Consider the following 109,936-nt stretch of genomic DNA (forward strand, 5'->3'; position numbering starts at 1 on the left):
ACTATTTTTTCTCGAAGATCGACAGAATATGACTTCATTTAAAAGTATTTGTATTTTAATTTAGTGTACCTCATAATAGACGCAGGTGCTGTAATAGTTTCACTTACTCAGTCTAAACACCGTTCATAAATATGATTAAATAGCATCATTTCTATGATTTTTTTGCATTTATCAAATCAGGATCACTTTATTTAGCGATCTAGATCGCTAAGGGAATTTTCTATTTATTTATACTAATCACTCTACACGGTACTACGCAGACATAGCAGTAAATATTTAAAATACCTTTTCTATATAGGTTTTAGCGTGTTTTGCTTGTGTTTTGAACACTAAAATTGCTATATATGTTGCCAAAATAAAGTTGATTTTTCAGCTTTTATGCACTCATTCATCGCTAGAGAAGTTACTTATTTATACGGAGGTTTCCTTTGCTATAAAAGCTACATTTCTATTTACATTGAATATTCAGCAGGACATAGTAGTAAGTTACCCATATTTGCGATCGCTAGCTTTGATAATTAACGGTAAGCGTAAAACAAGTAGGCAATAGCTTTTCTGTTTATTGCCTCAATCTAGTTTTTCAGGAGTAGTTAATAAGTTAACTCCTAACACATAACACCGCCCAAAGCCTTAAGGTTTTGGGTAACTCTAGTCGGTAATTCTTTAAGGAATTGCCGTGTAGAGGATAGCGATCGCGGACGCTTTTATTCTGCTAAAGAGTCAACCCCATCATACTGCGGTATTAACACAAATGGGGCGGTGGTGGTGAATATTACGCGGAGTCCAGATTTACCCAATCTCGTCAAAGATTTTTCCGGCTTTGTCCGCTTCCGCGCTAAGGTTAAGTAGCTTTGAGAAAGAAAAAAGATTAAATATGAGGTTCCCTTTCCCCCTCTTTTTTATACTGGCATAGCTTGTCTCACTTCAACTGGTTCACCAGTCAAGCTAAAAGGACGAACTTCGGTAATTTTTACCTTCACTAACTGCCCTTTCAATTCTTTGATGTCGCCATTGAAGAATGTCAGACGATTACCACCAGTCCGTCCCATCACCTGGGTTTGGTCTTTAGGATTTTGGTCTTCTACTAAAACTTCTTCGATGCGTCCGAAGTAACGTTGCGATCGCTCGGCTACTTTTAAGTTTCCCAAATGATTGAGCCGTTGGAGGCGATCGCTTTTTATTTCTTCACTCAGTTGATTATCCCACAAAGCAGCAGGTGTCCCTGGACGCGGCGAATATGCTGCTGTGTTCAACATATCAAAGCCAATATTTTCCACCAGTTTCAGGGTATTTTCAAACTGTGCTTCTGTCTCCCCAGGAAAACCGACAATTGCATCAGCACTAATAGAAGCATCTGGCATATACCGCCGAATGGTATCGATAATCCGGCGATATTTTTCATGGGTATAACCCCGCGACATCGCCTTCAGAAGTTCATTATCGCCAGATTGAAAGGGAATGTGGAAGTGTTTGCAGACTTTGGGTAACTCAGCACAAGCCTTAATTAATCTCTCTGTAAAATAACGAGGATGGCTAGTAGCAAATCTCAATCTTTCAATCCCCGGTAGATCATGGACGTAATAAAGTAAATCTGTGAAGTTGTGCAGATTTCGACCTTCTGGTGTTGTTCCTGGCAAATCTCTACCGTAAGCGTCAATATTTTGACCAAGTAGAGTAATTTCTTTGTAACCTTGCCGTCCTAATTCTTCCATTTCAGCGCGGATAGCTGACGGCGTGCGAGATTGTTCTATCCCACGTACATTAGGAACCACGCAATAAGTGCAGCGTTCGTTACAGCCGTAAATTACATTTACCCAAGCTGTGACTTTACTATCGCGTCGGGGCTTGGTGATATCTTCAATAATGTGAACCGACTCGGTTGCGACAACTTGATTACCTTCAAACACCGATTCCAGCAAATCTTTAAGGCGGTTGGCATGTTGTGGCCCCATTACCAAATCTAATTCTGGGACTCGTCGCAATAGCGCTTCGCCTTCTTGCTGGGCAACACAACCAGCAACAATCAGTGTTAAATTAGGTTGCTCGTGCTTACGCTTTGCCTGTCTGCCAAGATAGGAATATACCTTTTGCTCGGCATTATCTCGAATTGTGCAGGTATTGTAGAGAATTAAATCTGCATTATTTGGGTCTTCTGACCATTCAAAGCCCATATCTTCCAAAACGCCAGCCATGCGCTCTGAGTCAGCTTTATTCATCTGACAACCGAAGGTAGTAATGTGGTAATGGCGTTTAGAAGTGGTCATGGGCAATTTTGCTTAATTAGCGAATGTATATAAGATTTATTTCTATTCTATAACGCTCTCAGAGGATGTTTTAAAAGTCCTCTTGTGGGTATTAAAACGTTCTATATCCCTCTAGCTTGGCTGACGACACGCTACTGCGATCGCTATCAATCAATTCGATAAATCACGCGATATTCACCAATACGATAGCGATAGTAGCCGGCCAAATTACCTTTGAGAGGCTTAATATTAGAGTGAAAACGAGGATTTTGTTCAATTTGCTGAAAGCACCTAGTGCATCGCGGCTAAAGCTTGGTTTGCAAAAGCATAAATCTCCTCTGCTTCAGCAGATAAAACAACGCTATACATCAGACCGAATCGTTCTCCAACTTTTTACCCGACCCTCAATAACATCTTTTTTACCCCTCTAGAAGGATTCAATAAATCCAGGAATATTAACTAACTCATCGGTAGCGTCTTCACTTTCTTTATCTGCTAGATAAGCTAAGAAGTCAGCAACCAGTTTTAGGCGTTCTGAAGACAATCCATCTAGATAAGTAAGTGGGTCAAATTAAATATCAAACCTCACCCTGCCTCCGGCTTCCCTCTCCGATACTTTGGAGAGGGATTGAGGGTGAGGTTTGATCTTATATTTAATTACGCCTACCCGCTAAAAAAAATTGAGAAATTTTTCTTATTCGCCATCTTGCACCATTAAATAATCAAGAATTTCACCAACAAATTTTGGCTCAATCATTCCCGCAAATAGCCGCAATACCTCATGCCAAGTTTCATCTTGCCAGTGTTTGCCAAAAACTTCAGTTTTGAGATCCTCAATTGAAATACTACGTTCCTTCTCAAACTGCCGGACAATCTCCGAAGCACAGAAATATTCTAAAAATTTCCGATGCAGAAAGGCATTGCTTGCTATCCAGCCAATCAACCATTCCACCATAATATTCACGCCTGCTAAGTGGTTGACTAGGAGTATATACACCTGTCAGAGAATCTTTCCAGATTTCTAGTAGGGACGCACAGCTAGCTGTGCGTCCTGAAGATTTGTTAAAAGTAACTAATAACTGTGCATTAATATTAGGAGTAGTTTTATGGTTTTACAAGTTAACCCCATCCAAAAAGAACCTACTGTTACTTGGGAAGCACTTCCTGCCGATTTCATTTTACCCGACGATCCAGTGGAAAATATTCAACAACCTGCGATCGCTGCTGCGCTTACCGATGCTTTGGGAAGCACAGGACGCATCCAACCCCAGATGCTGATTGGCTCTAATTTTGGACTTGTAGCCACAGTCAACAAAAAAATCGTTGTCAAAGCCCCAGACTGGTTTTATGTCCCTCAAGTGCAGTCTGTAGGAACAAATGTAGTTCGTCGCAGCTATACCCCGAATTTAGAGGGCGCTGCTGTGGCTGTGGTGATGGAATTTCTCTCAGACACAGAAGGCGGAGAACTATCAGTCCGCTCAACTCCGCCCTACGGTAAACTCCATTATTACGAAAAGATACTCCAAGTTCCAACCTATGTAACCTACGATCCTTACGAACCAAGCATAGAAATACGCTGCTTACAAAATGGACAATATACCTTGCAGCAAGCAGACGCTAATGGACGTTACTGGATTCCTGAATTAGAGTTATTTCTCGGAATTTGGCAAGGTGAAAGATTATGTCAAACCATGAATTGGCTGCGCTGGTGGGATACAGAAGGAAATATGCTGTTGTGGAGCAGCGAACAAGCTGAACAGGAACGCCAACGCGCTGAACAGGAACGCCAACGTGCTGAACAGGAACGCCAACGCGCTGAACAGGAACGCCAACGCGCTGAACAGGAACGCCAACGCGCTGAACAGGAACGCCAACGTGCTGATATATTAGCAGCTAGGTTACGTGAGCTAGGTATTGACCCTGATGCGTAGGCGTAGCCCGCACTTCTCTACGAGACGCTCTTGCTAGCTTGCTTCCACGTTCGCGGAGCGTCTCGTAGAGAAGTGGTACGGCAAGCTACTTCGGTTGCGCTCAGTACAAGTCAGTGAGAATCGTAGACATCGCATAACCTCAAGAAATGCTGGGAATAATAATTTTGGGAAATCAGCACCAAAATTTTATGAAACAGCAAAAAAATCAGTTCAGCCATCTTACTGCGATCGAAAGAAGTTATCTATCGTTTCCTGCACAGTTTTTATTGAATCAAAACCTTCTCCAAGGCAAAATACTAGACTTTGGTTGTGGCTTTGGTAATGATGTTAAAATATTACGCCAAAAAGGTTGTGATATTACAGGCTATGACCCTTATTATTTTCCAGAATATCCTGATACTAAATTTGATACAATAATTTGCTTTTATATTTTAAATGTTTTATTTACTGAAGAACAAACTAATGTTCTTATGGAAGTATCAAACCTATTAAAACCGGGAGGTAAGGCTTATTATGCTGTAAGAAGGGATCTTAAAAAAGAAGGATTTAGAGAACATTATGTCCATAAAAAGCCTACCTATCAATGTATTGTAAAACTTCCCTTTACTTCAGTTCGCTTAGATGAAAATCGGGAAATATATGAGTATGTTCACTATAATCATCAGCGCAATTCATCTAATTATTGTATATTCTGCAATCCTCATAAGACTCTCAAACTAGTAACTGAATCAGCAACTGCTTATGCTATTTTTGATGGCTATCCGATAAGCAAAGGACACGTTTTAGTTATTCCCAAACGTCATGTTAGCAATTATTTTGAACTACCATTGAAAGAACAATCTGCTTGCTGGTTTATGGTGAACAAAGTACAAAAAATTATCAAAGCAGAATTTGAACCTGATGGCTTTAATATAGGAATGAATATCAATCGAGCCGCAGGTCAAAATATTATGCACGCGAGTATTCATATCATCCCTCGTTACAAAGATGATACTGTTGGTACTAAAAGTGGAATTAGAAACGTTATTCCTAAAAAGCAATAGTTTTTTCTAAGAATTCAGGATTCGGAATTCTGCTGTAACTTGACCGCTTTGAAGTAATTCATTAAAATTACTAGAATATCATGACTTACTCGAATTTATCTCAACCTTATGAGTGACGGTGTGTTGGTGTTGGATGCCAAATAACCGGATTATTGACTTTAATCTGGCGCTAAAACGTCTGATTGGGGTAAAAAAGCAGCATATTGGACAACCTGCCGCTCAAGTTTTGGCAAAATGGCCAGAAATCGTCAGACTGTACCATACTCATGAAAAATCAGATTTTTCAGTCTAGTTGAAAATATTGCAAAATATTTCAGTTAGCCTAGATTATCTGGATCTATTCCTAGCGCTCTTAATTGTTCTGTCAATTGCTGCACCCGTTCTTCTGCTTTTTGAGCGCGTTGTGCTTCTTGTTGAGCGCGTTGTGTTTCTTGTTTTACTTGTTCTGCGGGCGTGAGATACCGTTGTCCTTGCCCATCATACCAATACATCCATTCCCGCGTTACACCGCAATAATTTCCCCTTTCGCAACCAATTCCTAAACCAATTTCTGGTAGCCAAACGGGGTTTTCCTCTTGCAATTCATACTTACCATTAACTAATTTATGTACTTCCAGATGGGGTTTACGACGGCGACGAGAGGAATAAATCACGTAGTAAAGTACACCCAAAGCTGCATATTCATCCAATTTAGTGGTGTATTCTTTACGATAATTTTGGGAAACTACTTCTAGCACGAAAATCGGTACAACATTTTCATCCCACAACACATAACTAGGACGCAACTCTTCATCATAAAAGCGCTCTACCCCTAAGCTCAAAAACCCATTTGGCACAATGGGCGGTTTATCGGGGTGATAATAAATACCCATATCTATGGCAAATAGCCAGTCCATACGTTCTGACCAAAGTATCAGCAGGATCGCCTTCAGCAAGCCTGGTATCAATTCTTGTAGCTCATTATCCACAGGCGTTTCGTCAGAGTCTGGTAGCTCCTCGGCTGAGGGCAAGTACCTTGGTAAGTTGTACTCTAACATGGCTGGTTTCCCAAAAACTCAAAGGATATTTGGCTCATCAGAATTATAGCGATTTCTCCGCTAGCAATGTCTACAAAGGGCTGTTTGGTGATGCACGTAGATTAAACGTATTAAACTTGTAGTAAGCGGATCTAGCCTCTAAGAAGCTCATTCTAGAGTGATAAATCGCTCACTACGAACAAAGGTTTTATCTTACATTTAATTACGTCTGCCTACTTATCACAATCTGATAATCTTGACGATTCAAATATTTTACTTTGACTAAATGATACCACTTGTGGTATTGATAAATAATCAAGATTATAGAAATATAATAGTTACTGGCTAATTTCTTAGTTGTGCAGAGCATTGCCTCAGCTAAAGTTGCAGCTCAGTCAAGAATACAAGCGTTTCTACGCTACCAAGGAAATCGCTTAAACTAATAAAATTTTGGTAACTCTTAACTATTAATAAATATATTAAGTGCTTAGTGCTTTAATGCTTTATATTTAGCGACAGGGTGGTGCAAACAGCTACTCATCTGCAAATACTTAGGAGGAAGTACCCATCGTAAGCAACTCACGCTTCGATACCATCAGCACGTAGCGTAAGTAAAGCTTAAATTCATATTCAAAGGAATAATTTTTGCTGAATTGTGACAGATAAAGACTAAACTAAAAAGTCTTGTGCAGCAAAACCTGTAGCTTTAAATGAAGTAATCATGTCTAAGGTTCTTGTCTCAGATTCTATTGACCAAGCTGGAATTGACATTCTTTCGCAAGTTGCGACTGTTGATGTCAAAATAGGTCTAAAACCAGCCCAACTCCTCGAAATTATTGGTGAGTATGACGCGCTGATGATCCGCTCTAGTACACGCGTCACTCAAGAAATCATTGAAGCTGGCACTCAGCTAAAAATCATCGGTCGGGCTGGCGTGGGTGTGGATAATGTGGATGTCCCGGCTGCCACACGTCGGGGAATTGTAGTAGTCAATTCTCCAGAGGGAAATACAATTGCCGCCGCCGAACACGCACTAGCAATGATTTTGGCTTTATCTCGCCACATCCCCGATGCTAACGCCTCGGTGAAACGCGGTGCGTGGGATCGCAATAGCTTTGTCGGCGCGGAAGTCTACAAAAAAACTCTCGGCGTTGTCGGTTTGGGTAAAATTGGCTCCCATGTTGCGGCTGTAGCTAAGACAATGGGGATGAAACTCCTAGCTTACGATCCTTTTATTTCTACAGAAAGAGCCGAACAGCTTGGCTGTCAGTTGGTGGAGTTAGATTTACTCTTCCAGCAAGCAGACTATATCACCCTACACATCCCCAAAACCCCAGAAACTACCCACTTAATCAATGCCACAACCCTGGCAAAAATGAAACCCACAGCCCGGATTATCAACTGCGCTCGTGGTGGGATCATTGATGAAGTAGCTTTAGCAGCAGCTCTGAAAGCCGGTAAAATTGGGGGTGCAGCCTTAGATGTATTCGAGTCAGAACCACTGGGTGAGTCTGAATTGCGATCGCTAGGTAAAGAAGTTATCCTCACTCCCCACTTGGGAGCCTCTACCGCAGAAGCTCAAGTGAATGTGGCCATTGATGTTGCCGAACAAATTCGGGATGTCCTTTTAGGATTACCAGCCCGTTCAGCCGTCAACATTCCTGGACTCGGCCCCGATGTGTTGGAAGAACTCAAACCCTATATGCAACTAGCAGAAACTCTAGGTAATCTAGTAGGACAGCTAGCTGGCGGACGGGTGGAAGTACTCAATATTCGACTGCAAGGGGAACTTGCTACCAACAAAAGTCAGCCTTTGATAGTAGCTGCCCTCAAAGGACTACTTTACCAAGCTTTGCGAGAACGGGTAAATTACGTCAATGCCAGCATAGAAGCCAAAGAACGCGGAATTCGGGTAATCGAAACCCGCGATGCTTCCATCAGAGACTATGCTGGAACGCTTCATCTAGAAGCCACAGGTACTTTAGGGACTCACTCTGTCACAGGTGCTTTGCTCGGTGAACGGGAAATCCATCTAACAGATGTTGACGGTTTCCCCATTAACGTCCCACCCAGCAAATATATGCTGTTTACCCTACACCGCGATATGCCGGGGATTATTGGCAAACTTGGTTCATTACTCGGCAGTTTTAATGTGAATATTGCCAGTATGCAAGTAGGTCGTAAAATCGTCCGTGGTGATGCAGTAATGGCTCTGAGTATAGATGATCCTTTACCTGAAGGCATTTTGGATGAAATTATAAAAGTCCCTGGTATTCGGGATGCGTATACAGTAACTCTATGAGTGCTGAGTGCTGAGTTTAAGAGAGTTAGAAGTTAGGAGTTATGAGTTAGGAGTTCTCTTGTTTAACTTCTAACTCCTCACTCATAACTCCTAACTCTTTTCACTCAGTACTCTTTACTCAGCACTCAGCACTCACCACGGGCTAAACGCCCCGCTAGCGCTAACAGCACTCAAAAGATGGCAAACACCTGGTGGGAACTACAGATTTTATGCGAACCAGACCTAGAAGATTCGATCTTTTGGCGACTGGAAGATTTTGGCTGTCGTGGAACAGCTAGTGAAAATAAAGGAAATTCATCTTTAGTCAGGGCTTATTTATCGACAATTCAAACACAGCTACTAGATTTGGCAGCGCTGTCACTGTGGCTGCGTCAAGATGCCCTTTGTATAGGAGTTTCATCTCCCTCTCTGCAATGGCAGTTAATTGATGAGGAAGATTGGGCAACTAGCTGGAAACAATATTGGCATCCGCAAGAAATAGGCGATCGCTTCTTAATCAACCCCGCGTGGCTACCATTACCAGAAACAACCGAACGGTTGGTGATTCGTCTTGACCCAGGTGTAGCATTTGGTACGGGCAACCATGCCACCACTCAGTTATGTTTGGAATCCCTAGAAATGCGACTGAGTGGAGTTCCTCAGTCATTTGTAGGTAATAGTGGCAAACATGAACATCTGGTAATTGCAGACATTGGCTGTGGTTCTGGTATCCTTTCCATTGGGGTGTTGCTATTGGGAGCCGAAAAAGTCTATGCAGTAGATAACGATCCTTTAGCGGTACAATCAACTATCAGTAATGGTTCCCTGAATGACATTGGCCCAGAACGTTTAATACCAGCACTGGGGAGTGTAGACGTTTTGACAAAACTGCTTGAAAAACCAGTGGACGGTATTGTTTGCAATATTTTGGCTAATGTGATTATAGAGTTGATTCCAGAAATGAGTGCGATCGCTAAACCTGAAACTTGGGCGATCTTCAGTGGTATTTTACTAGAACAATCTAAAGCTGTTGCTGACGCTTTGGAAAAACATGGTTGGGTCGTAGCTACCTTATGGAAACGAAAAGAATGGTGTTGCTTGAATGTACGGCGTTCTTAACCTATGCAAAACTATACACTGTAGAGGCAATTAATGAATTGCCCCTACCTGAAAATGAAGATTTCAGCTATGATTTGCGTTAGTCTTGTAAAAAAAATGGATAATGCGTTTTAACATTATTCGACTTAAGTATAAGTAATCAAGCAATCTGAAGTGACATAATATATAGATTACCCACTATTGACTTTTGAAACCAGCGATGAAAGAACGGCTACAAATCCCCAAGAAAGCTGACTCATCCGCTTCTAAGTCAGAACAAAGTCAGCTGCAATCGCACCTGTTAACTACTCACTCTCAACTTGGCTCCCACAAGCCTATAGTACAGGCAAAAATTGAGAATCAGGAATTTCAACAGCATCAGTTTGAAGCAACAAAACTCCAAATCCAAGCCAAGCATGGCACTATCACGCCAGAGGGAGAGGGACGACTCACTGTATTACAGGCAAAGATGAATCAGTCATTGCAGCAAGGCAAGGAACACTCTTTCCGGTTTGGTCATAACATTGACAAAATGGCGATCAAACGTGCTGATACTGTTTCATTGGCACAAATGCAACCTCTGCGGGAACAACTAATACAGCCAAAACTCACTATTGATCAACCAGGAGATCAGTATGAGCAAGAAGGGGATAGAGTTGCTATTTCTGTAGTCAATCAAATTAATCCACCTACTTTGCAAAACCAGGAAGGACAGCAGACAAACCTACCAGATAGTAGCAACGAACAAGGAAGCTCTAAACAAATATTAGCAGCAGATAAAAAACAAAAATTTTTACAGGAGTACTCACTAGCCAAAACATTAATAAATGGCATAGATGACACATTACCAGAAGAGAAAATCCTGGAACAATTATTCAAAAACTTTGGGAATATCCAATTTAAATACACAATGGTGAGCAAGAGTCAAGAAACTCTCTTAAAAGGCTCTCCAGAAGGAGATTGTCAGACATTAGCCCGTACTTTTAAAAAAGTTGCAGAAGAATATTTTGGTATAGAAAAAATAACAGTTGAAAGCATTGCTAAACCTTTTTTAACGGAAGCTGGAACTACCCCATACCAAGGTAACAAACCAAACTGTGATGATGGAAAGCGATGGTTCTTCCAAAACCATTATTGGGCTAGCTGGAACGGAAAAGTTTACGACGTTTTATTCCTCAGCCATAAACGAACTGAAGCAGATATGGCAAAACAGATGCAACCACTTACATCTATGTTGATGCCTGAGCAAGAGTACTATGAGACAGAAAAAGGAAAAATTGTATACCCAATCATCAATAAGTACTCCACTGTAGACATTAGTATATTTGAGAAGCTAAAAAACTTTGTTAATAATCTTGGTAGATTTTTCTCTGACAATATGAGTGCGATAATAAATAAAATTCAGTCTTTATTAGCCAAAGGTGGAAATAACACTAGTGGTTTTGATTCTTTAATGAGAGAACTAGAAAACGAAAAAACCAGTACTGTGATCTCAAACAATCAAAGTCAATAATTCTAGACCGATACTCGAATGTAAAAACACTAGCATGGCGAGATGCAATCTTTTGATTTCTACAAGCCGCACACTCGTGACTTTGAGTCATGAGTTAGAGTCAGTATAACCGCGCAAGGCATAGTTTAACCTCATGTTGAAATTGCTGTTTTATTAATTTTTACTTTTTTTGTCAGTATTTGCACTCTCAGTACTTTTCACTAATTTTACTTTGCAATCTAGATGAGCAGATGCGTGCGATCGCTAAAAAATTCCTGAATACTACTGTCCAGCCCTTAAGGGAGTCCTACTTCAGGATCTATTAAGTTAAGCAGGGTAAATAAAAGGATAGGACTAGCCCTTTCAAGGTGACTTGTAAAATCTCTTTTTTTCTCTCTGCGCCCTCCGCGTTCTCTGCGGTTAAAAAGTCTTTTATTTAACCACAGAGGCACAGAGTTAAGAGGTTAAAGACGAGTCTATTCAACAAAATTTTTACCCACCTTGAAAGGGCTAGTCCTAAAGGATAGAATTTTCCTGAGATTTACGTTTATAGAGAGATGTAGAGCCGCTTATAATTCGTTACAAGTTGAGAAAGGCTTTACAAGATGGTGTCAATTAATGGCAGATAAACCCCAACCAAAAATAGTAGTGAATAAATCAGTTAATTCACCCAAAGAAACTTCAGAAATCAAAATCCAGGCTCAGTCATCAGTAGAAAATGAACCGTCTGCATTAGAGTCTTTTATTACAACTGTTGCTCAGACTGGCAAAGCAGTTTTAGACACAGCAGTAGAAGCAGTAGAAGCGACAGCAAAACAAACACACAAGTTCATTGAGGAAACAACTCAAAGCAGTGGCCAGGTTGTGAATCGCCTGAGCGAAAATTGGCTAATTAGAAAACTATCTGGAGTGTTAAATCTAAATTGGCTAATTACTGATACTAACCTTGTTGATTTGGAAAAAGCAGAAGCGGCGGTAAATAAGCTCAAGCAAAAGTATCCCAATGAATTACCCAGCCAGATTGCTCACCGAATCATGGTTGAAAAAGCGACTCATGCAGCTACGGTTGGACTAGCAACTAGTATTTTGCCAGGAATAGCAGTTGCATTGTTAGCAATTGATTTAACAGCGACAACCAAATTGCAATCAGAAATGCTTTATCAAATTGCATCAGTCTATGGGCTAGATTTGAAAGATCCTGCCCGGAAAGGTGAAATTTTGGCAATTTTTGGTCTGGCTTTGGGTGGGGGTCGTCTTTTGAAAGCTGCGGGATTAGGTTTGCTGCGAAATGTACCCTTGGCGGGTGCAATGATTGGAGCTAGTTCAAATGCGACAATGATCTATTCATTGGGGTATGCTGCTTGTCGATTTTACCAAGCCAAGCTAGATGAATCTAGTTCTCTGGCATCGCCACAGACATTGGCAACATTAAAAGCCGAAAGTGAAAAGTATCTAGAAAGTGCGATCGCTCAAGAAGCCGTTATGGATCAAATTTTAGTTCACATGATCCTTGCTAGCCATCCAGACAAGACTTTGGAAGAAATTTTGCCAGAATTACAAGCTGTAAAACTCAGTCCTACCTCGTTGGATGCCATTGCCCAAAATATCAAATCACCAAAGTCTTTAGATATACTACTCAATCAGCTGAATCGGGATTTTGCCATACCCTTGCTGGCTCAGTGTAAAAAAATTGCCCAGCTTGACAATAAGACTACACCACCAGAGCAAGAAATAATCGCAGCGATCGCCAGTAAATTTGACATTGATCCAAATGGAATTGGGGCATAGTTGGTAAAACAGTAGAGTTCACGAATATCAAAGACAAAACTAGCCTCTTAAAGGTGAAAAAGTTACATGAGGCTAAAGATTGTTAATAAGTTTAAACCCTGCCAAACTCGAAGGAATTGGCAGGGTTTTCTAATGTTTTACTAAATTAATGTTGTATTATTAATCTTTCCAAATATAAGTACCTCGCTTTTTTTTAAGCCTTTTCCCTTTTTAAGTTGCTGTTTCTGTAGTCTAATTTTTTGTCTAGTTAATTCTTGAGCGCGGGTTTCAATTTGAATTTGGCTTTCTATTGGCTGTTCTTTAATTTTTTCTATTAGGCTTTTAACCATTATTTTTACCCTTCCTCTTTTAGCTTTTCAAGATGACTTTTATACCGGGCATCAGCCTTTTTAATTAAGTGTTTATAAAAAAGTTTTTGGCTAACACCGGATTTGTCACCTGCAACCAATAAAATTGCTTTTCTCAATGGGTCAAAAGCAAACTCCACCAAAAGCTGAGAATCGTAACTCTTTCATGTTTGGGTACTTCGACCCATTGAGCGTATCAATATGAGGACGTTTTGCTTGTGAGCCAAAGTTTTCTAATACCTGAGCCGTAGCAAGCAACTCATTTTTTACTTCTTGAGGTAGAGCATCGAACTCAGAGTCAAAATCATCATGAAACTCAACTTGCCATTCCACTAATTTATTATCGTTAAAATTTCATCCATTTTCAAGAGTATATCGATTTACAGTCTCAGCACTAAATTATAGCTACTGGACTCTGCTGCCTAATTTTCCTCACTCCCCACACCATGAAACAAGAATTTTGAGCAATACTGGTACAGGAAGGAATATTTACACAAAATCCCAAAATGACAATTCAACCTAGTGATAAGCCTTTGCTAGAGTGGGCAGGCGATAGTTTGGCAATTGGATTATTTGAAGATGCAGTGGAGTTAACTGGAGAACTGGCAACTTTAGATCAAAAGTTTTCTGGGGTATTAAAAGAACTAATTGCAGAAGAAGAATTTAAAGGTAAAGCCAGCAGTACTATCTTCACTCGTGTAAACGCTGGTAGCCCAGTGCGTAAATTGATTTTGGTAGGTTTAGGTAAACCAGATGCACTAAAACTCGACACTTTACGACGTGCGGCGGCGGCTGTAGCTAGGGTAGGAAAAAAGCAAAAAAGCAAAATACTAGGATTTAGTTTTCCATTATGGAATAACGATCCAGCAGCCAGCGCTCAAGCGATCGCAGAAGGTATAGAATTAGCGCTTTACCAAGATATTCGCTTTAAATCAGAACCAGAAGATAAAGGATCGCAAATCGAAACCGTAGATTTACTAGGTTTCGGTGGACAAGAAGCCGCCATTACCCGCGCCAATCAAATCGTTTCTGGGGTAAATTTGGCACGACAGTTAGTAGCAGCACCAGCCAACGCAGTCACACCAATTACTTTAGCCGAAACTGCTCAAGCGATCGCAAAAGAGTACGGCTTACAAGTAGAAATTCTGGAAAAAGAAGACTGTGAAAAGTTGGGCATGGGCGCATTTTTAGGAGTAGCCCAAGCTTCAGAGTTGCCACCTAAATTTATTCACCTGACTTACAAGCCAGAAGGTACACCCAAAAAGAAACTAGCAATTATTGGCAAAGGTGTAACCTTTGATTCCGGCGGACTAAATATCAAAGGTGCTGGTAGTGGCATCGAAACCATGAAAATGGATATGGGCGGTGCAGCTGCTACTTTGGGCGCAGCAAAAGCAATTGCTCAAATTAAGCCAGATGTTGAGGTTCACTTTATCTCGGCAGTAGCTGAAAACATGATTAGCGGTCGCGCCATGCGCCCTGGAGACATTCTCACCGCATCAAATGGCAAAACAATCGAAGTAAACAACACCGACGCTGAAGGACGTTTAACCTTAGCAGATGCCTTAGTGTATGCCGATAAATTGGGATTAAATGCGATCGTAGATTTAGCCACCCTAACCGGTGCCAACGTTATTGCCTTGGGTGAGGATATAGCTGGTTTGTACACTCCCGATGATGACGTAGCTTCCCAGATTGAGAAAGCTGCCCAAACTTCAGGGGAAAAGATTTGGCGGATGCCAATGGAAGAAAAATATTTTGAAGGGCTAAAGTCTGGCATAGCAGACATGAAAAATACAGGCCCGCGTCCAGGTGGTTCCATTACCGCTTCCCTTTTCCTCAAGCAATTTGTAAAAGAGACACCTTGGGCGCACTTAGATATTGCCGGCCCAGTGTGGACAGATAAAGAAAATGGCTACAACAGCGCAGGCGCAACAGGCTACGGCGTTCGGATGCTAGTTAGCTGGGTACTAGGGGCAGGGGAGTAGGGCAGGGGGCAGGGGGAGATAAGGGGAAATTATTTAACCAGTTTCTTCCCCAATTCCCAATGCCCAATGCCCAATTCCAAATGCCCAATTCCAAATTCGTGCTATGTTGAGCTTGCCAGCAAAAATTGTTGCAATAGTAACAGAAATAATTTGGTAGTCAGAAAGTTAAGCTTTTTCGGCAAAGCCATCTGGTAAAATTTATAAGGTTTCTAAAAGCTCTGAGCAATGGGATCGACTCGCGTAAAGATCGCAATTGACGCAATGGGAGGGGATCACGCACCCGGTGAAATCGTTGCTGGCGCAATGCGAGCAAAGGAAGAATTGGGTGTAGATATATTACTAGTTGGTGATCCCCAACAAATAGAAGCTGCCTTGCCACCAAAAACGAATTTAGGGCAGATGGAGATCGTGCCTGCTGAGGAAGCGATCGCAATGGATGAGGAGCCTTTAAATGCAGTTAGACGCAAACGCAAGGCTTCTATCAATGTGGCGATGGATTTAGTCAAGCAGCAGCAAGCAGATGCTGTATTTTCTGCCGGTCACTCTGGGGCAGCTATGGCATCAGCTTTGCTCCGCTTAGGGCGATTACCGGGAATTGATCGTCCAGCAATTGGGACTGTTTTTCCGACAATTGTTGCTGGGAAGCCAGTGTTAGTACTTGATGTCGGCGCAAATGTAGATTGCCGTCCGAAGTTTTTAGAGCAGTTCGCCGTCATGGGATCGGCTTACAGCGAGTATGTCTTAGGTACAACCGAACCGAAAGTGGGTTTGTTGAATATCGGTGAAGAAGACTCTAAGGGCAATGATGCAGCCGTCCGCGCCCACCAACTACTCCGCGAAAATTCTCAAATTAATTTTATTGGCAATGCCGAAGGGCGTGATGTGCTTTCCGGTAACTTTGATGTGATTGTCTGCGATGGCTTTGTGGGCAACGTACTATTAAAATTTGCCGAAGCAGTTGGAGAAGTGATTCTGCAAATTCTGCGCGAAGAATTACCCCAAGGATTGCATGGTCAAATTGGTTCAGCAATCTTAAAACCAAACCTGAAGCGAGTTAAGCAGCGAATGGATCATGCAGAACACGGCGGTGCTTTACTGTTAGGCGTGGCAGGAGTTTGTTTTATCGGTCACGGTAGCTCACAAGCACCTTCAGTTTTTAATGCAATTCGCATGGCCAAAGAGGCCGTTGACAACCAGGTAATACAACGAATTCAGTCCCAATATATCCTAGAGCGCGAAGGCGGTTAGTCATTGGTCATTGGTCATTGGTCATTAGTCATTTGTAAAGGGCAACTCACAAAAAGAGAAGTCTGAGCAACGACTCCCGGCGATAAAAACTTTGGAGACAAATGACAAAGGACAAATGACAAGGGACAAATGACAAGGGACAAATGACAAAAAGCTGATAGCTTGGGAGATGAGGAGTGCAAAACTTAGGCGTAGCAATTACCGGAAGTGGCTCGGCAGTACCAGCAACTTTTCTACACAACCAGACATTGAGTGAACTAGTTGAAACATCAGATGAGTGGATTGCCACAAGAACGGGAATTCGTCAACGACGATTAGCCACACCATCTGAGTCCTTGAGTGGACTTGCCACTGCCGCCAGCAGTCAGGCGATCGCAGCTTCAGGAATTAGACCAGAAGACCTAGACCTGATTCTGCTAGCGACTTCCACCCCTGACGATTTGTTTGGCAGTGCTTGTCAAGTACAGGCGCAATTAGGAGCCACCAACGCAGTAGCCTTTGACTTGACCGCAGCCTGCTCTGGCTTTGTGTTTGGTCTAGTTACAGCAGCCCAGTACATTAGAACGGGTGTTTATAAAAACGTCCTGTTGATAGGGGCAGATATCCTCTCTCGCTGGGTGGATTGGGAAGACCGACGTACTTGTGTATTATTCGGTGACGGTGCAGGGGCAGTAGTATTACAGGCTGACAAAAGCGATCGCTTATTAGGATTTGCCCTTAAAAGTGATGGCACTCAAAATCATCACCTCAAGCTTGCCTATGCAGGTGCTTCCCAAGAACTGCTCCCCGGTGTAAATATTACTAAAGGCACTTATCAACCTATTACTATGAACGGCAAAGAAGTCTACCGCTTTGCTGTCCAAAAAGTGCCAGAAATCATTGATAAAGCTTTATTTCAAGCCAACCTCAGCGTTGACCAAATAGATTGGCTGCTATTACATCAAGCCAATCAGCGCATTATCGATGCCGTTGCCCAACGCCTGAATATCCCAGAACATAAAGTTATAAGTAATCTTGCCCAGTATGGCAATACCTCAGCTGCTTCCATTCCTTTAGCTTTAGATGAAGCAGTACGACAAGGTAAAATTAAACCCAATGACATAATTGCTACATCCGGCTTTGGTGCCGGTCTTACCTGGGGCGCGGCAATTTTTAAATGGGGAAGATAAATATTTTGTCATTAGTTATTTGTCATTAGTCATTTGTCCTTAGTTAATGACCAATGACCAATGACCACTGACTACTGACCAATGACCACTGACCAATGACCACTGACTAATGACTAAAACTGCATGGGTGTTTCCCGGACAAGGTTCTCAAGTATTGGGAATGGGAATAGATTTATTAGATATACCTTCCGCTAAAGACAAATTTGCCCAAGCCGAGGAAATTTTAGGCTGGTCTGTAACTGAAATCTGTCAAAACGACGAAGCAAAGTTATCACAGACGCTATATACTCAGCCAAGTCTTTATGTGGTGGAAAGCATTATTGCCGATCTTCTTCGAGAACGAGGACACCAGCCAAATTTAGTTGCTGGCCACAGTTTGGGAGAATATTCTGCCCTTTATGTAGCGGGTGTCTTTGAGTGGTCAGATGGTTTATATCTAGTAAAGCGTCGTGCAGAACTCATGGATAATGCCGTCGGTGGAATGATGGCGGCTTTGATTAACTTTGACCGCGAACAGTTGGAAAAAGTCATTGCCGAAAACCCTGATGTAGTAGTAGCAAATGATAATAGTTCGGCTCAGGTGGTAATTTCAGGTACGACTGAGGCTGTACAAGCGGTGATGACTCAAGTTAAAGCCAAGCGTGCTATTCCTCTAAAAGTTTCTGGAGCATTTCATTCACATTTAATCGCACCTGCGGCTGCCCAATTCCAAGACATTTTAGAATCTGTGGAATTTCAGCCAGCTACTGTGCCAGTGTTGTCTAATGCAGAACCAATTCCGTCTATTGATGCTGAGATTTTAAAGCAACGGCTGAATAAACAAATGACTGGTTCTGTAAGATGGCGAGAAATTTCTCTGCAATTACCAGCCAACGGCATTGAGCGAGTAGTGGAAATCGGCCCTGGTAAAGTTTTAACTGGCTTGATTAAACGTAGTAGCCCTGACTTAATATTAGAAAATATCCAGAGTGCTGCTAATTTACCTGTTTAATTTTTTTAGAACTTTATTTCAATGAAAAACTCTGTATCCTCACATCGCTATTCTGTTAAAGAAATCCCTCCAAAGTCTTCCATCACCAGCGCATAGCCATTTTGATAGGGTTCCAGGTTATAGGTTTGGATGATTAGAGGTGAGTTAAGATTTTTGGCAATGGTGTACTGATTGCGAAACTGTACCAGTTCACTGAAACTCGAATAGGGATTTTTCAGTAGTTTAATGACTACAGGTTTTTGGTCAGCTTCTGGAACTGCACGATAAACTAGGGTTCGAGAAGCATTGTATAGTTCTTCGCTAACGTGATTGATATCCGGGAATAGTAACTAAAGTACTAACCATACTGCAAAATCCTAAAGATTTCCAGATTTAGTATTCCCAGATGGTTAAAGCAATTCATGTCTACAGATTTTTTGAGTTTGATCTGAGACTGGCGATCGCGTATGCTAAATTCAGTTTGATTTGCATTATCTTCTGTGGACAAAAACCGCGAATCGTTAATCAGTCTGGCACTTTACCACGCTTTCAAATGGTCAGTCGTCAGCCCCATGCTTCACTCTTACTTTCGGGGCCAGATTTATGGTGCGGAAAATGTTCCCCAATCAGGGCCTTTGTTGATAGTGAGTAATCACGCTAGTTACTTTGATCCGCCAATTGTCTCCAACTGTGTACGTCGTCCAGTCGCATACATGGCGAAAGAAGAGTTATTTAATATCCCCATTTTGGCGCAAGCGATTAAATTGTATGGTGCCTACCCGGTGAGTCGGGGAAATAGCGATCGCAATGCTATCCGCTCCGCCCTAGAATATCTCAATAAAGGTTGGGCTGTTGGTGTTTTTTTGGAAGGGACTCGCACCCCAGATGGTCGAATTACAGACCCCAAAAGAGGCGCACTACTGCTGGCTGCGAAAGCAAAAGCCCCAATATTGCCAGTAAGTGTTTGGGGTAGTGAAAAGATTTTACAAAAAGGATCGTCCCGACCTCGTGCAGTTCCCATCACTGTGAGAATTGGTAACTTGATTGATGCTCCCAGTTCCACTAATAAAGAGGAATTAGAAGCGTTGACACGAAAGTGTGCCACGGTAATTAACGCAATGCATGATTTAGGAAGATAAGTTAGATACGCAAGAGATATATGCTTTAAGGAGGTAGCGCTCGCTATTAAGTTTCTCTAGTATTAAAATCAATTCACTCTAGCTATCAACAAAGAGAATTCCAACAAATAAATCATCCATCTTATATGGTGGGTAAATTTATCACGCTACACACCTAGTTTTTCTCTATTTCTTAATTACGAACTACGAACTACGAACTACGAACTACGAATTACGAATTATTATGAGCGGCTTTGAAGCCAAGAATTTTTGGGAGCGATTAAACAATCTGGCGTTAGTCCGCTTTTTGCTTTTAGTTGCTTCTGGCTGGGCAATTGTACAGCTTTTAGCTTACTTTGAATCAGTCATTGTGATTTTTACATTTGCGGCAATTTTGGCTTTTTTACTCAGCTATCCTGTACAAGGGCTGCGGCGTTTTTTGCCCCACGGTGTAGCGGTTGGTGTCGTATTCTTACTCAGTATTGTAATTATAGGCGGTCTGATAATTACCGTGGGCTTAACGGTTTTATCTCAAGGACAACAGTTAATTGATAGTATCACTGCATTTTTGAATTCTTTAGTACCTTTATTAGAAGGATTAGAAGGATTTTTACGAAACCGTAATTTACAAATAGATTTAAGTTTTATTGAAGAACAATTGCGAAATCAGGCTGTATCAACTCTTGTGACTAGTTTGGCAATTATACAAGGTTTTATGACGAATTTTGTGACTTTTATATTAATTGCAGTTGTAGCTTTCTTCATGCTATTAGATGGAGACAAGTTGTGGAATTTTATTTTAAAAATAGTCCCAAAACATCGTCGCAGTAAATTTACAAGTATAATTAGACGGTCTTTTTTAGGATTTTTTAGAGGTCAGTTATTATTAAGTGCATTTCTCACAATTTCAACATTCTTAGTTTTTTTAGTATTAAAAGTACCTTTTGCTTTAATATTGTCAATCATAGTCGGAGTCGTTGATATTATTCCTGGCATAGGAGCAACATTAGGAGTAAGCACAGTTACTCTATTTGTCTTATCTCAAGGTGTTTGGTTAGCATTGAAAGTATTGATAGCTTGTATTATCCTCCAGCAGATACAAGACAATTTGATTGCGCCCCGAATTATGCAAGGTGCGCTGAATCTTAATCTTGTAGTGATATTTTTTGCTTTGCTAGTAGGCGCTAGAGTAGCAGGATTATTAGGTGTTTTTATATCTATTCCCATCGCGGGAGTAATTGTATCTTTATTTGAAATTGATGAAATGAAATCTGAAGTTTAGCTGAAAGGGGAAAGAGACGCGATTGAGCGCGTCTCTTAAATGTAGAATAATTTATTAGACAATATAAATTAAGGAATGATGTCGGATTTAAGAGCAGAATTAACAGAAATTTTGGATGAGTCAGAGTGGGAGTGGCTAATTCCTCATATACAACGAGATGCGGTAATTTTGGTGTCACCAGAGTTAAACTTGGTGGATGTTGGAGTAGCGATCGCTAGTGATAACATTCCATCAGTAGAACAGTGGATTGATCGACAATTAATTACCAAACCCACGACAGTACAAGTGGGAGAATGGAATCTTGAGCGCAATAAGCGATTTAATACTCTCATTGTTCAGCCTTACGTTTTGGTGAAGGAAATAGTTGCTGCTTAAATTAGTTTCTGTATTGTTTTCGATGATACTTGATGTTGGCGTAGTTTCTAACGAAAGATAACTTTGTGTGCCAGTTATTACCACGCACTAACTGACTGATTTGACTAAAGCAAAATTTTCTCTTTTAAGATTTAGCCATCTAGGAGCTAAAATTGTTACGATAATTTCAGATTAGATGTTGAAACCTTGATCCAATCTGAAACCTTAGAACTATTAGAATGGCATCGCCTCTGCCAGCACCTTGCCACCTTCGCGGCAACTAAGCTGGGGGCGACAGCTGCGCGTCATCTGAAAATACCCGATTCTCAGACTCAAAGCGAACAGTTGTTAGAGCAAACCAAAGAAATCTACCAACTGGAAACTCGCCTCACTACGGGGCTGTCATTTGAGGGAATTCAAGATATTGGCGATTCCTTAGAACGGGCGGAACGTAGCGGAGTTTTGTCTGGCGATGAACTGTTAGCGATCGCTACCACCCTCGCTGGTGCTAGAAGTTTGCGCCGTGTCATCGACAATCAGGAAGATTTGCCGATATTGAGTGAGTTGGTTGCCGATTTGCGGACTTATCCAGACCTAGAACAAGAAATTCACCGATGTATTGATGAACGGGCCCAGGTAACTGACCGCGCGAGTCAAAAACTGGGAGAAATTCGCACAGATTTGCGGCGATTACGCAGCCAAATTACCCAAAAGCTGCAAAACATCTTACAGGCAAAATCTGGAGCAGTTCAAGAACAGCTAATTACCCAACGTAGCGATCGCTTTGTCATCCCCGTAAAAGCACCGCAAAAAGATGCCATCCCCGGTATTGTCCACGATACCTCTACCAGTGGTGCAACGCTATACGTAGAACCGAATTCCGTAGTACCTCTAGGCAACCAACTGCGGCAAATCATCCGCAGAGAGCAAGCCGAAGAAGAAGCGGTTCGCCGTGTTTTGACGGAACAAGTAGCCGCAGTCAAACCAGATTTAGAGAGATTGTTAGCGATCGCCACAACTTTAGATTTGGCAACCGCTAGATCGCGGTATAGTTACTGGCTAGGAGCAAATCCCCCCCGATTTATCCAGCGCGAAGACAGTGAAACCATTACCTTGCGGAACTTACGGCATCCTCTGTTAGTGTGGCAACAACAGCACGAACAAGGGCAACCAGTAGTTCCTGTAGATTTGCTGATCAATCCGCTAATTCGGGTAGTGACAATTACCGGGCCAAATACTGGCGGTAAAACTGTAACCTTAAAAACTCTAGGGTTAGCAGCATTGATGGCCAAAGTGGGTTTGTTTGTCCCCGCCCGCGAACCAGTAGAAATACCTTGGTTTGATAAAGTGCTGGCAGATATTGGCGATGAACAATCCTTACAGCAAAGTCTATCTACATTCTCTGGTCACATCCGCCGCATTAGTCGAATCTTAGAAGCATTGGAGAATGGGGAAGCAGAGGGACATGAGGAAGAGTCTAATCCCCCATGCCCCATGCCCAATTCCCTAGTCTTACTCGATGAAGTCGGTGCAGGAACCGATCCAGTTGAAGGTAGTGCGTTAGCGATCGCTTTGTTGCAATATCTCGCTAACCATGCCCAGCTAACGATCGCCACTACTCACTTCGGCGAACTAAAAGCCCTGAAATACGAAGATGAGCGGTTTGAAAATGCCTCTGTAGAATTTGACGAAAGCACTCTCTCGCCTACTTACCGTCTGCTGTGGGGCATCCCTGGACGTTCTAACGCCTTAACTATTGCCTTACGCTTGGGATTAAAGCCAGAAGTTGTACAACAGGCGAAAACCCAAGTAGGAGAGGCTACAGATGAAGTTAACCAAGTAATTGCTGGCTTAGAAGCCCAACGTCGCCGCCAAGAAACCAAAGCAGCCGAAGCCCAAAGTTTGTTGCAGCAAGCGGAACGTTTATACAAAGAGGTATCCGCAAAAGCCGCAAGTTTGGAGGAAAGGGAAAGTAGTTTGCGGGCTTCACAAGAAATAGCAGTCCAACAAGCGATCGCTCAAGCAAAAGGTGAAATTGCTCAAGTGATTCGCCGTTTGCAAAAAGGTACACCCACAGCCCAAGAGGCCCAGCAAGCAACTAATGCTTTAAATCAAATTGGCCAGCTTTATCAGCCAGCAACGCCAGCCAAACCAAAAGCTGGGTTTATGCCCAAACTAGGCGATCGCATCCGCGTTCCCAAACTCGGACAGATAGCTGATGTAATCGCCGCCCCTAATGAAGATGGCGAGTTAAGCGTTCGCTTTGGATTAATGAAGATGACGGTGAAGTTGCAAGACGTAGAATCTCTAGATGGTCAAAAACCCGAACCAGTCGTCAAGGCCAAACCAGCCCCAGCACCAGTAACCCCACCACCACAAAGTGTCCCGGAAATTCGGACTTCCCAAAATACCATCGATTTGCGTGGTAAACGGGTAGCTGATGCGGAATACATTTTAGATAAAGCCATCTCCGAAGCTACAGGCCCAGTCTGGATTATTCACGGATACGGTACTGGTAAACTGCGCCAAGGAGTTCACGCCTTTCTGCAACAGCATTCCAGAGTGAACAACTACGAACCAGCAGAACAAACAGATGGCGGTAGTGGTGTTACCGTTGCTTATATTAAATAAAAGTCTGAAACGACGTATTTAGGTTGATACACAACATTATTCTTTTATACAGTGCGTAAGTCCTAGATAATTGTCTTCTCCACACCTGTATTTTCTAATTTTGTCCCCAAAACTTAGGATAAATTTTATATAAATTACGGCAAAGATTTGCTCTTATTAGGCAATTTACATAGGAGTAAAAAAGAGAAACTCATTAGTAATAAGCCTGATGGAGATGGTTCTGGAACTTTGGCAATTACTAATGAGAGATTATCTGCATAGCCATCGTTTACACGCCCACGAACATAGTTCATATCCAGAACAACATTAATTTGCCTTGCACCAACGGGAACAAGACCCTTCGTAGACTTGAACAATAAACCTGTTGTGTTATTTCTTTCGTCTGGAGTGGGGGAATTAATAAATGTTGTATCTAGATTTTGACCATCTTGATTGAGGAAATTAAGACTAAATTTCACATTATCTAAATCAGTGTCGTAGCCACCTAACCAAGCACTTAAATCGTAGGCTCCTTGCCCAGTATCAATTACAGAAGCAAGGTCAGTTATATCAATTAACTGAGAAGCACTTGATGAGCCTCTACCAGCGCCACCAAAAAATAAATTATTTCCTCGTACATTTGGCCCTGAGCTATTAGCATTAGGAAGTCCACTAACGGCGACTATATTGCCCAAAGCATTAGTAAATTCAAAACCTGTAGCTCCATATTGCAGCACACTGAAACTATCAGTTGTAATCCAGCCGGGGATAAAGGGGATATCAGTCCCAACACCATTACCAATAGGATCTCCTTGTCCTTGTTCTGCATCCCCATTAACAATAAGATTTTGACCAAGGGTAGCTGCATGGATAGGGTTAGCAAGCAGAATACTCGATGAAATTACTGCTATTAAAGCTATACTCAACTTTGATATTTTTTGAGAGAAAAAAGGAAAAAATTTGAGATACTTCATGTTTTACTTCTTTGTTAAGTGACAAAAATTTTGATTAAGAACAAGATAAACTTAATAAGTTTTGTAGCTGCGGGATTCTGATTTGATTAGTTGCTTTTTATTCCAAATTAAAACCAAACCCAAAGCTATTAAAATTCCACCCGCACCTTGATGTTCGGGAACAGAAGTAGATGGGGCGCTAAATCCATACTTTGCTAAAATGTCTTGCCCTTCTGGTGATAGGATATATCCAGCTAATTTTTCACCATCAGGATCGGCGTTTTTCAGTGTAGTTAGTCCATAATTAGCTTTTGTTGCCAAATAATCGGGTAATTCTACTATTTGTAAATTGTCACCACCTGTTGTTATTTGGGCAGTCTTCCCACTGGTGTAATAAGCTAAAAATATATCTGCCTGCTTTGTTTCTTGGAGAAAATAGACTAAATTATTTTTGCCATTAGGAACAATCGGAGCATTAGGATTACCACCTACCAACTGCAAGGCTTTATTCTTTAAAATTTGAGAGCTACCAGGTGTAATTTGATCTGACTTGTCAAATATCTGCCATGCATAGTTACCAGATGGATCTGCTATGGGTGTGGAAGTTCCCAATTTGATTTCTGGTTTTAGCAAAAAATCCAACAAATTATCTGATGTGATACCAAGTCCCGATCGCACAACAGCAACCATGCGGTTACTAGTGAAGTTCACTACAGGTTCGCTTAAACCTTCTTCAAACAATGTTTGAGGGTTATCAATATCTGCACTAGCAAAAACATCTGCCGATTTTCCGGCTTCGGAGAATTCTTGTTCTATGAGTTCTCGTGTTAAACCAGATGGCCCAAATAGCGTTTCTACTGGAATACCATATTTCTCATTAAAAGATTCACCTATTTCTGTGAGGCTATCGCGTAAACTACCAGCACCGTATAGCTCAACCGCCAATGCCTGAGTTGGTATCACACTGACAGCACAAGCTATCAGTGAAAAGGCAAAAAAATGCTTTTTCATCGTTATTATTGCGTTACTATTACTACTCAATAAATTATCTGTAACTCATACTTAAGTATGGGTTTTGGGAAAGGTCTAAACTATTACCTCTATCCATCAAAGTAATAAATGAGTTTTGATATGTGTGTGGTTTGCGATTAAAGTTATAGTACCAACTAAGTTGGAAAAAATCAATTAGCCAACATCTTCAAACGCTGACTTTATGAATGAGGGTAAGAGGCATCAATCTTCCTGATGTTGCCCAGCCTGTCCTGAAATAACAGGCTGGACACAAGTGAAGCTGCTATTTAACAGCTAGAAGCACCTTTGGTAAACTAAACAAGCAAAAGATTTGTATAGTAATTATGTATACATTAAGAACAAGTAATAAACATCAAGAAATTTCAAGATTTCAACCCGTAAATAAATGTGGGAGTATTCTACATAATTAGCAGTTAGCATTAAAAACATAGTTTATTTATACTCTTGTACGGAATTAGCAGTGAAAGTTGGGTAAACCTTAATTAGAATTGATACTTTTCTACTTTGTTGAAAATAAATTTTCATCTAGAGTAGGACAAAGATACATGCTGTTTACCACATAGAAAAAATCTAGCTGAAGTTTCTGGCTCATAGCTATGGGAAACCAAGCTTGATGCTTGAGAGTCTGGTTTCAAAATGGGTAACAGCAACATCCTCTATCAGCTTGATCACCTATGCTAAAAGTTATGCACTCGGCCGCCAACTCAGCCACACCAAATTCCCAGTGGGAGGATTTAATCAAGCTTCCAGCCCCAAACACAGTTCAATGGGATAATATCAAAACCCAATTAGACTTGGTGCTGTTGGCGCTAGAAACCTTAACTGGGATTGGTTCAGAGGCTATGCTTTCGGCGGCAACCGATCTGAATTTAGAGTCAAGAGTGCCAGACCGCGTAGCTTTATGGCGACTACGCCAATCAAATCCCCTACGCAAGGGTCAAGGAGGGCGAAAAAAGCTAGATGTCGAAGAAGCGCGATCGCTTGTTCTGATCATCTGCTACTTAGCCAAACAGCACCAGGAATTGATTCGCCGCGCTGTCGGACTGTTGGAACAAATGGCAGAAAATAACCGGGAACCTCACCAGGCCGCTTTACTTGGAGACTATATTGATGCTTTTTGCAACACTTACCAAGAGCGGATGGAAGAGGACGAGCAAATCTCAACAGATTTACTAACCAACCTGGCACTAAAACTGCTTGTAGATTTACTTTTTTACAGTTCCCCTGGTGGGCATCGTCGTCTCTGGCTAGCACTTATAGACCGTTCGACAAAATTTTAGATTTGAAATTTGAAATTCCTCAATCAAAATTTGCTTGTGATTTGTCTCCTAGATCGGGAAACCCTTTTGATATTCCTTAGCCCTTGGGCGATGCACTCTCAGAACTGCTTCCTCCTGGGACATTACATAACAGAAGAAATCTAACAAACTTCTGAGTGGAAAAATCCACCCTTTCAACTTTTCTTTGCACGCACTGGCTTAAATTTTTGCAAAATCCCAAATAGTCTTTCTCGCAGTTCCTGCTATGCCTCTATCAAATTCTGTCATTCGTCGCTACACACCCCCTACTTGCACGCTAGAAGTATACGCGCAAAGCTCACCTCTGTCCCGTTGGATGGGGAAAACTGTCCTCAAACACCTCAGCTTTGAGCTACGTTTTGACGATCCCCGACTACCAGAAGAACACAGAATCCCAATTCGGGGCGATCGCGATCAACTTGAAGCTTTATGTGATGCAGTCACAAATTATGTACAGCAATTTCTCCAACAGTCTCCAGAGAGCTTTTGGGTCAGTTTCTCCGGTACTCAACAGTCAAGCACAGCACTGGGTGAGCCGGAATTAAAATCCTCAACACAAACATTAAATTCTTTTAATACCCAACTTCCTGGGGCAAATATCCGCTTAGAACCAAGCAGCTATTTAACTCACAACTTAGTTCTCGGTTCTCTCGCCAACTACTCATCCGGCCCCGTAATTCAACTTACTCTACTGCAATTATTTGATTTGGCTAGTGCTTTAGATGAATACTCAACTGATGTCATGGCACTCCCAACTCTCAACAGCACGAGTTCGACTCTGAGGTTCCCTGCTTGGGCACCTGTTGCCGCAGTATTAGTGTTAGGTGTAGGTTTCTTGCCAGTTACTTGGCAATATGCTAATAACATTAGGGAAAAGGAACAGCAGACAGCCAAAACATCAGATCCAGCAGCAGTAAAGACTGCTTTAGAACCTTCAACCGCACTAAACTTTCCCACGCCCGATTCCGCACTCACCACTCCATCAGGTAACTTATCTGGTTCGACTCCTCCACTTTCCACATCTACTTTGCCCCGAGCACCTCTAACAGTCCCTAGTTCTAGTAGTTTCTCTACACCGCCACCTCTATTGCCAAATTCACTGACTATACCTCAAGGGACAACTTCAACCACTCCTACCAATAAAGCGATGCCTTCTCTACGAGACGCTACGCGAACGGCGAGCAAAATCCCAGGCCAGGAAATTGCCATATCACCAAATCTGGGACAGAACCTTACAGCGTCAAGTCCTCAAGCTGGAACTCTCCCTAAGTTGCGGAATTTGCCACCCAGGTTATCTTCTAACCCAAGCAGCTTACCAACTAATATCTCACCAATTTCCCCGCCATCTCTTAGCACCATACCCAATAATAATGTTGGCAATACTCCAACCCAACCCTCCACATTAACCTCACAACAGCTAGATGAAAGAATCAATTCCTTACAGCAACCTTCCCCTGGAGAGAAACCGACTTCACAACCTTCCTCATCTAGAACTGCTGATAATAATCCATTCATCGACCAATTAGGGGACACGCGCAAAACCCCTAAATCCAGAGAAGTGGCTAATGGTACATTATTTGATACACCTCAAGTAGCAGAAGCGAGAACATACCTAAGTAAGCGTTGGCAACCACCTGCCGGACTAGGGCAAACATTAGAGTACAGCCTGATAGTCAGTGTTGACGGCACAGTTGAACGAATTTTTCCCCTTAATAAGGCTGCAAGAGAATTCGTTAATAGCACTGGAATGCCTCAAGTTGGTAAACCTTTTGTTTCCGCCAATACAAGCGGGCAAAATGTCAGAATTCGAGTTGTTCTCAGTCCTGATGGCAAGGTGCAGACTTTTCCAGATGAATAATTAAATTACTCCCTTTAATGCCACTTATAAAACTGGTACAAACTTTGTGCCAGTTTTTATTTACTTCAATTGATCTTAAGCTTATCTTTTAGAGTCCAGTTACCAAACTGGTCTTACTATTAATACCAGTAAACCTACTAATGAATACAATCACTTTTAACACCACTTTTTTCAAATTCAACTACAGATATAAGTCTGGAAACCCAGATTAAATCTGATGCCTCTTAATTACGAATTAGTATAAATCACTCATAATCAAAGGCAGGATATATGCAAACAATTGGTACTCAAAAAGACAGTCAAGCTTGGGTTATTCAAACTTGGGCAGCTTTTGTGATTTCTATTTCTATGACCACCTTCGGCGTTGTAAACTTACCTGTAAATGGCTGGGTGAAAGGCTTTATGGGTATGGGTATGGCTTTCTCTGTTGGCTCAACTTTTACTTTAGCGAAAACTACTAGAGACTTACATGAAAATAGAAGATTAACCGCTAGGTTAGATGAGGCAAAAGTAGAAAAATTGCTTTCACAACACGATCCTCTAAATTTAAAATGAAGGCAACCATAACGATTTTGAATTAAAAGACTTTCCCGAAAAGCTGTCAGAAGTTAACTATATTACGAAAAGCAAAAGGACTGGATATACCCAGTCCTTCATTTATATTAATTTAACGTTTTTATCTTAATAACGGGATTTTTTGGTCTTTAACTTTTGCTTTTTACGCCGACGTTCGCTAGCAGCAACCGCATGTTCTACCGGATAACCGACAACAGGAATTACCTGATATTTTCGCTCTTCTTCTAAGTTTTTCAATGCTGTGTAATCAACCCAGTGAATGCAATCAACCGGACAAGTGTCAATTGCTTCTTGGATAATTTCTTCAGCGTCCCCATCTTGGCGAACCACGCGCGATCGCCCGTAATCTGGTTCAATGTAAAAAGTGTTACGCGCAACATGAGCGCAATGCTTGCAACCAATACAGGTAATTTCATCAACATAAACACCATTTTGGCGCAGCAAACCGCCCAATTCCGGTTCCAAACCAGAACGTTCTGGGGCATCCCGTAAAAAACCCCCTAATTCTGGTTCCAAACCGGAACGGTTGTCAACTTGTTCTTCCGGCGACGGCAGAAAATCAGCCATTACGCACTCCAGCGCTGTACTACCAGGCGAATTGAACCATCTTCATTTTTTTGCTGTTCAGAGACTTGAAAACCAACACGAGCGGTTTCTTTCACAACTGTTTGATAAGCATAGCGCTGTGTTACTTGGCGCAAAAATCCGTCCACGGAGAGGTCTTGCTGCCAATATTGCAAATCAGCCACCAGTTCATATTCTTTGCCATTCCATCTAAAACCGATGTCATAGCCGTTTTCCTGCTCAATACTAACTTCCGCAGGATGGGTTTGACCGCGATAGCCACGGACTTCGCGCGGGCCGGTTTTCCAGTCTACGCCCAATTCAGTCAAAGCATCTTTCAAAGAATCAAGGTTACGAATTTGAGTCTTAATTTGGCTAAAGTGTGACATGGTGGTTGTGAATTAATAACACTAAACTACTGTGAAAACTTACCAATCGCTGTAAGTGGTGTGTGTATTCGCCACATTAGATTGCTGCACCTTCGCGGCGAAATATTCTGAGGTTGGCTCATAATTAAGTACTAGCCCCAGTTGTGCCTCTATTGCTGCTGTAACCTCAGCGCACGAAGCACCCACAATGCCAGTGACTTTCTCTTGTACCCGACCGTCTGGATAGATTATGAACTCTAATGTCTCCATGCTCTTGGCCAACCACGATAAGTACGCTTAAATTTTACTGCCTTAGGAGAAAGCTACAAATATAGCCGTAGGAATATTTTTACTCAGATCCAAACTTACCATTTGTTAACTAATGTTTCATCTCTCAATATATATATCTCAGAATCTTTACAAAAATTATAAATTTTATAAGCAGGCACATCAGTATTTAGTTAGTTTCTCTTAACCTCATCGATTAGTCAAGCTAAAAACTGAGTTTGCCAAGTAAGCTCCAAAAGTACTAAAAATAAGCATTAGACGTAGTTATAGCCAGCTAGTTGAGTTACAAAAATATAAAAATCATTGAAAAAATGGCTATGCTGCAAGACCTAGCTGCCCTATAACTCTTGAGTACGCGATAGCAAGTAACCTCTACGTTGTAACTAATTATTAAGTAAAAGTACTCGTTTGGATTTATCAAGAAAGGCAAAGGGCAGTATTCCAACTGAGCCTCCTGCCCGATGCTGGTTGATTCGCTACCGCTACGCTATCTGTTCTCTGCTGCGAACTATTGCCAAGCTTGCTGTTTTAAGACCCCCACCAAATTTTTAATTTGGTGGCTTCTTTTCAGGAGGGGTTTGAATCCTAATAAGTGAAAATAACCTTTTGGCTTCTTCAAGAACTTATAGAAGGAGCTAGTTGCCAAACCCTCGAATATTCTCTGATAACTTGCCGAGCCGGATCAGAAATAAATATTGTAGCTGTTTTGACAGCAATTTTTGCTGCATCTCGACAACGCTCAAACTCACCTTCTTTACTGTGATATTGCTTCGCTAAATATGCCATTTCCTTGGTTATATAGTGCTTATTAATTAAGTGAAAATTGCAGCCTAATAACACTATCAAAATAGCAATATTAGCTGATACTTCTTCTATGTCTTCAAACTTTGTTAATACTTGATATGAATAAATAGTTGCATGGGATACGTTACACAATGCTTCCCAAAGATTTTTTAATTCTTTAAGTTCTGGTGTAACAATTTTTTTTAAAATCGAGTTTGAAAAATAAATCGTTTCTCCAGCTATCCACTTCGAGATGACATTATCATTTTTTCGTAGAGAAGCAAACTTTGCAATCATTAAAGCTTCATATACCGATCGGAGTAAAGCTAAACCTGAACCGTGTAACCCGTCTAAAGTTAATATTAGGCTTGAGTAAATAGCAATTTCATTTTTGATTACTGCTGAAATTATTGGTGTTTCTGCATCACCATGCTGCGTAAGGTGACGATGGCCAAGCAAACCGAAAAATAATTCAACATATTCATGCTGTGTATCAATACAGTTTTTTATAACTGATATTCGTTCAGAAAACTTTTCTTGAGCAAGACTTCGGTTGCGCTGACGTTCTTTTTCTAGTTCATCGAATCGCATATCTCAACTATAAGTTACATCACTTCCTATTTAAACACTTTCTTGCCATTCCAACGTGAAATCTAGATGCCAATAACTTGTAAGACGTTTCATCGCTTTGGTGAAGGTGTAAAACTCTTGAAATCCCCGCCATTCCAATCAGAGTCATCAAGCCAGTCATCATCCTCAGCATCCCACAACAACATATATGCAACTAACAAGGTATTGACAAATCGCTCTACAGGAATTTCCCAATGTCTAGCCATCTTGTCTAATTGCACTTTCGTTACTGAATTCGATGATGCAAAATATTGCAAAACATCATCGTGGCTACAAGACCATCCAGCAATGAATTTATCCAAATAAGGTTTATATTTTTCTGTTGGATGAGGTTTCTTAAAGTTAGTGAAGCGAACATTTTTAAAGAAGTCTAGCTTTAGTCCAGCAACAAGCCCATCAGAATCTTCACCATAAATATAGTAATAAAGTGAAATACCTTGACCATTAAAACTGCGAGTAGCACTAATGATTCGGGGAGTAACAAAATCATCTCCCTCGAAATCTGTAAGAACATCCTTAATTGCCATACAAACCCTGTTCATTACTCAAGTATTATTCTTAGGATTCCCTAAAGCAGAGCAAAGCGTTAAATTATGACATGAACAAGATTAAAAAGAATACGGTTCGTGCTTAAGCTGCTTAGAATAGTAGTGATAGAGAGGATTGTAATTATGAGCGTCGTCATTCCTAATGAAATATTAACGGCAACTCGGATGACTGAAGGCGAAATGAAGCAGGAAATTGCGGTGATGCTCTTTCAAAAAGAAAAGTTAACCCTTGCTCAAGCCAGCCGGTTTGCAGGGATGAATCGTATAGCATTTCAGCATCTACTTGCAAGTCGTCAAATTTCAGTGCATTACGGTGTGGAGGATTTTGAACAAGATATAAAGAACTTGCGGGCGATGGGGAGACTGTGATTATTGTCAGTGATACTTCGTCCATTAATAACCTCGCTGCCATTAACCACCTTTATTTATTACAACAGCTTTACGGAACAGTCCTAATTCCTGAAGCTGTCTATCGAGAACTGACCGATCCCAACTTTCCAGTTGCAGGTGCAACTGAAGTACAAACTTTTATTTCGCTCTCTACTCTATATTTATTATGCGTAGGCATCGCTTCAAGGTATATTTAGATTTTTGCTGCTATTTCGCGTGAAAATTTGCTCAAGCCGAAATCACTCAGCAAGAATTTCTGGTGAAAAAACTGATTTGGTTGGGGAAGAAATCAGGATAATGAAGCATAATTAACCTTTATAGCTAAAAGCTGTCAGCCATCAGCCACAAGCTGAGATGGTAAAGTTTGAAGGCTTGTGATTCAACTTAAGTAATTGACTATGAATACAGCAAATATTTCGTCAGCGATACGTATAGGAGTACTAGGTTTCGGCGGACTCGGACAAGCCGCCGCCAAGGTACTTGCTGCTAAACAGGAAATGATTTTAGTCGCAGCCGCAGATCAAAAAGGTTACGTTTACGCTGCTGAAGGTTTAAATACTCAAGATTGCATTGCAACTTACCAGTCCCAAGGTTCCGTAGGTTATTTAGAACCAGTTGGTACGTTAACAAATCAAAGTATTCAGGATGTAATTGCAATAGCTCAACCTGTGGATGGGTATTTTCTGGCTTTACCCAACCTACCAAACGATTTTATCCCCTCTGTAGCCAAGGAGTTTATTAAATCTGGTTGGCGGGGTGTGCTAGTGGATGCAATTAAGCGCACCTCTGCTGTAGAACAACTACTAGTGATGAAAGAAGAACTCTTTGCAGCCGGGATTACGTACATGACAGGCTGTGGTGCTACACCCGGACTGTTAACCGCCGCCGCCGCATTAGCAGCCCAAAGCTACGCCGAAATTCATCAAGTCGAAATTACCTTTGGGGTGGGAATTGCCAACTGGGAAGCTTACCGCGCCACGGTTCGGGAAGACATTGGCCATATCCCTGGTTATACAGTGGAAACTGCTAGGGCGATGACTGATGCAGAAGTAGAAGCACTACTAGATAAAACTAATGGTGTGCTTACCTTGAAGAATATGGAACACGCTGATGATGTGATGCTAGAGGTAGCGGGAATTTGCGATCGCGATCGGGTTACAGTTGGTGGTGTAGTTGATACTCGCAATCCTAAAAAGCCCCTCAGCACTAACGTTAAGGTAACAGGGCGTACCTTTGAAGGCAAGATTTCCACCCATACCTTTACTCTGGGTGATGAAACCAGCATGGCAGCCAATGTCTGCGGGCCTGCCTTTGGCTATCTCAAAGCTGGTAAGCAATTGCACCAACGCGGCATCTATGGAATATTCACTGCTGCCGAAATTATGCCCCAATTTGTTAGGTAATAGTTAGGAGTTAGGAGTTAAAAATATAAAATCGCAAATTTGGAGCATATTCAAAGACTCAAAATTTGCGATTTTATATAGCGGTTCTCGTTTACGTGAGGCACACCCGTAGGGGCACGGCACTGCCGTGCCCCTACACCTTGCGATATAATCTTGTACTGCATCTGAATTGGAAGCGCTATATTAAGCTAAAAAACATCTAATTTGCATAACCCCTATTAAATATAACTATTGTGGGGTGGGCATCCTGCCCGCCCAGTGTATGCAAGTTTATTTGTGGAACAGCTTAACTTCTAACTTTTCTAAGCTGGTGGAGTTTCTGGAGAAAAAATATCTGTGAAATTCTCCTCAAGCAGCGAATATGACATTTGGATAATAAATGGAAGTTCGGCTCCTACGAGTCCTCGTTGAATGCGTTCTAAGGTATCACTAAAAACGACAAACAGAGGATATATAGTATTAGCTCCCTCACTCAAAATATGACTGTGGCGTAGAGGCATCAACCACTCATAATCATTGTCTAGAAAAACTTGGGTTTGTCGCCAACGTCCTAACAAATCAGAAAAATCTTCGTGAGCGCGATGAATAAAGACTAAAATTTCGGCTCCAGTTTTGATTTTCCATTCTGGATCGCACATCAAAATTGCCACATCACAGGGTAAACAGATTGTTTGTGGAGTTGTTGTAGCTGTGTTGCGAAGACGCACAATCGGCAAGGGGATAGTGATGACACTTTCATCGGGACGGCGCAAACTGGGAATCATCTCTAAGTATGGCCGATATTGCTTTAGTAAGGCGATCGCAGCTAGATGATTGCTGTACTCTGCCAAACTCGCTTCGTAGTCAGATTTTTGCACAGTCATAGTTTATTCAATAGTTAGGAATTAGAAAAAAATTTAAGTAGTCAAGAGTTAAAAATGAGCATGAAAAATAAAGACTTTCAACTCCTAACTCCTAACTTTTTATCTCTTATCCCAGCTTTTCAAATACTGCAAACATCGGCAAATACATGGCTAGCAAAATGGTTCCAACCATTCCCCCTAAAACTACAATCATCACTGGTTCCAAAATACTGGTCATTGCTTTTACTGCTTGCTCGACTTCATCTTCATAGAAATCGGCAACTTTCATCAACATTGCATCTAATTCTCCAGTTTCTTCTCCGATACTAATCATCTGAATTGCCATAGCTGGAAAAACGGCATCTTTTTGTAAAGCAATGCTAATCATCCCTCCCTGTTGAATCTCCATCCGGGCTGCGTCTATGGCATTAGCAATTACTTGATTTCCTGATGTATCTCTGACAATTTCTAGACAAGTTAAAATTGGTACGCCTGAACGAGTCAAAGAACCAAAAGTCCGGCTAAAGCGGGCAACTGAAGATTTTTGAATTAAATCACCAAATAACGGCATCTTCAGGGAAAGGCGATCGATTGTTATGCGACCAACAGGAGTTTTACCATATTGTGTAAAGGCAAATTTCAATGCTATAAGAATACCTAAAAGTACGAAAGCACCAGGACTTCTCAAAAATTTACTAGCATCCATCAAGAATTGCGTTAAAGGCGGTAATGAAATTCCAATTTGTGTAAAAATCGTGGCAAAAATTGGGATAAGAAAAATGGTCATACCAAGAAAGATCGCAACTGCGATAAAACCCACAACAGTTGGATAAGATAATGCTGATTTAATTTGGTTTTGGAGACGAGCAACATCTTCTAGCAACTTAGCTAAACGATTCAATACTTCATCTAGAACACCACCAACTTCACCGGCTTGAATCATACTCACATATAACCCATCAAAGCAGTCAGGATGTTTCCGCATTGCCTCTGAAAGGTTCATTCCACTTTGAACATCAGTACTAATCTCAACTAGGGCTTGTTTGAGTTTAGTATTACTACACTGTTCGGAAAGTACACCTAGACTTCTAACAATCGCAACCCCCGCATTCATCAAAACGGCAAATTGACGGGAAAAAACAGCTTTGTCTTTCACAGAAACCTTAACTAAGGAATTCTGGAATTTTTTGAAGGCAACATCTGGCTCAAATCCTTGAGATTGCTTGAGATCCTGGATTACAAAACCTTGATCTCTAAGATTAGTCCGAGCTTGCGTCAAGGATTCAGCAGTAATTTTTTCTGTTCGGGATTTTCCTTGAGAATCCCGAACACGGGCAACAAAGTTTGGCATAAATAAATTAAAAATAGTCGTTGGGAATTGGGCATGGGGCATGGGGCATGGGGCATGGGGCATAAACGAAAAAATTACTGCAACTTCCTCTTTACTCCCTCATCTTCCTCATCGCCTTCATCTCCTTAGTTCCTTTAATGCGCTTTGGCAGCTGCACCAGCTTTTGCACCTGCGGCGGCTTGCGGTGTAGCATTACCGATGAGACGTTGGATTTCATCTGGCTTAGAAGTCTTAGACATCGCCGCTTCAAAAGAAATCGTTCCTGCTTTGTAAAAATCAGCTAAAACCTTCTCCAGAGTTTGCATTCCCAATTTGCCGCCAGTTTGAATAGCTGAGTAAATTTGAGCTGTTTTGCCTTCTCGAATCAAGTTGGAAATAGCGGGAGTGACAATCAGAATTTCTTGAGCCATCACCCGACCATATTCACCGGGTTTAGGGCTTTTCTTGGACACCAAGGTTTGGCTAAATACCGCCACTAATGAGTTAGACAACTGCACCCGCACCTGGGTTTGTCTCTCATGTGGGAAAACGTCAATAATCCGGTCAACTGTCTGGGCGGCGGAACTGGTGTGGAGAGTACCAAATACCAAGTGTCCTGTTTCGGCTGCGGAAATCGCTAAAGAAATCGTTTCCAAATCGCGCATTTCTCCCACCAGAACAATATCTGGATCTTCCCGCAAAGCTGCTTTCAAAGCATTAGCAAAGCTCTTAGTATCTTCACCAAGTTGTCGTTGGTGAACCAAGCTTTTAATTGGTTCGTAGACAAATTCAATTGGGTCTTCCACCGTTAAAATATGCTCTGCTTTAGTGCGGTTAATCAAGTCAATCATCGCCGCGAGGGTAGTTGTCTTGCCGGAACCTGTAGGGCCTGTCACCAGAATCAGTCCTCTGGGCTTATCTGTCATTTCCCGTACAATATCTGGCAGACCTAATTTTTCAAAGTTAGGAATCTTAGAACTTAATGCCCGTAAGCAAGCAGCATAAGAACCACGTTCTTTATAGACATTGACCCGGAAACGTGCCAAACCCTTAACGCCATAAGAACAATCCAACTCCCAGTTCTGCTCTAAGGTTTTACGCTGGGTGTTGTTGAGCATACTAAAAATTAGCCTTTGACATTGATCGGCTGTCAATATATGCTCACCGATGGGGGTGAGTTTGCCACTGATGCGGAAGTACGGAGGCAAACCTGCGGATAAATGCATATCCGAGCCACCCAGTTCAATCAACTGTTCCATCAAGTCTTCAATCATCATTTCCATAGTTCTGCTTCCTTTTTTATGTTTGTTATTTGTCAGTTGTCCTTTGTCATTTGTTTAAAGTTACTAACCAATGACCAATGACTAATGACTAATCTCAAAACCTAGATGTCATACAGTAGGGACAATCCAGCCATTCTGGTTTCAATGTGGCATCGCAACTCCGGCAGGTAAGACCAGTCTTGCGTTTGGCTTTTAATTCTGCTTCCAGACCAGTATCAGTAAACGTCACTCGTTCTACTTCTTCTAGAGTGGTGGAACCAAGGCGCACTAAGTCCAAACTGTAAGCTAGCAAGGTTTTCATGCCCTCTTCTATTGCCACTTCCTTGATGCGTTCGGTGGGTGCATCTTCGTTGATCAGAGTTTGCAGGTTTTCGGTAACTCGCATGACTTCATAGACACCACAGCGCCCTTTGTAGCCGCCACCATTACATTTTGGGCAAAGCTGATTTTTGGTTTTGGCTTCTGCGATCGCATCTAATGTCAAACTGTTAGCTTTATAAAAGGTGACTCCCACATCAGAGGAAGCTGATAGACCATAACGAGCTAGTTCCTCGGTTGTGGGAGTGTAGGGAATACGACATTCAGAACAGACACGCCGCACCAAACGTTGAGCTAATACGCCAATTAAAGAACTAGAAATCATGAAAGGCTCAATCCCCATTTCTCCCAAACGTGCGATCGCACCTGGGGCATCATTGGTATGTAAGGTAGTTAATACCAAGTGACCGGTCAAGGCAGCCTCAATTGCTGTTTTTGCCGTTTCCTTATCCCGCGTTTCACCGACCAGCAACACATCTGGATCTTGTCTTAAGAAAGCCCGTAGAGCGGTAGCAAAATCCAGCCCTTTTTCTCGAATCACCTGTACTTGAGTAATCCCTGGAAGGCTATACTCAATTGGGTCTTCTACAGTACTGATATTAATTCCGGGATCATTCTTTTCTGAAAGTGCAGAATACAGCGAGGTTGTTTTTCCAGAACCAGTTGGCCCAGTTACCAAAATTAGCCCAAAGGGACGGCTAACCATGTCCTGGACAATATGTAAAGTCTCTGGATCGGTAATTAACTTATCTAATCCCAGTTGGGTTGAGGAGTTATCCAAAATCCGCAACACCACTTTTTCCCCGTAGCGACTGGGTAAGGTACTGACGCGGAAATCTACTTTACGTCCCTCAAACAGCCTTCGGATGCGTCCATCTTGGGGTATACGCCGTTCCGCAATGTCTAGATTGGAGATGATTTTAAATCGGGCTGTCACCGCCGGGATGATTTTTTTCGGTAGGGGAGGGAAAGCTTCGACCAGTATGCCATCCTTCCGAAAGCGAATCCGTAAATTTTCTTCTTGCGGTTCGATATGAATGTCAGAAACGCCTTCATGCAAGGCTTTAGCCAGGATTCTATTGACTAGGTTGATGACTGGGGCATCCTCTGCACCCTTCATCGCTGCCCCTAGATCAGCCTCCATTTCTTCCGGAGCATCCAAAAGATCGAGATTTCCGAGGTTTTCTAAATCCTGATTAATATCTGTAAACTTTTCTTGGTCTAGGTGCTTTTGCTGAACAGCCCTTTCATCCAGGTATTGGTTGATTAGCTGTTGGTAGTCTTCCTGTGTAATCACCATCCGCTGCAATGCCAAACCTTGGGGGCGCAAGATGCGGTTCAGGTCATCGGAAGCCTCTAGGTTATCTGGAGCGACCATCGCCACTAAAACTGAAGGCGGAGTTTGGTCTTCGTGTTTCGACAGTGGTACTAAACGATGGCGACGGCAAATATCCACTGGGATGAGGGTTTCAATCAGGTTCCCCATCATCGTGTTACCAACGGAGCTGACTTCCGGATCGAGGAATTCAACACCGTATAGTATTTTTAGTTCAAATAGCTGCTGTTTTTTGTATTGCCTGAGCAACTCAGGTGATAGTTGTTGCCCAGTAATTGACTCTAGTACTTCCGTTAAGGGTCTGCCAGATTTGCGGCTTTCAATTAGTGCCTGCCTCATCTGGTCGGTATTCACATAGCCAGATTGCACTAGCTTGTTGCCGAAGGGCGAAAACTCTGTTCTGGTAGTTAGAGCGGTACTGCGCCGTTGTGGTGACGAGTTCATAAATGAGCGAATGAGTAGGGAAACCTCTGCTTAAAGTATTCCCAGCCTGTGAGATAGAATTCTCATTTCCCAAAAAAGTCCTGAGTCACGTCGCTCGGCTCCGAATTCAAAATGACGCTCTCTACGAGACGTAAAAGCGAACGCAGACTCGCTCTAAGCGTTCGCGGAGCGTCTCCAAGAGTTGCCATGCCGTAGGCTTTACGCTGCGCTAACAATAATTCAAAATATTTTCAAATAAGATAAGAGGCAAATCACATTCAGCGCTACTATTGCAAATTACTCGTTCGGGTTCCCGTCTTAGTGGGGTCTGGGCTAACGTGTTCACCATTTGTCACAATAAGAAAATGCTTACATCAGTTCCAGAAAGTTGTCGGCAACAGAATCAGCCTTAGTTGCAAGTCGTGGATGACGACGGTTGCAAGCTATGGAGATACACTGCCATAAATAGCAAGTATCTGGAATGAGTAGACAATGATGGATGAAAATAAACAGATAAACAATACTAGTCAGCAATTGGGTGAACCAACAGAGGTAAAGCAAGCAATGAAGAGTGACTCCCCAGCCCAAATTAATTTCAATGAATCTGGTAGCGAGGCGACAGAGCAAGTGGCAGCCCAAACTAATATATCGGGAGATGCGGCTACTATCAATCCAGAAACTGGTGTCGCTGCAACCGATAACACTGGAGTGGGAACGGCAGCTTTGGCAGAACTGACTCAACAAATTGAGTCTCTCAAAACGCAATTAGAAGAACGTAGTACTCAATATATGCGGATTGCCGCTGATTTTGAGAATTACCGGAAACGCACTAGTAAAGAAAAAGAAGAGTTAGAGACGCTGATGAAGCGGAACACGATTCTAGAATTGCTGCCAGTGGTCGATAATTTTGAGCGGGCGCGATCGCACCTCAAACCGCAATCTGATGGCGAAATGACCATGCACAAAAGCTACCAAGGCGTTTACAAACAATTAGTAGATAGCCTCAAGCGGTTGGGTGTGTCACCAATGCGTCCTGAAGGTCAAGAATTCGATCCTAACCTGCACGAAGCAGTAATGCGCGAACCTACGGATGAACATCCTGAAGGAACAGTGTTAGAAGAGTTAGTGCGCGGATACTTCTTGGGCGATCGCGTGCTACGCCATGCAATGGTCAAAGTAGCTGCTCCAAAGGAAGATACACCTTCTACGGAGGAAGATCAGTCGAGTCAAGCCTTCAGTTAAGCTGTAGTCGCTCGTCTCGCTGACCAAAAGTGCCTGGGTTATGCAAGGACGAGCATCGCGTGCCTAAAACTTGGACAAGGCTTTGGATAACTCTCTGTGTTTAAACTTCTCTCTTGCTACCAGCAATATGGGTTTCACAGACGTTATCCGCTAGCCTTTGTTCGGAGCAAAAAAGTTATTCAGCGACACACTACAGTAGAAAGACTCAGTAAAAATACTGCCAATTATGGGAAAAGTTATTGGAATCGACTTAGGCACTACTAACAGTTGCGTCGCAGTTTTAGAGGGCGGTCAACCATTGGTGATCTCCAATTCTGAAGGCGGACGAACTACTCCAAGTATTGTAGGATTTGGCAAGAGTGGCGATCGCTTGGTTGGTCAATTGGCAAAGCGCCAAGCCGTAACCAATGCGGAAAACACAATTTACAGTATTAAACGATTCATCGGGCGGCGTTGGGAAGACACTGACATAGAACGCGATCGCGTCCCTTACAACTGTGTCAAAGGTCGAGATGATACCGTAGATGTCCAAATTCGCTCAAAAAACTACACGCCACAAGAACTATCCGCGATGATTCTGCAAAAGCTGAAGCAGGATGCAGAAAACTTTTTGGGTGAAGAAGTCACTCAGGCAGTGATCACGGTACCCGCATATTTTACAGATGCTCAAAGACAAGCCACTAAAGATGCTGGCACGATCGCCGGATTAGAAGTCCTGCGAATCATTAATGAACCAACATCTGCGGCTTTAGCTTTCGGATTAGACAAGCAAGATCAAGAGCAGCTAATTTTAGTATTCGACTTGGGAGGCGGGACTTTCGACGTATCGATCCTACAACTTGGAGATGGCGTTTTTGAAGTTAAGGCGACTTGTGGTAACAACCACTTGGGTGGAGACGACTTTGATAATGCGATCGTGCTTTGGATGATGCAACGCTTCCAGCAAGACGAGAAAATCGACCTTTCCAAAGATAAGATGGCACTGCAACGCCTACGCGAAGCAGCAGAAAAGGCCAAAATTGAACTCTCCAGTATGGTCAATACCTCCATCAACTTGCCATTCATCACATCTGATGAAACCGGACCAAAGCATCTGGAAATGGAACTCAGCCGCTCTAAATTTGAGGAACTGGCAGGAAAATTAATTGAAGCGACCATCGAACCAATGATCCAAGCGCTCAAAGATGCGGATCTCAAACCATCAGCCATAGATCGGATTATTTTAGTAGGTGGTTCTACTCGTATTCCCGCAGTCCAAAACGCGCTGATTAAATTTTTCGATGGCAAAGCTCCCGATCGCTCTATCAATCCTGACGAAGCGGTAGCATTGGGAGCAGCTATCCAAGCAGGGGTTTTGGGTGGCGAAGTCGATAATCTCTTACTATTGGATGTCACCCCCCTGTCCTTGGGAATTGAAACCTTGGGCGAAGTGTTCACCAAAATTATTGAACGCAACACCACAATTCCTACAAGTAAGTCACAAATTTTTTCTACAGCAGTTGATGGGCAAACCTCGGTAGAAATTCATATTCTCCAAGGTGAACGGGCAATGTCACGAGATAACAAGAGTCTCGGCAAGTTTTTGCTAGCAGGAATTCCCCCATCGCCCCGTGGTGTGCCACAAATTGAAGTATCCTTTGAAATCGATGTTAACGGCATCCTGAAGGTTTCTGCCCAAGACAAAGGCACAGGTAGAGAACAGAGTATCAGGATTACCAATACAGGTGGTTTAAGTACCAACGAAGTCGAACGGATGCGTCAAGAAGCCGAACTGTTTTCTGAAGAAGATAGAAGACGTAAAGAACTGGTTGAACTCAGAAACCAAGCAGATAGTCTGTTGTTCAATTACGAATCCACCATCAGGGATAATGGCAACTTTATCGGCGACCAGATGAAGACTTTGGCTAGTGAAAAAGTTTCACAACTTCAAGCTGCAATGATTGACTCCAGCATCTCCACTGGGGAATTTAAACAGTGCTTAGACGATTTCCAACAAACCTTGTTTGCAATTGGTGCTGATGTCTATAACCGAGCTAACAGCCAAACAGATGAGATTGAGAAAGCTTCAGTTAGTCTCTTTACCCCAGAAATAGACTCACCAATGAACGGTACGCTGATCCCACAATTTAACTTTGATTTTGACGAAGAAAGTACCGCACAGGTTGATTATGAGGCGATAGATTAGGGAGTGGGTATTGGGCATAGAAAAGAGGCACAGGGGAAAACTAATTTACCTCCTCCCTTGCTTCTTCCCAATTCCCAATATCCTAAGTTGCAGATTTTTATTAAGAGATTTTAATATATTTAATATTGATTATAGATTTAGCGAAGTTTCACAAGACCCCAGGGGTTTGCTAGATTGTAGAAGCAAATTACTGTTAGGCAGTATGCCGATTCAGATCCACTTCCATTGCATAAGGGTGGTTTTCCACACCAAATGGTGCGGCTAGCCCCTCTGGTTAATGGGCGGGGTTTTCCTCTCCTACGTAGCACAATTGTAAAAGAGACAACCGACTCGGCAGTGATGAAGTTTGAGCAGAAGTTTCCCCTACTCATAACTTCTATAGCTTTTGTGGTCTCCCACGAGGAAAGCACCTGTTGCTCAAGATTTGTCGGTGATTTTTGTAAAAGGTAAAGGGTAAAATCAGTTATTAACAAAAATTAATTTTACTTTCTGCCTGACCTCTGGCAAGCTGCCCTTTAAAGGATAGTGTGTTGCTCTTGCATATCTGTAAAGCAAACCCCTTTTTGTAAAGTAGCAAGTGACCGTGAGTGATGTTCTGCTGACTTCTGCTTTCTTCCTTCTAACTTTTACCTTTGCTATATGGCCCGCGATTATTATGAAATCCTGGGTGTCTCTCGTGACACCGACAAAGAAGAACTCAAACAAGCCTATCGCCGTTTAGCCCGGAAGTATCACCCAGATGTGAACAAAGAACCGGGGGCGGAGGATCGATTTAAAGAAATTAACCGCGCTTATGAGGTACTCTCAGAACCCGAAACCCGCGCTCGTTACGATCGCTTTGGGCCAGAGGGTGTGTCAGGTGCTGGCGCTGGCTTCCAAGATGTCGGCGATATGGGTGGTTTTGCCGATATCTTTGAAAGCATTTTTAGTGGCTTTGCTGGCGGTATGGGTAATCCCACGCAACAAAGACGGCGCAGTGGGCCTGCGAGGGGCGACGATCTGCGGCTAGACCTGAAGTTAGACTTTCGGGAAGCCATATTTGGCGGTGAAAAAGAAATTCGCATTTCACATTTAGAAAATTGTGAAGTTTGTAGCGGTTCTGGGGCTAAACCTGGAACGCGCCCCCGGACTTGTTCGACTTGTAGCGGATCGGGTCAAGTTCGCCGTGTCACGAGAACCCCTTTTGGCAGTTTTACTCAAGTCTCCACTTGTCCCACCTGTAATGGCACAGGAATGGTAATTGAAGATAAGTGTGATGCCTGTGATGGGAAGGGTGCAAATCAAGTCACAAAGAAACTCAAAATTACCATTCCGGCTGGGGTGGATAATGGCACTCGCTTACGGATTTCTAGTGAAGGAGATGCCGGACAACGTAGTGGGCCTCCTGGGGATTTGTACGTTTACTTGTTCGTAAATGAGGACGAAGAATTCCAACGAGATGGCATTAATATTCTTTCGGAAATCAAAGTTAGCTACCTGCAAGCGATTTTAGGTTGTCGGTTAGAGGTAGATACGGTAGATGGCCTTGTAGAATTGATTATTCCAGCCGGAACTCAGCCAAATACGGTGATGAAGTTGGAAAATCGTGGCGTACCTCGCTTGGGTAATCCCGTCAGTCGTGGGGATCACATGCTGAACGTATTAATTGATATTCCCAACAAAGTCACCCCAGAGGAGAGGGAACTGTTAGAGAAGCTGGCTAAAATTAAGGGAGATCGCACTGGTAAAGGCGGTCTAGAAGGATTTTTGGGAAATTTATTTAAGTGATCAAGCCCTCTTCTCTTTTAACTCCCGATGCTCAACTTGATTTACGTGGCACTCCTTGCCCCATTAATTTTGTGCGGACAAAATTACGTTTGGAAAAAATGCCATTGGGAGGTTTACTAGAAGTCTGGCTAGACCCTGGTGAACCGATTGAGCAGGTTCCTGATAGTCTGACAATGGCAGGTTATCAGGTTGAAGAAATTACAGATTGCACTAGTTATTTTTCTCTGTTAGTGCGCCGTCCAGTTGCTAGCCAATGATAGATTTTGCCGCAACTGGACAGTTATTGGGTACGGTGGTAGCTGTACAGGCTAATTTTTACCGAGTACAACTGGATCAAAAACAGGGGGAGATGAGGGAGATGGGGGATCAATATTCTCATCTTCCTTATCCCCCTCTCCTCCTCTGTACTCGCCGAACTCGGCTGAAAAAAATCGGACAACAGGTGATGGTAGGCGATCGCGTTGTGGTTGAAGAACCAGATTGGGCTGGGGGACGCGGAGCGATCGCTGATGTCTTACCCCGTCACAGCGAATTAGATCGTCCAGCGATCGCCAATGTCAACCAAATTCTATTGGTATTTGCTGTAGCTGATCCACCTTTGGAACCTTATCAACTGAGTCGGTTTCTAATTAAGGCGGAGTCTACTGGCTTGGATGTGCTTTTATGTTTGAATAAAAGTGATTTAATCTCAGAGCAAGAACAGCAAAAAGTTAGCGATCGCTTACTTGGTTGGGGCTATCAACCGATATTTATCAGCGTCAAAGATGGCATAAATACCGACCAAGCAGCCAAATATTTGAGTAATAAAATTACTGTAATTGCTGGGCCTTCCGGGGTGGGTAAATCTAGCTTGATTAATACGCTAATTGACTCGGCAAAGCTGCGAGTCGGAGAAGTTTCTGGCAAACTAGCTCGTGGTCGTCATACCACTCGCCATATAGAACTATTTGAGTTACCTGAAGGTGGTTTACTGGCAGACACTCCCGGCTTTAATCAGCCTGATATGGACTGTATACCAGAAGAATTAATCCATTATTTCCCAGAAGCAAGAAAGCGGTTAGCAGTTGCTAGCTGTCGGTTTAGTGATTGTCTGCATCGAGACGAGCCTGAGTGTGTGGTGCGGGGAGACTGGGAACGATATGAACATTATTTAGAATTTTTGGATGCTGCGATCGCTCATCAAACTCAGATGCACCAACAAGCCGATCCAGAATCTAGCATGAAATTAAAAAGCAAAAGCAAAGGCAAAGGGCAGAGTCAATACGAACCAAAGTTAGAAAGTAAAAAATATCGCCGAATTTCTCGCAAGACTCAGTTACAAGACTTGCAGGAATTATATCGGGATGAGGAATAAGGAGTGCGAGGTCTACGATGGGCTGTTCGGTGTCGCACTTCTATATAAAGGTTTGTCACGATAGCATGGATACAAATAGAAAAACTATCTTGTATGTCTCAGTCCCTTGCTGCCACCCCTAGTTTACAAGATGTCACTAATAGTATAATTTTCCCACCAGGTGACATCTATAGTGACGAACCCCCCTTAGAATCTGATTTACACCGAGAACAAATCGATTTACTGATCCGCCTGATTAAATCGTGGTGGCGCGATCGCCAGGATTTTTATGCTACCGGCAACCTGACTATCTATTTCAGTTCCAACCAAAAAAAATCAGAAGAATTTCGAGGCCCTGATTTTTTTGTAGTTTTAGATACAGAAAAAAAAGACCGCAAAAGCTGGGTTGTGTGGCAAGAAGACGGCAAATATCCCAATGTGATTATTGAGATGTTATCTGATTCCACTGCCTCGGTTGATAAAGGTTTGAAAAAACAAATATATCAGAATACATTTCGCACTCCAGATTACTTTTTGTTTGATCCCAATAACTTAGAGTTACAGGGATTTCACATAGTTGATGGGCAATATCAAGAACTTGCCCCCACTGAGTCGGGTTGGTTCTGGAGTCAGCAATTAGGGCTGTATTTGGGAGTTGAGGACGGTAAATTACGCTTTTTTACACCAGATAGACAGCTGGTGATGTTGCCAGAGGAAGAATCAAATCAACAGTTAGAGCAAGTTAATCAAGAGTTACAGCAAGCAAACCAACAACTAGAACAAGAACGTCAAAGGGCTGCAATATTGGCAGAACGCTTGCGAGCCGCAGGTATTAACCCTGAGCAAATATTCTGAAAAGAGAATTTTATTTAGGCATGGAAAAATATTGCTATGAACCAAACAATATCCGATCGGGTTCGTTGGACAACCTCAGACTTAGAATTACTCCAAACTGACGAATGGAAGCGCTATGAAATTATTGACGGAGAACTATTTGTGACCAGAGCGCCTCACTGGAAACATCAAGGGACTGCGGGTAATATATGCTTAGAGTTACAAATTTGGTCTCGCTCTAGTGGGCTGGGGGAAACCCGTCAAGCTCCCGGTATAATTTTTACAGATGCCGATAATGTCATACCCGATGTAGTTTGGATTAGTCATGAGCGTTTAGCACTATTGCTGGATAACGAAGGGCATTTGAGAGGAGCGCCAGAACTCATTGTGGAAGTGCTTTCTGCTGGGACAACTAACGAACGTCGAGATCGAGAAGCCAAGCTGAAATTATACTCATCCACAGGAGTCCAAGAATATTGGATTGCAAATTGGCAATTACAGCAGCTAGAAGTTTATCGCAGAGAAACTGCCCAATTAAAACTGATCGCAACCTTGCTGGCTGATGACGAAATCACATCACCACTTTTACCAGGTTTTGGCGTTCGAGTTAAGCATTTTTTTGGATAATTCTAGCGTAGGCGTAGGCATCGCTCCTCAAACTCAGCTGCACCAACAAGCTGATCCAGAATCTACTAGGAATTAAAAAATATTACCAAATTTCCCGCAAAACTTAATTACAAGACTTGCAGGAATTATATCGGGATGAAGAATAAACAGTATGATGCACTTCTATATAAAAGAAGACTTTACTTTGTAGCTGGCTTTGCCACAGGATCTTCTTTTTTGGCGATCGGTGCAACTTTCATCTGGCTGCAAGTCTTGAGCCAAAATGTAACTGTTCGGGTTTCTGGGTTGCGGGAATCACAGGTTTGGGAATTTAAGGGCTGATTCGCAAACTTTGGGTTAGCACTTACCCGCAATATAGCGATCGGTACTGTGACTCCAAAAGCAACCATCAATCCGATCCAGCCCAAAATATATCGGTGCATTCTGGTAGTTGAATTTTGCATAACAATTAGCACTCCTACATCAAAGTTAACCAAGGGAACAACGGATGCCACGCCATAGCTGTTGCCAGCGTGAACAACCCCAACAACCAAACTAATAAAGTCCGCGGCTTTACCTGCCGATGCTTCAACACCTGATGCAACACTGCCCAACTGACCCACCAACCGATAAAAAACATCATTTCCTTACCAGCGTAGTTTTCCAGGTTGCCCCACATAGGATCAGAGTTCATTGCGCCTGGAATCCAGCTACCCATCTGAATCACAATCTGATTGTTTGGTTTGGAAAGCTCGGCAAAGTGGTGAGTTGCCATCATCGCAACGGCTCCGACTCCGCCGCTAATTAGGGCTGCCGCAGCTGGGCCAGAAACGGTCGGTGGAGCAGATGATCCGGCATGGAGTCCTTTGGGAAACTGCTTGAACCCGTTCCAGAAGCGAGTGTAAATTGGTTCATTCCCCACGGGTTGAACCAGAGGTTTTGGCATGATAGATTTTCCTTAATGAATTTAAATTACTACTGTTTGGGCTGGAGAAGAGATTGGATTAGAGGGCATGGACTTTAGCGATCGCTAATCCTGATACCAAACCCCCCATTGCAAAAAACATCATTCCCATCAAAGCTACACAGGTTGCTGTCAGTACCGGACGATTTTGCTTATCTAAAATGGAGTCGCCGTAGTGCCATAAAATCCAGGTACAGGCAACCCCCAACGGCAGCGTAAACAGACAGCTAAATTCGTGAAACTCCATGAAAATGTATTGAACTAGGGGCGTGTTCGTCTTCAGCCAAGCCCGCGCCCCACCATAAACAATGTTGGCTCGGTAACGGCTGTAGGCAATATTGCCCGTGAAAATACCAAGGGTAGTAATTACAGTAGACCAAAAGGTTAAGGTTCGCATTTGAGGCAGCACTTTGCTCGATCCCCGCAGTAAGGGAAATGCCAGATGCCCTGTGTAGGCTACGACTACTGTGGTTAGCACGGCACTGAAACTGTGGATTGTTCCTAGCGATCGCTGCCACGGACTGGGGTGAAGTAAATTGACCAGAGGTAAAAATAAGAACAAGCCCCCAGAAAGAATCGCCAAGCCGTAGACACTGACGGTGGCAATGTCTAGCTGTCTGGGGAACTCCGAGGAAACGCTTTTTGACTCTAGTGATTGAAATTTCGACTCTTGCATAGATACACTGGAAATGAATTTTAAATTTGAGATTTTGGATTTTAAATTGAACTTCAATCTAAAATCCAAAATTGTTTCCTAATCCCTATTCCACTAAGTAAGCCGGTGGCAATAAACCAACTATGTCACGAAACGTAAAGAGGCTTAAAACCCTTACGAATGACCAATGACCAATGACGAACTTAAGCGATATTCAGGACATAGGAGCGAGTTCCCGTGCTGGTGGTCGGGGTTGGAGTCGAGGTATCTTGGTAGGTGTAAGTTCCAGTGGCCACAATTTGCCCGAAGTCGTTGACGCTGGTGGCGCTGGTCAATGTCACTACCGATCCGTTATAGGTAAGGGGTGTGGTTAGCAAGTTGTTCAGGTCAGTCAAGACACCATTGCTCCAAACGTAGGCATGATTCGTGCCTGCGGCGATTTGAGAAGCCCCAACTACTTGACCAAATTCGTTGAGGCCGTTGACGGAACCTGTGTTACCACCCAAGCTTCCGATCGCAGTAAATGTGCCGTCTGCTTGAAGCAAGAATGGTGTACTAGTGGCGGTGGTTCCAGTTCCATTACTGGTGGAGCCAACGATCTGACCGCCATTGTTGATGTCTCGTAGGGTGGCTTGCTCGGCACCAAAAGTACCAAGGTTAGTAAGTTGATACACACCGTTGGCATCTTTCTCCCACACAATGGCGGTGTTCTTAGCTACACCATCCAAAATGCCGTCGCTGTCCACATAGCCCGCTATTTGACCATAGTCGTTGACTCCACGGGCTGTGCCGCCATCGCCGCCCAGTTCTGCCAAGCCAGTTACCACACCGTTTTCCCAGTAGAGCGGTTTTTCAAACTCTTGGGCATCGATGTTGCGACCGACGATCAGATTGCTCTCGTTGGTGTCAAGGAAGTAACTTTCTACCTTGCCAAAGTCGTTAATTGTCAGGCTGTAAGTGCCGTTGTCCTTTTCCCAGAGGAGGGCGCGATCGGTAGCTTTCGGAATCGGTTGCCGCACTTCATCACCCGTTCCCAGGATGATACCGCGATCGCTGATGGTGTTTACATTAGGCGTAAGCAAGCTAACAGTTGCCCCGTCTGCTGCCCCAAAATCAGATTCACCGTTTTTCACCCCAGTGCTAGTTAAGGCTGTCAATGTGCCATTTTCCCAAATGAAGCCTTGACGCACGAGGTTATTGGGTTGGACTACACCGGTGGTAGCATTCGTATTCGTAAAAGTTGCGCCTGTGTCAAAGCGTCCAGCAATTTGTCCGAAGTCGTTAATCGAAGCCGCGTTGACTGCACCGTTGGGATTAGTACTCAGAGAACCCAAATCCGTTGCCTGATAGCGGTAGAGCGACCCATTGTCCAATAAAGCCTGCGATCCATCTGCCACGCCTTTGAGCGTCGCCAGTAGATCCCGACCAGCATACACTAGCGTGTCGCCGTTCTCGCTGCTAAACCTGAGAGATTTACCCAGAAGGCTTTCTCCCAAGCGAACTTTATCAGATGTGATGTTAAAGCCAGTCACAGTAACGGAGCCTGTACCACCTTCTAGGATCAACTTGTCATTGCCAGTGTTGCCAAGGTACAAAGAGTCTCTACCCGTACCTGCATTGATGACATTGTTACCTGCCCCAGCATAAATCGTGTCGTTGCCCCCGCCAGAGTAGATTGTATCGTTCCCTGCACCAGCATAGATGACATCGTTACCTGCCCTGCTTACGATGCGGTTATTCCCTTCACCTGCAAAGATGGTGTTATTTCCACCACCCGCATCAATGAAATCACTGCTACCACCAGAGTAAATGACATCATTACCTGTTCCAGTGGTAATCAGGTTTATCCCTTCCCCTGCAAAAACGGTGCTTTTAACCTTGGCAATAGCAGTAATCACATCATCCCCCGCCGTGCCGTAGATTGGGGCGCTGGAGCGGGAGTTAGGGAGGCGGAAATCTAGGGGTGATGAGACAATGCCGAATATACCTGCGGTGTTGCTGTCAGGAAGTAAGGTAGGTGAATTGTTGAAGTTAATACTGGATGTCATTGAGAATATTTCCGAAGATTTGGTGTAGTAAAGTTGCAAGAGAATCTGCACCAGTCTGCATCAAGCAAGCTGCTGAGGTGAAATGGAAATATATGAATGTAGATAATGCCAAAGTAATTAACACTATCTATATCCAAGTTACTGAGATAAAAATCAATAATTTGCTAAGATTAATTTCACAAAGCACAAAGTTTGACACACTAATGCATCAATTACAATCTGCTTTGAGCATAACTCTTAGGCGCAAAAGCTTATTGATTGAATAATTAACTCTTGAGACTTAATCTTAAGTATTACCTTTGAGACAATACAACTCATTGAGAAGTTATGTCAATAGATTAAATAAATTTTTTATCTAATATCCTTTTTGTCAAGTGCAGAAAGTAATAAATATCTTTTTTAGCTAAAAATTATGAAATAATGATTATTATTGCGAAGTAATCTCATCAAATCTGGTACTATTACCAGCAAGTCTTGATTAATCCTAATTAATTTATCGAACCCTGATATAGCTCTTGCCTCTGAAAGAAAGTGGCAGAGGGCAAAAAATATTTTTTCTTCCTCCAGCAAGAACTGCACTCTGCCTTTCTTCGGTAAACGCAAGGAGGCTTGTTTTGGCATCGCCAGCTTTAAAATTGTGTTTTCTACCCCGACTTGCGGCATAGTTTTAAGCACTATTACTTATTGACAAATTGCTTATAGTCTTTATGCATCACTAATGCTCTTGAACTGTCGCTCTTATTCAACCTAAGTAAATATTTTTAGTACAGGCTTATACAATAAGCAAATAGGCAGGTTTTACAGAAATTCAAAGCTGGTTAACAACAACGTTCGCTGAGGAGACAACAATGTTGTACCCCCGGAAGTGCTGTATTGAACTCAATTGAAAACTATTCTTACAATCCCCATAAAGTCTTAAAATATTGTTAATTTCAGCCAAACCTCTCAACCTTCAACTTACAAGTATCACCCCAAAATCACTATGTCTATCGGCTACGTCGCGCTTGTACTCCACGCACATCTGCCCTTCGTTCGTCACCCGGAAAGTGACTACGTGCTGGAGGAAGAATGGCTCTATGAAGCCATCACAGAAACTTACATCCCCTTATTGAAAGTATTTGAAGGCTTAAAGCGAGACGGTATCGACTTTAAAATCACAATGAGCATGACACCTCCTCTCGTGTCAATGCTCCGCGATCCTCTGCTGCAAGAACGCTATGAAGCACACTTAGCCCAACTAGAACAACTTATACAACTAGAAGCAGAACATAATGTCAATAACGGACATCTTCGTTATTTAGCGGAACATTATGCTACTGAGTTTAGCGAAGCGCGTCAGCTATGGGAAAGCTATAACGGCGACTTGGTGACAGCTTTTAAGAAGTTCCAAGACAGTAACAATCTAGAAATCATCACTTGCGGCGCTACTCACGGCTATTTGCCGTTGATGAAAATGTACCCAGAAGCAGTCTGGGCGCAAATTCAGGTAGCCTGTGAGCATTACGAACAAAGCTTTGGACAAGCACCTAGAGGCATTTGGTTGCCAGAATGCGCCTACTATGAAGGATTAGATCGGATGCTAGCCGATGCTGGGTTACGCTACTTCCTCACAGATGGGCATGGCATCCTTTACGCCCGTCCCCGTCCGCGCTTTGGCACTTATGCGCCAATTTATACAGAAACTGGTGTTGCTGTCTTTGGTCGAGATCATGAATCTTCCCAACAAGTATGGTCTTCTGAGGTAGGCTATCCTGGGGCGGCAGAATATCGAGAATTTTACAAAGATTTGGGCTGGGAAGCAGAATATGAGTATATTAAGCCCTACATCATGCCCAATGGTCAACGGAAAAACACGGGCATTAAGTATCACAAAATTACAGGACGTGGCTTAGGTTTATCAGATAAGGCACTCTACGATCCTTATTGGGCTAGGGAAAAGGCCGCAGAACACGCTGACAACTTTATGTATAACCGAGAGCGGCAATCTGAGCATCTCTATGGTATGATGCAGCGCCCGCCAATTATCGTTTCGCCTTATGACGCAGAGTTATTTGGACATTGGTGGTATGAAGGCCCTTGGTTCATCGATTACCTATTCCGCAAGTCGTGGTATGACCAAAAAACATATCAAATGACCCATTTAGCAGACTATTTGCGAGATCAGCCAATGCAGCAAGTCTGTCGTCCTTCCCAGTCGAGTTGGGGTTTTAAGGGTTTCCACGAATATTGGTTGAACGAAACAAATGCGTGGATTTATCCCCATTTGCACAAAGCCGCTGAACGGATGATTGAAATCTCGCATTTGGAACCAGAGGATGAATTACAGTGGAAAGCGCTCAATCAAGCGGCGCGGGAACTGCTATTAGCACAATCTTCTGACTGGGCATTTATTATGCGCACAGGAACAATGGTACCCTATGCAATTAGACGGACGCGATCGCACCTGATGCGGTTCAATAAGCTCTACGAAGATGTGAAAGTCGGCAAAGTTGATAGTGGTTGGTTGGAAAAAGTCGAGTTAATGGATAATATCTTCCCCGAAATCGACTATCGCGTCTACCGTCCGCTATAGTCTTCACAAAAAGTAATCAACAGCAGTAAGGTGGGCATTGCTCACCTTATATTAGTAGTGAGGAGCGTTTATTTTCCCAACAACAGAGCAAGCCTTAGCCTGTGTAAGGGTTTGTCAAATGCTGTCAAATCTTTATAAAGACATCCGCTTATTTTGATTTGACGAGCAAACCGGACAGGTTTATATCCTAGCTGGAGATGAACTTCAAGTCATCGTTTTCAGTAATGGTATTTGGGATTTTGTCAATGAACCCGAATTATGAGCAAATGAGTTTTACAGAATTGAGAGCTTATGTCGTGGAAAACCGCGAAGATATTGAAGCTCTACGTTTTTTGATGAGCAAACGCGATCCTAACTCTAAAGGCTATCCTATGCCTGTTACCGAAGCTGATATGCAAGCCCAGATGGAAATCATCAGGCGTAAGATTAACGGAGAGCTTTAAGATTATTGTCTAATTTCAGTAAGGAACGTGGATTAAATAAAATGCAAAACTTCATCCTCTATTTAGTTAGCTTCCCTCTCCTTTATAAGGACAGGGATTGAGGGTGAGGTAAGCTAGGGACATAAATTGTATGTGATTTAATTAATTCTTATTCCTAAGCATAATTAGGGTGGGTAAATCATACTCACCCTATTATTTTATTAACACTGCCGGATTTAGCTAAAGGCTATCTGGATCAATATTCAATTCTCGAAGTTTAGCAGCTAATCTTTGTGCTTTCTCTTCTGCGGCTTGTCGTGCGGCTGCTTCCTCTTCATGAGTTAGGAGTGTTTGACTCGTAACTGGATTGTAAAAACGCAGTTTTCCTGCTCTTAGTTGTAACTCTAGCCCCAAAACTTCACTGGGTAGGGAAACTGTACCATCTGGCAGGGTATTAGTTGCCATTGGAAAATAATTCCCGTCAACCAAGTGTAAACCCTGGAGTTGAGGATTGAGATAATCGCCTGTAGGGTCATATTGGAAATATTCACGCACCCCTAGAAAAGCGTAAATTCCTTTCTTTGCACCTTGGTCTTTACTGCGGGTACTTTTTGAGGTAATCTCTAGAACAAAATCTGGGGTTTGATTATTTTCTTCCCAGGTTTTGTAAGATCGTCTATCACGGTTTTCCACTCCAAATACCACAAATACATCTGGGGCCACGACTGATTCTGGATAACCTTTTTCGTAGTAAATAAATAGATTACCAGCAACGTATACATCTGGGTGATTTTGGAAATAAATCCTCAGCACATTTCTTGCATAAGTCAAGTAACTGCACTGGATATCACCTTCAGCCATCGGCTTACCGTCCTCATCTGGGTATTCAATTGGGGTAACGGGGATATACTCTACTGAGGCTGTCATGGGTAGTACCTCAACTCAACTGGGGCTAGATTAAATTTAGCATCTGAATTCTTTAGCCAAACTGACATCTCACTGACTGGGACATTTGGCAGCATGGCGTTCATAATCTTCAAATCTTAGCTTTGCGATCGCACTTCTAGAAATTGTTCTAGCAACAATACCCTCCGCTCGACCCTTTGCACCTTCATCAAGAGCAACATTCGTTTTCGGAATTATCTTTTTTGAGAAATTCGTGTGTTTCCTGGATACTTACTAACACCAGGAATTGTTTTAATTCCTGGTGTTAGTAAGTATCCATAATCAATTGCTGCTTTACTCAGTTCCTCTTCGTTGAGAAAGCACTTGGCAGAAACCATCAATTTCTAAAGTGGCCTTTCCAGATAAAATGAAGACCCATAAAACGCTACCAGTTCCACCCACGGAGGTTCTACGGGATCAACCGATCTGTGCGTAGTTGCTCGAACAGGTCGAAAAACGACTCGTCCGTTTTCTGGTATATGGAGAAGCCGAGTTTGCGGCTCTTCGACATGTCGGTCATGACCTCAATCGGACGCCCAAGATCGAGATCGGTGTGCCATGCAGACGACAGACGGCTCATATCCGGCTCGGCGAGGCCATGCTGCTTTGCGATCTCGCGCCAGAGAGCATCTTTATTCGCCATTTCAGCTTCGAGCGGGTGCGTTGTGCCGTCGAACCCGATAGGCTCGATGCCGAACCAGTCAGCCAGCCGCCCCCACAACCATATCCATCGGAAGATGTCGCCATTGACGACGTTAAACGCCTCGTTGTGGGCTGCTTCGGTCATCGCCGCCCAGACTAGGTGCTTCGCTAGCACCCGTGCGTCGGTCATGTCGGAGATGCCCTTCCACTGCGCTTCAGAACCTGGCCAGCGAAACGGGTGTCCGGTCTCCTTGCAAATCGCGGCATACACAGCCAGCGTCGTGCCAAGGTTCATTGCATTGCCGACCGCCTTTCCAATGACAGTGTGAGGGCGATGAATGCTCCAGGTGAAACCGTCACGGGCGGCTGCTGCATAGACCTCATCTTCCTGAGCATAATAGAAATTTTCGACATTAAGCCGAGGATGCTCCTCACGCAATGGAGTTTCTGGCAGCGATCCGCCCCTGGCGTATGCATCGAATGGCCCGAGATAGTGCTTGAGACCTGTGACGAGGGCGACGTGCTGCACTGAGTCCTTCGGTGACAGAACATCCAGCAGATTGCGAACCATCGTGCCGTTGACCCTGACATTCTCGGCCTCGGTCGCATTACGCATCCACGTCGTGATGAAGATGTGCGTCGGGGCGATCGCTGACAGTGCAGTTTTCAGGCTAGCTAGATCGAGCAGATCGGCAGCAACAGGGCGTAACCCTTGCACCTCGTTTCTAAGATTTCGGGCCAACCCGTAGGTCGTCCATCCATTCGCGATCAGTTCCCGCGCCAGATAGCTGCCTATGATGCCACTTGCGCCCACAACTAAGGCTGTTCCATGCATGTCGTGTCTCCAGTTCTAGTACGGAAATTTTAGATGAACCTATCCCACTATTCTAAAAATTCCTACTTATTTTCGTGAAATGTGCTTGAAAACGTTGATTTTTCGTTTTCAGTTCTCAATAAGCTTAAGCTTTTTATAGCAATCCGATTTGATTTCTGAATCACTCGTAGAGGTAAGGGACTGGGGACTGGGGACTGGGGACTGGGAAGAAGGAATAAAGGTGTACTGAGTTTTGTTCAAAAATCAAATATGAGTCCTATAGCACAAATATTATTAGTTGGATAGGCTCATTAAAAAAGACAGGCAACAAGCCTGTCTTGTAAGTAATGATTTAGCAAAGAATTTAGAAATTCATCTCAGCAGCTTGAACTTTCTCAACCTGCTTCTTCTTCAGCACAAGCATAACTTGAGCTAACATTACAAGAGCGGTGAACGCAATCATCCATTTGACTCTAGAGGCATCTTGCAGTACGATTTCTGCATCTATTTGACCGAATCCGCCGACATTCGGGTTGCTGGTCAAAGCTTCACCAGTCTTAACTGCTTGCCCTTCGGAAACAAGCAGGTCTGGCCCTAAAGGAACTGTATCAACGACAACATCACCAGATTCAGGTTGAATGTTTACTAGATATTTGACGTTACCATCTCCATCTTCCTCTTTGGCAATCTTAGTAATTGTGCCAGTAGCGGAAGCGTTGTAAACAGCGTTGTTGCTCTTTTCGCCAGTCGGATAAACTTGTCCGCGTCCCCGATTACCACCTACGTGAACTGAATATTTACCGAAGTGGATGTTTTTGTCGGTTGCGGGGTTGGGAGAAAGAACTGGGAAGATGATTTCCTGATACTGTTCACCAGGTAAAGGGCCGACGATGACGACATTTTCTTTGTCTTCGCTGTAGGGTTGGAAGGTTGTGTCGCCAATTTCTTCTTTAAGTTCCTCGGAAATCCGGTCTTCGGGAGCAATCTTAAAGCCTTCAGGTAGCATCAGTACAGCACCGACGTTCAAGCCAACCTTGGAACCATCAGCGCCAACCTGCTGGGCGCTCAGATCGTAAGGGATTTTCACTACAGCTTTGAATACAGTATCAGGTAGCACCGATTGCGGAACTTCCACTTCTGTAACCTTGGCTGCTAGGTGACAGTTGGCACAAACAATCCGCCCGGTTGGTTCGCGGGGGGTTTCGGGATAGGTTTGCTGTGCCCAAAATGGATAGGCGGCAGCTGATTGGGGAAGGGCTAGATCGCTGGTGAAGTAAAATGTCACAGTAGCGATCGCTATGAGCAATGTTTTGACGATCGCTCTAGCACTGCGAGTTAACCTCGCTGTTCCGAAAACATTTCTCATCTCTAATAAGGGCAACGATTGAATTTGTCATTAGTCATTGGTCATTAGTCATTAGTCATTAACCCCTGAATAAAGGACGAATGACTAAGGACTAATGACAAAATTATTAACCCCACCAAGGTGCATCACCGGTGCGGAAGTCGGTTTCAGTCCAAGGGGTCAAAACGATTTTGTCGTCGCTTACATTGGTATGGGCTAAAGCCAAAGATAGCGGTGCTGGCCCCCGAACAACTTTACCAGTTTCGTCATACTGGGAACCATGACAAGGACATTTAAATTTGTTCTCAGCAATGTTCCAAGGGACGACACAACCTAAGTGAGTGCAGATGGCGTTAATGCCATAATCTTTGATCGCCTCTTTGCTGTCTACCACAATATAGGTCGGATCTCCCTTAAGTCCTTGGACTAGGTTGCGATCGCCTGCATTCCGGTTTTCTAGAAATTTTGCAACGCTAACATCGTTACCTAACTCGTCTTTTGCCGTTACACCGCCACCGGCACCACCAGCAGCAGGTGGAATAAAGTAGTTGACAACGGGATACAATGCACCCAGAGCTACTCCAGTGACAGTCCCAAAAGTGAGCAGATTCATGAACTGACGACGACCCATATCAGGCACGTCTGCTGATTCAGAAAATTGAGCCATAATCTACGCGCTCTTTGTGTATTTTGTTAAGCATTTTGACAAAAGTACTGTACTTGAGGAACTCTTGTCTAAGTCGAAATGCTAGCGCTCACAAGGATGCCATACTTCTTTGTTCCAAGATATATCAAGCATCTTTTCTGTTAGCATTACATTTCTTTATATCCTTATCATACTGGAGTCACGGAACTTAACATCATAACTAAATGTAAAATCTGATTGAGAAAAGCTATGACAGGACAGGAATTACGTCAGATGTTGCTTGATAAGTGGGGATATTCTTACGATGTCCAGTTTCGGCGGACACAGGGAAAGATATTTTTGCAAGTCATGTGGAAATATCTGGAGCAAGCGTCTTTTCCCTTGAGCGAGGCGGAGTACCAAGAGCATCTTGACAGCATTGCTAATTATCTTCATGCCTTGGGTGGATCAACACAGGTAGAAACATTTATTACCCAAACACGCGATCGCCCCCGCCTCGGCAAAGCCGTCAGCATTCCTCTAGATTTGGGTGAACGTTCTTCAGAATGGATATTATAACCAGGTTTTTCTTGCTTTTTCCCTTTTTAGTAATAGCTAATTAAACTGATTTCAGGCAATTCTCCTCGTCTGAATTTTTAACTTATATTCACAACTTTTTGATTTCCAAAACCGCTTATCTTAGCTATGCAGTCACCAAATCCTATCTCACTCTCCTCGCTGACCCCTTCAGTAGTGACAGCTTTAGAAGTATACACTGATGAATCGGTATATGCTCCCGGTTATATTCAGCCGCATGGAATGTTGCTGATGCTGCAAGAGCCAGACCTCACAATCTTGCAGATTAGTGAAAATGTAGAACAGTTTTTTGGTATTTCGGCACAAGCATTACTGGGTCAACCCTTACAACGATTGTTTTCCCACACTCAAGTGCAGCGACTTACTCGCTATTTAGCTGAAGACAACCTCGAACTTTGCAATCTGTTTAAGCTAAAAACGCGGACGAGGGTTGACCAGACTGGTTTGCAACGGAAAAGTCAGACATTCAGAGGTATGATTTACCGGATAGTAGATGGGTTGACCCTAGAGCTAGAACCTCAGGGAACCATTAAAACCACCCATTCAATCCAATTTTATCACCGCCTGGAAACCGCGATCGCCAATCTCCGTAATGCTACTAATTTGACGAATCTGGCTCAAACCCTTGCCAGAGAGGTGAAAGCAATGACTGGGTTTGATCGGGTTATGATCTACAAATTTGATGCAGACGATAGTGGTGTGGTGATTGCGGAGGAAAAACAGGGGCATCTAGAAAGCTACCTGGGACTGCACTATTTGATCACCGACATTCCTGCGCCAGCCCACAAGTTGTTTTACCGCAACTGGATGCGATTTATTCCCGATATCAATTACACCCCTGTCTGCCTGATTCCCACCAACCATCCTCTGACGAATATACCCCTTGATCTTAGTAATTCTGGGTTACGGGGAGTGTATCCCTGTCACATTGAATACTTACGGAATATGGGGGTTGCTGGGTCGATGACGATTTCGTTGATCAACGACAAACGCCTCTGGGGATTAATTGCCTGTCACCACTACAGCCCTCAACTAGTGGATTATGAAACTCGCAAAGCCTGTGAATTTTTAGGAAAGTTTGCCTCGATCGAACTGGTGCATCAGCAAGAACGAGAATTACATGTTTACCAAAGGCAAGTAGAAGCGATTAAGGATGAACTGCAACAGGGGTTGTTGCACGAGTCCAATTTTATTGAGGAAGTGTTGATCCGAAATACTTTTCAATTGCTGGATCTAGTTCATGCTCAAGGAGCCGCGATTTTGCTTGACGGTAAGATGACATTAGTTGGTCAAACGCCATCAGTTACGGAGGTGCAGGAGCTTGTGACGTGGTTGGTACAACACCAAGGAGAATCACTGTTTGCTACCGATTCCCTCTCACGTTTATATCCAGAAGCAAAGGCATTCGAAGATCAAGCCAGCGGCCTCTTGGCAATTTCAATCTTATTGAAGCATGAAAAAAAGTCTTACCATATTCTCTGGTTTCGACCGGAGCAAATTCAGACGGTGAATTGGGCAGGCAACCCCCAGGATGCAATCACAATAAACGAAATTGGAGAGATGGAATTGTGTGCGCGGAAGTCCTTTGAAATGTGGAAGGAAACCGTGCGGGAAACTTCCTTACCTTGGGAGGTTGCAGAACTTGAAGCTGCTACTGAGATGCGAAATATGCTGATATTGGTAGTGCTGGAGTTTTCCCAGACAGCCCTAGAACAAGACGCAAAACAAGCCGCGATCGTCAGCCGCGCCAAAAGCCAGTTCCTCGCTAAAATGAGCCACGAACTGCGGACTCCCCTGAATGCAATTTTGGGATTTACTCAGTTGATGAACCGCAATGAGAAGATTCCATCTGAGTTTCAAGAGGATTTAGGCATCATCAGCCGCAGTGGAAAACACCTGTTAACTCTAATTAACGATGTGTTGGAAATGTCCAAAATTGAAGCTGGTCAGTTACAGCTAACGGAAAACTGTTTCGATTTGCATCAGCTAATCCACTCGATCAGAGATATGGTTGCTATCAAAGCTTTGGAGAAAGGAATTGATCTGATCATAGAGCAGCATCCCAGCGTTCCTTGCTATGTATATGGTGACGAATCAAAACTGCTCCAAATTCTGCTCAACTTATTAACCAATGCGATCAAATTTACGACAATAGGCAGTGTCACCCTGCGATTACAAGCTTTGGCTCTTAAAGTGAGCAACGTCAACTCACTTGATTCAATCGAATGTAGTCCCTCTCTTTCTACAGATAATTCTCAACAAATTATCACCCTTCATCTGGAAGTTGAAGACAGTGGATGTGGTATTGCTCAGTCTGATATCGAGACTGTGTTTAAAGCCTTCACGCAAACAGAACTGGGTCGCCATGCTCAAGGTACAGGCTTAGGCTTATCGATTAGCCGTCAGTTTGCCCGTTTAATGGGTGGTGATATTACAGTGCGAAGCATCCTGAATCAGAAGTCAATCTTTATTTGTGAGGTTTTACTGAGTCTAGTAAGATCAGTGGATATAATAGCGCCGGAAACAACTCGCCCTGTTATCGGACTGGAACTGGGACAGCCCATTTATCGCATTCTAATAGTGGAAGACTTGAAAGAAAATCGTCAGTTGCTCGTCAGGCTATTAGAATCAGTTGGATTTGAGGTCTGTGCAGCCGAGAACGGAAATGATGCGATCGCTCTGTGGTCAGAATGGCATCCCCACCTGATTTGGATGGATATTCAAATGCCCGTGATGGATGGCTACGAAGCTACCCGACAAATTCGAGAGCGCGAAGGGGGTAAAGACGTGGTGATTATTGCGCTGACAGCCTATGCCTTTAAGGAAGACTACACCACCAGCACTCAAGTAGGCTGCAACGACCATATCACCAAACCATTTCTAGAAACTGTCTTATTTGATAAGATGGCACACTACTTGGGAGTTCGCTACCGCTACCGCCAAGAAGCTTTACCAAGTTTAAACCAGCAAACCTTATCTCAGAAATCCCTAACCGCCAAAGATTTACAGGTAATGTCACTAGAGTGGATTATTCAGGTGCATCAAGCAACTCTGGATCTCAACGATGTCGAACTCTACAATCTCATTGCTCAAATCCCCAACCAAGAGCAAGTTCTTGCCAATGCTCTAAAATATCTCGTGGATAACTTTCAGCTGGAAGCGATCGCAACTCTAAGCCAAACTGACGAAAAAGACTATGGCTAATTTACTTAAATCCGATTCTGAAACAAATATCCTAATCGTGGATGATGCCCCCGACAATCTACGGTTGTTAATTAAAATATTAGAGGCGCAGGGTTATATCGTCCGTAAATCCCTCAATGGGAAAATGGCATTACAAGCTGCTTATCGACATCCACCGGATCTGATTCTGCTTGACATATTTATGCCGGAAATGAATGGCTTTGAAGTTTGTCAACAGTTGAAAGCATCTAAAATAACAGAGCAAATTCCCATTATTTTTATTAGTATCCTTGACCAAATCCATGATAAAGTCCAGGCATTTGAACTGGGTGGACAAGACTATATCACCAAGCCCTTTCAAGAACTTGAAGTGCTAATGCGAGTCAGAAACCAGCTACTCATCAAACAGCAATACCAACAACTTATTGAACAAAATCAACGCCTAGAGCATGAAATTCAGGAACGCCTGAAGGCTGAATCAGAGGTCAGGCAGCTATCCATAACTGATGATTTGACAGGAGTACATAATCGACGTGGTTTCTTTTTGTTGGCAAATCAGCAATTCAAAATTGCCCAACGCACACAAATGTTCTGCTGTCTTTTGTTTATGGATTTAGATGGTTTAAAGCAGATTAATGACTCTCTAGGGCATGAAACAGGAGACAGAATGCTGGTTGACACAGCCCAATTACTAAAGCAAACCTTCCGTGAATCAGATATTATTGCCCGTATAGGAGGAGATGAGTTTGTAGTCTTAGTTTCTGTCGAGTCCAGAAATACAGATGAATTTTATCTGCGATTGCAGGCAAATATTAATCGTTATAATCAAGAGCATAAATACCCATATCAAGTATCCGTCAGTGTCGGTGTGACACAATGCGCCTTAAATGAAAACATTTCACTAGAACAATTGATAGAAGAGGCTGACAGGCTAATGTATGAGCAGAAACGCGCTAAACGCCTCGCAGATGGAAGCAAAGGGAATGACAATTGAAAATTCAACATTCCAAATTAAAAACATTTTCAGACGTTCGCGTAGCGCCTCGTAGAGAAGAGGAGTGCGGTCTTCTCCCACAGGGCTACGGTGTACATACAAGTCTTTGAGAGTGGCCTCATAGGCTTTTGATCCCCCCATGCCCCCTTAAAAAGGGGGCATAAGTCTCTTCAAGTCCCCCAATTTATCGGGGGATTTAGGGGGATCTCTAACGATTTTGGGTTTGTACAAAGATGTGTGTACACTGTAGCCCAAAGGGAGAGGCTAGCCCCAAGGGATCTCCCCCACCGCAGGATGCGCGTTCTCTGTAGAGGAGCAACTTCGGTGAATTTAAACCCCGACTAAATGGCCATCCAACGCTTTGATTAAAATATTTTTACCTATTCCAAATGTTATTTCCCTGTGAGCTTCACTAGTCCAACACCACCAAAATAAAGCCCTAAAACTGCTCCCGCCAAGAGACTTTGAGTTAGGGGGTCAGTAGAAGGTGTAAGAACCGCTCCTAAAACTACCGCTCCCATAATCACGTAACGCCAACCAGAAACCATCTTTTCAGACGAGACAATATTTAAATTACCGAGCAACAATTGGATGATGGGAATTTGAAATGCTAAACCAGTGCTGAATAACAGTAGCAGTACAAATTCAAAATATTTATCTATTGACCAAAGTTGTTCAACTACATCTGCTCCGTAGCTGATAAAAAATTTCAAAGCTGCGGGGATAAGGAGTAAATAGGCAAATACTAACCCAGCGCCAAACAGTACACTCGAACCAAAAACCACAGGCCCCAGTAAACGGCGTTCGCGGCGAGTCAATCCTGGAAGTACAAACTGGATAATTTGGTAAAGAATGAAAGGACTAGAAAGTACTAAACCAGTGTAGGCTGCAACTTTGAAAGAGACAAAGAAATATTCTCCGGGTGCAAGTTGAAGAAATTTTACTCCTTGCGCTGGAACCTCAAGCAGCTGCACAATCGGCTTAACGGCAAAGAAACAGCCAATAATACCTACTGCTACGGCAATCAGCGAATAAAAAATGCGCTGTCGTAACTCTTCTAGGTGGTCGAAAAGAGACATTTCGACTTCATCGGGCAACTCATTAAGAGGATCTGTATCTGAATTGCCATATCCTTCTGGATCAATGTTGGGAACGTTTGCAGTATCTACGTCTTGTAAAGGCGGCATGAGTCAGCTAGTAGGCAATATTTATAACTGAGTGCTGAGTAATGAGCAAAATTTTTCACTCAGCACTTTAAACTTAGCACTGTTCATTATTTTATCTGGGGAATGCAGCCACCAAGATATGTTTTTGGCTGCTGTGGGTTTTTTGTCCTGTTTTTTAAGGTTGCATCTGCATAAGTTAGTAGGAAGCCATCTTGTAGGCAATGCCTAACCTAAATAGGACTTACGCAAAACTACACGCGGTAGAGGCAATTCATGAATTGCCTCTACCGGAAACTCAAGGTTTGGCCTATTTTTTGCGTAAGTCCTGCTAAAAAAAGGGTGGAACTGATAATTTAGAAATCACGTCTTTGCGGCTAGTAGCCTGTAAAACTAGTTTTGATGGTTTGTAGTAAGCACTTTAGTGCAAGAATAAAGACTAAAATCCTTACTGCCAGATTGTCTACCCATCAATTTCAAGTTGATACACTACTAGTAGTGCTGGGTAAATTCACACAACATTAATATATAATACTCAGTTTTAAAAATCCGGTTCATCAAGGTGGCATCTATACATACATAGCGCAATCGGAAATTTTTAGCTGAGGTTGGGTATGAACCGGACAATTTGCTTTGTCTTAATGGCATTGCCTGTTTATTTATATAATGTTGGGCTAAGTAATACTCCTAGTAGTGACGTGACAATTGTCAAAAACCAGCTTCCGACAATAACTGCTCTAATTGCCCACAGTACAAATGCTCCGTTACGCATATTGCCGTGGCAAATATCAGCTAGAGATGACCAAACGGAAGATTGTCTTCGAGCGGGTATTTGCAAAGATTGATCTGAATTGGGGATTGGGGATTGGGAATTACGGTAGTCACATTATAAAAAAACAAAATTAATGGTTGTAGCAAATCAACGTACAGTAGTGGTTACAGGAGCTTCAACAGGAATTGGTCAAGCATCTGCTTTGCTTTTAGACCAGTTGGGTTTCTCTGTTTTTGCTGGCGTGCGTCAAGATATTGATGCTCAAACACTTAAGCAGAAAGGATCGCCAAGACTCATTCCGATTTTTTTAGATGTTACTGATGCTGAATCGATCGCAGCTGCGGTTGAAAAGGTAACAAATGCAGTCGGTGATACTGGAATTTTCGGTTTAGTGAATAATGCCGGAATTGCTATCCCTGGGCCTTTAGAATTATTAGCGATCGCAGAATTTCAATACCAGATGCAGGTTAATGTTACCGGACAACTAGCGGTGACACAAGCATTTCTTGGTCTTTTACGCCAAAGTCGGGGTCGAATTATCAATATGGGTTCCATTTCTGGTAGGAGTCCCACGCCGTTCTTGGGAGCTTACAATGCTTCTAAATTTGCCTTGGAAGCACTCACTGATGTGATGCGGATGGAGTTACGACCTTGGGGAATCTCGGTTTCAATTATTGAGCCTGGTTCCATCGCTACCCCAATTTGGGAAAAGTCCCTAAATCAATCTGAAGTAGCACAGCACGATTTATCAGAATCGGCACAAAATCTCTACGGTCAAGCAATGAATATTGTCCGTAAAAAAATGCAGATTCTCGCATCTAAAGGAATTTCTGCCGATATTGTCGCTCAGACTGTTGTCGATGCGCTGACTGTAAAGCAGCCCAAGACGCGCTATCTCGTTGGACAAGATGCCAAAATTGGAGCGGTGCTAAAGCATATTCTACCCGATCAGCTACATGACAAGATAATTTTATACTCAATGGGATTGTAGATTACTAATTGTCAATACTTCAGAGGTTGCCACTCTGAATTCAAAAGCTGTCATTCATAAAATCATGATTTTCATTCATAAAATCATGGTTTTCATTCATAAAATCATGATTTTCATTCATAAACTCATGGTTTTCATTCACAAAATCATGATTTTCATTCATAAACTCATGATTTTCATTCATAAAATCATAGTTTTCATTCACAAAATCACGATTTTTGTAAGCAGAGGCAAAATCTAGCTAAAAAATTAACTCTGAACTGAAGTTGACTTCAGCAACGTTTTTGTTAAAAGTCCTATTATGTAAGGGTTGTTTGAAAAGTAGTTGACTGTGATTTTAATCGCGTTATTACCCCCCTTAATCCCCCCTTGTAAAGGGGAAAAACCGGAAATCTAGTTCCCTCCCCTTTATAAGGGGAGGGTTAGGGTGGGGTAAAACCTTGGTTAATCAGCTATTTCAGACTTGTGTGTACACCGTAGCCAATACATACGGGGAGGGTTAGGGTGGGGTAAAAAATATTTGATACATCAAAAGTTCTATATCCCCCTAAATTTACGCCACGTGCTTCAAGTCGGCAGAGCCGCCCAACGCAGTGGCTCCCCTTCAAAAGGGGGACTTTGATTCCGATTCCCCCCTTTTGAAGGGGGGTTAGGGGGGATCTAAAAGTGCCTAAAATGACAGCGAAATACTTTTCAAACATCCTCTAAGGAATGAGGATTATTTTTTCGCAAAAGTCACGGAAGCTTTTAATAATTTAAGCTGATGATGGGTTCAATAGAGCTACAAAATTGTACTTAACAGTACCTTTTTTTGTGTTGGATATTTTTAATATTCATAAGAGTACCTTATTTAATATAAGAGCTTTTGATTCTTTGTACTTATAAGAGTATTTCTGCTTACTTTAACTAAAATCTCAGGATAGCTCTGTGCTACATCTAACTTACAAACAATTATCAGAAATGTTGCTAGTGTAGTTAGTAGTTAGATGAAAATAAAGCATAAATTCCCTAAAATCAATATATTTATTCAGTAAATTTTGTCATCCTCATTTTTGAGTGAACTTGATTAGTTATGCTCCTAGATTTAGAAAGATTTTATCAGGCTTGCAATCCGAGCAGACCTCTAATTATAGGAAACCCCAGCGATCGCAGGTACTATATCGATTTTGCTGCGGTGCGGGGTGGCAAAATTATCGAAGCTTTGCAACGCACGATTGCCCGAATCTCCCCGGATGCACCAACTTGTCAGCTATTTACAGGGCATCTCGGCTGTGGAAAATCAACGGAGTTGTTACGCCTCAAAGCTGAGTTAGAAGCGCAGCAATTTCATGTAGTCTACTTTGAGTCTACCCATGTCTTAGAAATGGCAGATGTGGATGTGACTGATATTTTGTTGGCGATCGCCGGCCAAGTAAGTGAAAGCCTAGAAGCGATGAAAATCAGGCTCAAACCTGCTTACTTTACCAGGTTGTTTGGTGAAATTGTAGATTTTCTGCAAACGCCAATTGACCTTGGAGTAGAAGCAGAATTGTCTGTGGGAATTGCCAAAATTACAGCTAAAACTAAAGAAAGCCCCCAATTGCGGCGGCGGTTAAGAGATTATTTAGAACCACGAACAGCAAATATTTTACAGTCAATTAATCAAGAATTGCTAGAACGTGCCATCAAGGAACTAAAAACTAGGGGTAAAAAAGGACTGGTGGTTATTGTTGACAACTTAGATAGAGTTGCAATTCGACCTTTACCATCGGGGCGATCGCTGCCAGAATATTTATTTATTGAACGGGGCGAACAGTTACGCAAACTAAATTGTCACGTAGTCTACACTATTCCTTTAGCCTTGACTTTCTCCAACGATAGCGCCGAACTTCAGCATCGTTTAGGGGGAGGAGTCGCACCAAAAGTATTACCGATGATCCCTGTACGCCTGCGCTCTAGAGAGATTTTTCCTCAAGGGCTAGCACTGATGCGGCAAATGGTACTAGCTAGAGCTTTTCCAGACATTTTACCTAGCGATCGGTTAGGCTTAATTACAGAGGTGTTTGATAGTTTAGAAACCTTAGATCGGTTGTGCTTGATTAGTGGTGGTCATGTCCGCGACTTGCTAGGGTTACTGTTTGACTGTCTGCGAGAACAAGATCCACCTTTTGAGCGGGAATGTGTTGATTTGGTGATTCAAAGACAGAGAGATTACCGAGCCAACGCCATCGACCCTCATGAGTGGGAACTAATCTTTCAGGTGGTGCAACAGCAGAGAGTTAGAGGTGATATAGAATACTACACTTTATTGCGAAGTTTATTTGTATTTGAATACCGAGATCATCAAGGAGCTTGGTTTGCCGTCAACCCAGTTTTAGCAGAGACGGAAAAATTTAAATCATGGTTGAACGACACCAACAAGCAGATATAAGAGCAGCTAATGAGCGGGCTTTAAGAAATTTGGGGAGAGCAATTACCCTTTCTAGCGGTCAATTTTCCCTGGTTTTGGTGTGCTGCAATTATCGGGTTTTGCAAGAGCTTATGCTGCAACGACTCGAAGAAATTTCTTCAGGTGTACACCAAATTCAAAAGGTAATTCTGCCGCAGAATGCGAGAAGTCTTTACACAAGTATTCATTTACAACTGGTAACTGAAGAGAATCCGCCATCGGCGTTGATGATTTTGGGTTTAGAGTCAGTAGATGAAATCGACGATTTATTGAGATCGATCAATCATATTCGTGATGAATTTCGCAAACGCCACCCATTTCCGATGATTTTGTGGGTGAATGAAGAAGTGTTGCAAAAGGTAGCTCGTTTAGCACCAGATTTTGCTAGTTGGGCGGCTACACCGATTCGGTTTGAGATGACAACTCAATCATTGCGGCAATTTTTACAACAGGAAACTGACTCTTTATTTGCTACGGTGTTACCAAGCGATGCTGGACAACACCAACCTCCTCAAGTTGCAAAGCATTATTTGACTGTGGAGCAAGTCTGGAAAAATAGCTATGAACTCCACTTTGCGATTGAAGAGTTGCACAATCGTGGTATTACTTTAGAGCCAGAATTACACGCTAGTTTAGAGTTTGTTTTTGGTCTAGATAATTATATTAGCGATCGCATTAGTACAGCTTTAAGTCATTTTCAGCAAAGCTTGAAAGTTTGGCAAAAGTTGGAGGAAATAGGAAATAGGCAAGTAGAAGTGAACGAAAGAGTATTTTCTTCGCCTACACCTCCATCGCCCCCATCTCCGCTACTTCTGCGACAGGGAGTCTTGCTGTTTTATATTGGGTTGTGTTATTGCCGTTTAGCAGAGCAAAATCAAACAGAAAACCGTCGCCATTGGTACACAGCTAAATCTTATTTTCAGCAATGCTTGAATGTTTTGCAGGTGGCTGGGCGTTTAGATATAGTTGCTGGATTTATTAGTCAACTTGCTGAAGTTTTGCAATATCTGCAAGAGTGGGAAGAATTGCAGACTGTTGCTCAAAAGTCTCTGGAGTTGCATCAAACTTATGGTAGTCAAATTCAATTAGCTTGTGACTACGGATTTCTGGCACAAGTCGCCGTGCAGCAGTCGCGGTGGGTACAGGCGAGTATATTAGCGCATGTATCGCTGCTAAAATTAGCCGAAGCGCAGAAGCACAATGACCCTTATAACTGCTTATTTCCATTACTGTTAGGCCAAGTTTACTATTTACTGTTGGCAAAAGCACAGCGAAATTTAGGTGAGCTAGTAATCGCTTATGAATACTTAGAAAAAGCAACAAAAGAACTGCCAGCAGCCTTAGAAAGCAGTGCGCATCAATACGATGCTCATCGTTATATTCGCTTATTGCGGACACTGCGATCGCTCTACTTTGAAGAAGGTCGCTATTTAGAAGCCTACTATATTCGCCAAAAACGGCGTTCTGTTGAACAACAGTACGGTTTTCGGGCTTTTATTGGTGCAGGACGTTTGCAACCTCAAAGACAGGCGACAAACCCAGCATTGATGTTACCTTCTGGGAGTAGCAGCGTTGCTTTAGAAATTGCCGCTTCTGGTCGGGAGCGTGATATTAATAACTTAATTGGCAGAATTAGCCGCGCCGATAAAAAGCTGACGGTGATTCACGGTCAATCAGGGGTGGGTAAGAGTTCTATTGTCACTGCTGGTTTGGTTCCAGCACTACAAAACCGCGCTATTGGCGACCAAATAGCTGTGCCTGTAGTATTGCAAGTTTATACCGATTGGGCGCGAGAATTAGAGAAATCCTTGAGTGAGGCGATGTTTGCTGACGCATCCCTTACAGTCTACGCTGATATTAACTTAGAAACAGGCATTGAAGCGGAGGCTTTGCCTTACTCTGACACACCCATCACCATCGTCAGAATTATACAACAACTCAAAAAAAATGCTGATAACCACCTGATTACAGTTTTAATTTTTGACCAGTTTGAAGAATTTTTCTTTGGTTATAGCGATCGCAAGCAGAAGCAAGAATTTGATAAATTTATTAGCGACTGTCTGAATATCCCCTTTGTCAAAGTCATCCTTTCATTGCGAGAAGATTATTTACATCGGTTATTAGACTTTAAACATCTTTCGGCACTAGAAGCGATTAATAATAATATTCTCGACAAGCATATTCGCTACCAGTTGAATAACTTTTCGCCAGAATATGCCAAAGCAATTATCCAAAAATTGACCGAGCGATCGCAGTTTAATTTAGAACCTGCTTTGATTGATGCCTTAGTCGAAGATTTATCCACAGAATTTGGAGAAGTTCGCCCCATTGAATTGCAAGTTGTAGGAGCGCAAATTCAAGATGAGCGGATTACTACACTAGAAGAATATCAGCCATATAGACCCAATAAACTTATTGAGCGATATCTTAAAGAACTGATTAAAGACTGCGGCCCAGAAAATGAACGAGCCGCTTTACTCGTCTTATACTTATTAACAGATGAAAGTAACAACCGACCTTTTAAAACTCGTGCTGAATTAGCGGCGCAGTTAGCAGAATTAGAAGATCCTGGCAAATTAGAGTTAGTATTAGATATTTTAGTTAGCTCCGGTTTAGTGGTACTATTCCCTGATGTCCCAGAACGCTATCAACTAATTCACGATTATTTAGTAGACTTGATTCGCTACCTGCAACAACAAGAATCAAGCTTACAGGTGCAACTAAATCAGTTGCGCCAAAAAGTAGAACAAAGCCAAACTGAGATTGAGCGACTGAAAAGCGAACTTAGCCAAAATGAACAGCGTTCCAAATTAGTAGATCCTTATCCCCAACAGGGATTAGACTTATTAACAGAATTACGGGAATTACACAAGCGCGAAGAATTGAGTCAGTTAGAAATTGAGCAATTACGAGCCGAACTCAAAGAAAAAGAATTAACAGCTAAACTTGCAGAAAGTCAAAAGAAACAAAGACTTAGTGAAGCTCAATTAAATCGTTCGTTGAAAATTGCCTTGACTGCTTCTGTTCTCGCCATCTTGGGATTAAGCGTTTCTATAGTAACAGCAGTAGATAGCGAAATTAAAACCCTTAGTGCATCCAGTGAAGCCCTCTTTGCCTCGCAAAAAGGTATTGATGCTTTAAAAGATGGTTTAAGGGCGGGAAGAAAATTACAACAAACACTTTGGGTTGATTCTTATACAAAAGAGCAAGTACAGACGGCGCTATATCAAGCAGTTTCTGGGTTGAGAGAATATAACCGTTTAGAAGGGCATATATCTGGAGTAAATAGTGCTACATTCAGTCCTGACCGCTCTTTAATTGCCTCAGCTAGTGCAGATACTACAATTAAACTTTGGCTTCCCGATGGTAGTTTGTTCAAAACCTTGTCTGGGCATGAAGATGTAGTTAATAGCGTTAGTTTCAGCCCCGATGGTCAAATTGTTGCTTCCGCTAGTCAAGATAAGACGGTGAAACTGTGGAGTCGAGATGGTAAACTGCTTGTTACCTTATTAGGGCATCAAGGTGTAGTGAATAGTGTCAGTTTTAGCCCTGATGGTCAGATTATTGCTTCGGCAAGTACAGACAAGACAATTAAATTGTGGAGTCAGGATGGTAAACTGCTCAAAACCTTGCAGGGACATGATGGTGCGGTTTTGAGTGTCGCTTGGTCAAGCGATGGACAGACCATTGCTTCCGGGAGTGCTGACAAAACGGTGAAATTGTGGAGTCGAGATGGTAAACTGCTCAAAACCTTACAGGGACATGAAGATGCAGTCAAAAGTGTAGCTTGGTCAACCGATGGACAAACCATTGCCTCTGCTAGTTTAGACCAGACAATCAAACTGTGGAATTTGTCGGGTAAGCTAGTGCGAACATTGTCAGGGCATAGTGCTGGAGTTACCAGCGTCAGTTTTAGCCGTGATGGTAATACCATCGCTTCTGCAAGTACCGACGAGACAATCAAACTTTGGAGTTTTGAAGGTGTGCTGCTAGGAACCCTGAAGGGACATAATAATTGGGTTAACAGCGTCAGTTTCAGCCCAGACGGTCGTACCTTGGCTTCTGCAAGTCGGGACAAAACAATTAAACTTTGGCATTGGGACGATGTGTTATTGCGAAAGCCTAAAAGTGATAATGATGACTGGATAACTAGCATCAGTTTCAGCCCAGGCGATCGCACCTTAGCAGCAGCAAGCCGAGACAAAACTGTAAAATTATTCAGTCGAGATGGTAAACTACTCCGTACTTTCACTGGGCATCAAGGTCAAGTTTGGGGAGTTAGTTTCAGCCCCGATGGTCAAATAATTGCCTCAGCTAGTAAAGATCAAACAGTGAAGCTTTGGAGTGTTGACGGTAAACTGCTCAACACCTTACAAGGTCATAATAGTACCGTCTTAGGTGTAGCTTGGTCGCCCAATAGTCAAGTAATTGCCTCAGCTAGTAAAGATAAAACAGTCAAGCTTTGGAGTCGAGACGGTAAACTACTCAACACCTTGCAAGGACATCAAGATGCAGTGAATTGGGTAAGTTTTAGCCCAGACGGTAAATTGCTAGCCTCAGCCAGTGATGATAAAACCGTAAAAATCTGGAGTTTAGATGGTAAATTACTATACACCTTAATTGGTCATAGTCGCCGAGTAAATGGGGTTGCTTGGTCGCCTGATAGTCAGGTAATTGCTTCAGTTAGTATTGATAGCACCGTCAAACTTTGGAGCCGCGACGGTGATATCCTAAATACTCTCGCGGGGGATGGCGATAGTTTCATCAGTGTGAGTTTTAGCCCCGATGGTAAGACTTTAGCAGCTAGCAGTGATGACAAAGTAAGGATTTGGAACCGAGAAGGGACATTACTGATTGCTTTGAAAGGCTATGAAGCTGAGTTAACCAGCGTCAGTTTCAGTCATGACGGTAAGACTCTGGCTGCGGGTAGTGGTAACGGCACAGTAATATTCCAAAATTTGGCAGATATCCAACTAGATAAATTACTGGCACAGGGTTGCCATTTGTTACACGATTATTTGCAGACTAATCAGAAAGTAATGAATGGCGATCGCGCCTTGTGTTCTGGTAGGTAATGGAGAAGAATGATGAAAGGCGATGCGGTGTTAAGATAAATAAGCCGATTTACTCGCGCCAAAGTTCAATGACTATTGCCAAACTATCCGAACTAGGCATTACTCACCTTCCCGACCATACTGAGTTACCAGAGTCGGATGGAGCTTTTGTTAAAAATTTTCAACAACACCCACAAAGCATACTTCTAACTGACTCCGTTCAAGGTAGATTACAGCAAATTCACTCAGATAATCAGTATTGTATTGGTCAAGATTGTGGCATTTACTGGCGTTTGACAGAACCACCTGAGCGCGGTGCTGAAGCACCCGATTGGTTTTACGTCCCGAATGTTGCACCTATGTTAAATGGTCAGTTTCGGCGTTCGTATGTGTTATGGCAAGAATATGTTGCTCCCCTAATTGTACTGGAATTCGTTTCTGGGGATGGTTCACAAGAAAGAGATAATACTCCAATTACTGGTAAATTCTGGGTATACGAGCAAGCAATCCGCGTACCTTTTTATGGCATTTACGAATTTAGCAAAGCCGCGATTGAGGTTTATCACTTAGTTGATGGTAGGTATCAGCAACTCACAGCTAACGAACGTGGACACTATGAGATTTCCTTGATGGGTGTCGAATTGGGTATTTGGCAAGGAAAGTATGGAAATACTACAGCGCCTTGGTTGCGTTGGTGGGATGCACAAGGAAATCTATTACTAACTGGTGAGGAAAAATCGCAGTTATTAACACCTCAACTAGAACAAGAGCAAGAAAAATCCCAGTTATTAACATCCCAATTAGAACAAGAACAGCAAAAAAACCAGCGTTTAGAAGAACGCTTGAGACAACTTGGAATCAATCCTGATGAAGTTTAATATTTGATTGGGGATGGCTTCACGAGTGTTATTATGCTACTTCTTTAATGCAGTAGATAATTGGCGTAAGCGATCGCTCTTATCATTGGCAAAGCGATAGCTGGCTTAACTCAATAGACTTTTTGCATGAGAAAGTCTCTATTAGGACTTACGCACTGTACAAATTAATCATGGTATGCATTTAGGAAAATAGGTTGTTTCAGGCTTTTATTAATTATTGTTTGATGGTAAATCTACCTGCAAGGTAGGGACACAGCACTGCTGTGTCCTTACGACAGTGGGGTTTTAATCCCCTGCTTTGATTTCTTCTGAAAAGCGTGTAGGACATAGATTTTCTCTCCAATCTTTACCGCATAGACTGCCCTGTAAGTATCGGTATCGTAGCGTTAGCGAGTCCGCGAGCGGATGAATAAATGGGTTTAAGAGGTTGTTTGAAAAGTAATTTGTTGTGATTTTGGACACTTGTTGATCCCCCCTAACCCCCCTTAAAAAGGGGGGAACTGGAATCAAAGTCCCCCAATTTATCGGGGGATTTAGGGGGATCTAGAACGTTTTGATACTCACAAGAGGACTTTTCAAACATCCTCTAAGACCCCCACCAAATTTTTAATTTGGTGGTCTACATACAATGAGTGGCGGGTCTGAATCCCCCACGAGAGTGATTCTGACTCCTGTTAGCGGATAGCTATGGTTTAGCCCATTCTGGCTTCTGAATTGTTCTTCAATTCATCTAAAACTATTCGCATTGGGAAAATGACTTGATGGAGAAAAATTAAAAGAGGCGTTTTCCAGCTAATACGGTAAAAATAAAATCCCTATGACCTGCTATTAATCAAGGTCATAGGGATTTTTTGACGGGACTGGTGCGGCTCGAACGCACGACCTGACGCTTAGGAGGCGTCCGCTCTATCCAACTGAGCTACAACCCCAACTAGCAAGCATATATGATTATAGCAGTAGTTTTAGCGAGACTGCCAAACATTATCCCAAGAGCCGCCGCCTACTTCTAAGCCACAAAGAAAACTTTCTGCTTTGAGAATTATCTGAGATTTTCTCCCATTTAGTTCTCGTAACTCTAAATTTAACTTTCCTTGCATGGTGTCTCGGCAACAATATCTTAAACCTTCTGCTGTTGGCGCACGCAGAGGTGTACCAGGTAAATCCGTGGTTCCTGTCAATTCAATTTCATAGTTAGAGTTAGTAGCTTTCATTTGCCATCTACCCCAAGGCTGAATTTCCCAGTCTACTTGTGAATTCCAGGGAACGAACTCATAAAACTTGCCTTGATAATGCAACCCAATCATCGCTACAGATTCCATCCACCACAGCACACCCCGCCTTCCACCGCCAGCAGTTAATGCTAAGTCGGGTTCGCCCTCGAAGTAATTACAATTTATCCAAAACCATTTTTGAGGAAAAGCACCACCCCAATTTTTTTCGCCGTAGGCTGGGGCGTTGGTGAATTCGTAGATTTTGCCATTCCAGTCAATCTTCCCACTGGCTAAACCGTGAGCCATGAAAATCTGCCATCCAGGTTCAAAAATCTGCGAGAATGAGAGCCAGCCGGCGGTTGATTGCTGAATGCTATTTTTATTGCCCCAGCCGTATACTGGTTGAATTTCATAATCCCAACGGCAATAATTATTGGTGGCATAGTCACGGATAATTCCCTGATTCAAGGTAGCTGTAGCTTGATATCCTTCTTGAACATGATGCTCAAACTCTGCTGGGAGAAGGTACAGAGGAGCAATTTGCAAATCTGTTTTACCCCAATGACCTAAACCCAGAACATCCCGACTACCCCAAAATTTCTTCACATCAGGAAAAGTCCGACATAAATACTCATCATCTGGGCCGAGGATTTGGGCTGCACCGCCACTGTAAGGTTTACCGCCAATGGGGTCTTCAATAGAGTACATAAAAGCGAAGGTTTGCCCAATTTCTGGTAAAGTAACGCGGTAATACCAACCTTCAAAGAAACGGCGGCTACCGCCATCCCAGTGATAACCAGAATGGGGCGTTTGGGTTGATTGGAGGAGATTTAAGGGAATGGTTAACATATATCTATATAGTTATAGTTGCCGATTTTTTCAGTATGCGCGATCGCTCCGATATCAATCATGCTTATGAAATTCTTGGGCTGGAACCCGGTGCATCTCAAGCACAGGTAAAGCGAACTTACCGTAAACTGGTGAAAATTTGGCATCCCGATCGCTTTATCGATCAAAAGCAAAAACAGGAAGCTGAGGAAAAGATCAAATCAATTAACGTAGCTTACAACAAGCTCAAATCTGAAAGTCCATCCGAGCCTCCCATTTCTGAAAATCCATCTTCATCTTCGCCTAAAAATCCCACAAAAATATCTGTCAATCGTTGGGATGCAGAAGCTTTCTATACTTTAGGAGTAGAAAATGCAACAGAAGCAAGATATGAGGATGCGATCGCAGATTTTACCCATGCAATTCGTCTCAATCCTCTTTATGTTGACGCATACAAATATCGTGGGCTAGTTTGTTCTCAACTAGGATACGAATATAGAGCCGCTTCCGATTTAAATAAAGCTACACAAATAGAACAAGAGTTAAGAAATCCGGGTGCTGTACGGAAAGTGCGATCGCCTAGATATGTATCAAAGCCTAGACCTCTGCTAGAAAGATTTTGTCAGGGGATTAAAAAGATATTACGGCTAAATCGGCGTTGGAGATAAAAACCGCTCAGACGGCGGCACCATACTTTGAGTTAGATAATACTTATACTTGGGAATACTAAGTAGAGTGAGATTTGCTGCTGATTTTTTAGTATGAGCGATGTCTAACGATAAGCCGAAACGTCTACGCTTTGATATAAATCATGTTTACGATATTCTGGGGTTAAAACCAGGTGCTAGCGCTTTTCGATTGAATCCAATATATACCCAAGCCTTAGTCTACTAAATCCATGCTCTAGAGAGTTGGTCGTTTACTTTCGAGGATTTCTGTTGCTTTCTGTACAGAAAGTGGGCGGTAGAATAAATAACCCTGTATTTCATCACAGTTGATAGATTTCAAGAACTCGAATTGCTCCTCTGTTTCTACCCCTTCGGCTGTTAACTTCAATCCCAAGCTTTGTCCCAAGGTAACTATGGCCTTGATAATATGAGCTACTTTGGAATCGGGCTTCAAATCTTTAACGAAAGACTGATCTATTTTTAGAGTGTGGAGTGGTAAAAGCTGTAGGCGTGAGAGCGAGGAATGACCTGTACCAAAGTCATCAATGGAGATGTAAACACCCATCTGCTTTAACTCCTCTAACACCGTTCTGGTAAAATCTAAGTCCTCAATGGCTGTGGTTTCCATAATTTCTAATTCTAAAAAGCGGGCTTCTAGACCTGTTTGCTCTAAAACTGTGGTTATAATATCCACCAATTTGGGTTGGCGGAACTGCTTCAGAGAAAGATTGACAGCGATCGTTATAGGTGGCAATCCTGCATCTTGCCAGATTTTATTTTGGATACAGGCTTTCCGTAGCACCCATTCGCCGATGGCGATAATTAATCCGCTTTCTTCGGCGAGGGGAATGAAGACACTGGGTGCAACTAATCCCATTTCTGGGTGCTGCCAACGTAACAGAGCCTCCATACCAGTAATTTCTTCTGTGGCAATGTTCACACGGGGCTGATAGTACACCGTAAATTCTTCACGTTCTAGGGCATAGCGCAAACTCTTTTCTAAAGTTAGAAGTTCTGGATTTTTGGCACTCAGAGAAACACTATAGAATTGGTAGTTATTCCGCCCTTTATCCTTGGCGTAGTATAAAGCGGCATCTGCGTGCTGGATTAGTGTTTCGGCATCAGGACTGTTGTTATCAAGCAACGAAATACCGAGGCTAGCAGTCACATAAAGTTCATGCCCTTGGAGATGAAAAGGATCTTCTAAGGCTTGTAAGATTCTGTACGCCACCTGCGTTACCTCTTCAATATCAGTGACTCGCGGCAGCAAGATAGTAAACTCATCGCCTCCCCAACGGGCTATGGTGTCTCCGCCTCTGAGTAAGTCTTGTAATCTTTGAGAGACGCTTTTCAACAATTGATCGCCCAAAGTATGCCCCAAGGTATCATTAATGACCTTGAAGCGATCTAGGTCGAGGAAGATCACAGCTAAACTTTCGTTATTGCGCGTGGCGTTGGGTAGAGTTTTACTGAGCAGTTCACTAAATAGTAGACGATTGGGCAACCCTGTCAGCAAGTCATGAAGGGCTTGATAGCGAATCCTTTCTTCTACTTGCTGACGCTGCCGCGCACCAAGAATACTAGCAGCCATCGTTAAAAGGGTAGATTCTTCGTGCTTTGACCAATGACGCTCAAACTTGCAATCTGCCAAGCCAAGGTATCCCCAGCATTCATTCTCCAACCTGAGGGGTACTAAAATCAGGGATTTAATGCCATCTCGAATTAGGAATTCTTGTTCGGCGACAGGAAATTTTTGGGTGAGTCCGCTAATGGACTGGCCCCTAGAGAGAACAGTATACCAACGGGCTAATCCAGAATCTTTATAAGACTGATTCTGCCAATGGTGATGGGTAGATTCAATAGAAGATTGCGTCCATTCAAACCGGAGACTGAGGGCTATTTCTCCTGTAACAGGATGAAGATGGTTCTGAAAGAGATAAGCACGATCTGCCTGGGCAGCTTCGCCCAGTATAGCTATAGCTCGCTCAATACCAGTTTCGTAATTCATTTCCCCTAGCAAATAATTAGCGGCTTCTGCAACTGCTTGGAGCAAGCGATCGCGCTGACGCAATTCGGCTGAGGCTTGTTTTTGCTCTGTAATATCCCTAATAATAAAAGTTCTAATTAAATCACTTTGAGGAAGGTAGAGAACGGATTGTTCAAAAACTTCTGTATCTACTTCCACTTCCCGCACAAAAGAATTTTTTTCTAAATTCTTAACTGTACTTATGAGTCCTGCTAATATTGGGTGTTCTGTCCCAACTTCTCTGAGTTTGGGAAACTTGAGGGTTGCGGCTGGATTGAGATAAGTTACTATTCCCTCGAAATCCATCTCAATAATTGGATTCGGGATGAGTTCGGGGAACGATGCTAGGCGAGCTAAGGCAGATTCACTAGCTGCTTCAAAACCAAGATCGATCGCTAGGGTTTGAAAAGGATTGGCAGGACTAGCTTGCTCTGATAAAAAACCAGATAAGTCTTCAATATCAAAAGATTCCGAAAATGCTTGTTCTGAAATATTGGAAATAGCGTAATATTTAGCCTGAGCTTGATTACTGCCAAAAGCTATAATGTCTCCATTTCTAAGATTATGAGAAAAGCATTTATTCCCATTTATAAATAAGCCATTGGTACTTCCTTTACCCTTGTAGTTACCATCAATAATCTGGAAGCCATATTGGTCAGTCTCTGGAACAGTTACTCGCAATAAGATTGCATGTTGCAATGATACTGATCGGGAAGCCAAGATAATAGTGTTTGCAGGATGCCGTCCCAGAGAATAAGTAGTCTCTAGCAAGACTACAGTTCGTTGTCCTTGCAGGTCTTTAATGACCAACAGATGACGTATTTTTTCCCGCTCATTTCCTAGCATGGCTGTTCCTCAAATTCTCATATATTTATGTCTTGTCGTTAAAAATACCACTCACAAAAGTGCGATCTTAAAGTCTGAACTTCTAGAAAAATTTACTTAATTAAAATTGCAAATCAGCCCTTTTATTCAGAATTTCTCTTATTGAATAAGATGACTAATTGTTCAATTGGTTTTTGTGGTAAGCATTTAATTTGCACGCTCGACGCGGGCAGGATGCCCGCACTACAATGATTTGAATAAATCACAATGTGCAAATTACAAGATTATCAGCTTAGAAGTTCTAGCTGTTTTCTCAACTTATTTGGAATTCCGAAAAATAAATTATCCAATCAGGTGTTTTATGGCGTTAAGCGTAACATACCCTCTACAGATAACAGGTGCGTTACGCTGCGGCAGTAACATACCCTACAACCACGGTGATTGGTTGCAATATTTTTAACTGGAAGTCCCAAAGATAAGTTATAAACTTTGTCCCTTCGTCTATATAGCCCAATTGTGCCTTTCTTAGGATACCCAGAATAAAATCAAACACTGAATAGAAAACATGGTATATTTACGGTTTTTTATCAATGAAGGTAGGCTACGGTGTACACACAAGTCTTTGGTGAGGCCATTTACGGTTAAGTCTCATAGTCCCTGAGATACCTCAAGAAAGCTTTTACTACGTAAAACCTGTCCCTCTCCTTACTCAGGCTACGGCGTACATACAAGTCTCTAAGAAACCTCACCCTGATTTTACTACGTCAAACCTGTCCCTCTCCTTAGTAAGGCTACGGTGTATACACAAGTCTTCTAGAGTTGCCCCAGAGCGTTTTGATCCCCCCAGCCCCCCGATAAATTGGGGGGCAAAAGTCTCTTAAAGTCCCCCAATTTATCGGGGGATTTAGGGGGATCTCCAACGATTTTGGGTGTTGTACAGAAATGTGTGTACACCGTAGCCTTAGTAAGGAAAGGGATTAAAGATAGGACAGGGTGAGGTTTTTCTTTTGTTTTGGGTAATTCAATGACTTGTGTGTACACCATAGATGCTAGAGAGGGGAAGGAGAATGAAGTGTTTGCAACAGCTAAATTTTAAAAAGGATTATAGAGCAAACTAAAATACAGACCCTTTTCTTGTAATGTTCTCTCATTTGAGTCAACAGAAATTAAAGGAACACCCCAGTCAAGACGAACAGTGAAGCGATCGCCTTGTGACCAACGCAACCCCAGACCAACAGCAGCTAAAGTATTAGGGTTGGGATTTTCTCTATCCGAACTATTCCAACCAACACCAAAATCCACAAAGGGAACAGCCTGTAATATGCTACCTATCTTAGGTAAGCGCAGAATTGGGACTTGAACTTCCGCAGAAACAAAAGTGCCGTTATCCGTCAACAGGTAATCTTGACGATAGCCCCGAACGCTATCCTGCCCACCTAAGCCAAATTGCTCTAAAGGCAGAAGTGTTCTAGATGCTAGTTGTGTGTTTAAACGTAATAACAATAAGGTTTCAGGAGCTAAAAGGCGTATCCACTGCGCTTGCCCTTGCCAAGCAAAAAAACGGCTATCGGGAGCATTTTGATTAATCGTGGGATTCAATATATCTATGCCTAAACTGAATTGAGAGCGTAGGGCAATAACTTCACGGCTGTTACGACTCGTCCATTCTTGAAAAAATCGGAATGCAGATACCTTGGTGCGTCCTTGTTCATCAGCCCCAGGGGAAAGTACAGGGGCGGGAATCCTTTCTTCTCTCTCTAGAATCCACGAGATATCACTTTCGCGTCGGGAGGCTGTTAACCCAAGGGCAAATTCTTGTGTGGGAGTTTGAATTATGGGCTGGCGGAATGTCACTTCGTAATAGCGAGAAGCCGATTCGATATCTAAAAACTTGAAATCAGGCTCAATAACATTACTCGACGTAGTGCCATAGTTGAAAGTCAGTGTGCCATTGCGAGGATTGAGCGGTAATGTGTAGCTTGTGTCCAAGGAATTGCTACCATCAGTATTAGTGTAAGCAACACCGAGAGAATCCCCCAATCCTAATAAGTTGGCTTCATTCAATTGTAATCGGCGGCGAAAACTACCAACGCTAGGCGATCGCCCATTATCAAGAACTATCTGGCTACTAAAGGTTTTTGCCTCACTAACCTTGACTTCTAAAAGACTTGAACCAGTCCGCGATCCTGCTGAGACTTCAGCAGATACATTTTGAATCAAAGGATTAAGTTGCAATAGTTGCAGTGCTTGTAGTAGACGCTGGCGATTCAGAGGTTGCGATGTAGCTATTGCTAGTCGGCTGCGGACATAATTCGGATTCAACCGTCGAGTTCCAGTTACCTTAATATCTTCTAATTTACCTTCGACCACCTGAATTTTGACAACACCAGATTTGATTGTTTGGGGTGGGATATATGCACCAGAGGTAATATAACCATTTCTGACATATAAATCAGTAATTTTAGAACGTGCTTGATACACTTCAGTCAACGAGATCGGTCGTTTGGTAAATTCAGCAGTGGCGAGGGCTAACTCTTCGGGACTGAAAACTGTGCTACCAACAACTTCAAACCGTTCAACAACAATAGTTTGAGGAAAGTTGCCAGGGATTGGTTCATCAGGTAGAGGAGTTGGAGCAGAGGGGGGAAATAGTTCTGCGGGTGGGGGAAGTGGCTGTGGCAGTTCAGGTGAAGGAAGTGGCGAAGGTATGGGTGGTTGGACATCCTGTGGTGGTGGGAGTTTTTGTGACAGGACAAAATTACTCGTTGGTAATTGTGTAGTATCAACAGCCTGAGCTTTCAGTAGACTAGAAGATATACTGCTGAGTAATATAAGCATACTCAGTGGTAAGTGGGATGCTATAAGATTCTGAGGATATTTTTTATTAATCATCGCACTAGACTATTTTTTGTCAGTAACTATGGGATTACACGGGGACTGCCTCAGAGGTTGTTTGAAAAGTATTTGGCTGTGATTTTAGGCACTTAGAGATCCCCCCTAGCCCCCCTTTTTAAGGGGGGAACCGGAATTAAAGTCCCCCTTTTTAAGGGGGATTTAGGGGGATCTGAAATGTCTTGCTACCAACGAGAGGACTTTTCAAACATCCTCTCAGATGTGAATCTTACTTCATCTTTTGTCGCTAAAGTTGATATCTTGGGTAAATCTCAATTTCAAAGCATTTCAAAGCTCAATAATCTGGTTAATGCAGATTTAAAAGCATCGATTACAAATCTGAGTAAAAAAGAAAGTAGAGACGTAGTATTGCTACGTCTCTACAAAGGTTTTAGTGAATGCATAATTAATTTCACCGTTTAATAGTTTTCACGAAAAAAGGTAAAGGTTTAAAGTTTTGTCCCCAAGTGGTGCAACCTAGTTTTCCCCATTCCCGATTCCCAATTCCCTTTCATTCCATATCCTTTTGCTGAAACATTCCCATCAATTTATGTTTTCGAGCATGGGTTTGCATCAAGTTTTCCCGATAATTTAACCAGTCAGCTTTCTTCCCAGACTCCAAGTAGGCAGCGCGGACTTTTTTTAACCATTCAACTGCATAGTAATAGTATTCGGCTTTACCTCCATCCATAATTTTTTCGGCACGACTACGCGCATTAGCAATCACCCAAGTAGGATTGTGAGGGATAGCAGCATTCATAACTCGATTAATCAACTCTGAATAATCAGAACTGAGTTCACTAGCGATCGCAATTGCATCATCAATTAGCCCCTCATGCAAGAATATATCTACTTTGGCTGATTCTGTTCCCCAACCACTATAAGTACGGACAATTCTCAGCAAGTCTGTTTTAACTGTTTCCCAGTTTTCCCCAGCCAATTCTGCCATCTTTTCGTAGTCAACAAAGGAGGGCTTGACTTGAAAAGCCGCCTTGATTGCTAATAAAGCAGCTTCACTATTACCCAACTCAACAGCTAAATCACTTGTCCAAATTCCTAATTCGTACTGACAATTACCCGGTAAATTTAATCCACTCTGGGCTATATCTAGTGCTTGCTGTAATGCCTCCTGAACGCTAAGTGTTTTCGCTAAGGCAAAAGCCTCTTCCATTGAGTTCATCTGGGTTTGAGCAGCATCAATTGCTTCTTCTACCCTGCCCAAACGCCCCAACATTGTCAGATACTGCTGGGTTTGCCCTTCTGCTTCTGCTAAATACAGGTATTCTTGATAACGTTCCTGACCTTCGAGAATTTTTAGCCGAATTAGTGCCAAATCATCTGCATAGTCTGGTACGTCTTCTTCCCAAGCTCCCCTGTCGGTAATATTACCTTGAAGAACTTGGACTAAGGGCGGATAATCCCAACCTTGGCGTAAAGCTTCCATAACTAGGCCAAAATCAGCATTCCACTCATCTTGCCAAGCTTCCAAATTTATTTGAATATCAACTTTTTCTTCTGGGGTGAGTTCAGCAGTAAGAATTGCTTCACACCAAGCCTGATTTAATTCCCCGACAATTTCATCATTCTCAGCGCCGTAATCGGCAATATCGTCCCAATTTTCCACACAAGTAAAGGTAATCGCCTCTAAAATTGCGATCGCATTTTCACCTTCTCCCCGTTCGCTAAAATCTACCGCAGTTTGCACCACACTCAGTAAATCTTCGGCAATCGGATCTTGTTCACACCCCTCCTCAAAGAAGCGCACAGCATCCCGAATAATCTGCCGGACTTGTCGCCGAATGGGAGCCGGATCAATAGTCAGGCGGCGCACAGGTCTTATGGTTGTTGGCTCAACAATTGGATGCGTCATCCAACCTACATGACGATCAATCGCCTCAATTAGTGGTGGGTATTCTTTTACCAACTCTTGCAGCAGCCTTTGAGTTTGGATACGATCCAAGCGTTCGAGTAGTTGTTCTAAGCTAGGGCGCTGCTCAATATATTCTGAGTTCCGCGCACAGACGAGCATCGTCGCTACAATGTGTTTGCACCAACCGTCAAAATCGTAGGCACAGGTGCAGTTTGCTGAGGTTAACCCACTGCTATCGAAACTTAGATTGACATGATAAGGTCTTGCTTCGGTGCCTGCAACTTCAGCCTGAAGGATATGACCTCGTTGGGTAACAGCATGAACAGCACCAGCCTCATAGTATGCCTCGCCGCGTTGGAAAGATTTGGCGTTGGCATGACGGCGGATAGTAAATTCAGTAATTTGGGGAATAGACATCGAGCGATCGCCTGTGTAAATCCTCTGGATCAATCCTAAATCCAGCTTAGGTGTTAGGCGATGGTGCTGTAAAGTCATTGGGAATTGGGGATTGGGAACTCAGAACTTCGACCTCTGAACTCGGAACTTCGACCTTTGAACTCGGAACTTCGACCTCTGAACTCGGAACTTCGACCTTTAAACTCGGAACTTCGACCTTTAAACTCGGAACTTCGACCTTTAAACTCGGAACTTCGACCTCTGAACTCGGAACTTCGACCTCTGAACTCAGAACTTCGACCTCTGAACTCGAAACTTCGACCTCTGAACTCAGAACTTCGACCTCTGAACTCAGAACTTCGACCTCTGAACTCGAAACTTCGACCTCTGAACACAAAGCATCAAGCTTAGAACTTACTATTCCCAATCCCTAATCCCCAATTCCCCATTCCTCAATTCCCCATTCCCCATTCCCTCTAAAAAAAATAAGTATCTAGATTTGACTATAATTACTGAAAACATCCATCTTTTCGCCCGAAGTCAGTGAATCATAATTAAAGCTAGCAACACCCGAACGTTAAATCAGAAAATGGTTATCAGGCGGATGGTAGAGGATTTAAATCAGGTGGCAGTTTCCAGTGTTCACTGATAACTGTGTGCTAGGGGCTTAAACCCAGCAACAAAACTGATTGCTGATAACTGATAACTGTTAAAGGGGTTGCGCTGATTGTCGGTCAAGTTGAGAATAAATAGGCGAAACAGACGGGGAACCTAACGTGAGTCAAGGATTTGATTACGATTTAGTCATTATCGGCGCTGGTGTAGGTGGACATGGCGCAGCCTTACACGCCGTAAGTTGTGGTTTAAAAACAGCGATTATTGAAGCTGCTGATATGGGAGGAACCTGTGTTAATCGGGGTTGTATTCCTTCTAAAGCGCTGCTGGCGGCATCTGGGCGGGTGCGGGAGTTACGCGATGCCCACCACCTCAAATCGCTGGGAATTCAAATTGGTAGCGTGGAATTCGATCGCCAAGCGATCGCTAATCATGCTAATAATCTCGTCTCAAAAATTCAAGGGGACTTAACCAACAGTCTCAAACGTCTAGGAGTCGATATTATCAAGGGTTGGGGAAAAATCGCTGGGGCGCAAAAAGTCTCTGTAACCGGAGACGGTGGCGAAAAAATCATCACAGCCAAAGACATCATCCTTTCCCCTGGTTCAATTCCTTTTGTGCCTCCAGGGATTGAAGTAGATGGCAAAACTGTCTTTACCAGCGACCAAGGTGTAAAGTTGGAGTCGTTACCAGACTGGATAGCCATTATTGGTAGTGGTTACATTGGCTTGGAATTTTCTGATGTTTACTCAGCTTTGGGTTGTGAAATCACCTTGATTGAAGCCCTAGATCAGTTAATGCCAGGATTTGACCGCGATATTGCCAAACTTGCCGAACGGGTGCTGATTACTTCCCGCGATATTGAAACGAAAGTCGGAATATACGCCAAAAAAGTCACCCCTGGTTCACCAGTGGTAATTGAGTTAGCAGATTTCAAAACCAAAGAAGATGTAGATGTCATCGAAGTAGATGCTTGCTTGGTGGCTACAGGACGCATCCCGGCAACCAAAAATCTTGGTTTGGAATCTGTGGGTATAGAACTCGATCGGCGGAATTTTATCCCAGTTAACGATCGCATGGCAGTACTATCAGCAGGTGAAGTAGTACCAAATGTGTGGGCAATTGGCGATGGGAATGGGAAGATGATGTTAGCACATGCGGCTTCTGCTCAAGGCATCATCGCGGTAGAAAATATAGTTGGGAGGGAAAGAATAGTAGACTATCGTAGCATTCCCGCAGCAGCTTTTACCCACCCAGAAGTCAGCTATGTAGGTTTAACAGAAACCGCAGCCAAGGAATTAGGACAAACCGAAGGGTTTGAAATCGCCACAAGTCGGAGTTACTTCAAAGGGAATTCCAAAGCGTTGGCAGAAAATGAAGCCGACGGTATTGCCAAAGTGATATATCGCAAAGACACAGGAGAAGTCTTAGGCGTTCACATTTTCGGGCTGCACGCCTCAGACTTAATTCATGAAGCGTCAGCCGCGATCGCAAACCGTCAATCTGTCCAAAGCCTCGCACATCTAGTTCACGCCCACCCGACACTCTCCGAAGTCTTGGAAGAAGCTTATAAACGAGCCGTAATTTAGGGAGTGGGGACTGGGTATTGGGTATTGGGGTTAAGGGAGAGGTGACAGGTGATAGGGAATAATCTGTACCCTGTAACCTGCAACCCAGTCCCCATTCCCCATTCCCCACTCCCCAGTCCCCAGTCCCCATTCCCCAGTCCCCATTCCCCAGTCCCCATTCCCCAGTCCCCATTCCCCAGTCCCCATTCCCCATTCCCCATTCCCCAGTCCCCAGTCCCCAGTCCCCATTCCCCAATTTATGCAAATCCGTCGTCGTTCCCCTAACCCAGCTATTGATGTATCAATATTGCGTTACCAGGCTGCCGTGCCTGATTCAGCGCCAAAAAACATCTTGGAAGAAATTGTCTGGCAGAAAGAACTAGAATATGACGTAATGCGGGAAAAAGTTCCTTTACAAGAATTGCGAAAGCAGGTACTCACTGCGCCGCCAACCCGTGATTTTGTCGCCGCTTTGCGCCAAGGTAAGACAAAACCAGCATTGATTGCCGAAGTAAAAAAAGCTTCACCAAGTAAAGGTGTTTTCCGAGAAGATTTTGACCCAGTAGCGATCGCCCAATCTTATCAACAAGGCAAAGCTACTTGTCTCTCGGTGCTAACCGATGTCAAGTTCTTTCAAGGTAGTTTTGACAACTTAGCCAAGGTTCGGGCTGCCGTAGATTTGCCCTTATTATGCAAAGAATTTATCATTTATGCTTACCAGATATACTTAGCGCGGATTCACGGTGCAGATGCTATTTTATTGATTGCGGCTATCCTGGGCGATCAAGATTTGAAATACTTCCTGAAAATTGCTAACAACCTGAAAATGGCAGCCTTGATTGAAGTCCATAGCTTGGCAGAACTTGACCGGGTGTTAGCCTTGGATGGGGTCTCCTTAGTAGGAATCAATAATCGCAATTTGGAAGATTTCTCTGTTGACCTCCAAACTACTTGCGAACTTTTAGCAGCAAGAGGTAGCCAATTGCAGGAGAAAAATATCCTTGTTGTCAGCGAGTCAGGACTACACAAGCCAGATGATTTGAGCTTAGTGCTTACAGCAGGTGCATCTGCTGTACTCATTGGAGAATCTTTGGTAAAACAACCAGATCCCGGTGCTGCGATCGCGAGTATATTACCAAGGAATTTATGAAAAAATACTTTCCCTGTACCTCTTAGCGCTCTTTTATTACTTTGAAAAAATAAAATATTTGTAGGTTGGGTTGAACATTCGTGTTACCCAACAGAAGCAGGGATAATTGGCGTTGGGTTTCGTTCCTCAACCCAACCTACCCATAGATTTATAGAAAATAGTGACAACAAAGGTTTCTGATTTTTATCTCCTGAGAGTCATAAAAGAGCGTTAGTGCAGGGCAACTAATAGGGCATACTATGCGTAGACACGCAGCACTTTGCTATCTACTCTTATCGATATCTTTGCCAAATCTTCATCACTAATCAAATCAAAGCCATAAGCAACAAGTTATTTCTTATGTAAGAATTTATTTACAAGAGATTAAATTTGACTAATACAAAATTCAAAATATGAAATCCAAATTGAACTTCATGGAGCAAATTCCTCTGCCTTCACCTATTCACTACGAACTTATACTTCAATTGTTAGAAAGACAAACTATGTTAGCAGTAAATGATAATCCAGATTTACGACATCAGGTAAATCAACTAATTATTACTCTCCGTAAAGCTGCGGTACAACAAAAACGACTAGAAGAAATTTGCGAATTTTCCTCTGTGGCTGTCGATCATCGTTGGTCAATCAACCATCATAACGGTAGCAAAGTTGTTGCCCCCGATTAAACCTAATAACTTGATATTTAAACCTCAAATTTTGCATCTTCGTTAAGATATATTACTATTATCAGGAAATGTCTCTGTGTATTGAACAAGATAGTACTAAAAGCTTCCACCGCACTTGCTTGACTCAAATGCACAATTTGGGGTATCATTTAAAATGACTGTACTTATAAAAATTTTTCTACCTTGCAAGAATTTCTACAGATGCTAGATGAGGATTTGAAATCGATAGTCTTAATAATCAGATTTTAGTTGATATAAATTTTACTTGATTGAGCTATTTACCTAAAGTTATACATAGTTATTTTTCCTTCAAATCCTAACTTTTTATAAACTAAATATTAAGTAGGGTGTGTTAGGCGCTTTGATCGCATTTGTGTGAAAAACCATCTGGAAATATTCATCTAACAAATACACCCTACAATAATTTTATTTTTACCAGACTTATGTAAAAAAGTTCTGAAGTAGCGGTAATTCGTGAATTAACGCTACGACAAATCAGGTTTTTGAGAGAATTTTGCGTAAGTCATATTTATTTTATAAATAACCTCTTAGAGATTTTTTTAGTAAAATAGATAGTTACTTATTATCTAAAGTATTTTAAAAAGTATTTTAATCTAGCCATGTATACATCCAAGTTATAAGCTTTTATTAGAGGCAATTCATGAATTGCCTCTATCGAGATTATTACAGCCAAGCTACTCTCACAAAAAATTATTTCTTAGTAATTATCCACACTGCATGAATAATTCCAGGAATGTAACCAAAAAGCGTCAATACTATATTAATCCAAAAATCTATGCCAAAACCTACTTGTAAAAAAACTCCCAAAGGCGGTACGAAAATGGCACACAAAACCCGAACTAAATCCATTTAAACCTCCTATTCATATTCCCAAAAATAGCTTGTTGGGTAACTTATTTACCACTGGTCAAGCATATTTGTACCTCTCAAAGATAACATTCCCTTCCTCAATCGAGGTCACGATTAAGATGCGGGAAACCGCACTCAATATTAGCCACCGCTAATTTTGGCTTTATAACCTAGCTTGGTCAAAATCTCGACAATTTTCTGCTTGTGTTCGCCCTGAATTTCAATTTCGTTATCCTTAAGTGTCCCACCCGTCCCACACTGGGTTTTCAACTGCTTCACCAAATCTGCCAAGGTTTCTGGTTTAGCTTGAAAACCGCTAATCACTGTGACAGTTTTACCTTTGCGTCCTTTGCGGGAAGCTTGTACTTTAAGATTTTGTTGCTGTGGGGGTAGTTCTAGAATTGGTCTTTCTGTGGCGGCGGAGTTGTCGTTGCCAAATTCACGGTAGATAAAGCTTTTGTCAGAAGATTTAGAATTGGAAGAAGACATAAAATAAATGTTTAAGAAAAGTTTCAGAGGCAGTGGAAACTTCTACGCAACCATTCTGCTGGGATATCAACTTCTAGCCTAACATTACAAATCCACTGCAAGGGATTGGGCATTGGGCATTGGGCATTGGGCATGATTATTTCTTCCTCCCCCATTCCTCATTCCCCACTCCCTAGATATACCCAGATATGTCCCAGACTTTTCTATAATAATTAAGTTATTTCCGTCATCAAAAACAGCCTGTGACTACTACTCCCCTCTCTCCATCAACCGCTCAGGTTCCCGATTCGCTAGGTCGCTTTGGACGCTTCGGCGGTAAGTATGTACCCGAAACCCTGATGCCTGCGCTTGCTGAATTAGAAACAGCTTATCAGCAATACCGCAATGACCCCGGTTTTCAAGCAGAATTACAGCAGCTGTTACGGGATTATGTGGGACGCGCCACACCATTGTATTTCGCTGAACGCCTGACTACTCATTATGCCCGGCCCGATCGCACGGGGCCACAAATTTATTTAAAGCGCGAAGATTTAAATCATACTGGCGCTCACAAAATCAATAATGCCCTTGGTCAGGTATTGTTAGCGAAACGCATGGGTAAGCAACGGATTATTGCCGAAACTGGTGCTGGACAACACGGAGTTGCTACAGCCACAGTTTGCGCTCGTTTTGGGCTGGAATGCGTAATTTACATGGGTGTTCATGATATGGAACGCCAATCTTTAAATGTCTTCAGAATGCGGTTAATGGGGGCAGAAGTGCGTCCGGTGGAAGCGGGAACTGGAACCCTGAAAGATGCCACTTCTGAAGCAATCCGCGACTGGGTGACAAATGTGGAAACAACTCATTACATCCTGGGTTCGGTAGCAGGCCCCCATCCTTACCCGATGATGGTACGTGATTTCCATGCAGTAATTGGACAAGAAACTCGCGCCCAAGCAATTGAAAAGTGGGGTACACTGCCTGATATTCTCTTGGCTTGTGTTGGTGGTGGTTCCAATGCGATGGGACTATTCTATGAGTTTATTAATGAGTCTTCTATCCGGTTCATTGGAATTGAAGCAGCCGGAGAAGGTGTTAATACCGAAAAACACGCAGCAACATTGACAAAAGGGCGAATTGGTGTGTTGCACGGAGCAATGAGCTATCTATTACAAGATGAAGATGGGCAAATCATTGAGGCGCACTCAATTAGTGCGGGGTTAGATTATCCCGGTGTGGGGCCAGAACATAGCTATTTGAAAGATACTGGTCGCGCCGAATATTATAGTGTGACGGATGCAGAGGCAATGGCTGCATTTGGGCGATTGTCAAAATTGGAAGGGATTATCCCAGCATTAGAAACAGCCCATGCGATCGCATATCTCGAAACCTTATGTCCTCAACTCAGCGGCAACCCCCGAATTGTAATTAACTGCTCTGGACGCGGTGATAAAGATGTACAAACGGTAGCTAAGTTATTAGATCCAGCGTAAATCTACGTAAAATATTTGGGAGGAAGCAATGATGGCTCAACAATTCCAACACGCTATGCTACCGCAACCCACTCACGACGAGTTGGCACGCCAAAACTTTGTCCAAAGTCTGAAAATTCACATTTTTAGGAATCTCATTCCTGGCAATAAAGTAGTTTATGAAAAACTAGCCAAGCCAAAGTTTGAACAAGAACATCAGCGTCCTCCCCAAAATCGTCACGAAATTCGGGAAGTAATGCAGCATGAACCCTACTACCGATGGACTAGTGCCCTCAAGCGCATCAACCAGGAAATATTATGGGATGCTGTAAATACCACTGTTGAAAGACAACTGCCAGAGTTGATTGAGCGTGCCAAAGATCGGGGTGGTGAACTGGGTACTTTAACCCTCGACCCAAATTGTCAAATACCTAATCATCAAAAGGCTGTAGATATTCACTGTATGCCTGGAGGATATCACAGTGAATTTACTGCTGACGATCTAGCTGCCGGCGCAACCTACGATCGCGGCGTTTACGTTTATGGTCTAGGTTGGTTGGGGCCGCTTAACAATGATATGGGGCTATCTATAGTCCAAAATTATCTGCTACCAGAATATCCAGACTTTCGACCGAGAAAAATTCTTGATATGGGATGTTCTATTGGTAATAGCACATTACCCTACGTAGATGCTTATCCAGATGCAGAAATCCATGCCATTGATATAGGCGCACCCATGCTGCGTTATGCTCATGCAAGAGCCGAAGCCTTGGGCAAACGGGTACACTTCTCCCAGCAAAATGCCGAACATACTAACTTTCCAGATGAATCATTTGACTTAGTGGTTTCTCACATCTTGCTGCATGAAATTCCCCCGCCAGTTGTCCGTAAAGTTATGCAAGAATCTTATCGTCTACTGGCTCCCGGTGGAATCATGCTCCATCTGGAAGCACCTCTGTATCGTCACATGGATCTGTATGCACAATTCATGTTTGATTGGGAAACTGCTAACAACAACGAACCCTTCTGGAGTGCTGTACGCGATCTGGATTTGGTGAAGCTAGCTACTGAGGCTGGTTTTTCAGCAGATAAGACATTCGAGAAATTTGTCCCCAATGGGGCATGGAAAGCAAAAATAGCTAATGGTAATTCAGGCAACCAAGGCACTTGGTTTGTGGTTACAGCAAGGAAGTAAACACTAATTTGTAATTCGTAATGACGTACACACAAGTCATCGAATTAATTACCCAAAACAAAAGAAAAACCTCACCCTCTCAAGAAAGGACATCCCTCTCCGATACTTTGGAGAGGGACAGGTTTTACTACGTAAAACCAGGGTGAGGTTTCTTAGGGGCGTATTGCATCCAAGCAAGAAGCGGTATAACGTAATTGAGAAACTCAGGTTTTATTTGGGTTTCCTCATTTTGGATGTGTAGTCTTATTTTTGGATAATTGGGATTAGGATGATCAAAACAGCCAAGGGTAAACGACCTGTTTACCTAGAAAATCCGCAAATCGATAAATTGTTAGCGATCGTTATGGCTTTGACTGGTGAGGTATCAGTGCTGCATGAGCGTCTGGACACCATTGAACGGTTGCTAGAGGCTAAAGATATTTTATCGCCTACTGAAATTGAAGCTTACCAGCCGGATGCCAAGGTAATTAAGGAGCGGGAAGAGTGGCGGGGGGAATATATTACGCGGGTGTTGCGTGTGGTGCAAGAAGAGTTAGAAACCCTCAAGGAAAGCTAGTCACACAGAGGTTTTGGGAGAAAAATTGATGCTATTTATATTAAGATTTATGCAAAACTAGACGCTGTAGGGGCAATTCATGGAGACGCATTCGCCGAGCGGCTCCGCTCCTGACTTCTTCTTCAATATTTGCATAAGCCTTATATATCAAAACAATCATGCTAATGGTAGAGGGAAATTTTTTATAAATAGTACGATTTTTTCATAAGATTGTGATATTTAAACGTTTGCTGGTAGTTTTTGAACATAAAACCGCCATAAAGAAAGGTATATAGACTTATAAGCAATTTGTCACATTGACATTAGTTTGGTTAGATTGTCTGGAACTTTACTTTCAGCAAATGATTAGAACAAGCATCTACGGACTTGTAAGTACTATTGTTCTCAGTAGTGGAGCGATCGCTACTCCTGTAAGAAATCCAAATTTTACACCAGTGCCATCAAACATATCAAAGAATACTTTCGATATTGCAGTATCTAGCGTCAACACTGCTGATCTAGAACAATCGGTTTTCACCCAAATTAATGACTACAGAGCTTCCCAAGGGCTACCAACGCTGACTCGTAATGCTGCCATCGATAATCAAGCCAGGATTCACAGTCAGCAAATGGCTAATGGGGAAGTTCCTTTTGGACATACAGGATTTTCAGAACGTATTCAAGCAATCGGTATTTATTACAGAGCGGCTGGTGAAAATGTCGCTTACAACCAGGGATATAGCGACCCTGCTACGACAGCCGTTCAAGGCTGGCTCAAAAGTCCAGGGCATCTAGCCAATATCAAAGGCAATTATGATAAAACGGGGATTGGTATTGCTGCCACTAATACAGGCAAAGTCTACTTCACACAAATTTTTCTTCGCTGATAGGTTTAGCAAAATTTAGATTTTTTCTGAAATTCCCCAGATTTATGTCTGTTGACAAAGCTGTTGTTAGATGTTAAAAAATGTAGTTTAAATGAAATTTTTTTATTGAATACTACATCATTTTTTAGTAATTCATAAAAATCGTCAATTCTCAGCAAAAATCAGCATAATTTTATGAAGCTGAACTATTGAAATATTGACAATTGGAAAAGATTATTTGTACTTCCTGTAAAGGATGTAGGCAAATCGCCGAAATTCATCAATACTTAATAGTATCGTGGTATATATCTTCAAAACAATAAGTTAGAGTAGAAGTCTTATTATCTCTAAACATTACGCAATTCTTCATGTTCCGACAAACTGCTTTTGGCATCGCTTTAAGTGCGCTTGTCCTTGCTAGTGGATTAACGGCTGTTCCGATACCAAATCATCCTTCTCCGAATACATCCACCCCTAATAAGCTGTTGTCGCTTTTTTCGAGTCAGGTTGCGATATCGACTCCTACTTTTAAAACTACTGAACTGGAAAAATCAGTTTTTGAGCAAATTAATCGATATCGGGCTTCTAAAGGACTGTCAAAGTTGACCCTAAATGCAAATATTACTAGACAGGCAAGAATTCATAGTCAAAATATGGCTAAGGGGAAAACCCCATTTAGCCATCAGGGATTTGAAAAGCGAGTCAAAGCTATCCCTCTTCGCTACAACAGTGCGGCGGAAAATGTTGCTTTCAACCGAGGATATAGCAACCCTGTGGAGGAAGCTGTTACTGGTTGGATTAACAGTCCGGGACATCTAAAGAATCTGAAAGGAAATTACAATCTTACTGGAATTGGCGTTGCTACTAATAATCAAGGCGAAGTTTACCTGACACAAATTTTTTTTCGTGCTAGGTAGATTTAATTTCTGGTTTTTGCACAATAATAATGTAGTGTCTGACAAAACTTTTATCTGCTGGACACTGCTATTATTTTTAGACAATTCATGACATTACAAGATTTTCAGGTGAGCGATCGCGATCTCAGTGACGCAGCCGTTGGACAGTATTTAGAATCGAGTGCGATCGCAGTTGACACAGAAACTATGGGATTATTGCCACAGCGCGATCGCTTGTGTCTTGTCCAACTGTGCAACCTAGAGGGGAAAGTCACTGCAATCCGCATAGCCAAAGCACAAGCTGAAGCTCCCAACTTAAAAAAACTCTTGGAAGCGGCGAATGTTGTAAAAGTGTTTCACTTTGCGCGATTTGACCTGGCTACTTTGCGGGCTAATCTGGGGATTCAGGTTAACCCTGTTTTTTGCACCAAAATTGCTAGTAAGTTAGCTCGTACTTACACAAATCGCCACGGACTCAAAGACGTGGTGCAAGAGTTAGAAAAAGTGGAACTGGATAAAAGCTCTCAAAGTTCTGATTGGGGTAACTCTATTAGCTTATCTGAAGCTCAACTTAGTTATGCTGCCAATGATGTGCGCTACTTACTTAGTGTGCAACAAAAATTAACAGAAATGCTCAAACGAGAAGAACGTTGGAAAATTGCTCAAGAATGTTTTGAATTTTTGCCTACTATAGTTTCCTTAGATTTATTGCAATTTAAGGATTTGTTTGAACATTAATTAATCAAACAGTTAATCTCTTTTAAATAGTGGGTTGGGCATTGCAAGATAGATTTTCATCTGGGTGCATCCCAGTTTTTATGCTTCGATTAAATAATAAAATTTGAAATGCGATGTATTGCGAGGCAGAAAGCAATTCGAGTCATTGCGATCACTACCCTTCTCCTGATAGAGACGCAACGCGAACATTTTCCGAACGTCCTTCCTCCTCTCTACCAGACGCTGTTCGCGTTCGTAATGACGAAAGATTGTTAGATTTTGCAAAAGTTATTGCTGCTGGAGGACAAGATTACAAGACAATCGAAATTAGACCTCTTGAAAAATCTTTTAAGATTTCCTAGCCTTTCACTACAAGCAAAGGGGCAGGACTTTGATGTAATATCTAAGGTATAGTGGGATTTTATTCTTAATTTATGCAAGAGGTCTATCGCTAATTTTATAAGTTTGCCTAAGAGGATGTTTAAAAAGTCCTCTTGTTGGTATCAAAAGTTTTAGATACCTCTAAATCCCCCGATAAATTGGGGGATTTAGATTCCGGGTTAGTCGCTGTTTAAGGGGGTTCTGAAAGTGCCTATAGTAATAGTCAAACACTTTTAAAACAACCTCTAAGAGCCAACATTGGAATCATCTCTGTCTAGAGAATTTTTAGCTTCATTAATGCCTTCTTTGAGATTGCTAGCTCTCTCTTGAGCGCCTTCCTTGAGGTTACTAGCTCCCTCTTGAATACTTTCTTTGAGGTTACTAGCTCCTTCTTGAATACTTTCTTTGAGGTTACTAGCTCCTTGCTTAATGGCTTCCGTCGCGCTAGTACCTCCCTTTGGCTGATTTTCTTGGTGATTTTTTAACCGATCTACAACATTGTAGTCATCTGCACCTGGGGGAGTTTTTGATTCAACAATCCCTTCTGTTGGCCCACCTATAGCCTTCCATGCGGCTAAACCACCTTTGAGTTGAGATACATGCTCAAATCCATTGGAACGCAGCTGTTGTGCAGCTTGGGCAGTTTCTTCTTCATTAGCGCCATAAAGGTAAATATCACGGCTTTTATCCAAAGAAGCTACTGCACGCTGTACCAATTCATCTATTGGCATGGGCATTGCTCCCATAATGTGACCTTCGTTGAAGGTGTTGCGATCGCGTATATCGAGGATTGTAAAAGCTGGTTCGCCCCATTCTAGACGAGATTTCAGCACATGAGCATCAGATTGTGCTTCTATTGGTGGCTGTGGGGGAATGATGCCGCCAACTAAATTATTAACCATAATTATCTCTCTCGTGACGATATTAATAGCAATCTAACGGACTAGATATATTTAATTGCTCTTTCTCTGGGATGAATTTATTCAAAGTCTCTCTTGGGATAGAGTACCTAATTAAAATATTTTCTACCATTTAATCCATTGCAAATACAGTCAAATTAGACTATGAGAAGGGATTTTCATCTATATTGATTACTAATAAAATATTTTAATTTTCTATTTGGGATATTTTAATTATTAATTATTTAAATATTTTCTAAATAATAAGTTTTCTCCTAAGTTATTAAAGTGGTGTAGCGGTTCTCAGTTGAGTGAGGTACAAGAACCCAACCCCCTCCTCGCTTGCGGGGAGGGGCTATGATGTAACTCATCTGATTAAGAAACGCTATATCTAAAATAGATTAGAAGTTAGTATGCGTTCAGCTATTATTACTGGAATTACATAGATTTTTAATATCTGCGAACGCTAACAATAATGTTTATTCAATCTCTTGCCGCACTATTAGAGTTACACAAGCGAGAATATTGACGAAATCTACCACCAATCTTTTCACATTGTAATATTTTTGGAGCAATTCTTTTTGCTGTTCATTAAATTGCCAATCATAACCAATATAACGATATTTAATTAGTATATCTTTTAACTGTTTACCCCAGGCTTTACCCTTCGCTTGCCACCATTCTCTAGATTTATCTGGATTGTTATCTATTTTTCAAAACAAGAGCGGAAAACTGACTCGTCTGCAAAAAATTTTGAACCTGGTTAAAATGTAATATCTAAAGCTATTGCTAATTTAGGCTGACTCCAATTTTTGTCTGTTAAAGCTGTTTTTGCTGCCCTAATACCTTTTGGTGATGCTCTTAGTTCTTGGCTTGTCACAGTCTCAGGCTGAAATTTGTAGTATAGTATATGCTTAAAAAGGTAGCTACATGTAAATGCGCACTGAGTAAATTTTCGTAGTTCCTCTTCAGGGGCAGATACCCATTGGTTAAAGTAGGGCTGGGTAGAATCTGATTGGCTTATGGCTTGGTTTGTAAGCTTTTATGGATAGCTAATTAATCAGGGAGTGTGTTGCTTTTCCAAAGTTATAGCAACTGCCGTCATGTCTGGTGTTTATCTAAACTATTTGTGCTTGTAGAAATGGTCTTCAATTACACTTATTTTAAGGATGTACAAAAGTCGATAATTATACAATTCAAATTGAAACTTATACAAATATAATACAATAGTTATACATTTTATAAGCATTGCGATGACTGAAATTTTTATAAAGTTCATGGAAAATTAATTGTATACAAGTACTACAGTAGCGATCGGACTCATCAGATACGCGCGCGCGTGAATCCACTCTCAACAGAAACACGTAAAGCAATACTGGCGCAACAGCGAATCGCCCAATCTACAATAGGCAGCATTATGGTTATGATTACCGCTACTACTCCTAAAATTCTGATTGTTGATGACGACTTCGGTGTGAGAAATCTCGTCCATCGTTTTTTGAGTCGGAAATATCAAATAGAGGCGGCAGCAGATGGTAAGACTGCATTATCGATGTTTGAGCAATTCAATCCAGCTTTAGTAATTCTGGATTGGAATTTGCCAGATGTTAATGGTTATAGCCTCTGCCAAGAAATGCAGAGTCGGACTAATGTTTTAGTGCTGATACTGACTAGTAGGACTGATGAGGCTGATAAAATTAAAATCTTGAGTGCAGGGGCTGATGATTTCATGACTAAACCATTTAGTCTTGCAGAAGTAGAACTTAGAATAGAAGCTCTTTTGAGGCGGATACGCTACATAAACCCCTCACCAACACAACGGATCATTTTCAAGCAGCTAGTAATTAACCCAGAGGGTAGGGAGGTAACACTTAACGATAAGCCTCTAGCTTTAACAGCGCTGGAATTTAATATTTTACATTTTTTAGCAAGTCATCCTAATCAGGCTTGGAGTCGTCCACAGTTAATCCAAAAAATCTGGGGTTGCGACTACGTAGGAGATGGCCGGGTGGTTGATGTGCATATTGGTCAGCTTCGCAAGAAGATGGAAGTCGATCCTAGCGTACCAGAGTTTATTAAAACTGTGCGGGGCTATGGTTACAAGTTTGAAGCACCCGATGAGATTACTAATTCGTAATTCGTAATGACGCTCTCTACGAGACGCTAAAAGCGAACGCGGACTCGCTTTCTCGTGTCGCTAACGTAATTCGTAATTCGTAATTAATGAGTACTTGCACCGTTAGTAAATACCATTACTTTAGACACCTTAAAGTCACAGAAGAGAAAGTGTACTCACTGCGGATTGTACTTTCGAGAGTCAGATGTACTGGAGATTGACCAGATTATCCCCAAAATTTTGGGAGACAAAGACAAGTACAAAAATCTTCAGATATTACACAAACACTGCCACGATGAAAAAACAATTGAAGATGGTTCAGTTGCGAAGTACACATGACTTTGTGCCGAATCATTGAGGAGCCGTGTGAAGCGAAAGTTTCATGCACGGTTTTGAAGACCAACGGGGTTGGTGACAACCTCGTTGAGTTTACTAGTGTCAAAATAACATTAATCATCCCCAGCGATCGCTCAAACTGTTTGCTGGGGATTTCTTTTTTTCTACTGCCAAACGTAGATGAGGATAAACAAAATAATCCAGATAATATCGACGAAGTGCCAGAACAGTGAGGTTGCATTCACACCGAAGTGACCTGTATCGTAGTTGCCAGGGATAAAAGAACGTACCAAAATAATTGACTGCAACAGAATGCCGGTGAAAACGTGCAAACCGTGGAAACCTGTTAGCAGGTAAAACGTCCCACCAAAGACCCCTGTGGTGAAGCCAAACTCCAGGTGGCTCCACTCAATCGCCTGTCCAACCAAAAAGTAAGTACCCATCGCCATTGTTGTCAACAGAAATAGGCGAAATTTCATTAAATCATGGCGTTGCAGGGCGCGTTCTGCTAAGTAAATTACAAAGCTACTGGTGACAAGAATTATCGTGTTGATTGTCGGATCTTTTACTTCTAGCCCCGAAACACCAGCTGGTAGCCAGTTAGGAGTTGTTGTTTTGTAGATTGCATATCCAGCGAAAAAACTCAAGAAAATGACGCTTTCAGATAGTAAAAAGACAATGAAGCCAAACATCTTGTTGCCTTCTTCGTCGTGGGTATGTTCTGCGCTTGCGTGGTGCGATTCATCTGAATTGATATAACTGTCCATTTTGGTTTTAACTTGGGGGTTGAATTTTAAGCGCAGAGAAACGCAGAGAGTTTCTGCGTACTTCTGCGTTAATCTGGGTTGTGGCTGGAAAGATTAGCTGTCAACGGTTCCGATTTGCCGTAGCCGTAGGGTTCAGAGATAATAATGGGGATTTCTTCAAAGTTTTCTACTGGTGGTGGTGAAGAAACCATCCACTCTAATCCAATTGCCCGCCAAGGATTATCAGGTGCTTTCTCACCTTGCATCCAAGAAATTACCATGTTGAAGATGAAGGGCAAGGTGGACATTCCTAAGAGAAACCCGCCCAAGCTAGCGATGACATTCCAGAATTGATACTCTGGGGCATAAGATGCAACTCGGCGTAACATCCCTTGCAATCCCAAGGGATGCATGGGCAAAAAGTTGAGGTTAGTACCGATGAAGGCTAACCAGAAGTGGATTTTCCCCCAGCTTTCGGAGTACATCCGCCCAGTCATTTTGGGGAACCAGTGATAGATGGCAGCATATAAGCCCATCGTCACAGTTCCGTAAAGGACATAGTGGAAGTGACCCACTACAAAATAGGTATTGTTAACGTGGACATCAACCGGCACGGAGGAAAGCATGATGCCTGTAATGCCGGCGAAGACAAACATGATTAATCCACCAAGGGCAAACAGCATGGGCGTATTTAGCCGCAATTTACCGCCCCAAATCGTTGCTACCCAAGCAAATACTTTAATTCCTGTGGGGACAGATACAAACATCGTCGTCAGCATGAAAATCAACCGCATCCAGCCTGGTGTACCACTGACGTACATGTGGTGTACCCAAACGATACCACTGACGATCGCAATCAAAATCGATGAAACGGCAACTACTTTATAACCAAATAAGGGTTTACGTGAATAAACTGGGAAGATTTCTGAGAAAATCCCGAAGATGGGCAAAATAATCACGTAAACGGCAGGGTGGGAGTAGAACCAGAAGTAATGCTCAAACATAACTGGATTCCCACCCTTGGCAGGGTCGAAAAATGCGGTACCAACCGTGAGGTCGAGTAGCAGCATCACAGCGCCGGCGGTCAATGCAGGTAATCCAAATAGTTGGATAATTTGGGCGCTAAATACTGCCCAGACAAACAAGGGCATTCTGAAGAAACCCATGCCTGGGGCGCGCATCTTGACGATGGTGGTGACAAAGTTTACTGCCCCCATAATTGAGGATACGCCGGATATTGCCACCGCCAACAGCCAGATAACTTGACCATTAATTAAGTTACCTGTGGGATTCTGGAGACTAACTGGTGGATAAGACCACCAACCCGCTTGGGCTGGGCCACCAGGAACCAAAAAGCTTCCCATCAGCAGAACTCCGACTACTGGCACCATCCAAAAGGCGACGGCGTTGAGGCGGGGAAATGCCATATCTCGCGCCCCAATCATTAGGGGTACTAAATAGTTAGCAAAACCAACTAGTGAGGGAAATGTCCACAAAAACAGCATCACAGTGCCGTGCATGGTGAACATACCGTTGTAGACGGTGCGATCGAGTAAATCTGATTCGGGTGTTAACAGTTCTCCCCGAATCACCATCGCAAAGATGCCGCCGACGAGGAAGAAGAAGAAGGAGGTAACGAGATACTGGATACCGATTACCTTGTGGTCGGTACTAAAACTGAAGTATTCTTTCCAGTTATTCGGAGATTCGTGGTTAGGCTTCTCATCAGGGAGAAGCATACCTTCAATAGGAACATTAGTCATGGTTATTTTCCTTTCAACCAGGTGAATTGACTAGAGGAGGTGCAGCAGGTGGAACTGTAACCCAACCAGTTTGGACTGATTGATTGGATGTTTGGGCATACTCAGAAGCCGCCTGATTTTTTGCTGGAGATGGCTTTTGGGTTGCAATTTTAGCCAGCCACTGCTGATAATCTTCAGGAGATTCGACGATTACATTCGCTTGCATCGTCGCAAAGTATGTACCGCTATATTGGGAATCGGTCAAGCTGTATTTGCCGGGGCGGATGGGAGTAAATTCAAAGTCGATGGCATGATTGGGAATAATATCCTGCTTGAGGCGAAATGCAGGTATATAGAAGCCGTGGAGAACATCTTGCGATTTTAATGCTAAACGTATCCGGCGATCGCTAGGTAAATGCAATTCGGTACTCGTAACATCTCTTTCTGGATAATGAAACACCCACGCCCATTGTTTAGCTAGTACGTCAATTTTCTCTACAGGTTCACCTAAGGCTGGTGCATCTTTTGCTTCGGCATAAGCCGATTCCATTCCCAATGGATTATGCAGATGAACTATTTCTGATGGGCCTTGAATTCCCATTTTTTCGTAAACTTGGTAGCTGTAGCTTGCAATCCACAAAACTAAGAAAATTGGAATTGCTGTCCAAACAACTTCTAAGGTGATATTACCTTCAATTGCAGGGCCATCAGTAAAGTCATCTTTGACTGCCCGATGGAAGATCACAGAATACATTAGAGTACTTGTTACTCCCAAGAAGATGAAAGCACCAAGAGTTACTAAGAAGCTAATCAAATCATCAATTAGTACGGATTCGGCTGCCGCTTGGGGGGGAAGCCAGGAGTAAGACTGCTTGCCGATCCACAGACTGATCACAGTCACTGCGATCGCGCCTGTAAGCAGCGTCAAAATATTTAAAATCTTCTGGATGTTCATCATTGGTCATTGGGCATTGGTCATTGGGCATTGGGCATTGGTCATTGGGCATTAATCAAAGGACAAATGACAAATGACAATTGAATTATTTGAGTGTCGTGTTGAGGTCTTGGTGCGATCGCAGCAAATTATCTGCTGTATTGTGTACGCCAAATTCGGCGGCTAGTTGCGCTCCTAGTGTGCCGTGGATGTACAGAATGAACATGATTGCTATGCCTGCGAACAGGTATAACCACTGCACTTCTCTATCTGACTGTTTATATTCTTGTCTGCCCCAAACGGAGCGCTGCCATCCTCTCCAGATGGTCATGCCAACAATCAACGCTAATAAGAACACACCACCCACACCATGCCAGATCATGGTTTGCATTGCCTGCAATCCCCAGGCACTTTTCATATCAGCTGGTGGTGTTGCCAACAGCATTTCATAAAAGCCTGCTGCCACCGTGAAAAATGTAATGGTGCTGGCAGCTAGCATGTTGTACCAGCCAACATCAAAGAAATTCTGACGTTCCACGGTAATTGCCAAAAATTTGAAGACCCATTTTTGGAAGGGGAACAGAACACCAACGATATCAAAGGTTATCCCAATAATGAACAAACCTATTGTCAGATGGACTAAGTTGGGATGAATGGGAATGGTGTAAGGTAATCCGTTTGCGCCAAGAGAGCCGGTCAATTGGTCAATTAATTCTGAGTTCATCGCAACAGACCATCCTTTACTGCTTCCACAACTGGTACGGTATGCAATCCATACACCCAAACAAGCTCATCTCCGAGATATACTTGTAAGCCAACTATTAGGGTTAAAAATAGTCCGGCTCCCAAATAATAAATTGGCAATTTTTGCGGGTTGCGAGCACGAATTACATAGCGCCAAGCTGTAAGCGCCGTGATGATTCCCGAAAGCGACCAACCAATCAGTGTATGAAAATTCAGCACCGATTTGGCTAGGCTGTAAGGTTGTGCTAAACCCGCTTCAAACTGACCAAAAACGATCGCAACAAAGATGGCGATGGTGGCAACCAACATATTCCACCAACTCACCTCAAAAAGACTGGATTTACCAGTAAAATAGCCAACTACATCGCAGAAAAACGAAAACAATACCATCGCAATTACGAAGTGGACAACGATGGGATGAACCGTATCTGGATAGGGTAAATTGTGGTCATTCAATGATGTAAAATACTCAAGCATTGTATTCTCCTGGACATATCTACCGCACCGTGGGCAATCAATTTTGGATTTTAGATTTATTCCGCCTCTGACGAGATATAAACCAGAAGACCCTAATCTCAAATCGCTAGTTAAACTTCCATGATTGATGGATAATCACTAATCTCATCACAAGTATCCATCCATAATTGACCGGAATATGTTCAATATGTGCGCGGTGCAATACCCTTAATCATGTCTTAGCTTTTTGCAGCTAAATCTCGTGAGCTTACCTACAGGGAATAATTGTGATTGTGATTAATTTCCTCATGCCAATAGTCTGTAACAGCAATTCTTGGTGGAGCTAAAAAAATTGCTGTTGTTTATTGATTTGCTTAACCTATCTTTTAGCTTAAGTAAATTTTTATGAATTGTCAAAACAATAATAATTTAAATTTTAAAAGTTAGTTATTTAACTGAAAAGTATTTCTATAATGTAGCGATCCTGGCATTTGATTAAGATTAAAAAGCCCCTAAATACAATATTTTTCTGTCAAGTATTTCACAATGATAAAATCTTTAATTGTAATGCTTTTGACAAAAATATATAATTTTGAATAGTTGGTATAAATGCAAATCAAGGTAAGTAGCCTTAGCAAAGGTCATTCATGGCTATACAGACAAAACCCACCGACCTCGGTTTCAAATTCATTGAGTTTGTGTGCAAAATAAACTGCGAACTCTAAGCGCCAGGTATATTTGCAAAGGTGAGATGCTTCCTGTGAGGACTAAACAAGTGTTGTTTAAAATTGTGGTGATTGGTACTTCTTTAGGCGGATTATCAGCATTAAAAATTATCTTGGGGAATTTACCAGCAGACTTTATAGTGCCGATCGCGATCGTGCAACACCGTCACAAGGAATCTAACAACACACTCCAGGAGTTATTGCAAGAATCCACTTCATTACCGATTCGAGAAGTAGAAGATAAAGACGAAATCCTGCCAGGACATATCTATCTAGCTCCAGCAGATTATCACTTATTGGTTGAGCCAGGTCACTTTGCTCTTTCCACTGATGAGCCAGTTTCTTATGCCAGACCATCTATTGATGTGTTATTTGAGTCAGCAGCCGATGTCTACACTGAACAAGTTATTGGTGTAATATTGACAGGGGCAAATCAAGATGGTATGCAAGGTCTTAAGAAAATAAAAGCGCGGGGAGGAATAACTATCGTACAAGAACCTGCCACAGCTGAGAGCGATATTATGCCAGAAGCAGCAATTTCTGCTGTTACAGTAGACTGGATTTTGACACTCTCAAACATTGCTTCCCAAATGGTCAAGCTTTGTCACTCATTACGGAAATAAGCCCATGCAGATGGAAGCCAAAGTAAACATCCTCCTTGTGGATGATAAACTAGAAAATTTGCTAGCACTAGAAGCAATCCTAGAAAAACTAGGAGAGAATTTGGTGAGAGCTACTTCTGGGGAAGAAGCTTTGAGATGTCTGCTGCATCAAGACTTTGCAGTGATTTTGCTAGATGTGCAAATGCCAGGGATGGATGGTTTTGAAACTGCTACCTTAATTCGGAATCGGGGGCGATCGCGTCACACCCCAATTATCTTTCTTACCGCCTTTAGTACCAGCGACCAAATGCTATTTAAAGGCTATGCCTTGGGTGCAGTTGATTATTTGCTTAAACCATTAGACCCCAACATTTTGACTTCCAAAGTCACAGTATTCGTAGAACTATTTAAGAAAACAGAAGCAGTCAAGCAACAAGCAGCGCAACTAGTAGCCGTCAATGCCGAACTCAGGCAAAGTGAAGAACGATTGCGATCGCTAAGTACTTGTTCACCCGTCGGCATTTTTGAAATTGATACTGAAGGAGGATGTAGATATACAAATCCTCGCTATCAAATAATTTGTGGCTTAAAACCAGCAGAAAGTTTACAAAAAATCTGGTTAGAATCAGTTCATCCAGAAGATAGAGAACGAGCAGTTGCCAGTTGGTCTAACTACATTTGTGAAGGTGGTGACTATTCTGAAGAGTTTCGCTTTCAAACTGTTCATGGCATCGTTCGTTGGGTTCAGGTTCGCTCATCACCAATGCTTTCCAGTCAAGGAGAATTGCTGGGATATGTAGGCACTCTCGAAGATATTACCGAACGCAAGCAAGCAGAAGAAGTCCGCGCTCAAGTAATTCGAGAACAGACGGCAAGACAAGAAGCAGAAGCAGCAAACCGGATGAAAGATGAGTTTCTTGCCGTTCTCTCCCACGAACTCCGCACACCTCTAACCTCAATGCTGGGCTGGTCAAAAATTCTCCGCTCTAAGAAACTTGATGAAAAAGCCACTTCTCGCGCCCTAGAGGCCATTGAACGCAATGCTATATCTCAAATGCAACTAATTGAAGATATCTTAGATGTATCTCGGATTATCCGTGGACAGTTGCGGTTAAATGTGTCTGCGGTAAATCTTATCTCAGTCATGGAGGCAGCCTTAGAAGCAGTGCGTCCCCTAGCAGAGCCAAAAGAGATTCAATTAACTACTGTCTTAGATACTTCAGTCGGTTCAGTTTATGGCGATCCAGCCCGGTTACAACAAATAGTATGGAATCTACTAACTAATGGGATTAAGTTTACCCCCAAGGGCGGCAGGGTAGAAGTGCATTTGTCAGTAGTCTCTGGTGAAGAACAACAAACAACTCAACAATACGCTCAAATTCAAGTTATTGATACAGGTATTGGCATCAGTTCGGAGTTTTTACCGAAAGTATTCGACCGTTTCCGGCAAGCAGACAGCACCACAACGCGATCGCACAATGGACTAGGATTAGGACTAGCGATCGTCCGTCATTTAGTCGAACTTCACAAGGGTACAATCTTTGCCCACAGTTTAGGCAGTGGACAGGGAGCAACCTTTACTGTGAATCTCCCCCTACTACAAAATAGGGCGAATAGGGTAAATAGAGAAACCACAGGAGAAATTTCTTCTGTAGTTTCGACACCCCTTGCTGGATTAAGGGTTTTAGTTGTAGATGATGAAGCAGATACCCGTAACTTTCTCAGTTTTATGTTTGAGGAGTATGGAGCTTTTGCCACTGCGGTAGCATCAGTTGATGAAGCCTTAGCAATACTTCAACAAGCAAAAACAGATGTCCTAATTAGCGACATCGGTATGTCAGAGCAAGATGGTTATACGCTAATTAGGAAACTGCGCTCTTTAGAACCAGAAAGAGGTGGATGTATCCCAGCGATCGCTTTGACAGCGTACACGCGAGAAGAAGACCGTTTAGAAGCGCTTTCAGCAGGGTTTCAGCAGCATTTATCTAAGCCAATTGACCCTACTAAATTGATTGCTATGGTTGCCAGTGTATTAAAACTACCTATGGAAGTTTTAGTTAGTTAGGAGAGACGCGATGAATCGCGTCTGTACATGAGTTGGGAGCGTCAAAAGAGGCAAGGGAGCAGGGGGCAGGGAGCAGGGAGAAAAATACCAATTCCCAATTCCCAATTCCCAATTCCCAATTCCCAATTCCCAATTCCCAATTCCCAATTCAAGAAGAAGTTACAGCATGTTTTTTCAATTCGTCTAGAGAAACCGCTTCCAAAGCTCTAGCATGGGTTGCAGAGAGCATGACAGGTGGAGCAACGCCAGCTTCGAGGGCTTCTTGCCAGCGAGAAGCACACAAACACCAGCGATCGCCAGGCTTCAATCCAGGAAAATTAAAATCAGGAGCAGGTGTACTTAAATCGTTCCCCCGCGATTTGGTGAACTCTAAAAATTCTAAGGTTACTTCGGCACATACGACGTGCGACCCGAAATCCTGACCACCTGTGCGACAAAAACCGTCGCGGTAAAACCCAGTCACGGGAGAAGTGCAGCACGATTCTAAGTCTCCACCGATTACATTTTTAGCTTCTATCATTGTTAATTTATTGCACTTGATTTTTTTACTCCGATATAAGCCTATATTGACACTTTCCTAGTTGAATAAAACTCGCTATTTTTGATTTGGAATTCTAGAATCAACTCAATATTAAGCTGCCAATCTTACGGTTATTAGGAATAGTGGAATATTTCAGTAAAAGTTCTAATAAAAACCCCTGGTAGTTAGCCAGGGGTAATGCAAGTCAGTACTTTTTCGCATGGAATGTATCCTACTCAAATACCATAGCAACCGTCTTATTTATAGATATGCCATTTTGCCAAACAAAAAAAGCCCCCGTAGTAAGCTGAGGGTTAATTTTTTTGGAATAGCGGTAATCTACAAAGCTATTCTTCCCAGATCGGTAGGCAATAGAATCACATGTTCACATATATTGTCATGTCATACAAAAAATAACTTCAGCGTATCTTAGCTCGTTGCTGACATTTAAATAAGAAAAACTAATAGGTTCTATCAGCTTTCCAAAAGTGAGAAACTTGATTAAAAAATGTAAAGCATTGTAAAGTGTATTCACAGGCAAAGACAAACCGAGCCTGATTCATAAATAACTAACCGCAATTATAAAACCATGACAGCAACCATCCAACGCCGCGAAAGCGCCAACGTATGGGATCGATTCTGTGAGTGGATCACCAGCACCAACAACCGGATTT

100 protein-coding genes, 1 tRNA gene and 6 pseudogenes are annotated in these 109,936 nt (G+C 42.5%); 58 read left to right on the forward strand and 49 right to left on the reverse strand.

The window, feature by feature from the left end; genetic code table 11:
- The first annotated feature begins 378 nt into the window (after positions 1-378).
- Positions 379-522, forward strand: a complete 144-nt coding sequence (locus tag V7K38_RS13130) for a hypothetical protein (protein ID WP_334858354.1) — start codon at positions 379-381, stop codon at positions 520-522.
- 377 nt (positions 523-899) lie between these two features.
- Here the strand turns inward: V7K38_RS13130 and miaB are convergent, their stop codons facing one another.
- The 3 genes and pseudogenes from miaB to V7K38_RS13145 all read right to left on the reverse strand — a co-directional run.
- A complete protein-coding gene (gene miaB / locus V7K38_RS13135; protein ID WP_334858355.1) occupies positions 900-2,264 on the reverse strand; it encodes a tRNA (N6-isopentenyl adenosine(37)-C2)-methylthiotransferase MiaB in 1,365 nt (454 codons plus the stop codon).
- A gap of 146 nt (positions 2,265-2,410) precedes the next feature.
- Positions 2,411-2,521, reverse strand: coding sequence for a type II toxin-antitoxin system RelE family toxin (locus tag V7K38_RS13140; protein ID WP_334858491.1), 111 nt, complete (start codon positions 2,519-2,521; stop codon positions 2,411-2,413).
- Between the two features lie 419 nt (positions 2,522-2,940).
- A pseudogene (locus V7K38_RS13145) lies at positions 2,941-3,162 on the reverse strand (hypothetical protein); the annotation flags it as partial.
- Between the two features lie 187 nt (positions 3,163-3,349).
- Between V7K38_RS13145 and V7K38_RS13150 the strand changes: the two are divergent.
- The 3 genes from V7K38_RS13150 (at position 3,350) to V7K38_RS13160 (ending at position 5,509) form a co-directional block, all read left to right on the forward strand.
- Positions 3,350-4,174, forward strand: coding sequence for a Uma2 family endonuclease (locus tag V7K38_RS13150; protein ID WP_334858359.1), 825 nt, complete (start codon positions 3,350-3,352; stop codon positions 4,172-4,174).
- A 188-nt stretch (positions 4,175-4,362) separates the two neighbouring features.
- Positions 4,363-5,217, forward strand: coding sequence for an HIT family protein (locus V7K38_RS13155; RefSeq protein WP_334858361.1), 855 nt, complete (start codon positions 4,363-4,365; stop codon positions 5,215-5,217).
- 133 nt (positions 5,218-5,350) lie between these two features.
- Positions 5,351-5,509, forward strand: a complete 159-nt coding sequence (locus V7K38_RS13160) for a hypothetical protein (protein WP_334858363.1) — start codon at positions 5,351-5,353, stop codon at positions 5,507-5,509.
- 25 nt (positions 5,510-5,534) lie between these two features.
- On the opposite strand, the gene V7K38_RS13165 is transcribed toward V7K38_RS13160, so the two are convergent.
- Positions 5,535-6,254, reverse strand: coding sequence for a Uma2 family endonuclease (locus tag V7K38_RS13165; RefSeq protein ID WP_334858365.1), 720 nt, complete (start codon positions 6,252-6,254; stop codon positions 5,535-5,537).
- A 700-nt stretch (positions 6,255-6,954) separates the two neighbouring features.
- Between V7K38_RS13165 and serA the strand changes: the two genes are divergently transcribed.
- The 4 genes from serA to V7K38_RS13185 all read left to right on the forward strand — a co-directional run bounded on the left by serA (position 6,955) and on the right by V7K38_RS13185 (position 12,892).
- Positions 6,955-8,535: a phosphoglycerate dehydrogenase gene (gene serA / locus V7K38_RS13170; RefSeq protein ID WP_334858367.1), complete on the forward strand. Its 1,581-nt coding sequence runs from the start codon at positions 6,955-6,957 to the stop codon at positions 8,533-8,535.
- A gap of 177 nt (positions 8,536-8,712) precedes the next feature.
- Positions 8,713-9,633: a 50S ribosomal protein L11 methyltransferase gene (prmA, locus tag V7K38_RS13175; RefSeq protein ID WP_334858369.1), complete on the forward strand. Its 921-nt coding sequence runs from the start codon at positions 8,713-8,715 to the stop codon at positions 9,631-9,633.
- A gap of 199 nt (positions 9,634-9,832) precedes the next feature.
- Positions 9,833-11,125 carry a hypothetical protein gene (locus tag V7K38_RS13180; RefSeq protein WP_334858371.1) on the forward strand — a complete coding sequence of 431 codons (1,293 nt, stop codon included), beginning with the start codon at positions 9,833-9,835 and terminating at the stop codon, positions 11,123-11,125.
- A 597-nt stretch (positions 11,126-11,722) separates the two neighbouring features.
- Entirely contained in the window at positions 11,723-12,892 is a 1,170-nt protein-coding gene (locus V7K38_RS13185; RefSeq protein WP_334858373.1) for an EcsC family protein, read from the forward strand.
- A 140-nt stretch (positions 12,893-13,032) separates the two neighbouring features.
- Here V7K38_RS13185 and V7K38_RS13190 read toward each other — a convergent pair whose 3' ends face one another.
- Together V7K38_RS13190 and V7K38_RS13195 are read right to left on the reverse strand one after the other, a co-directional pair.
- On the reverse strand, positions 13,033-13,221 hold the full coding sequence (locus V7K38_RS13190) for a hypothetical protein (RefSeq protein ID WP_334858375.1): 189 nt from the start codon (positions 13,219-13,221) through the stop codon (positions 13,033-13,035).
- A gap of 5 nt (positions 13,222-13,226) precedes the next feature.
- A pseudogene (locus tag V7K38_RS13195) lies at positions 13,227-13,572 on the reverse strand (type II toxin-antitoxin system RelE/ParE family toxin).
- Between the two features lie 173 nt (positions 13,573-13,745).
- On the opposite strand from V7K38_RS13195, the gene V7K38_RS13200 reads away from it, so the two are divergent.
- The 4 genes from V7K38_RS13200 (at position 13,746) to fabD (ending at position 18,635) form a co-directional block, all read left to right on the forward strand.
- Positions 13,746-15,227, forward strand: coding sequence for a leucyl aminopeptidase (locus V7K38_RS13200; protein WP_334858377.1), 1,482 nt, complete (start codon positions 13,746-13,748; stop codon positions 15,225-15,227).
- Between the two features lie 225 nt (positions 15,228-15,452).
- On the forward strand, positions 15,453-16,475 hold the full coding sequence (gene plsX / locus V7K38_RS13205) for a phosphate acyltransferase PlsX (RefSeq protein ID WP_334858379.1): 1,023 nt from the start codon (positions 15,453-15,455) through the stop codon (positions 16,473-16,475).
- 176 nt (positions 16,476-16,651) lie between these two features.
- On the forward strand, positions 16,652-17,644 hold the full coding sequence (locus V7K38_RS13210; protein WP_334858381.1) for a beta-ketoacyl-ACP synthase 3: 993 nt from the start codon (positions 16,652-16,654) through the stop codon (positions 17,642-17,644).
- A 109-nt stretch (positions 17,645-17,753) separates the two neighbouring features.
- Positions 17,754-18,635, forward strand: coding sequence for an ACP S-malonyltransferase (gene fabD / locus V7K38_RS13215; RefSeq protein ID WP_334858382.1), 882 nt, complete (start codon positions 17,754-17,756; stop codon positions 18,633-18,635).
- Between the two features lie 50 nt (positions 18,636-18,685).
- Here the strand turns inward: fabD and V7K38_RS29660 are convergent.
- Positions 18,686-18,980: pseudogene (locus V7K38_RS29660) on the reverse strand (hypothetical protein); the annotation flags it as partial.
- A 134-nt stretch (positions 18,981-19,114) separates the two neighbouring features.
- On the opposite strand from V7K38_RS29660, the gene V7K38_RS13220 reads away from it, so the two are divergent.
- From V7K38_RS13220 to V7K38_RS13235, 4 genes are all read left to right on the forward strand, one after another.
- Positions 19,115-19,753, forward strand: a complete 639-nt coding sequence (locus tag V7K38_RS13220; protein ID WP_334858383.1) for a lysophospholipid acyltransferase family protein — start codon at positions 19,115-19,117, stop codon at positions 19,751-19,753.
- A gap of 223 nt (positions 19,754-19,976) precedes the next feature.
- Complete coding sequence (locus tag V7K38_RS13225; protein ID WP_334858385.1) at positions 19,977-21,014, forward strand: AI-2E family transporter; 1,038 nt, start codon at positions 19,977-19,979, stop codon at positions 21,012-21,014.
- 78 nt (positions 21,015-21,092) lie between these two features.
- Entirely contained in the window at positions 21,093-21,389 is a 297-nt protein-coding gene (locus V7K38_RS13230; RefSeq protein WP_334858493.1) for a DUF2288 domain-containing protein, read from the forward strand.
- A gap of 186 nt (positions 21,390-21,575) precedes the next feature.
- Complete coding sequence (locus V7K38_RS13235; protein WP_334858386.1) at positions 21,576-23,999, forward strand: endonuclease MutS2; 2,424 nt, start codon at positions 21,576-21,578, stop codon at positions 23,997-23,999.
- 134 nt (positions 24,000-24,133) lie between these two features.
- Here V7K38_RS13235 and V7K38_RS13240 read toward each other — a convergent pair whose 3' ends face one another.
- Together V7K38_RS13240 and V7K38_RS13245 are read right to left on the reverse strand one after the other, a co-directional pair.
- Positions 24,134-24,904, reverse strand: coding sequence for a PEP-CTERM sorting domain-containing protein (locus V7K38_RS13240; protein ID WP_334858388.1), 771 nt, complete (start codon positions 24,902-24,904; stop codon positions 24,134-24,136).
- 99 nt (positions 24,905-25,003) lie between these two features.
- Positions 25,004-25,942, reverse strand: a complete 939-nt coding sequence (locus V7K38_RS13245) for a molybdate ABC transporter substrate-binding protein (RefSeq protein WP_334858390.1) — start codon at positions 25,940-25,942, stop codon at positions 25,004-25,006.
- A 695-nt stretch (positions 25,943-26,637) separates the two neighbouring features.
- On the opposite strand from V7K38_RS13245, the gene V7K38_RS13250 reads away from it, so the two are divergent.
- From V7K38_RS13250 to V7K38_RS13260, 3 genes are all read left to right on the forward strand, one after another.
- On the forward strand, positions 26,638-27,243 hold the full coding sequence (locus tag V7K38_RS13250; RefSeq protein WP_334858392.1) for a DUF3038 domain-containing protein: 606 nt from the start codon (positions 26,638-26,640) through the stop codon (positions 27,241-27,243).
- Positions 27,244-27,487: 244 nt separating this feature from the next.
- Positions 27,488-29,119, forward strand: a complete 1,632-nt coding sequence (locus V7K38_RS13255; protein WP_334858393.1) for a DUF4335 domain-containing protein — start codon at positions 27,488-27,490, stop codon at positions 29,117-29,119.
- Positions 29,120-29,389: 270 nt separating this feature from the next.
- Positions 29,390-29,674: a YiaA/YiaB family inner membrane protein gene (locus V7K38_RS13260; RefSeq protein ID WP_334858394.1), complete on the forward strand. Its 285-nt coding sequence runs from the start codon at positions 29,390-29,392 to the stop codon at positions 29,672-29,674.
- Between the two features lie 126 nt (positions 29,675-29,800).
- Here the strand turns inward: V7K38_RS13260 and V7K38_RS13265 are convergent, their stop codons facing one another.
- The 5 genes from V7K38_RS13265 to V7K38_RS13285 all read right to left on the reverse strand — a co-directional run bounded on the left by V7K38_RS13265 (position 29,801) and on the right by V7K38_RS13285 (position 32,855).
- The gene (locus tag V7K38_RS13265) at positions 29,801-30,262 is read right to left on the reverse strand and encodes a ferredoxin (RefSeq protein ID WP_334858396.1); all 462 of its coding nucleotides are present in this window, start codon (positions 30,260-30,262) and stop codon (positions 29,801-29,803) included.
- A complete protein-coding gene (locus V7K38_RS13270) occupies positions 30,262-30,648 on the reverse strand; it encodes a DUF1257 domain-containing protein (protein ID WP_334858397.1) in 387 nt (128 codons plus the stop codon). The genes V7K38_RS13265 and V7K38_RS13270 overlap by 1 nt, the downstream gene beginning before the upstream one ends.
- Positions 30,649-30,687: 39 nt before the next feature.
- Complete coding sequence (locus V7K38_RS13275) at positions 30,688-30,897, reverse strand: DUF2997 domain-containing protein (protein WP_334858399.1); 210 nt, start codon at positions 30,895-30,897, stop codon at positions 30,688-30,690.
- A 633-nt stretch (positions 30,898-31,530) separates the two neighbouring features.
- A complete protein-coding gene (locus tag V7K38_RS13280) occupies positions 31,531-32,289 on the reverse strand; it encodes a hypothetical protein (RefSeq protein ID WP_334858401.1) in 759 nt (252 codons plus the stop codon).
- An 89-nt stretch (positions 32,290-32,378) separates the two neighbouring features.
- On the reverse strand, positions 32,379-32,855 hold the full coding sequence (locus tag V7K38_RS13285) for a hypothetical protein (protein ID WP_334858403.1): 477 nt from the start codon (positions 32,853-32,855) through the stop codon (positions 32,379-32,381).
- Between the two features lie 144 nt (positions 32,856-32,999).
- On the opposite strand from V7K38_RS13285, the gene V7K38_RS13290 reads away from it, so the two are divergent.
- The 3 genes from V7K38_RS13290 to bioU all read left to right on the forward strand — a co-directional run bounded on the left by V7K38_RS13290 (position 33,000) and on the right by bioU (position 34,669).
- Positions 33,000-33,245, forward strand: a complete 246-nt coding sequence (locus V7K38_RS13290) for a UPF0175 family protein (protein ID WP_196521128.1) — start codon at positions 33,000-33,002, stop codon at positions 33,243-33,245.
- On the forward strand, positions 33,242-33,463 hold the full coding sequence (locus V7K38_RS13295; protein WP_442940767.1) for a hypothetical protein: 222 nt from the start codon (positions 33,242-33,244) through the stop codon (positions 33,461-33,463). The genes V7K38_RS13290 and V7K38_RS13295 overlap by 4 nt, the downstream gene beginning before the upstream one ends.
- Before the next feature lie 201 nt (positions 33,464-33,664).
- Positions 33,665-34,669 (forward strand): (S)-8-amino-7-oxononanoate synthase BioU, encoded by a 1,005-nt coding sequence (bioU, locus tag V7K38_RS13300; RefSeq protein ID WP_334858405.1) that lies wholly within the window; start codon positions 33,665-33,667, stop codon positions 34,667-34,669.
- A gap of 302 nt (positions 34,670-34,971) precedes the next feature.
- On the opposite strand, the gene V7K38_RS13305 is transcribed toward bioU, so the two are convergent.
- The 4 genes from V7K38_RS13305 to V7K38_RS13320 all read right to left on the reverse strand — a co-directional run bounded on the left by V7K38_RS13305 (position 34,972) and on the right by V7K38_RS13320 (position 40,222).
- On the reverse strand, positions 34,972-35,532 hold the full coding sequence (locus tag V7K38_RS13305) for a hypothetical protein (RefSeq protein ID WP_334858407.1): 561 nt from the start codon (positions 35,530-35,532) through the stop codon (positions 34,972-34,974).
- 106 nt (positions 35,533-35,638) lie between these two features.
- Positions 35,639-36,862, reverse strand: a complete 1,224-nt coding sequence (locus V7K38_RS13310; RefSeq protein WP_334858409.1) for a type II secretion system F family protein — start codon at positions 36,860-36,862, stop codon at positions 35,639-35,641.
- Between the two features lie 134 nt (positions 36,863-36,996).
- On the reverse strand, positions 36,997-38,160 hold the full coding sequence (locus tag V7K38_RS13315; RefSeq protein WP_442940768.1) for a type IV pilus twitching motility protein PilT: 1,164 nt from the start codon (positions 38,158-38,160) through the stop codon (positions 36,997-36,999).
- A 58-nt stretch (positions 38,161-38,218) separates the two neighbouring features.
- A complete protein-coding gene (locus V7K38_RS13320) occupies positions 38,219-40,222 on the reverse strand; it encodes a GspE/PulE family protein (RefSeq protein ID WP_334858412.1) in 2,004 nt (667 codons plus the stop codon).
- A 471-nt stretch (positions 40,223-40,693) separates the two neighbouring features.
- Here V7K38_RS13320 and grpE point away from each other — a divergent pair, with 471 nt between their 5' ends.
- From grpE to V7K38_RS13355, 7 genes are all read left to right on the forward strand, one after another.
- Positions 40,694-41,443, forward strand: coding sequence for a nucleotide exchange factor GrpE (gene grpE / locus V7K38_RS13325; protein WP_334858413.1), 750 nt, complete (start codon positions 40,694-40,696; stop codon positions 41,441-41,443).
- 226 nt (positions 41,444-41,669) lie between these two features.
- Positions 41,670-43,628: a molecular chaperone DnaK gene (gene dnaK / locus V7K38_RS13330; protein WP_334858415.1), complete on the forward strand. Its 1,959-nt coding sequence runs from the start codon at positions 41,670-41,672 to the stop codon at positions 43,626-43,628.
- A gap of 639 nt (positions 43,629-44,267) precedes the next feature.
- Positions 44,268-45,395 carry a molecular chaperone DnaJ gene (gene dnaJ, locus V7K38_RS13335; RefSeq protein WP_334858416.1) on the forward strand — a complete coding sequence of 376 codons (1,128 nt, stop codon included), beginning with the start codon at positions 44,268-44,270 and terminating at the stop codon, positions 45,393-45,395.
- Positions 45,395-45,652 carry a sulfurtransferase TusA family protein gene (locus tag V7K38_RS13340; protein WP_334858494.1) on the forward strand — a complete coding sequence of 86 codons (258 nt, stop codon included), beginning with the start codon at positions 45,395-45,397 and terminating at the stop codon, positions 45,650-45,652. The genes dnaJ and V7K38_RS13340 overlap by 1 nt, the downstream gene beginning before the upstream one ends.
- Positions 45,649-46,749, forward strand: a complete 1,101-nt coding sequence (rsgA, locus tag V7K38_RS13345) for a small ribosomal subunit biogenesis GTPase RsgA (protein ID WP_334858417.1) — start codon at positions 45,649-45,651, stop codon at positions 46,747-46,749. The genes V7K38_RS13340 and rsgA overlap by 4 nt, the downstream gene beginning before the upstream one ends.
- Positions 46,750-46,842: 93 nt before the next feature.
- Positions 46,843-47,583, forward strand: coding sequence for a Uma2 family endonuclease (locus tag V7K38_RS13350; RefSeq protein ID WP_334858419.1), 741 nt, complete (start codon positions 46,843-46,845; stop codon positions 47,581-47,583).
- Positions 47,584-47,619: 36 nt separating this feature from the next.
- Positions 47,620-48,189: a Uma2 family endonuclease gene (locus V7K38_RS13355; RefSeq protein WP_334858420.1), complete on the forward strand. Its 570-nt coding sequence runs from the start codon at positions 47,620-47,622 to the stop codon at positions 48,187-48,189.
- Positions 48,190-48,368: 179 nt separating this feature from the next.
- On the opposite strand, the gene V7K38_RS13360 is transcribed toward V7K38_RS13355, so the two are convergent.
- The 4 genes from V7K38_RS13360 to V7K38_RS13375 form a co-directional block, all read right to left on the reverse strand.
- Entirely contained in the window at positions 48,369-48,632 is a 264-nt protein-coding gene (locus V7K38_RS13360; protein WP_334858422.1) for a hypothetical protein, read from the reverse strand.
- 14 nt (positions 48,633-48,646) lie between these two features.
- The gene (locus tag V7K38_RS13365; protein ID WP_334858423.1) at positions 48,647-49,114 is read right to left on the reverse strand and encodes a hypothetical protein; all 468 of its coding nucleotides are present in this window, start codon (positions 49,112-49,114) and stop codon (positions 48,647-48,649) included.
- Positions 49,115-49,172: 58 nt separating this feature from the next.
- On the reverse strand, positions 49,173-49,808 hold the full coding sequence (locus tag V7K38_RS13370; protein WP_334858425.1) for a hypothetical protein: 636 nt from the start codon (positions 49,806-49,808) through the stop codon (positions 49,173-49,175).
- Between the two features lie 182 nt (positions 49,809-49,990).
- The gene (locus V7K38_RS13375; protein WP_334858426.1) at positions 49,991-51,835 is read right to left on the reverse strand and encodes a hypothetical protein; all 1,845 of its coding nucleotides are present in this window, start codon (positions 51,833-51,835) and stop codon (positions 49,991-49,993) included.
- On the opposite strand from V7K38_RS13375, the gene V7K38_RS13380 reads away from it, so the two are divergent.
- On the forward strand, positions 51,829-52,101 hold the full coding sequence (locus tag V7K38_RS13380) for a hypothetical protein (protein WP_334858427.1): 273 nt from the start codon (positions 51,829-51,831) through the stop codon (positions 52,099-52,101). The genes V7K38_RS13375 and V7K38_RS13380 overlap by 7 nt on opposite strands.
- Before the next feature lie 133 nt (positions 52,102-52,234).
- On the opposite strand, the gene V7K38_RS13385 is transcribed toward V7K38_RS13380, so the two are convergent.
- On the reverse strand, positions 52,235-52,498 hold the full coding sequence (locus V7K38_RS13385; RefSeq protein ID WP_334858428.1) for a hypothetical protein: 264 nt from the start codon (positions 52,496-52,498) through the stop codon (positions 52,235-52,237).
- Positions 52,499-52,817: 319 nt separating this feature from the next.
- Here V7K38_RS13385 and V7K38_RS13390 point away from each other — a divergent pair, with 319 nt between their 5' ends.
- The 3 genes and pseudogenes from V7K38_RS13390 (at position 52,818) to V7K38_RS13395 (ending at position 54,850) form a co-directional block, all read left to right on the forward strand.
- Entirely contained in the window at positions 52,818-54,407 is a 1,590-nt protein-coding gene (locus V7K38_RS13390) for a glycoside hydrolase family 57 protein (protein WP_334858429.1), read from the forward strand.
- Between the two features lie 70 nt (positions 54,408-54,477).
- Positions 54,478-54,669: pseudogene (locus V7K38_RS29665) on the forward strand (DUF6888 family protein).
- On the forward strand, positions 54,653-54,850 hold the full coding sequence (locus tag V7K38_RS13395) for a DUF6887 family protein (protein WP_094347881.1): 198 nt from the start codon (positions 54,653-54,655) through the stop codon (positions 54,848-54,850). The pseudogene V7K38_RS29665 and the gene V7K38_RS13395 overlap by 17 nt, the downstream one beginning before the upstream one ends.
- A gap of 219 nt (positions 54,851-55,069) precedes the next feature.
- On the opposite strand, the gene V7K38_RS13400 is transcribed toward V7K38_RS13395, so the two are convergent.
- The 5 genes from V7K38_RS13400 to petC form a co-directional block, all read right to left on the reverse strand.
- Positions 55,070-55,756, reverse strand: a complete 687-nt coding sequence (locus V7K38_RS13400) for a Uma2 family endonuclease (protein WP_334858431.1) — start codon at positions 55,754-55,756, stop codon at positions 55,070-55,072.
- A 212-nt stretch (positions 55,757-55,968) separates the two neighbouring features.
- Positions 55,969-56,112, reverse strand: a complete 144-nt coding sequence (locus V7K38_RS13405; protein WP_334858432.1) for a hypothetical protein — start codon at positions 56,110-56,112, stop codon at positions 55,969-55,971.
- A gap of 71 nt (positions 56,113-56,183) precedes the next feature.
- Entirely contained in the window at positions 56,184-57,251 is a 1,068-nt protein-coding gene (locus V7K38_RS13410) for an SDR family oxidoreductase (protein ID WP_334858433.1), read from the reverse strand.
- A 343-nt stretch (positions 57,252-57,594) separates the two neighbouring features.
- A complete protein-coding gene (gene petA / locus V7K38_RS13415) occupies positions 57,595-58,596 on the reverse strand; it encodes a cytochrome f (RefSeq protein WP_334858434.1) in 1,002 nt (333 codons plus the stop codon).
- A gap of 106 nt (positions 58,597-58,702) precedes the next feature.
- Positions 58,703-59,242, reverse strand: coding sequence for a cytochrome b6-f complex iron-sulfur subunit (petC, locus tag V7K38_RS13420; protein ID WP_334858436.1), 540 nt, complete (start codon positions 59,240-59,242; stop codon positions 58,703-58,705).
- A gap of 228 nt (positions 59,243-59,470) precedes the next feature.
- Between petC and V7K38_RS13425 the strand changes: the two genes are divergently transcribed.
- From V7K38_RS13425 to V7K38_RS13435, 3 genes are all read left to right on the forward strand, one after another.
- Positions 59,471-59,779: a DUF3067 family protein gene (locus V7K38_RS13425; protein ID WP_334858438.1), complete on the forward strand. Its 309-nt coding sequence runs from the start codon at positions 59,471-59,473 to the stop codon at positions 59,777-59,779.
- Between the two features lie 174 nt (positions 59,780-59,953).
- The gene (locus V7K38_RS13430; RefSeq protein WP_334858440.1) at positions 59,954-63,001 is read left to right on the forward strand and encodes a response regulator; all 3,048 of its coding nucleotides are present in this window, start codon (positions 59,954-59,956) and stop codon (positions 62,999-63,001) included.
- Positions 62,994-63,974 carry a GGDEF domain-containing response regulator gene (locus tag V7K38_RS13435; RefSeq protein ID WP_334858442.1) on the forward strand — a complete coding sequence of 327 codons (981 nt, stop codon included), beginning with the start codon at positions 62,994-62,996 and terminating at the stop codon, positions 63,972-63,974. The genes V7K38_RS13430 and V7K38_RS13435 overlap by 8 nt, the downstream gene beginning before the upstream one ends.
- 392 nt (positions 63,975-64,366) lie before the next feature.
- Here the strand turns inward: V7K38_RS13435 and tatC are convergent, their stop codons facing one another.
- Positions 64,367-65,161 (reverse strand): twin-arginine translocase subunit TatC, encoded by a 795-nt coding sequence (tatC, locus tag V7K38_RS13440; protein ID WP_334858443.1) that lies wholly within the window; start codon positions 65,159-65,161, stop codon positions 64,367-64,369.
- Between the two features lie 590 nt (positions 65,162-65,751).
- Between tatC and V7K38_RS13445 the strand changes: the two genes are divergently transcribed.
- Both V7K38_RS13445 and V7K38_RS13450 read left to right on the forward strand, forming a co-directional pair.
- Positions 65,752-65,982, forward strand: a complete 231-nt coding sequence (locus V7K38_RS13445) for a hypothetical protein (RefSeq protein ID WP_334858444.1) — start codon at positions 65,752-65,754, stop codon at positions 65,980-65,982.
- Between the two features lie 60 nt (positions 65,983-66,042).
- Positions 66,043-66,900, forward strand: a complete 858-nt coding sequence (locus V7K38_RS13450) for an SDR family oxidoreductase (RefSeq protein ID WP_334858445.1) — start codon at positions 66,043-66,045, stop codon at positions 66,898-66,900.
- 40 nt (positions 66,901-66,940) lie between these two features.
- On the opposite strand, the gene V7K38_RS13455 is transcribed toward V7K38_RS13450, so the two are convergent.
- Positions 66,941-67,105, reverse strand: coding sequence for a hypothetical protein (locus tag V7K38_RS13455; RefSeq protein ID WP_334858446.1), 165 nt, complete (start codon positions 67,103-67,105; stop codon positions 66,941-66,943).
- 867 nt (positions 67,106-67,972) lie between these two features.
- On the opposite strand from V7K38_RS13455, the gene V7K38_RS13460 reads away from it, so the two are divergent.
- The 3 genes from V7K38_RS13460 to V7K38_RS13470 all read left to right on the forward strand — a co-directional run bounded on the left by V7K38_RS13460 (position 67,973) and on the right by V7K38_RS13470 (position 75,260).
- Positions 67,973-69,310: a P-loop NTPase fold protein gene (locus tag V7K38_RS13460; protein ID WP_334858447.1), complete on the forward strand. Its 1,338-nt coding sequence runs from the start codon at positions 67,973-67,975 to the stop codon at positions 69,308-69,310.
- A complete protein-coding gene (locus V7K38_RS13465; protein ID WP_334858449.1) occupies positions 69,280-74,403 on the forward strand; it encodes an nSTAND1 domain-containing NTPase in 5,124 nt (1,707 codons plus the stop codon). Before V7K38_RS13460 ends, V7K38_RS13465 begins: the two co-directional genes overlap by 31 nt.
- A gap of 68 nt (positions 74,404-74,471) precedes the next feature.
- Positions 74,472-75,260 (forward strand): Uma2 family endonuclease, encoded by a 789-nt coding sequence (locus V7K38_RS13470; RefSeq protein WP_334858451.1) that lies wholly within the window; start codon positions 74,472-74,474, stop codon positions 75,258-75,260.
- A 269-nt stretch (positions 75,261-75,529) separates the two neighbouring features.
- Here the strand turns inward: V7K38_RS13470 and V7K38_RS13475 are convergent.
- The 3 genes and pseudogenes from V7K38_RS13475 to V7K38_RS13485 all read right to left on the reverse strand — a co-directional run.
- Positions 75,530-75,646: pseudogene (locus V7K38_RS13475) on the reverse strand (type II toxin-antitoxin system RelE/ParE family toxin); the annotation flags it as partial.
- A gap of 469 nt (positions 75,647-76,115) precedes the next feature.
- Positions 76,116-76,189 (reverse strand) — tRNA-Arg (locus V7K38_RS13480).
- Positions 76,190-76,222: 33 nt separating this feature from the next.
- Positions 76,223-77,320, reverse strand: a complete 1,098-nt coding sequence (locus V7K38_RS13485) for a tocopherol cyclase family protein (protein ID WP_334858453.1) — start codon at positions 77,318-77,320, stop codon at positions 76,223-76,225.
- Between the two features lie 35 nt (positions 77,321-77,355).
- Here V7K38_RS13485 and V7K38_RS13490 point away from each other — a divergent pair, with 35 nt between their 5' ends.
- Together V7K38_RS13490 and V7K38_RS13495 are read left to right on the forward strand one after the other, a co-directional pair.
- Positions 77,356-77,967, forward strand: coding sequence for a J domain-containing protein (locus V7K38_RS13490; RefSeq protein ID WP_334858496.1), 612 nt, complete (start codon positions 77,356-77,358; stop codon positions 77,965-77,967).
- A gap of 100 nt (positions 77,968-78,067) precedes the next feature.
- Positions 78,068-78,193, forward strand: a complete 126-nt coding sequence (locus V7K38_RS13495) for a hypothetical protein (RefSeq protein ID WP_334858456.1) — start codon at positions 78,068-78,070, stop codon at positions 78,191-78,193.
- A 9-nt stretch (positions 78,194-78,202) separates the two neighbouring features.
- Here V7K38_RS13495 and V7K38_RS13500 read toward each other — a convergent pair whose 3' ends face one another.
- Together V7K38_RS13500 and V7K38_RS13505 are read right to left on the reverse strand one after the other, a co-directional pair.
- Complete coding sequence (locus V7K38_RS13500; RefSeq protein WP_334858457.1) at positions 78,203-80,839, reverse strand: EAL domain-containing protein; 2,637 nt, start codon at positions 80,837-80,839, stop codon at positions 78,203-78,205.
- A 1,071-nt stretch (positions 80,840-81,910) separates the two neighbouring features.
- Positions 81,911-83,710 (reverse strand): ShlB/FhaC/HecB family hemolysin secretion/activation protein, encoded by a 1,800-nt coding sequence (locus V7K38_RS13505; protein ID WP_334858459.1) that lies wholly within the window; start codon positions 83,708-83,710, stop codon positions 81,911-81,913.
- Positions 83,711-83,887: 177 nt separating this feature from the next.
- On the opposite strand from V7K38_RS13505, the gene V7K38_RS13510 reads away from it, so the two are divergent.
- A complete protein-coding gene (locus tag V7K38_RS13510) occupies positions 83,888-84,133 on the forward strand; it encodes a hypothetical protein (RefSeq protein ID WP_334858461.1) in 246 nt (81 codons plus the stop codon).
- Positions 84,134-84,221: 88 nt separating this feature from the next.
- Here V7K38_RS13510 and V7K38_RS13515 read toward each other — a convergent pair whose 3' ends face one another.
- Together V7K38_RS13515 and V7K38_RS13520 are read right to left on the reverse strand one after the other, a co-directional pair.
- Positions 84,222-85,997, reverse strand: coding sequence for an SWIM zinc finger family protein (locus tag V7K38_RS13515; RefSeq protein ID WP_334858497.1), 1,776 nt, complete (start codon positions 85,995-85,997; stop codon positions 84,222-84,224).
- 46 nt (positions 85,998-86,043) lie between these two features.
- Positions 86,044-86,403 (reverse strand): hypothetical protein, encoded by a 360-nt coding sequence (locus V7K38_RS13520; protein ID WP_334858463.1) that lies wholly within the window; start codon positions 86,401-86,403, stop codon positions 86,044-86,046.
- A gap of 349 nt (positions 86,404-86,752) precedes the next feature.
- Here V7K38_RS13520 and lpdA point away from each other — a divergent pair, with 349 nt between their 5' ends.
- Positions 86,753-88,180, forward strand: a complete 1,428-nt coding sequence (lpdA, locus tag V7K38_RS13525; protein ID WP_334858465.1) for a dihydrolipoyl dehydrogenase — start codon at positions 86,753-86,755, stop codon at positions 88,178-88,180.
- A gap of 30 nt (positions 88,181-88,210) precedes the next feature.
- On the opposite strand, the gene V7K38_RS13530 is transcribed toward lpdA, so the two are convergent.
- On the reverse strand, positions 88,211-88,408 hold the full coding sequence (locus V7K38_RS13530; RefSeq protein ID WP_334858467.1) for a hypothetical protein: 198 nt from the start codon (positions 88,406-88,408) through the stop codon (positions 88,211-88,213).
- Positions 88,409-88,418: 10 nt separating this feature from the next.
- On the opposite strand from V7K38_RS13530, the gene trpC reads away from it, so the two are divergent.
- Positions 88,419-89,309 (forward strand): indole-3-glycerol phosphate synthase TrpC, encoded by an 891-nt coding sequence (gene trpC / locus V7K38_RS13535; RefSeq protein WP_334858469.1) that lies wholly within the window; start codon positions 88,419-88,421, stop codon positions 89,307-89,309.
- 413 nt (positions 89,310-89,722) lie between these two features.
- The gene (locus tag V7K38_RS13540) at positions 89,723-89,974 is read left to right on the forward strand and encodes a DUF5340 domain-containing protein (RefSeq protein WP_334858500.1); all 252 of its coding nucleotides are present in this window, start codon (positions 89,723-89,725) and stop codon (positions 89,972-89,974) included.
- Between the two features lie 711 nt (positions 89,975-90,685).
- On the opposite strand, the gene V7K38_RS13545 is transcribed toward V7K38_RS13540, so the two are convergent.
- From V7K38_RS13545 to V7K38_RS13555, 3 genes are all read right to left on the reverse strand, one after another.
- Complete coding sequence (locus V7K38_RS13545) at positions 90,686-90,844, reverse strand: YqaE/Pmp3 family membrane protein (RefSeq protein ID WP_334858470.1); 159 nt, start codon at positions 90,842-90,844, stop codon at positions 90,686-90,688.
- 141 nt (positions 90,845-90,985) lie between these two features.
- Positions 90,986-91,333 carry a translation initiation factor gene (locus tag V7K38_RS13550; RefSeq protein ID WP_334858472.1) on the reverse strand — a complete coding sequence of 116 codons (348 nt, stop codon included), beginning with the start codon at positions 91,331-91,333 and terminating at the stop codon, positions 90,986-90,988.
- A gap of 23 nt (positions 91,334-91,356) precedes the next feature.
- Positions 91,357-91,488, reverse strand: a complete 132-nt coding sequence (locus V7K38_RS13555; RefSeq protein WP_334858473.1) for a hypothetical protein — start codon at positions 91,486-91,488, stop codon at positions 91,357-91,359.
- 87 nt (positions 91,489-91,575) lie between these two features.
- On the opposite strand from V7K38_RS13555, the gene trpB reads away from it, so the two are divergent.
- The 7 genes from trpB (at position 91,576) to V7K38_RS13590 (ending at position 97,358) form a co-directional block, all read left to right on the forward strand.
- Positions 91,576-92,808, forward strand: coding sequence for a tryptophan synthase subunit beta (gene trpB, locus V7K38_RS13560; RefSeq protein WP_334858475.1), 1,233 nt, complete (start codon positions 91,576-91,578; stop codon positions 92,806-92,808).
- Positions 92,809-92,836: 28 nt separating this feature from the next.
- A complete protein-coding gene (locus V7K38_RS13565) occupies positions 92,837-93,982 on the forward strand; it encodes a class I SAM-dependent methyltransferase (protein ID WP_334858477.1) in 1,146 nt (381 codons plus the stop codon).
- Between the two features lie 268 nt (positions 93,983-94,250).
- Positions 94,251-94,538, forward strand: a complete 288-nt coding sequence (locus tag V7K38_RS13570; RefSeq protein ID WP_334858478.1) for a hypothetical protein — start codon at positions 94,251-94,253, stop codon at positions 94,536-94,538.
- Positions 94,539-94,879: 341 nt separating this feature from the next.
- Positions 94,880-95,404: a CAP domain-containing protein gene (locus V7K38_RS13575; protein WP_334858503.1), complete on the forward strand. Its 525-nt coding sequence runs from the start codon at positions 94,880-94,882 to the stop codon at positions 95,402-95,404.
- A 347-nt stretch (positions 95,405-95,751) separates the two neighbouring features.
- The gene (locus V7K38_RS13580) at positions 95,752-96,300 is read left to right on the forward strand and encodes a CAP domain-containing protein (protein ID WP_334858479.1); all 549 of its coding nucleotides are present in this window, start codon (positions 95,752-95,754) and stop codon (positions 96,298-96,300) included.
- A gap of 87 nt (positions 96,301-96,387) precedes the next feature.
- Positions 96,388-97,017, forward strand: a complete 630-nt coding sequence (locus V7K38_RS13585; protein WP_334858480.1) for a ribonuclease H-like domain-containing protein — start codon at positions 96,388-96,390, stop codon at positions 97,015-97,017.
- A gap of 113 nt (positions 97,018-97,130) precedes the next feature.
- Positions 97,131-97,358, forward strand: coding sequence for a hypothetical protein (locus V7K38_RS13590; RefSeq protein ID WP_334858481.1), 228 nt, complete (start codon positions 97,131-97,133; stop codon positions 97,356-97,358).
- Positions 97,359-97,832: 474 nt separating this feature from the next.
- Here V7K38_RS13590 and V7K38_RS13595 read toward each other — a convergent pair.
- Both V7K38_RS13595 and V7K38_RS29670 read right to left on the reverse strand, forming a co-directional pair.
- A pseudogene (locus V7K38_RS13595) lies at positions 97,833-98,279 on the reverse strand (rhodanese-like domain-containing protein); the annotation flags it as partial.
- A gap of 476 nt (positions 98,280-98,755) precedes the next feature.
- Positions 98,756-98,986 (reverse strand): NACHT C-terminal helical domain 2-containing protein, encoded by a 231-nt coding sequence (locus V7K38_RS29670; protein ID WP_442940769.1) that lies wholly within the window; start codon positions 98,984-98,986, stop codon positions 98,756-98,758.
- 707 nt (positions 98,987-99,693) lie between these two features.
- On the opposite strand from V7K38_RS29670, the gene V7K38_RS13600 reads away from it, so the two are divergent.
- Positions 99,694-100,413 carry a response regulator transcription factor gene (locus V7K38_RS13600; protein WP_334858482.1) on the forward strand — a complete coding sequence of 240 codons (720 nt, stop codon included), beginning with the start codon at positions 99,694-99,696 and terminating at the stop codon, positions 100,411-100,413.
- Between the two features lie 165 nt (positions 100,414-100,578).
- Positions 100,579-100,731, forward strand: a complete 153-nt coding sequence (locus V7K38_RS13605; protein WP_334858483.1) for an HNH endonuclease — start codon at positions 100,579-100,581, stop codon at positions 100,729-100,731.
- A 161-nt stretch (positions 100,732-100,892) separates the two neighbouring features.
- On the opposite strand, the gene V7K38_RS13610 is transcribed toward V7K38_RS13605, so the two are convergent.
- The 5 genes from V7K38_RS13610 to V7K38_RS13630 form a co-directional block, all read right to left on the reverse strand.
- Positions 100,893-101,495 carry a cytochrome c oxidase subunit 3 gene (locus V7K38_RS13610; RefSeq protein WP_334858484.1) on the reverse strand — a complete coding sequence of 201 codons (603 nt, stop codon included), beginning with the start codon at positions 101,493-101,495 and terminating at the stop codon, positions 100,893-100,895.
- Positions 101,496-101,563: 68 nt separating this feature from the next.
- Positions 101,564-103,237 carry a cytochrome c oxidase subunit I gene (gene ctaD, locus V7K38_RS13615; RefSeq protein ID WP_334858485.1) on the reverse strand — a complete coding sequence of 558 codons (1,674 nt, stop codon included), beginning with the start codon at positions 103,235-103,237 and terminating at the stop codon, positions 101,564-101,566.
- Positions 103,238-103,250: 13 nt separating this feature from the next.
- Entirely contained in the window at positions 103,251-104,171 is a 921-nt protein-coding gene (locus V7K38_RS13620; protein WP_334858504.1) for a cytochrome c oxidase subunit II, read from the reverse strand.
- Positions 104,172-104,256: 85 nt separating this feature from the next.
- Positions 104,257-104,874: a DUF2231 domain-containing protein gene (locus V7K38_RS13625; RefSeq protein ID WP_334858486.1), complete on the reverse strand. Its 618-nt coding sequence runs from the start codon at positions 104,872-104,874 to the stop codon at positions 104,257-104,259.
- A complete protein-coding gene (locus tag V7K38_RS13630; protein WP_334715343.1) occupies positions 104,871-105,371 on the reverse strand; it encodes a DUF2231 domain-containing protein in 501 nt (166 codons plus the stop codon). The genes V7K38_RS13625 and V7K38_RS13630 overlap by 4 nt, the downstream gene beginning before the upstream one ends.
- A 754-nt stretch (positions 105,372-106,125) precedes the next feature.
- Here V7K38_RS13630 and V7K38_RS13635 point away from each other — a divergent pair.
- On the forward strand, positions 106,126-106,698 hold the full coding sequence (locus tag V7K38_RS13635; RefSeq protein WP_334858488.1) for a chemotaxis protein CheB: 573 nt from the start codon (positions 106,126-106,128) through the stop codon (positions 106,696-106,698).
- Positions 106,699-106,702: 4 nt separating this feature from the next.
- Entirely contained in the window at positions 106,703-108,742 is a 2,040-nt protein-coding gene (locus V7K38_RS13640; RefSeq protein ID WP_334858489.1) for a hybrid sensor histidine kinase/response regulator, read from the forward strand.
- A 148-nt stretch (positions 108,743-108,890) separates the two neighbouring features.
- Here the strand turns inward: V7K38_RS13640 and V7K38_RS13645 are convergent, their stop codons facing one another.
- Positions 108,891-109,262 (reverse strand): DUF2237 family protein, encoded by a 372-nt coding sequence (locus V7K38_RS13645; protein WP_334858490.1) that lies wholly within the window; start codon positions 109,260-109,262, stop codon positions 108,891-108,893.
- Positions 109,263-109,936: the final 674 nt, after the last annotated feature.

This window comes from Nostoc sp. (assembly GCF_036917465.1).
Taxonomy (GTDB): Bacteria; Cyanobacteriota; Cyanobacteriia; order Cyanobacteriales; family Nostocaceae; genus Nostoc.

Bases quoted from the DNA above. Each gene is read 5' to 3' on its own strand.
- V7K38_RS13130 (WP_334858354.1), top strand. From the start codon at position 379: ATGCACTCATTCATCGCTAGAGAAGTTACTTATTTATACGGAGGTTTC.
- miaB (WP_334858355.1), bottom strand. From the start codon at position 2,264: ATGACCACTTCTAAACGCCATTACCACATTACTACCTTCGGTTGTCAG.
- V7K38_RS13150 (WP_334858359.1), top strand. From the start codon at position 3,350: ATGGTTTTACAAGTTAACCCCATCCAAAAAGAACCTACTGTTACTTGG.
- V7K38_RS13155 (WP_334858361.1), top strand. From the start codon at position 4,363: ATGAAACAGCAAAAAAATCAGTTCAGCCATCTTACTGCGATCGAAAGA.
- V7K38_RS13160 (WP_334858363.1), top strand. From the start codon at position 5,351: ATGCCAAATAACCGGATTATTGACTTTAATCTGGCGCTAAAACGTCTG.
- V7K38_RS13165 (WP_334858365.1), bottom strand. From the start codon at position 6,254: ATGTTAGAGTACAACTTACCAAGGTACTTGCCCTCAGCCGAGGAGCTA.
- serA (WP_334858367.1), top strand. From the start codon at position 6,955: ATGTCTAAGGTTCTTGTCTCAGATTCTATTGACCAAGCTGGAATTGAC.
- prmA (WP_334858369.1), top strand. From the start codon at position 8,713: ATGGCAAACACCTGGTGGGAACTACAGATTTTATGCGAACCAGACCTA.
- V7K38_RS13180 (WP_334858371.1), top strand. From the start codon at position 9,833: ATGAAAGAACGGCTACAAATCCCCAAGAAAGCTGACTCATCCGCTTCT.
- V7K38_RS13185 (WP_334858373.1), top strand. From the start codon at position 11,723: ATGGCAGATAAACCCCAACCAAAAATAGTAGTGAATAAATCAGTTAAT.
- V7K38_RS13190 (WP_334858375.1), bottom strand. From the start codon at position 13,221: ATGGTTAAAAGCCTAATAGAAAAAATTAAAGAACAGCCAATAGAAAGC.
- V7K38_RS13200 (WP_334858377.1), top strand. From the start codon at position 13,746: ATGACAATTCAACCTAGTGATAAGCCTTTGCTAGAGTGGGCAGGCGAT.
- plsX (WP_334858379.1), top strand. From the start codon at position 15,453: ATGGGATCGACTCGCGTAAAGATCGCAATTGACGCAATGGGAGGGGAT.
- fabD (WP_334858382.1), top strand. From the start codon at position 17,754: ATGACTAAAACTGCATGGGTGTTTCCCGGACAAGGTTCTCAAGTATTG.
- V7K38_RS13225 (WP_334858385.1), top strand. From the start codon at position 19,977: ATGAGCGGCTTTGAAGCCAAGAATTTTTGGGAGCGATTAAACAATCTG.
- V7K38_RS13230 (WP_334858493.1), top strand. From the start codon at position 21,093: ATGTCGGATTTAAGAGCAGAATTAACAGAAATTTTGGATGAGTCAGAG.
- V7K38_RS13245 (WP_334858390.1), bottom strand. From the start codon at position 25,942: ATGAAAAAGCATTTTTTTGCCTTTTCACTGATAGCTTGTGCTGTCAGT.
- V7K38_RS13250 (WP_334858392.1), top strand. From the start codon at position 26,638: ATGCTAAAAGTTATGCACTCGGCCGCCAACTCAGCCACACCAAATTCC.
- V7K38_RS13255 (WP_334858393.1), top strand. From the start codon at position 27,488: ATGCCTCTATCAAATTCTGTCATTCGTCGCTACACACCCCCTACTTGC.
- V7K38_RS13260 (WP_334858394.1), top strand. From the start codon at position 29,390: ATGCAAACAATTGGTACTCAAAAAGACAGTCAAGCTTGGGTTATTCAA.
- V7K38_RS13265 (WP_334858396.1), bottom strand. From the start codon at position 30,262: ATGGCTGATTTTCTGCCGTCGCCGGAAGAACAAGTTGACAACCGTTCC.
- V7K38_RS13270 (WP_334858397.1), bottom strand. From the start codon at position 30,648: ATGTCACACTTTAGCCAAATTAAGACTCAAATTCGTAACCTTGATTCT.
- V7K38_RS13275 (WP_334858399.1), bottom strand. From the start codon at position 30,897: ATGGAGACATTAGAGTTCATAATCTATCCAGACGGTCGGGTACAAGAG.
- V7K38_RS13280 (WP_334858401.1), bottom strand. From the start codon at position 32,289: ATGCGATTCGATGAACTAGAAAAAGAACGTCAGCGCAACCGAAGTCTT.
- V7K38_RS13285 (WP_334858403.1), bottom strand. From the start codon at position 32,855: ATGGCAATTAAGGATGTTCTTACAGATTTCGAGGGAGATGATTTTGTT.
- V7K38_RS13290 (WP_196521128.1), top strand. From the start codon at position 33,000: ATGAGCGTCGTCATTCCTAATGAAATATTAACGGCAACTCGGATGACT.
- bioU (WP_334858405.1), top strand. From the start codon at position 33,665: ATGAATACAGCAAATATTTCGTCAGCGATACGTATAGGAGTACTAGGT.
- V7K38_RS13305 (WP_334858407.1), bottom strand. From the start codon at position 35,532: ATGACTGTGCAAAAATCTGACTACGAAGCGAGTTTGGCAGAGTACAGC.
- V7K38_RS13310 (WP_334858409.1), bottom strand. From the start codon at position 36,862: ATGCCAAACTTTGTTGCCCGTGTTCGGGATTCTCAAGGAAAATCCCGA.
- V7K38_RS13320 (WP_334858412.1), bottom strand. From the start codon at position 40,222: ATGAACTCGTCACCACAACGGCGCAGTACCGCTCTAACTACCAGAACA.
- grpE (WP_334858413.1), top strand. From the start codon at position 40,694: ATGATGGATGAAAATAAACAGATAAACAATACTAGTCAGCAATTGGGT.
- dnaK (WP_334858415.1), top strand. From the start codon at position 41,670: ATGGGAAAAGTTATTGGAATCGACTTAGGCACTACTAACAGTTGCGTC.
- dnaJ (WP_334858416.1), top strand. From the start codon at position 44,268: ATGGCCCGCGATTATTATGAAATCCTGGGTGTCTCTCGTGACACCGAC.
- rsgA (WP_334858417.1), top strand. From the start codon at position 45,649: ATGATAGATTTTGCCGCAACTGGACAGTTATTGGGTACGGTGGTAGCT.
- V7K38_RS13350 (WP_334858419.1), top strand. From the start codon at position 46,843: ATGTCTCAGTCCCTTGCTGCCACCCCTAGTTTACAAGATGTCACTAAT.
- V7K38_RS13355 (WP_334858420.1), top strand. From the start codon at position 47,620: ATGAACCAAACAATATCCGATCGGGTTCGTTGGACAACCTCAGACTTA.
- V7K38_RS13360 (WP_334858422.1), bottom strand. From the start codon at position 48,632: ATGCAAAATTCAACTACCAGAATGCACCGATATATTTTGGGCTGGATC.
- V7K38_RS13365 (WP_334858423.1), bottom strand. From the start codon at position 49,114: ATGCCAAAACCTCTGGTTCAACCCGTGGGGAATGAACCAATTTACACT.
- V7K38_RS13370 (WP_334858425.1), bottom strand. From the start codon at position 49,808: ATGCAAGAGTCGAAATTTCAATCACTAGAGTCAAAAAGCGTTTCCTCG.
- V7K38_RS13380 (WP_334858427.1), top strand. From the start codon at position 51,829: ATGTCATTGAGAATATTTCCGAAGATTTGGTGTAGTAAAGTTGCAAGA.
- V7K38_RS13375 (WP_334858426.1), bottom strand. From the start codon at position 51,835: ATGACATCCAGTATTAACTTCAACAATTCACCTACCTTACTTCCTGAC.
- V7K38_RS13385 (WP_334858428.1), bottom strand. From the start codon at position 52,498: ATGCCGCAAGTCGGGGTAGAAAACACAATTTTAAAGCTGGCGATGCCA.
- V7K38_RS13390 (WP_334858429.1), top strand. From the start codon at position 52,818: ATGTCTATCGGCTACGTCGCGCTTGTACTCCACGCACATCTGCCCTTC.
- V7K38_RS13395 (WP_094347881.1), top strand. From the start codon at position 54,653: ATGAACCCGAATTATGAGCAAATGAGTTTTACAGAATTGAGAGCTTAT.
- V7K38_RS13400 (WP_334858431.1), bottom strand. From the start codon at position 55,756: ATGACAGCCTCAGTAGAGTATATCCCCGTTACCCCAATTGAATACCCA.
- V7K38_RS13405 (WP_334858432.1), bottom strand. From the start codon at position 56,112: ATGGTTTCTGCCAAGTGCTTTCTCAACGAAGAGGAACTGAGTAAAGCA.
- V7K38_RS13410 (WP_334858433.1), bottom strand. From the start codon at position 57,251: ATGCATGGAACAGCCTTAGTTGTGGGCGCAAGTGGCATCATAGGCAGC.
- petA (WP_334858434.1), bottom strand. From the start codon at position 58,596: ATGAGAAATGTTTTCGGAACAGCGAGGTTAACTCGCAGTGCTAGAGCG.
- petC (WP_334858436.1), bottom strand. From the start codon at position 59,242: ATGGCTCAATTTTCTGAATCAGCAGACGTGCCTGATATGGGTCGTCGT.
- V7K38_RS13425 (WP_334858438.1), top strand. From the start codon at position 59,471: ATGACAGGACAGGAATTACGTCAGATGTTGCTTGATAAGTGGGGATAT.
- V7K38_RS13435 (WP_334858442.1), top strand. From the start codon at position 62,994: ATGGCTAATTTACTTAAATCCGATTCTGAAACAAATATCCTAATCGTG.
- tatC (WP_334858443.1), bottom strand. From the start codon at position 65,161: ATGCCGCCTTTACAAGACGTAGATACTGCAAACGTTCCCAACATTGAT.
- V7K38_RS13445 (WP_334858444.1), top strand. From the start codon at position 65,752: ATGAACCGGACAATTTGCTTTGTCTTAATGGCATTGCCTGTTTATTTA.
- V7K38_RS13450 (WP_334858445.1), top strand. From the start codon at position 66,043: ATGGTTGTAGCAAATCAACGTACAGTAGTGGTTACAGGAGCTTCAACA.
- V7K38_RS13460 (WP_334858447.1), top strand. From the start codon at position 67,973: ATGCTCCTAGATTTAGAAAGATTTTATCAGGCTTGCAATCCGAGCAGA.
- V7K38_RS13465 (WP_334858449.1), top strand. From the start codon at position 69,280: ATGGTTGAACGACACCAACAAGCAGATATAAGAGCAGCTAATGAGCGG.
- V7K38_RS13470 (WP_334858451.1), top strand. From the start codon at position 74,472: ATGACTATTGCCAAACTATCCGAACTAGGCATTACTCACCTTCCCGAC.
- V7K38_RS13485 (WP_334858453.1), bottom strand. From the start codon at position 77,320: ATGTTAACCATTCCCTTAAATCTCCTCCAATCAACCCAAACGCCCCAT.
- V7K38_RS13490 (WP_334858496.1), top strand. From the start codon at position 77,356: ATGCGCGATCGCTCCGATATCAATCATGCTTATGAAATTCTTGGGCTG.
- V7K38_RS13495 (WP_334858456.1), top strand. From the start codon at position 78,068: ATGTCTAACGATAAGCCGAAACGTCTACGCTTTGATATAAATCATGTT.
- V7K38_RS13500 (WP_334858457.1), bottom strand. From the start codon at position 80,839: ATGCTAGGAAATGAGCGGGAAAAAATACGTCATCTGTTGGTCATTAAA.
- V7K38_RS13505 (WP_334858459.1), bottom strand. From the start codon at position 83,710: ATGATTAATAAAAAATATCCTCAGAATCTTATAGCATCCCACTTACCA.
- V7K38_RS13510 (WP_334858461.1), top strand. From the start codon at position 83,888: ATGTCTTGCTACCAACGAGAGGACTTTTCAAACATCCTCTCAGATGTG.
- V7K38_RS13515 (WP_334858497.1), bottom strand. From the start codon at position 85,997: ATGTCTATTCCCCAAATTACTGAATTTACTATCCGCCGTCATGCCAAC.
- V7K38_RS13530 (WP_334858467.1), bottom strand. From the start codon at position 88,408: ATGGGGACTGGGGACTGGGGACTGGGGAATGGGGAATGGGGAATGGGG.
- trpC (WP_334858469.1), top strand. From the start codon at position 88,419: ATGCAAATCCGTCGTCGTTCCCCTAACCCAGCTATTGATGTATCAATA.
- V7K38_RS13540 (WP_334858500.1), top strand. From the start codon at position 89,723: ATGGAGCAAATTCCTCTGCCTTCACCTATTCACTACGAACTTATACTT.
- V7K38_RS13545 (WP_334858470.1), bottom strand. From the start codon at position 90,844: ATGGATTTAGTTCGGGTTTTGTGTGCCATTTTCGTACCGCCTTTGGGA.
- V7K38_RS13550 (WP_334858472.1), bottom strand. From the start codon at position 91,333: ATGTCTTCTTCCAATTCTAAATCTTCTGACAAAAGCTTTATCTACCGT.
- V7K38_RS13555 (WP_334858473.1), bottom strand. From the start codon at position 91,488: ATGGGGGAGGAAGAAATAATCATGCCCAATGCCCAATGCCCAATGCCC.
- V7K38_RS13565 (WP_334858477.1), top strand. From the start codon at position 92,837: ATGATGGCTCAACAATTCCAACACGCTATGCTACCGCAACCCACTCAC.
- V7K38_RS13570 (WP_334858478.1), top strand. From the start codon at position 94,251: ATGATCAAAACAGCCAAGGGTAAACGACCTGTTTACCTAGAAAATCCG.
- V7K38_RS13575 (WP_334858503.1), top strand. From the start codon at position 94,880: ATGATTAGAACAAGCATCTACGGACTTGTAAGTACTATTGTTCTCAGT.
- V7K38_RS13580 (WP_334858479.1), top strand. From the start codon at position 95,752: ATGTTCCGACAAACTGCTTTTGGCATCGCTTTAAGTGCGCTTGTCCTT.
- V7K38_RS13585 (WP_334858480.1), top strand. From the start codon at position 96,388: ATGACATTACAAGATTTTCAGGTGAGCGATCGCGATCTCAGTGACGCA.
- V7K38_RS13590 (WP_334858481.1), top strand. From the start codon at position 97,131: ATGTATTGCGAGGCAGAAAGCAATTCGAGTCATTGCGATCACTACCCT.
- V7K38_RS13600 (WP_334858482.1), top strand. From the start codon at position 99,694: ATGGTTATGATTACCGCTACTACTCCTAAAATTCTGATTGTTGATGAC.
- V7K38_RS13610 (WP_334858484.1), bottom strand. From the start codon at position 101,495: ATGGACAGTTATATCAATTCAGATGAATCGCACCACGCAAGCGCAGAA.
- ctaD (WP_334858485.1), bottom strand. From the start codon at position 103,237: ATGACTAATGTTCCTATTGAAGGTATGCTTCTCCCTGATGAGAAGCCT.
- V7K38_RS13620 (WP_334858504.1), bottom strand. From the start codon at position 104,171: ATGAACATCCAGAAGATTTTAAATATTTTGACGCTGCTTACAGGCGCG.
- V7K38_RS13625 (WP_334858486.1), bottom strand. From the start codon at position 104,874: ATGAACTCAGAATTAATTGACCAATTGACCGGCTCTCTTGGCGCAAAC.
- V7K38_RS13630 (WP_334715343.1), bottom strand. From the start codon at position 105,371: ATGCTTGAGTATTTTACATCATTGAATGACCACAATTTACCCTATCCA.
- V7K38_RS13640 (WP_334858489.1), top strand. From the start codon at position 106,703: ATGCAGATGGAAGCCAAAGTAAACATCCTCCTTGTGGATGATAAACTA.
- V7K38_RS13645 (WP_334858490.1), bottom strand. From the start codon at position 109,262: ATGATAGAAGCTAAAAATGTAATCGGTGGAGACTTAGAATCGTGCTGC.